This is a genomic window from Bacillus sp. EB01 (assembly GCF_000613125.1).
Classification (GTDB): domain Bacteria; phylum Bacillota; class Bacilli; order Bacillales; family Cytobacillaceae; genus Bacillus_D.
This window is the reverse complement of the sequence record NZ_HG964497.1, coordinates 4,574,850-4,690,192: the sequence shown is the minus strand read 5'-3', so window position 1 is coordinate 4,690,192 and position 115,343 is coordinate 4,574,850. Positions and strand designations below refer to the sequence as shown.

The following is a 115,343-nucleotide window of genomic DNA, read 5'->3' as shown; positions in this document are numbered from 1 at the left end:
CTGGGAACATGCTTGCCAAAGCTGGTATTGAAATAAAGGTAGCTATGATGCCAGATGGGCTTGATCCGGATGACTACATCAAGAAGTTTGGATCAGAAAGATTCCGTAATGAAATAATTGAGTCCAGCCATACGTGGATGTCTTTCAAATTTCTTTATTTTAGAAGAGGAAAAAATCTTCAGAATGAAGGAGATAGGCTGGCTTATATCGAAAAGATAGTAAGCGAAATAAGCAAGCTGCCTATGGCGATTGAAAAAGACCATTACCTGAGGCAGCTTTCTAGTGAATTTTCACTGTCCTTAGAGGCATTAAAACAGCAAATGGCAGCAAGCTCCCCAAAAAGCACGAATCAGGTTACCGAACCTCCACCTGTAGCACGCAAGCAAGTGTACAGGCATATTTCCGGACTGAAACCAGCATATTACAATGCGGAGCGGAGGCTTATCGCCCATATGCTCAGAAGCAAGGACACTGCTTATGTTATTCAGGATATGCTTGAGGGAAATACACTTAATGATGATGACCATCAGGCAATCATTACTTTCCTTTTCGGTTATTATGAGGAAAAGGAACAGTTCATATTAAGTGAATTCCTTGATTATATTGGGGATGAAAAGCTGAGGAGGCTTGTTGCTGATATAGAAATGATGACCCTTAACGAAGAACTTGCTGACCAGGAACTAAATGATTATATCCATCAAGTGTTGAAACATCAAAAGATGCTAAAGATAAATGAAAAACGCGCCCAACTAAAAGAAGCTGAAGCCCAAAAGGATTATCTCAGGGCTGGCCAGCTTGGAATTGAAATAATTCAAATGCAAAAATCACTATAAGCAGTTTAGGATGAATTTTAAGGAGGGGGACCAATGGCTGAAAAAAAATCAGCACGGTCACAAGAGGTCGATAACGAATTGACCATTGAACAAGTGAAAGACAAGTTAACGGCTCAAGGAAAAAAAGCCGGCCATCTTGCATATGACGATATAGCCGAGAGAATGGCGAATTTTGATATGGATTCTGAACAAATGGATGAATTTTATGAATCCCTTACAGACCAGGGAATTGAACTTGTAGGCAATAAGGGTGATGACGATGAGGATGACGGCCCAAGCCTAAAGGAAATTTCCAAGGATGATGAAGAATTTGACCTGAATGACTTGAGTGTCCCCCCGGGTGTCAAAATCAATGACCCAGTCCGGATGTACCTGAAAGAAATTGGCAGGGTCGACCTGTTAACCGCCGAAGAGGAAATTCAATTGGCTAACAAGATTGAGAAAGGCGATGAAGAGGCAAAACGCCGTCTCGCTGAAGCCAATCTTAGGCTTGTAGTCAGTATTGCCAAGCGCTATGTTGGCCGTGGAATGCTGTTCCTCGATTTGATCCAGGAAGGCAACATGGGCTTGATTAAAGCAGTTGAGAAATTTGATTACCGTAAGGGCTTTAAATTCAGTACGTATGCCACATGGTGGATCCGCCAGGCCATTACACGTGCTATTGCAGACCAAGCCCGGACAATCCGTATCCCAGTCCATATGGTAGAAACCATTAATAAATTGATAAGGGTCCAAAGGCAGCTGCTCCAGGATCTTGGGCGCGAACCAACTCCGGAGGAAATTGCGGAGGATATGGATCTTACGCCTGATAAGGTTAGGGAAATTTTGAAAATTGCCCAGGAACCAGTATCGCTCGAAACCCCTATCGGAGAAGAAGATGATTCACATCTTGGTGACTTCATTGAAGACCAGGATGCTACATCTCCATCTGAGCATGCTGCATACGAGCTTTTGAAGGAGCAGCTTGAAGACGTTCTGGATACGCTGACCGACAGGGAGGAAAATGTCCTCCGCCTGCGTTTTGGCCTTGATGATGGCCGTACAAGGACACTTGAAGAAGTCGGAAAGGTATTTGGCGTCACCCGTGAGCGGATCCGGCAAATCGAAGCAAAAGCTTTACGTAAGCTTCGCCATCCGAGCCGCAGCAAACGCTTAAAGGATTTCCTTGAATAAAATTGAAACAAACTATGAGCTTGCCCTATTGAGGCAGGCTCTTTTTATTTTTTGACTATGTTATAGGATATTGCTATTTAATAAAGAGCATTTTAGCATAGCAGTTTTTAAAGACATAGGGAACCATTATGCTATGCTGCACATTCCTAGGTTTGCTTCCATCTTTTTAACAGTTAACCTATACTGTTTGATTCATTTTACTGAATGAAGAGAGGGAAAGCAAATCCGCTTTAAAATAAAATTAACAAAAACCGCCTTTGTTTTTCTAAAAGTATAAATGTTGAGAAAATTCATACCTGCCCATATAATGGATAAGAAAGCGCATTCATTGTTGTTGGAGGGGGATATATGGATTTTAACTTGACTGCGGAACAAGAAATGATCCGAAAAACTATAAGGGAGTTTGCGGATGCTGAAGTAGCTCCGGGTGCCCTGGAAAGGGATCGTACAAAGCAATTTCCTGTAGATATTTTTAAGAAGCTTGCAGACATGGGCATAATGGGCCTTCCTTTTCCTGAAGAATATGGCGGGGGCGGAGCTGATACGATAAGTTTCGCAATTGTAACCGAGGAATTGAGCAGGGCTTGCGGTTCAACGGGCATTACGTACTCAGCCCATATTTCGCTTGGGGGAGCACCTATCAATATGTTTGGCACTCAGGAACAAAAACGCATGTTTCTAACACCAATATGTACTGGTGAGTCTTTTGGGGCATTTGGTTTAACCGAGCCAAATGCAGGCTCGGATGCGGGAGGCACTAGAACATCTGCCAAGCTTGAAAATGGGGAATGGGTGATCAATGGCAGTAAATGTTTTATAACGAATGCTAGCTACGCCAAACATCTAGCCTTGACAGCAGTGACTGGAGGCAGCGGCGATAAAAAGGAAATCAGTGCAATTATCGTCCCAACAGATTCAAAAGGATTTGCTGTAATTGATAACTATGAAAAAATGGGACTTCATTCTTCCAATACAACTGAATTGGTTCTTGAGGATGTCCGTGTCCCTGAAGAAAATCTCCTTGGGAAAAGGGGAGAGGGTTTCAAGCAATTCTTGATGACTCTTGATGGAGGCAGGATTGGGATTGGTGCGATGGCAGTAGGAATTGCCCAGGCTGCTTTTGATAAGGCGCTTCAGTATTCAAAAGAACGAAAACAATTTGGCAAGAGCCTTTCATCGTTTCAGGCCATACAGTTTAAACTTGCAGATATGGCAATGAAAATCGAACTGGCGAGGACGATGGTTTATAAAGCTGCCTGGCTGAAGGACCAGGGCAAGAGATTTTCAAAAGAAGCTTCCATGTGCAAGCTATATGCCTCTGAGATATGCATGGAGGTAACGGATCAGGCTGTCCAAATACATGGAGGTTATGGGTATATGAAGGAATACCATGTTGAAAGATATATGAGGGATGCCAAGCTGCTTGAAATTGGCGAAGGCACTTCCGAAATTCAACGAATGGTGATAGCCAGGGAAGTCGGCTGCAGCTAAATTTAATTTACTAAAAAGGCTGGAGGGAAACACCTGTCCAGCCTTTTCGATAATTAAGGAGACTATTTGTTTCATGACTACGCTTACGCTTTTGTCATTTTAATTGTGACAAAAGTAACTTTATCCTTTTCCTTCTAGTCATTTTCATATACAATAATAGTTGTTTGAAATATTAAATTTGTTTTTCTACGTACATAAGGGAGGGTATTCCACATGAAAAATCCAGTCATTCCTTTCATCATGATCATGGTTATGGGGATTGGCCTAATGTTTGTGCTTTCCTTCAAGGGGCTTGGAGACGGGGACGAACTTGCCAAAGGGGAAAAAGGCGGCGAAAAAACGGAACAGGCTGCAAATCCTGAAGAGTTATATGAAGCAAAGGGTTGCATCACTTGCCACGGTGACAAGCTTCAGGGGCAGGGAAACGCGCCTAAGCTTGCTGATGTAGGAGCAAGGCTTTCCGAAGAGGAAATAAAGGACATCCTGCTTAACGGTAAAGGCACGGGCATGCCTGGCGGACTCGTCCAGGGTGCAGAGGCCGATGCAGTAGCAAAATGGCTTTCTGAAAAGAAATAAACTAAATAATTTAATCAGCGGACGCTGCCATTCAAGATGGCAGCGTGTTTTTTTGCATATGGAAACATTCTTTTTTATACTGATATAGAGATGAAAGAAAAGTGGTGCTTACCTTGAACTCAGGACAATTATCAAAACGGCTGCAGACAGTGGCCAACTTCATACCAAAAGGAGCGAAGCTGGCGGACATTGGCTCTGACCATGCTTATCTGCCGTGCTTTCTAGCTAACAAAGGTTTAATTGTATCGGCCATTGCAGGTGAAGTAGTAGAAGGCCCTTATACGACTGCCAAGAGGCAGGTAGAGGCGGAGAATCTGGAGAACATCATTCAAGTCCGTTTAGGGAATGGATTGGAGGTTATCTCCCCTGGAGAAGTAGATTGTATATCCATTGCAGGGATGGGAGGGGCTCTCATTTCAGATATCCTTGAAGTAGGTAAAGGGAAGCTAGAAGGGGTAAAACGGCTTGTACTGCAGCCTAATATTGCAGCCTGGACAATCAGGAAATGGCTATATGAAAATAACTGGGAACTTGTGAATGAAGATATTTTAGAGGAAGATGGGAAAATTTACGAGGTCCTTGTTGCCGAAAGAGGGAATCCTGCCTATCCATATGAGAGCGGCCTGGAAACCGGGCTATTGTTTGGACCGTTTTTATTGAAGAGTAAAAAAGAGCCGTTTCTAAAGAAGTGGAAGCTCGAAAAAGAAAACTGGCAAATTGTATTAGAAAGGCTAAGCCTGGCCAAGCCGTCAGATGAAGTAAGTGCGAAAAAAGATGAACTGCAGAAAAAAATCGCATTAGTGGAGGAGGTTTTAAATCAGTGAAGAAAATAAATGGACATGAAGCCATTCAACTGCTCGAAACCTTCTCACCGAAGGAATACGCAGTAGAAGGAGATAAAATTGGCCTTCAAATAGGACGATTAAATCGGCCGGTTCAAAGGGTGTTGGTTACATTGGACCTGACAGAGGCAGTTGTTGAGGAAGCAATTAACAAACAGGTACAGCTAATCATTGCTCACCATCCGCCGATTTATCGTCCGCTGGCAAAGCTTGCAACAGATACCGTCCCTGGAAGAATAATCGAGAAGCTGATTAAGCATGACATTTCGGTGTATGCTGCCCATACGAACCTTGATGTGGCCAAGGGCGGAGTAAATGATATGCTTGCGGATTCTCTCAACCTTAAGAATACAGAGGTCCTATCACCGACCTATGAAGAAAAACTGCAGAAGATCGTTGTTTATGTTCCGCTAGAAGATGCCGAAAGGGTGAGGGATTCACTTGGAAAAGCAGGAGCAGGTGCAATCGGTAATTACTCACACTGTTCGTTCTCTTCGAATGGTACTGGCCGATTCCTTCCGGGAGAGAATACAAACCCTCATATAGGGAAACAGGGACAGCTTGAAGAAGTTGAAGAAGTAAGGGTGGAGACAATTGTTCCATCCCGGCTTGCGAGGAAAGCTGTTACAGCGATGCTTAAGGTTCACCCTTATGAAGAACCAGCCTATGATGTTTATCCTCTTGAAAATCAGGGGGAGATACTCGGGCTTGGCAGGATTGGGACGATTGAAGAGATGACTCTTGCCGAGTTTGCTGAAAAAGTAAAGAATGATTTTGAGGTTGAAACTGTACGGGTTGTTGGAGACTTGAGTTCAAGAGTAAAAAAAGTTGCTGTCCTAGGCGGGGACGGAAATAAATATTTTTCTCAGGCAAAACGAAAGGGAGCCGACGTATATGTGACAGGGGATATTTATTTCCATGTAGCTCACGATGCTTTAATGCTCGGCCTTAATATGGTCGATCCAGGGCATATCGCTGAGAAGATTATGAAAAAAGGCCTTGCCTCCGTATTAAGCAAGATGTGTGACGAAGCTGGCTTCGATGTTGAAATTTTGGCCTCTCAAATTGATACGAATCCATTCAAAACGATATAAAAGGTAGCTGCGGCTTCTGAAGGTTAACAGTAAAAAAATCCGGCTAGTGGCAGCCGGATTTTTTCTATTTTTGCACCTCAGCCTTTTTGACCTTCGGCAGGATTTTTGAAAGGGGTACATTTTTCTTCCGTTCCCATGTAGCGGGATTTTCAGGGTCGAACTGGTCAAGGAACATAATGACTTCTTTTGTTATAGGCGTCGGGGTCGATGCGCCAGCAGTGACGGCAACCGTTTCAGCACCTTTTAGCCATTCAAGGTCAAGCTCGGAGATATCGGCAATCCTATAGGCTTTTGTATCGGCAATTTCTTGCGATACCTGGGCAAGCCTGTTGGAGTTATTGCTCTTCGGATCTCCGACAACAATCAACACATCCGCTTCACCAGCCTGCTGAGCGACAGCCTCCTGCCTTACTTGGGTCGCCATGCAAATTTCCTTATGGACTTCGGCATGAGGATACTTCTCTTTTACTCTCTTCATAATAGCGGAAACATCCCATTGGCTCATTGTCGTCTGGTTGGTTACGATAATTTTATCGTGGTATAAATTAAGAGCATTAACATCCTCTTCTGTTTCGACAAGATGGACAACTCCCGGAGCGGCAACGCCTACCGCGCCTTCCGGTTCAGGATGGCCTTTTTTACCGATGTAAACCACCTTAAAGCCTTCAGCTTCTTTTTCCCGGATTAAGTCGTGGGTCTTGGTTACATCCGGACAGGTCGCATCAATGGTAACGAGGCCTTTCTCCTTTGCAAGGCTGCGGACCTCTGGCGAAATGCCGTGTGCTGTAAAAATAACGGTGCCTTTGTCAACCTTCTCGAGAATTTCCTTGCGGTTGCTTCCATCAAGGGTAATAATGCCTTCCTCCGCAAATGCGTCGGTCACATGCTTATTATGAACAATCATCCCAAGGATGTAGATAGGGCGTGGTAATGTTTTGTCAAGTGCCGCATTGCGGGCGATAACCATGGCATCAACAACACCATAACAATAGCCTCGCGGCGAAATTTTTATAACCTTCATTAAAAAAGCCCCTCCTGGTTAGGTTAGACTTGCTATACCTTCTTATTATATAGGTAATTATAATATGTTCAAAGTGAAAAATCTCACATCAAAAAATGGATGCCGGTTTACCGGGAAATTTAACGAACAATATTCTTTAAAATAGAAAGATATTTAAACCTGCGCAGAACCAGTTATCCCAAGCTAATAAAGAAATTTAAACGTATAAAGGCTATAAGCCCAGAGTGGCGGTTGGGAAGGTATGCCGTCATGAATATGTAAAAAGGTGCCATACAGCACCTTTCTTTAAAAAAATAATTTTGGCCGGCTTCTATCATCGTCAACCCTGTTTGGCCTTCTCATCCATCCGCCCCGTTGTGCAGGAGCTGGTTGGCCATGGCCATCGCTGGACTCTTCTGAATCCTTTGGTATTTCATTTTCTTTTATAGGATGCGATTCAACTATTTTCTTTTTTTGTTGGGGCTCGTTCTTGGGTGTTTCATCGTCAACTGTATTTTTTAAGCCCCGATAAAGTTTCCACATTGATGGAAGGTTTTTAATAATTGGGCCATATTGTTCGATCAATGGACCGAAGGATTGAGCTGTCTGGATAACGTTCTGTGTATTGGCAAGGAAGCTGTTGATTGCTTCAGGGTTGCTAAGTGTCTTCAGAAAGGACCCAGATTGTGTGTTGCCGGCCGCGGATACCATATTTCTAGTGTGACCCTGTCCTCCTCCTGATTTACCGAGCAGTCTTGAAAGCAATCCTCCTCCTCTGCGTCCCTGGGGACCTTGGTGCCGTCCTGGAGACATAGAGCCCATGAAAGGCGACGGAGGGCCATTAAAGCCGCGTCCAGGGCCAAAAGGATGTCTCCCGGGCCCCATAAATGGCCGGTTCATTCCTCCCTGCCTATTCATTGGCGGGAATGGTGGCATGTTCTTAACCCCTCTCAAAAATTTATTTCCTCTTTCTAAAATATGCAGGTTTGCCATTTATGTTATGCTTTTGAAGATTCTTTGCCTTTTTGCACCGTAATTTTAAAAAACGGATTAATAAATCAAGAAACTTTGTTATGGGATTGCCCTTCATGAAAGTGTGTAATTAGGCAAATCATAATAATAAGTGGCTTTACATTTGAATCTTTACTATAATAACAGGATGGGCAGAGTTCCATAACCGAATATAAGGAGCCTGAAAATGAGCGGAAACCAATTTAATCAATTTAATTTAAAGCCTTTTTTAATAAAATCAGTCGAATCGTTAGGATTCACAAAGCCAACCGAAATACAAGAGCAAATGATACCTGCAGCCTTAAAGGGAGCAAGTGCAATTGGTCAGTCAAGGACCGGTACAGGAAAGACACACTCCTACTTGCTGCCAATCCTTGAACATCTTGAACCTGGACGCCAGGAGGTTCAAGCAGTCATTACAGCGCCCACAAGGGAACTGGCTAGCCAGATATATCAGCAATTCCTTAAAGCAGCAGAACATTATGAAGGCCCGGAAACAATCGTTGTCCGTAATTATATTGGAGGTACTGATAAGCAAAAGTCGATAGAAAAGCTTAAGGTTCAGCCCCATATTGTAGTGGGAACACCTTCAAGGATTCACGCGCTTATTGAGGACCAAGCACTATTTGTTCATACAGCCAAAACATTGGTGGTCGATGAAGCTGACTTAATGCTCGATATGGGATTCCTTGAGGATGTCGACAGAATTGCTTCCAGAATGCCAGAGAAGCTGCAAATGCTTGTATTTTCTGCAACGATACCGGAGAAGCTTAAGCCATTTCTAAAAAAATACATGGAAAATCCGAAATATATCCATATAGATCCAAAGAAAAAAGCTGCTGAAAATCTTGAACACCTTTTATTGCCTTCGAGGCATAAAAACAAGAAAGAAATTGTATTTAATGTTCTTCAAGCGTTTAATCCTTATCTCGCCATTGTTTTTACGAACACAAAAAAAATGGCCGATGAGGTTGCAGATTTCCTTATTGGAAAAGGCCTGAAGGTTGGAAGGGTTCATGGTGATCTTCCTCCGCGTGAACGAAAGAAGATGATGAAACAGATTCAGGACCTTGATTATCAATATATTGTTGCGACAGACCTCGCAGCCAGGGGCATTGATATAGAAGGGGTCAGCCATGTCATTAATTATGAGTTGCCAAGCGATCTCGATTTTTACGTCCATAGGGTGGGAAGGACAGCAAGGGCTAATTTTTCTGGTACAGCCTTGACTGTTTATGATACGTCCGATGAAGATGCGCTGAACAGGCTTGAGAAAATGGGAATTGAATTCAAGCATGTTGACTTTGGCAAAGACGGGCTTGTCGAAATTGCCAACCGAAATAAGCGGAAGACACGTAAGCGGCAGGAAGACGAAGTAGATAAAATGGCCAAAGCAATTGTAAAGGCACCAAAGAAAGTTAAGCCAGGATATAAAAAGAAAATCAATCAAGAGATTGCCAAAGTCAGGAAACGCCAGAATAAAATGAAGAAAAAATAACGGCTGGTTTGTACTGCCGCAAGAAGGAGAAGGGGAAGATGTTGAAAATTGGTTCTCACGTATCAATGAGTGGCAAGGAGATGCTGCTTGCCGCGAGCAAGGAAGCTGTCTCCTATGGCTCCAATACTTTCATGATTTATACAGGTGCACCTCAAAATACCAGAAGAAAGAAAATCGAGGACCTGAACATCGAGGCAGGCAGACGGCATATGGCGGAGCATGGAATCGATGAAATCATTGTTCACGCTCCCTACATTATTAATATTGGGAATACAACAAATCCTGCAACATTCGAACTTGGGGTGAACTTCCTTCGTTCTGAACTAGATAGAACTGAAGCAATTGGTGCCAGGCAGATTGTTCTTCATCCTGGAGCCCATGTTGGAGCCGGGACGGAAGCTGGAATAAAAAAGATAGTTGAAGGCCTGAATGAGGTTTTGACTGGAAAAGAAAACGTTCAAGTAGCATTGGAAACAATGGCAGGGAAGGGCTCGGAATGCGGGAAGAATTTTGAGGAGTTGGCGATGATCATCGACGGCGTGAATTACAGCGACCGAATTTCTGTGTGCTTTGATACTTGCCATACTCATGATGCCGGATATGATATTGTTCATGATTTTGATGGAGTCCTAGATGAGTTTGATAAAATTGTCGGAATTGACAGGCTGAAGGTGCTTCATATCAATGATAGCAAAAATGCTGTCGGCATGAGGAAAGACCGCCATGAAAATATAGGCTTTGGCCATATCGGCTTTGATGCAATCAGCTATATTGTCCACCATCCACAGCTTATGTCGGTTCCTAAAATCCTCGAAACTCCGTATGTCGGGGAAGATAAGAAAAATCAAAAGCCGCCTTATAAGCATGAAATTGAAATGTTGCGCAACAAAATCTTTGACCCAAGCCTTAAAGTTGAAGTTAGCCTGGCATAGGAACAAAAGCGCAAGCGCCTTCGTGACAGGCAAAGAACGCCTGTCCCTGCGATGATTATTCTACGGAGCTTTCCTTAGTGGTCATCGCCGTACAAAATGGAGGGACTTCGACTGAGATAAAATGAACCTTCCATCAGCGCTTTTTGCTGATGGTTAGGTGAATGAATCGGACCTTTAGGGACAGTTGCCGACTTAGGAGGCCTACTGACCTTTAAGGTGGGGTAAAGGAATCACGGAGAGCGATAGCGCATTCGTGCATGACTTATCGTAGGGAGGAGGCCTGAAGTTTGCGCACGCGTAGGCGCTCCTCATCACGCTATCGCGTAATTTCGTGCGATGCTATTCGGGGAAGCTTTCCTTGTGGAGCTGGACGAAGCCACGCTCATAAAAAAGTTATCCATAGTCGGGAAATTTATACTTTCCTAAACGAAAAGAGCCTCCTTGGACACTTCAAGGAGGCTTTTTTACGTCATTATTTTGTAAATTGCAGAAACAACTTGTTTACTTCTCTCGCTGTGTCAGGCCCAGCGATCCTGGCGATTTCCTTAATAATTGTAGTCCGCTCGGCGCTGTTAAAAATATTAATCTGCCTGCCCCGTAAGTATTTGGCAATTAGGTCTGCCTGTTTTTGATTAATCGAAATACCGAACTGATTGGCATAGTTTAATAATTCTCTGTCGGTAATCGTATTTATTTTATGGTTTATAATGTTTTCGAACAGTTTCATTCTCATCACTCCCCTCTCTTACTGTATGAGCAACTTTCCGAAACAGTGCCAAATAATTGTTAAATCAACAGCTATAAAGGAGAATAACTTTACAATCTGTTAGCGCTGGGGTATACTACAAAACGTAAATCGGAATCATTCTTAAAATGATTCATAAATGATAGGTGAATTAATATGGCAAATGTGCCTGCAGTTGAAATTACTGGACTATCTTTTCAATATGAAAGAGAAAAAGTCCTTGAAGATATCAATCTTTCCGTTCCTAAAGGAGCGTTCCTCGGTATCGTTGGTCCAAATGGATCCGGGAAGTCGACTTTGCTTAAGCTGATTCTCGGGCTGTTAAAAACACAAACTGGGGAAATTAAACTTTTTGGTCAGCCGATTGGCATATTCAACGGTTGGGAGAAGATAGGCTATGTTTCCCAAAAAGCAAATTCTTTTAATACTGGCTTTCCTGCTACTGTTCAGGAAGTTGTTTCTAGCGGGCTTACACGAAAAATTGGTTTGTTCCGTTTTATGAAGGCAACAGAAAAAGAGAAGGTTAGGGAGGCGCTCGAATCTGTTGGAATGGCCGGATTTGCCGGAAAAAACATAGGCGAGCTATCAGGGGGGCAGCAGCAAAGGGTTTTTATCGCCCGCGCCCTGGTAAGCGAACCAGAGCTGCTAATCCTTGATGAACCAACGGTAGGGGTCGACCAAAAGCAGGAAGGAATTTTCTATTCAATGCTTGAAAGCCTTAATAAAAAGGCCGGCATTACGCTCCTGCTTGTTACCCACGATATAGGGACCGTCTCTCAGGCTGTAACTCATGTTGCTTGTTTGAATAAACATCTTCACTTCCACGGCCGAGCTTCGGAATTCGAAAATATGGCCCAGAATGGATTATCAGAATTGTATGGGTATGATGTCCACCATCTAAGCCATCATCATCATGGGGAGGATGGAAAATGATTAGCAGCATATTTCAATATGAATTTCTACAAAATGCATTTATTTCAGGTGCCCTGATAGGTTTTATTGCTCCGTTACTCGGGGTTTTTATTGTTGTAAGGCGGCTATCGCTCATATCGGATGCATTAAGCCATGTAACTCTTTCGGGTATTGCCGCGAGCCTGCTGCTCGAAAAAAAGCTTGGTCTTGCGGGTGCTATTAACCCGCTCTATATGGGAATGGCGTTTTCAGTAGGGGGAGCGCTGTTCATTGAAAAACTGAGAGCGGTATATAAGCATTATCAAGAGCTGGCGATTCCGATTATCCTCTCGGGTGGTATTGGCCTCGGAGTTATTTTTATTTCATTAGCAGATGGTTTCAATGCAGACTTGTTTGGTTATCTTTTCGGTAGTGTCACTGCTGTAAGTAGAACAGACGTATTCATTATTGGATTTATCGCTGTCATTGTTGTTTTGGCGATCATCCTTCTTTATAAAGAGCTTTTCCTTCTTTCGTTTGATGAGGACTATGCAAAGGCATCAGGAATACCAGCCAAAGCGATTCATTTTATCTTTATTGTCATGGTAGCTTTAGTAATAGCCGCTTCAATGCGGATTGTCGGGGTATTGCTCGTGTCATCCCTGATGACCCTCCCAGTAGCGGCAAGTATGAGGATTGCAAAAGGATTTAAACAGTCCATATACCTTTCAATAGTATTTGGTGAGCTTTCTGTTATTGGCGGATTGTTTGCCGCTTACTATCTTGACTTGGCTCCAGGCGGTACTATAGTTGTGCTGGCTATATTGATTCTTTTATTCGCCATACTTTATAAGAAATTCGGTTTTAATTTGCAAGCCGGCCGAAAGGGGTATAGGAATGAACGTACATGAGGCCCTTGATTATCTGAAGGAAAAAGGTTATAAGCATACTGGAAAACGTGAGGACATGCTCCATTTATTTTCGGACAGTGACAAATATTTAACTGCCAAGGATGTACTGGATGCTTTGAAACAAAACTATCCTGGCCTCAGCTTTGATACCATTTATAGAAACTTGTCCTTGTTTGTCGAACTGGATATTCTTGAATCAACAGAGCTTTCCGGAGAAAAACATTTTCGCTTTACATGTTCAAGGCATTCCCATCACCATCATTTTATTTGCCTTGATTGTGGAAAAACAAAAGAATTAGGGACATGCCCAATGAGTGGATTGAGTGAAGATTTAAAGGGATACGATGTTTCAGGCCATAAGTTTGAGATATATGGGCGCTGCCCCGAATGCGTGTAAGAAAAAACAGCCACATGGCTGTTTTTTCCCTTTAAGTAACTTTTTAGATTTTTGATTTATTCCAGTTCCTAATCCAGCTATCTGCCTCCTGCCAGGTTAATACCCTGATTACTCCTTCAGGAATTGGATCCCGATTATACGGGGTATCAAAAAGAATTACCGGAATCCCGCACTCTTCGTGAATTGCAACTGCATTATCATGTTTATCCTCAAGAAACAAATCGACTTTATATTTTTTTGCCGTTTCAATTTTATTATGAGTCCCAATCAGTTCGATATGGTGATATTCCAGTTCATTTAAGGTAAACCAGTCTTGCGTAACGTTTAGTAAGTGGGATGCCCGCGCACTAATGAAATACAATTCATACTGCTCTTTCCATTTTGAAAGTACTTCTTTTGCCCCTTCTGCCATGGGGGACCCGGCGTAAATTTCTGGTTCTGCCCCTTTAAACCATTGGGTAAATTCTTCCCGCGACACATCCACAAGATGAAGAAGGTCATATTCTTTTACATCATCCAAAGTAACTTGAATGTTAAAATCCCTATTCATATATGGCAAAATGCTCGATGGGCAGGTAACTGTTCCGTCAATATCAATCCCTAATCTTTTCATAACGCAATCTCCTTCTATTTGTGAGAATCCATGTTCATTTTACCAAAAACCTTTGTGAGGTACTCCATACAAAGATTGACATAGTAAAAATCGTATAGCCGTAAACAATAAGAAGGCTCCTACTTTTGAAAGCGAGGGATTCAGGTGGCAGATCAATCCAATAGAAACAACAATCTGCATCAGCAAGGAAGCAGCAGCCAGTCCCGAAACAATTCAAACTACAAAGAGGAAACTTCCTCGGAGCCCTTTCTACTGCCTTCACCGCAAGGATCATCAAACCTGCAGGCGGGCACCGGGACTGGTTCCACATACCCGGAGACGGCAGGTACTGGTTTAACTGGTATGACCACAGGCACAGGTTCTACTGACATGAATGCAGGCACCGGCTCAACTTACTCGGAGTCCTCGCGCACCGGTTCTTCTGACATGCAAGCAGGCACCGGCTCAACTTACTCGGAGTCATCAGGTACCAGTTCTTCTGACATGAATACAGGTACCAACTCGACTAACTCGGGGTACTCAGGATATGGTTCATCAGACCTGCGTACAGGCACTGGCTCAACTGTTTCATCTGGACAAAATGTCAGAGAGGAAACTGCCAGTGAGCTTGCTGCACCTGTTCCTGTAAAGCATACGAGGAACGAATCTCGCGGTCAGCAAAATAATGCCGGTGAAAACGCAGGAACCTCAATGCTTGGGTTTGCTGCATTGGGATTAGCAATTTTGTCGCTGTTCGTTTTGCCAGTTTTGCTTGGAGCAGTGGGGATAGTACTCGGTTTTCTTGCGATGCGCAAAGGGCAATCAAAGCTAGGCGGATGGGCAATTGGCATTGGCGCGGTTTCACTTATTATCGGGATGTTCATAACACCATTTTTCTGATACTTTCAGTCACAGGAGCAAAGAAAAGAGGCTGGCATGTGCGCCAGCCTCTTTTAATTTTATTTTACACCTTGTTCTTCAAGGGCTTTCTTTTCAAAATATTCCGCTGCAATGGCGTCAATTTCTTTCTTTAATTCCTCAACCATTGTTTCTTCAGGGACTTTCCGAACAATTTCCCCTTTCCTGAACAGGAGGCCTTCGCCTCTTGCTCCAGCGATACCGATATCGGCTTCGCGTGCCTCACCAGGACCGTTTACTGCACAGCCAAGAACAGAAACTTTGATAGGAGCTTTAATATTTGAAATATATTCTTCAACTTCATTAGCGATACTGATTAGATCGATTTCAATACGTCCACAGGTTGGGCAGGCTATTAAGGTCGCCGAGTTGTTTGATAAACCAAATACCTTTAATAGCTCGCGTGCAACTTTAATCTCCTGGACAGGATCTGCGCTTAATGAAATCCTCATTGTATTGCCTATGCCCATATTGAGAAGGACACCAAGGCCGGCAGAACTTTTTACAGTACCAGAGAACAGGGTCCCGGATTCTGTAATGCCAAGGTGAAGCGGATAATCAAAAGCCCGGGCAGCTTTCTCATATGCTTCGATAGCAAGGTTGACATCCGATGCTTTCATGGAAACGATAATATCATGGAAATCCAGATCCTCTAGAATCTTAATATGATGAAGGGCGCTTTCGACCATTCCGTCCGCAGTAGGATAACCATATTTATCAAGGATTTTTTTCTCAAGGGAACCAGCATTAACGCCTATCCTGATTGGAATCCCTTTTTCTTTCGCGGCTTTGACAACGGCCTCGACTTTTTCGCGTCTGCCTATATTACCTGGGTTGATCCTGATTTTGTCGGCACCGCCTTCAATTGCTTTTAAGGCAAGTTTGTAATCAAAATGGATATCAACGACAAGCGGGATGTTGATTCTTTTCTTTATCTCAGGAATTGCCTCGGCAGCCCGCATATCAGGGCAGGCAACCCGGACGATTTGACAGCCAGCGTCCTCAAGTCTTTTGATTTCAGCGACTGTTGCTTCAACGTCATGGGTCTTGGTCGTAGTCATACTTTGTATGATTATTTCGTTATTGCCGCCAATGGTCAGGTTGCCGACTCGGACCGGGCGGGTTTTTGTACGATGTATAAGTTCATTCACGTAAGGTCCGCTCCTTTGGGTACTATTTTATATATATATGCTAAAAGCAGTACTAAACTATTTTATCAGTACCCAGACAATCTTACAAGATGGAGGGACCGCTGAGAGGTTTTGCTTCCTTAGTTGGAATAACTAGGGAAGAGATATGTTTTGCCAACCTGCATGGTTTCTGGTGAGGTTCCGGGGTTCAAGGTTTCGAAATCAGAAATAAGTTTGCTGACAGGAACCCCTGTATCTCCAGCCTTGAATTCCTCAACAATTGATAGCAGTGTTTGGCCTGGTTTTACTGTTGCTTTGAAGTAAGGCTGGGAAGGGGAACTTGTCTCTTCATGTACCTGAATTGGGACTGTTACAGCAGCTGGAAGGGTGCCCCTTGTTAAATCGACATATACAGAAATGAATAGGGCAAGGGAGAAAACGAAGGCTATGAATTTTTTCATTGGACAGGCCTCCTCCGGCAATTTGTATCATACTTATGCTGAAGAGACCATAGGTAGAACCAACAATTATTTGAAAGTGCGCCGTCCTAACAGGTAATAAAGCCGCCCTGTGAAGTTCACAGGACGGCCATCCATTAAGCAGGCTCCTTATTTGGGCCAGGCGTTTCATTAATCGCTAGATACAAAACAATGGCGGAAACAAACCAGTTGATCATAATACCATTTGGAACAACAGTTTGAAGAGCTTCCATTATTGTAAAGAATATCGTGGAAAGTGTTACACTATAAGCAGCCATTCTCCACAATTGACCGAATACAAGCTGCCTCCTCATAATGTTGCTGAACATAATACCGATACCTGCAAGGACTGTTATTTCAATAAATTTCATGGCAGAAGATAGGAGCAGGATAAATGCAAAGACTATTGGCATAATCACGCCTTTAACACCATTCATGGAATTGAAGAAATCCAGGAAATCCTTTTTTGCAATCTCACTGCCTTCAAGCATGGTATATGGGTAGGATTGTGTTCTCCCGCCTGCTGATAGGGCGAATTCATTTTTTAGAAAACCGAAAGCATTGCCGTTTTCGGCAAGCTCATCTCCGTCCACGGAACCTGTCGGATCAAGTGTGATTGAAAATCCGTCTCTCTCTACAGTAATTGGCTTATCAGTTTCGGCCTCAAGAGTACCGTTTTTAATCGTAAAATCAGGAAGTTCCTCACTGGCGATTTGCTTTGCTGTTTCAATACCGCTTGTTATGGCATTATTAAAAAAGTAAAAGGTTGGCAAAATGGAGATCAATGTTAGCAGGAAAACATATAAAATCGTTTTGCCAATTCCTTGCAAACGGAATGAAGCTATATCCTTGGGTGAATAGATACTTCTGTATAGTTGTTTAAAAACGTTCATTATTACACTCCCTAAAAAGTTTCAACCCTTTCATTTTATCCCTTCCGGATTCGCAGTACAAGTGTTTGAAATCAAAAGCAAAAACGTGGCAGATTAACAAATATGTTTAAGGGTATTTAAGAATTAGGAATAAACGTTTTCTGAGTTTGGAATTATGCTTTTAAAGGAGATAATTGTATGGAAACAGTAGTTTGGGGCATTGTCATTTTGTTATTTATTGTTGCTTTTGTTGGAATTGTATTTCCAGTTATTCCAAGTGTTTTATTTATCTTCGCTGGATTTCTAGCATACGGCTTTTTTATTTCTTTTGAACCTTTTAATTGGTTCTTCTGGGTTGTCCAAGGCATGTTCACTTTACTCTTGTTTGGTGCGGATTATGCAGCCAATATTATAGGAATCAAAAAGTATGGGGGTTCAAAAGCAGCTGTGTGGGGCAGTACGATTGGTCTGCTGGTTGGGCCGTTTGTCATCCCATTCCTTGGAATACTTATCGGTCCCTTCATTGGGGCTGTTGCAGCAGAATTGATTGTTCACAGAAAAGGGCTGACTGAAAGTGCAAAAATAGGCTTTGGTTCTGTTGTTGGTTTCATTAGTGGAGCTGTGGCAAAAACCATCATTCAGGCTGCGATGGTTATCTATTTTCTTATTATGGTGTTTTGAAATAATATAAAATCCGGCTAGGGTATAGGTAACTCCAGCCGGATTTTATTAATATAAGGAAAGAACACCCTTCTTCTAGTTGGGGTTTCCGTTTTAATTCAAGCCGCAAATTTCAAAACCGCAATTCTGACAATCAACTTCCTGTCTTAGGTAGGTTAAGTCCTTTATCGTAAATTTCTGCTGATCATAACTGATGACATCCATATCTCTTAATTCCTTTAGGCTTCTCTGGATGACTTCCCTGGTACCATACGTCAAATTGGCGAGTTCCTGATGGGTAAGAGGGAGGTCTATTAAGATTCCATCCTCGGTGTCGACACCATAGGAATTGGCAAGCCGGATTAAGATGGAATAAAGGCCGCCTTTTTTGCCATTCATGATTAAATCCTGGCATTTCATTTGTGCCTTGAGATACCTCGTACTCAGCCATGAAACGATGGCAGTCATCGCAAAAGGATCGTTATTGATGAATTCCTCAAATTGTTCCCGACTGATGACAAGCAGTTCGCAGTCCGTAAGTGCTTTGGCAGAGAAGTGATAGTGGGAAGAGGAATTGAAGATTTGGTATTCGACCACTATTTCTTTCTGATTAAGAATTTTGAGGATGAATTCCTTACCTCTTAAATGCACTCTTCCGATGGCTACGCTGCCTTTCTGGATAATATAAATATTTTCGACACAATCCCTTTCGCTAAAAAGCGTAGTACCCGCCTTGTATTTCTGTAGGGGTTCCTTACCGCCAAAAAAATGAACAAGTAAATTATAGAGAGAATCTATATTTTCATACATGACCGCCACTCCTTATTTCTCCTTATTTTGATTTAAAAAGATTATAGATATCATGTCAATGCTGTTTTTACAAAATATGGGATAAAAACCAAGAGCCTATGACTTAAATCGTTGACAAACCTGGGGAAACCTGAAAATGACAAATTTCCGAATCTTAAATGAAACAACTAAGAAATCCCGGTATGAAACTTCTTCGCAAAGGGTAAGGTATCAATGTTACCAGGGAGCGTATTATTTGAATCAGACAAGTAACTCTGATAAGCTGTAACTGCAAAGCTTTAGAAATTTCTAACAATTTTTAAGGCCAAAATCATTTACATAGGAGGAATAATTTATGGCATTTGAATTACCACAACTTCCTTATGGGTATGACGCTCTAGAGCCTCATATCGATAAAGAAACAATGAACATTCACCATACGAAGCACCATAACACATATGTTACAAACCTTAACAATGCACTTGAAGGAAATGAGGAACTTCTTTCCAAACCAGTGGAAGAGGTAATTGCAAACCTTGATGCAGTACCTGAAAGCTCGAGAACTGCTGTCAGGAACAACGGTGGAGGACACGCTAACCACAGCCTATTCTGGCAGATCATTTCACCAAATGGCGGTGGAGAGCCTACTGGCGAGCTTGCGGACGCTATTAACAGTAAATTTGGCAGTCTTGAAAACTTTAAAGAAGAATTTGCAAAAGCTGCTACAACTCGTTTTGGTTCCGGTTGGGCGTGGCTAGTTGTCAATAATGGTGAAATTGAAGTAACCAGCACACCAAACCAAGACTCCCCATTGATGGAAGGCAAGACTCCTATTCTTGGCCTGGATGTTTGGGAGCATGCATACTACCTCAAATATCAAAACCGACGCCCGGAATATATCAATTCCTTCTGGAATGTTGTTAATTGGGAAGAAGTAGGCAAGCGCTACAGCTCAGCAAAATAATGATTTTGCACGGAAAGGCAGAGAATATCTGCCTTTTTTCTTATTTTTCAATAGTTGTTGTTTTTCCTTGAGCATCTGGAATTTTTTCCTTAGATGTTCTCCAGGGAACTCATTCAATGTCCTAATGGGAAAGGTCAAGGAACCAACCTATTGACGACCGTGCGCCTTATTTCTAATCCATCAGAGTAGTTAAGAACCTCCATTGGGGTCTATACACCTCTTTTTTTACCTATCAAGGTAATCAAGATCCTCTATTGACGACTGTGCCCTCAATTTCAAACCGTCAGGTCGACAAGGACCTATATAAACGTACCCACTTTTTCTTAACCAACAGGGAGGTCAAGAACCTTTCTTAACTAGCGACACCCTTCATTTCTAAACCAGCCCTTCAAGGAAGAAGTTTATTCAAAACTTCACAGCTTACCCTTTTAAGAACTCAACCAATTAATTTGGAATAGAAATGGGTGGGGTGATGAAAACTACCTTTATGAATAAAGGAGTTTTCATATGTTTAAAAAACTGAAGTTATTTGGAGATCTGGAAGTAACAAAGGACTTGAAGCTGCTGCTTTTACTTGGCGGTCTATATTCATTGAGTGTTGCCCTCTCAAACACATTCGTAAATATTTATTTATGGAAGCAATCAGGGAATTTTGCCACGCTTTCCCTCTATAATTTATCAATCGTAATTCTTCAGCCGCTTACATTCATACTCGCTGGGAGATGGGCAAAAAAAGTTGACCGCGTGATTGTTTTGCGGATTGGGGTTATTTTCCTTGCTCTGTTTTATTTAGCGGTTCTGGCCGCGGGTACGGGTGCATCCAAATTTCTCTTCCTGCTTGGCGGACTGCTTGGTATCGGATATGGATTTTACTGGCTCGCTTTCAATGTGCTTACCTTTGAAATTACCGAGCCGGAAACAAGAGACTTTTTTAATGGATTTCTTGGGATCCTATCGTCGGCGGGAGGAATGGTCGGTCCGCTTGCCTCTGGTTTTATTATCACAAGAGTAGTTAATTTTAATGGTTATATGATTGTATTTGGTCTTTCGCTAGCCTTATTTTCCCTGGCTGTATTTCTAAGCTTTTTTTTGAAGCCCAGACCTTCTTCTGGGAAATATTCAGTTGGAGATGTTTTTAAGGAACGGGGAAGGAATCGAAATTGGAAGCTAGTCACTAACGCCCATTTTTTCCAGGGGCTGAGGGAAGGAACGTTTGTATTTGTTATTTCAGTGTATGTGTTTCTCTCAACCGGAAGTGAACTTTCACTTGGAACGTTTGGCCTGATTAACTCTGGTGTTTCTTTTCTTGCTTATTACTTTGCGTCAAGGTTAATAAAGAAGCAGCGAAGGAAAAAGGCAATCTTGCTTGGCGGCCTTATATTGTTCGCTTCCGTTTTTCTCTTGGTGTACCAAGTCAATTTTCAAAAAATGCTGCTTTATGGAAGTGTCATTGCGATTGCTTATCCGATCTTGCTAGTCCCGTATATGTCAATTACCTATGATGTGATTGGAAGGAGCAGGAATGCTGCGGAAATGAGAATTGAGTACATAGTCGTCCGCGAAGTATTTCTTAATATCGGAAGAATAGTATCAATACTCGTTTTTCTGGCCGGAATAACATTATTTGATTGGCAAGAAAGCATTCCGATTCTGCTTGTCATCCTCGGAGCGGGGCATGCGTGCATCTATTTTTTTCTAAGAAAAGTCCATCTTTCTTCCCCTTAGGCCCCTGCATGCAGGGGTCTTTATTCTTATGGATGCCTAGTTTGTGTTCCTGCTTGAGACCTATTTAAAAATTGGTATATGGTTACTGATAGAAATTATTATTTTTATACTTTACAATAAAGGATAGTGAATTTTAAAAGGAAAGTGTGAGTACATGGTTACGACGAAGAAAAGAAAGAAAAGGGCTCATGTGCCGTTTAGGCTCAATATATTATTTTTTGCAGTGTTTGTACTTTTTTCTTTATTGATTTTGAGATTAGGAATTGTTCAGATTGTATATGGCGATGATTTTAAGCGCGAGGTGGAACGTACGGAGGATGTTACCGTAAAAAATCCCGTTCCCAGGGGCAAGATGTTTGATCGTAATGGACAGGTCATTCTTGATAACGAGCCGCTGAATGCAATCACATATACGAGATACCAGGGTACAACACAAGAAGAAATGCTTGAGGTTGCTGAAAAATTAGCAAAGATGATTCATAAACCATACGACAAACTCCAGGAGCGGGATAAAAAGGACTTCTGGCTGCTGAAAAATGAGGAAGAAGCTAAAAAGTTAATTACTAAAAAAGAATGGGATGCCTATTACAATAAGGAAATTACCGATAAAAAGCTATATGATATGCAAGTCGAGCGTGTAACAGAGAAGCATATTAAATCCCTGACCTCAGCCGAACTTGAAGTTGCGGCAATTTGGCGCGAATTTAATGCTGGTTACGCCCAGACACCGCAAATTGTAAAAAATGTAGACGTCTCGGATAAGGAATTCGCAGTTGTAAGCGAAAATCTTGAGGACTTGCCTGGTGTTGACACTACGACTGACTGGAAGCGCAAGTATGTATTTGGAGATACACTCAGAACCATTCTTGGAAATACTACATCTTCGTCCAAAGGCATACCAAGGGAACAGCTGGATTATTATTTATCGAGGGATTATAGCCTTAATGACCGGGTCGGGATCAGTTATATAGAAAAGCAATATGAAGAAGTTCTCCAGGGACAGAAGGCGAAAGTAAAAAATAAAACGGACAAAGGCGGAAATGTTCTCGGGACAGAAGTCGTTTCTGAAGGCCAACGCGGCAAAGACCTTGTCCTTACCATTGATATGGAGCTGCAGCGTGAAGTTGAAAAAATTCTCGAAGAGGAACTTTGGGCAGCAAAGCGGAAACCTGGTTCAGCGCTTCTTGATAGGGGCTTTGTTGTCATGATGGATCCTCACACGGGTGATATTTTAACGATGGCAGGCAAGAAAATTGAAAAGGACCCTAAAACTGGCAAATATAAAATGGACGATTATGCATATGGAACCTTTACTAGTTCATATAACGTAGGATCGACAGTTAAGGGGGCGACTGTTTATACTGGACTGCATGAAGGGGTTATTACGCCTTCAACAACTTTCTATGATACCCCGATGAATATAAAAGGGACTCCCAAAAAGTCATCCTGGAAAAGCGGTATTGGTTCTGTGAACGCTGCGAGCGCATTAGAGATTTCATCTAACGTGTATATGTTCCATGTGGCAATCAAGCTGGGTAAAGGAACTTATATTCCCAACCAGCCGCTGCCGCTTGACCTGAAGGCATTTAACACCTTTAGGGAAAACTTCAGCCAATTTGGCCTCGGTGTCAGGACTGGTATAGATTTGCCAAGTGAATCTGCTGGATTTGCCGGGCCAATCGAGGGAGGGAAGCTTCTTGACCTTGCAATTGGCCAGTATGATACGTATACCGCTATGCAATTAGCTCAATATGTTTCTACCGTTGCTAATGGGGGGACGAGAATTCAGCCTCATATTGTAAAAGAAATTCGCGAACCTGAAATGGAAAGTGACGAGCTCGGACCTATCATTCAGGAAATTCAGCCAAAGGTTTTGAACCGTATTGATAAAGGTGAAGAATACCTTGATGTTGTAAAGCAAGGTTTCTGGCGGGTTATGCATGGTTCAAGAGGGACTGCTCGAAGCAGGTTTAATGATGCCCCTTATAACCCGGCAGGAAAGACCGGTACTGCCGAAGCATTTTATGATGGGTTTGAAAGAAAGAAATTCGGTAAAATTCCTCCTGAAGTTATGAATCTTAGCCTAATTGCTTTTGCCCCATACGAAAAACCTGAAATAGCAATATCTGTACTTATTCCATGGGCTTACCAGGGAAGCGGCGACAGCTATAATAATATCATAGGGCGAAAAGCTCTCGATGCATACTTTGACATAAAGAAAAAGCGTGCATCCGGTGAATCCAATTCTGTTAATGACCAAGAGCAAACTCAGAATGGAACAGAAAACCAAACAGAATAGGGTCAATAACAAAAAACCGCCTTAGGGCGGTTTTTTGTGTTCGTACATATTTATCTGGGTCTTTCGTAATGATTTCGGAAACAATGGGCAAACTTTTTTATAAGGATATAGGCTTAAATTTACAAAAGCTTAACATTCGGTTAAAACGTCTTTAACAGTATACCTGTAATCTAATATTCGTAGGGAAGATAAAAAAACCAAACACTTAGGGGGAACAAAACGGATGAAACGATTCAAGAAGCTCAGCCTGTTAGCAATGCTGGCAGCAGTTATGGTATTTACAGCAGCATGCGGAGGCGGAGACAAAGCAGAAGGCGGCAATGGAGAAGAATTAGAAGGAAGCGTCGTTATCGACGGATCTGGCACAGTATATCCATTCATGGCCAAAATGGCTGAAAATTATATGACCAACGAACAGGAAGGTGTTTCTGTAGAGGTCAGCCGTGCAGGTACTTCTGCAGGTTTCAAAAAGTTCCTAGCTGAAGATGGAACGGACTTTAACAATGCATCCCGTACAATTAAAGATGAAGAAAAAGCCGAAGCAGAAAAGCTTGGCATTGATGTAAAAGAATTAAAAGTTGCACTTGACGGAATCACAATTGTCATCAACAAAGATAATACATGGGCAAAAGAACTTACTCAGCAGGAAGTTATAGATATCTTTACTGCAGCTAAAAATAAGAAAAACTGGTCTGATGTACGTGAAGGTTTCCCAAATGAACCAATTCAGACTTACGGACCAAACGAAAACCATGGAACATACGAGTTCTTCTATGAGGAAATCCTAGGTGAGCAAGACCTGCCTGGAAATATCAATCTACAGCAGGATTACTCGACATTGGTAGACCTTGTTTCAAAAGATAAGAATGCAATTGGCTTCTTCGGTTTCGGTTACTATGACAGCAACAAGGATAAGCTTGGTGCGGTTAATATCGACTTTGGCAACGGACCTGTGGAACCTTCCCTTGATACAATCAAGGAAGACGGAGCATATGCACCTTTCACCCGCGCTGTATACACATATTTAAATGCTGATATGGCGAAAGAAAAGCCGCAAGTCCTGGATTATGCAATCTATACAATGGAAAATGCACAGGATGTTGCATCCGAAACAGGTTTCGCGCCACTTTCTGATGCAGACAAGCAGGCAGCACTTGATGCTCTTAATGCTCTGAAAAAATAATTTGAATTAGAATACCATCCATGCCCATGGGAGATGAGAAGCCTGGCCTTCTCATCTTTTGTGTGGTTTTAGGTTTACTTATATTTTCCTAAGGAAACTATAAGGGTGAAAGGGGCTTATATTATGGACAATAATGGCAGTAAGAAGCTTGATATAAGCGGACTCATACAAGAGAAGAAAAAGTCCGCAAGCCTGGGAAGAGGAATAGAAAAACTCGTACCCAGCATCCTCTTTGCAATAGCGGCTATCTCCGTTTTTACAACATTCGGGATAGTGATCACGCTATTGTCGGAGACTTTATTATTCTTTAAAGAAGTGCCGTTTATTGAATTCTTTACAGGCACAGTACTTAAGCCTTTGGGAGCTAATGCCCAATTCGGTATCCTTCCATTATTAAATGGCACAATTATTTCTACTGCCATCGCTATGGTTGTGGCAATCCCGGTTGGTTTGATGACAGCAATTTTCCTAAGTGAATATGCGTCGGATAAAGTCAGGAGAATTTTGAAACCAATTCTTGAAGTATTGGCTGGGATACCAACAATCGTGTATGGTTTCTTTGCTTTTACATTTGTTACCCCACTATTACGTTCGTTTATTCCGGGGCTGGAGCCTACCAATATTTTGAGCCCGGGGCTCGTAATGGGCATCATGATTATCCCGATGGTTGCCTCCTTGTCCGAGGATGCAATGAGTGCTGTACCGAATGCAATGCGCGAAGGTGCGCTTGCACTTGGTGCGACAAAGCTGGAAGTCACCTGGCGGGTTGTTATACCTGCGGCCATTTCAGGGATTATTGCATCCTTCGTATTAGGTATTTCACGTGCAATTGGTGAAACCATGATTGTAGCAATTGCAAGTGGAAGTTCCAAGAACTTCACTTTTGATATAACTCAATCCATGCAGACCATGACAGCTTATATAGTAGAAGTCAGTGGTGGTGAAGCTGCAGCAGGAACAACATTGTATTACAGCTTGTACGCAGTCGCTATGACACTGTTTGTGTTTACATTAATCATGAACCTGATTGCACAATATATTTCACGTAAGTTCAGGGAGGAATACTAAAATGAAATATATTGATAAAAATCAGGTACAGAAGAAAATGGGATCTAGACTTACCGTAAACAATGTCGCTAAGGCATTTTTCTTGATAGCTGCATTGTTCGGGATTGCTGTATTAGCCATCCTGATATACCGGGTAATTCGCGACGGTATTGCATGGATTGATATGGATTTCCTTCTAAACAAACTTTCCACTGACCCTGACAGGGCAGGGATTATGGGAGCTATTTTGGGTACTTTATGGCTCATGTTAATTGTAGCGCCAGTAACGATGATCCTTGGTGTCGGTACTGCGATATATCTTGAAGAATATGCCAAAAAAGGCAGACTGCAATCATTTATTCAAACGAATATTTCTAATTTGGCAGGTGTTCCGTCCGTTGTATTCGGTATCTTGGGATTAACAGTTTTTGCCCGCTGGATGGATCTGGGCTCTGTTATACTAGCAGGGGGCCTAACTATGTCACTTCTTGTTCTGCCGGTTGTTGTTGTTTCTAGCCAGGAAGCAATACGTGCAGTTCCACAATTTTTGCGTGAAGCATCATACGGCATGGGAGCGACTAAATGGCAGACAATCAAAAATGTTGTCCTTCCGACCTCGCTTCCAGGGATTTTGACAGGGGTAATCCTGGCGTTATCAAGGGCGATTGGTGAAACAGCTCCACTTGTTGTTTTGGGTATCCCTGCGTTATTAATACCTTTTCCGGACAATGTTCTCGATAAATTCACGATTTTACCTGTTCAAATATACTACTGGACTGTTGACTCGGCCCTTGTTGCCGAATACGCAAATCTTGCTGCGGCAACAATTATCATCTTGTTGCTTGTCCTGTTCATCATGAATTCTATAGCAGTTTTAATCAGAAACAAATTTCAAAAAAGATATTAAGACGGGAGGCCGATTACATTGGGGACTACAACAGGAAAAATGAAAGCTCATGCTGAGCGCCAGTCTGATACAAAAGCGGCTAACGCTGCCAAGAAGGCAGTTTATGAAACAAATGATTTTAATTTATGGTATGGCGAAGGCCATGCGTTAAAAAATATCAATTTAGATATTAATGAAAATGAAGTAACAGCCATCATCGGCCCATCCGGCTGCGGGAAATCAACTTACATCAAAGCTCTGAACAGGATGGTTGAGCTTGTCCCGGGGGTAAGGACATCCGGAGAAATTCTTTATAGAGGCAAGGATATCCATGATAAGGATTTCCAGGTGGAAGACCTTAGGACACGCGTCGGCATGGTTTTCCAAAAGCCGAACCCTTTTCCTAAATCGATTTATGAAAATATTGCATATGGTCCAAAGATTCACGGTATTCGAAGTAAAAAAGTATTGGATGAGATTGTAGAGCAAAGCTTGCGCGGCGCTGCGATTTGGGATGAAGTAAAAGACAGGCTTAACCAGAATGCTTATGGATTATCCGGCGGTCAGCAGCAGAGAATTTGCATTGCGCGCTGTCTTGCAATTGAACCAGATGTAATCCTTATGGACGAGCCAACTTCCGCTCTTGACCCTATTTCAACCCTTAAGGTTGAGGAGCTAGTTCAAGAATTGAAACAAAATTACAGTATTATCATCGTAACGCATAATATGCAACAAGCAGCAAGGATATCAGATAAGACTGCATTTTTCCTAAATGGCGAGGTTGTCGAATTTGCGGAAACAAATAAAATCTTCTCAAATCCATCGGATAAACGGACAGAAGATTATATTTCAGGTAGGTTTGGTTAAGTAACATTAGCATATAATTTAATGTGAGTAGCAAGCTTCACTGTACTTAACCAGGACTAATAATGGGGTGACGAAAGTGGTAACAAGGACAAATTTTGATAATAACTTGAATCAGTTAAAGGAAATGCTAATGGAAATGGTTCGGCTGGCGACTGACGCGGTCAGAGAGTCAACCGAGGCGTTAGTTGCCCAGGACCTTGAAAAAGCACATGAAATCATAGAAGGCGATAACCGGATTGATGAGCTTGAGTCTAAAATAAATGAATTAGCGGTTCTGTTGATTGCAACTGAATCTCCAGTTGCAACGGACCTCAGAAAAATCATCGCAGCCTTGAAGATTTCCTCTGAGGTTGAACGGATTGCTGACAATGCAGTTAATATCGCAAAGGCGGCTCTCCATATCGGAAAAGAAAAACACATTAAGGAAATTGTAGATATTCCAAGGATGATGGAGCTCGTCATAGAGATGCTTGAGTGTTCCTTAAAATCATTTTATGAAAGTGACACAGTCCTTGCGAGGGAATGTGCTAAAAAGGATGATCAAGTTGATGAATTATATGGACAACTGGTTAAGGAATTATTGAGTTATATTCCTCAAAATCCGGCAGCAACAAATCAAATTCAACAACTCGCCTTTACGTGCCGCTATATCGAAAGAATTGGCGACCACTCAACCAATATAGCCGAGCAGGTTATTTATCTAGTAACAGGCAAGACGTACGATTTAAATACTTAATCAGAAAGCATGGTGCCAGCTAAGTTTGGCGCCATGCTTTTTTTGTAGATAAGGAAATTGTAGATTCTCAACGGAGGATAATTTTTTTATTGAGAGTATCTACGTCTAGCTCCAGCCCCTACGCGTGCGCAAACTTCAGCCCTCCTCCATACGATAAGTCATCATCGAATCGCTAGCGCTCTTCGTGATTCCTTTATCTCAGTCGAGGTCCCTCCATTTTATACGGCGATGACCACTAAGGGAAGCTCCTGATAATAATCATCGCAGGGACACAAAGGAAAGCATCCTTGAATTAACATCGCAGAGACAGGCAGCTCTTGGCCTTGCTCGAGGCGGTTTTTGCCTGTCACGAAGGCGCTTGCGCTTTTGTTCTAATTTCCCCTTTTTTATGCTGACTGTGTCGAATCTCCTCTAAAAAATCGGCTGTAACTTTATAAATAAATTTTTTTGCGGGAGTTGGAAAAGGTATGGCGAGGTCAGGCGGATTCCGACAATTTGCGTTTATTGTACAAGGATAGCGGAGGTGCTACGATTATTTTAGAAAAGGCGGCATATTCTTTGACCCGTCGAATATACATAAAAGTTACCATAAAGGCGGTTGGACAATGATAAAGATTAAAAAGGGAATTATCGGGGAGCCAAGCATTCTTTACAATACTCCCAGGGAGAAAGCGATGGCTGTAGGAACTGGAATATGGCTAAATGGCAAGGTACAGTGGAATTTTGATAACAAAGAGACAATCATGTATGAGGAACAAGTGACTATGAGAGTAACAGAGGAAAAGCCCCATTCCAAAGTCAGTTTGCATTCCTATCATGTTATCAATCATAGTTCAAAGGAAATACAACTAAAACTACTTTCAATGAACTATTTAAAAACAATTCGCCGTGATCACTTTGCCTTCATATCTCCTGCCGATGATACAAGCTTCCACCTTGCAGGCGATCAAATGTTCATGATTAATGGACAAACAGAAACAGGGGACAAATGGGAGAGTACCATAGTGCCTTCATGGATTGTAAATTCCGAACAAATCTGGGCGTCTCTTGAAAAAGGACAATTGAAATATCAGCCTACTGCAAAAGGAAATCCAGCCACGCTCCTTTCAGCAAGCTTTGTCATTCCTGCAGGCATGACGGCGTTAGCAAGGACATGGACCATTGCCGGAAGTGATAAAAATGAGTTGATTAACCTAAATAACGTCCTTTTAAAAAACAGACTAGCATTCCCGATAAAAAAGTGATATTATAGAAAAGTCGTATGAACGAATAAGCTTTAGTGTTTGGAGGGAAAAAAATGCGCGTGAATATTACGTTGGCTTGCACAGAATGTGGTGAGCGTAACTATATTTCCAAAAAAAATAAACGAAACAATCCTGATCGTCTTGAGCTGAAAAAATACTGCTCTAGAGAGAAGCGCACAACAGTACATCGTGAAACAAAATAAGCAGTAGGGCTTCCTGCTGCTTTTTTTGTTGTCTAAAAAAGTTTCAAGGAGGGTTATAGTGGAGGAAAAACGTAAATTTAGACAAACTATACTTAGTGAACTTAAACAAATACCTGAAGAAGAACATAGCCAGCTATCAGATCAAATAGCCGAAACCTTATACATACAGCCAGAATGGAAAAGAGCTTCTGTAATAGGAATTACGATTTCCCGTCCCCCTGAAATTAATACATACACAATCATTGAACATGCCTGGTTGGAGGGCAAAAGGGTAGCTGTACCTAAATGTATCCCTGCCACCAAAGAAATGGAATTCCGTTATATTACTAGGTTTGAACAGCTAGAAAGTGTCTACTATGGATTGCAAGAACCAATTAGGGATAAAACAAAGCTGGCCGAGCCTAGTGAACTCGGGCTGCTGATTGTCCCTGGCCTTGCTTTTACGAAAAAAGGCTATCGACTAGGATTTGGCGGAGGGTATTATGACCGATTTCTTTCCAGCTATTACGGAGAGACGATAAGCCTCGCAACAAACAGACAAATTCTCGCAGATATTCCGGTAGAGCCTCATGACAAACCGGTATCTAAAATCATTACCGAACAAGAGGTTATATTCCCATGGTGTTAGGGAAGTTTATAAGTATCTTAATGATATTCCTTGCAACTGTTGCGGGGTGGTATCTCAGGGCGCTGACTTTATCAGGGGCGGTAGCTGCAATTTTTTGCGCATGGGCCATTCTGTCTGGAAACGGAATAGAGGGACTGATTCTTCTCGGTGTATTCTTCGTTACCTCAAGTTTATGGTCAAAGTATAAAAGTAAAGCAAAAGCAGCACTTGAAGAAAAATTGGCAAAAGGGTCGAGAAGGGACTGGAAGCAGGTGGCAGCAAATGGCGGACCTGCAGCTCTTTGCAGTCTGGCCTTCCTTGCTACCGGAAATGAAATATGGATCGTTTGTTTTGCTACTGCGATTGCGAGCGCAAATTCCGATACATGGGCCTCTGAAATTGGCTCATTGAGCAGGAAAGAGCCTTTTAACATACTGACGTTCAGGCGCGCGGAGCGTGGGACCTCGGGGGCCGTCAGTTTTATGGGGACAATGGCCGGAGTGGCTGGATCGGCACTCATTGCCCTCCTGTCAGTATATCTTTTGAACCTTCAGCCCGGCACAGGTGTATTGATTTTTATCTTTGGTTTTGTCGGAAATGTTATTGATACATTGCTTGGGGCATATGCCCAGGCTTTGTATAGATGCCAAAATTGCGGTATTGAGACAGAAAAGGGATTTCATTGTGGGCAGAGGACAAGAAAACTTAAGGGACTCAAGTTCTTGGATAATGACCTGGTTAATTTCTTATCTGGTTTTCTGGCAGTCACAGGGACATTCATCTGGCATTTTTTATAAGCAAAACATGGTGCTTTTACATTAAACATAACATTCAAAGGAGGATGGAATATGGGACGCGTAAATAGGGTTGTGTTAATCGGTACAGGCTTTGTAGGCTCGAGCTATGCTTTTGCAATGGTTAATCAAGGTGTTACAGAAGAACTTGTTTTGATTGACCTGAACAAGGAAAAGTCAGAAGGCGACGCGATGGATTTAAACCATGGTCTTCCGTTTGCCCCATCGCGAACAAAAATTTGGTTCGGAGATTATTCGGAATGTAAAGATGCTGAATTGGTCGTCATATCTGCCGGCGCAAACCAAAAACCAGGTGAGACCAGGCTTGATCTAGTTGAAAAAAACACGAAAATTTTTAAAGGAATTGTTGATAGTGTAATGGGAAGCGGCTTTGATGGAATTTTCCTGGTCGCAACAAACCCAGTTGATATCTTATCCTATGCTGTATGGAAGTTTTCAGGTCTTCCAAAAGAAAGAGTCATAGGATCAGGAACCATTCTCGATACCGCTCGTTTCAGATTTTTACTTGGAGATTATTTTGATGTTGATACTCGGAATGTCCATGCTTATATTATTGGTGAGCATGGTGATACTGAGCTTCCAGTATGGAGCAACGCAAATATCGCCAATAAAAGTATTGCGGAATGGGTAAAGAAGAAACCAGACTTTAAAAAAGAGGATTTGGAAAACATATTTCTTAATGTACGAGATGCGGCGTACCATATTATTGAAAGAAAAGGTGCCACTTATTATGGGATTGCCATGGGCCTTGTAAGGCTGACTAAAGCAATCCTTGGAGATGAGAACTCTGTATTGACCGTTTCCTGTTATCTCGATGGAGAATATGGCCATAACGATATATATATCGGTGTTCCTGCGATTGTTAATAGAAATGGCATAAAAGAAATTTTAGAAGTGGAATTGAGCGAAGAGGAAAAAAATAAGTTTGCTCATTCGGTCAGTGTTCTTAAAAAGACACTTGAACCAGTCCTCAAACATTAAAACAAACCTTCGATTAGTTGAGGTTTCTTAATTGTTAGTCGTGCAAAAAACCGAGGATGAGCCCTTTTGAAAAACATTAGGTTCACCAATCAGCCATTAGTGTGATAATCGGAAAGTATAGCTCTTCCTTCTCGAAGGTAAACTAGGGAAGGAGGGATTATCATGAAAAAAAGCGTTTCATCTTTAATGATTGTTGGGACTGCGGGTTATTTTCTTTATCGTAACCGTTACAGAGTTATGAATGCCGTGCTTGGAACGGGTTGGGTAAGAAAGGCTGCAGTCAGAACCTTTATGGGAATGCCCGGTATGAGGGATAAAATGATGAATACTGTATTTGGAGGGCCGACCCGTTAATTACGGGACGGCTTTTCTTTTATTCTTGTCATGAATCAGGAGGGCGGAGATTGGCTTGACTTCTCCATATTCAGTATAATAGTGAGGATAAAGACTTTTTGCATTTGATATTCGTTTTTAGAAAGCAGGGGAACTTCTTGTACAATAAGGAAGATTATCTTTTTTGGAATCTTGCTGAATCATTCATAATCGGCTCAGGTTATAGAATTGTAAAATTGTTTCCAAATCAACAGGAGCTATGGCTTGAAAAAAAAGAAAATAACAAAGCTCCAATTATCCGTTTGCTCCGTTACAATTTGGATTGGGGAAATTGGATGGAACGGGATATCCAGCTGACTGCTTCAACCGGCGATAAAATTAGAAAACAAATGAATAAGCGAAGGCTTGGAGTTGTTAATATTTATGTAAGCGAGCTCCCGCCTGTTGATGAGTATAGGCATTTATTAGTCAAGCCTGTTGTTTTGAAAAGCACCTTTTCAGAAACCTCAGTACATACGATTATGTTTGCCGATGGATTGCATCAGGAGGCTCAAAGGGATTTAGCAGTTTTGTCTGGCGTTGATTCCATTTCTCTTAATCCGGGGGATGATGCTGAGCCAGAAGACCTTGAGTCATTGAAGGAACGTACTCTTGGGCATGCGAGGGAGGCAAACAGGGAAGAACAGGCCCTATTTAGGGCTGGGAAGCCGATATTTACATACATTTTTATGGTCCTGCAAATTGTGATTTTCATTTTGCTTGAATTATTTGGAGGCAGTACAAATCCTTCGACGTTAATTCAATTCGGTGCTAAGTTTAATCCGCTTATTCTTCAGGGAGAGTGGTGGCGATTCTTTGCCCCTATTTTCCTTCATATTGGGTTTCTTCATTTGGCTATGAATACACTCGGGCTTTATTTTGTCGGGACTGCTGTAGAAAAAATACTTGGGAGCACGAGGTTTATCTTTGTGTATCTTGTTGCTGGATTTGGCGGATCTTTGGCTAGCTTTCTGTTCAGCCATGATTTATCGGCAGGTGCGAGTGGTGCGATTTTTGGCCTGCTCGGCGCTCTTCTTTATTTTGGAATCACTTTTCCAAGCCTGTTTTTACGGACAATGGGCCCTACTGTTTTCTTTATTATTATCTTCAACCTTGCATTCGGCTTTTCGGTGTCGATGGTTGATAATGCGGGACACCTTGGCGGCTTGGCTGGCGGTTTCTTGGCGGCTGGGATTGTCCATTTTCCGAAAAAAAAGAAGCTGCTTCTCCAATTTGGTTTTCTTCTATTAACGTTGTTTACCATAGGCTCAGGTCTTTATTTTGGATACAATACAGATTTGAGTTCCAAGGATGAACAATCACTACTAATGCTTGCAGAGGAATACATATCAAAAGAAAATAATAATGATGCATATAACCTTTTAAAGGAATTTGAGGCGAAAAACAAAGTAACTGAAAGAACGTACTTTTTACTTTCTTTTACAGAAATAAAAAAAGAAATGCTTCCTGAGGCAAAAAGGCATCTAAAACAGGCGATCAATTTGGATGAAGATTTTCATGAAGCCCACTATAATCTCGCACTTGTATATTTGGAGGAAGGGAATCTTGAAGAAGCCCGTAAGCATGCGGCACAGGCAGCAGAAATTAAACCCGACCAGCAAGAATATCAAAACCTGGTAATAGAACTTGACAACCTGCCTTGACCAGGATAAAGGAACTTTAATCTACTGGCTGTTGAGGCTAAAAGGAAAGACAAGTATACTTATTGAGAAAAGCAAATGGACCAGAGGAGAAAGAAAAAGTGAAGACAGTTTACGATATTCAGCAATTCTTAAAGAGATATGGCACCATTATATACCTCGGAGAACGCCTGGCCGATTTGGAAATGATGGAAGATGAGCTAAGCGAAATGTATAATTCCCAGTTAATCGAAAGAAATGAGTTCCAAAATGCACTCATGCTTTTGAGGCATGAGATACAGATGGAGAAAGAAAAAAAACAATCAAAAAAAGGTGACAGCAAATGACAGAGAAATGGCTAGCAGGTGTTGACCTTGGCGGGACAACAACAAAATTGGCTTTTATTTCAGTATACGGTGAGATACTGCATAAGTGGGAGATACCAACCGATAATTCGAATGAGGGTAAAAATATCCTCGTAAATATTGCTAAAGCAATTGATGAAAAGCTTGAGGCACTAGGCCTGCGTAAGGATAAGTTAGCAGGTGTAGGCATGGGCGCCCCGGGACCGGTTAACTATGAAACTGGAGTCCTTTACAACGCAGTTAACCTTGGGTTAAGGGATAACTATCCATTACAGGATATACTTGAAATGGAAACAACACTTCCAGCAGCGATTGATAATGATGCTAACTGCGCTGCAATAGGGGAGATGTGGAAGGGCGCCGGGGAGGGTGCGAAAGACCTGGTATGTGTGACACTTGGAACAGGCGTTGGCGGCGGTGTAATAGCGAATGGACAAATAGTCCAGGGAGCTAGTGGAGCAGCCGGGGAATTAGGCCATATTACATCAATAGCGGTTGGCGGAGCAAATTGCAATTGTGGAAAAACAGGCTGCCTCGAGACAATTGCATCGGCAACGGGGATTGTAAGGCTAGGAATGAAGGCATTGGAGCAAAGCCAAACCGGAGCGATGGCCGATGTTTTTAAATCCAAAGGCTCAATTAGCGCGAAAGATGTATTTGACAGCGCTCGAAATGGTGACCCTTCGGCGCTTGCTGTTATAGAAGAAGTTTCTTTCCATTTAGGATTTGCCCTCGCTAATATTGCAAATACCCTAAATCCAGAAAAGATTGTTCTTGGCGGTGGAGTTTCCAGAGCGGGAGAAATCCTGACAGGGAAGGTCCAGCATCATTTTGAACAGTTTGCTTTTCCTAGGGTTCGTGAATCAACAAAAATTGAGTTGGCTACCCTGGGGAACGACGCAGGTGTCATTGGAGCAGCATGGCTGGCAAAGAATAAATTATCAATATAAATTTCTTTATCCAACTTCTTGCAGCAAACAAATAAGAGTGGAGTTATTTTCCCTAATAAAAGCTTCGCCAAACTGGGCCCTTTGAGGGTCCTTTTATTTTTTAGTTCTGCCATATATCTTTTTTTCTGATTCAGACACATACATTTTTAAAAGGACTTGGATTTTACCGGTTAGAAAAGGAGAGATCGGATGAAGATATACCTGGAACCTCATGATACACTACATGATATTAGCCGTATTTTTGATATTCCTTTGGAGATACTTGAGGATTCAATACCAGAAAATAGAGAGAAGTGCTCATTGGAAAAAGATTTTATGGAAATTCCCGGACTTTTTACCCTTCCATACAGTGTGAGAAAAGGAGATAATCTAGAGAAACTTGAACGTATCTGGCGAATGCCAGCAGGCGCAATCGAACGGGCGAATCGCCTGAACGAACAAGGGAATTTAAAAGCTGGTCAATTGATATGGCGCCCTTACCGAATATTATCTCCCATTTTAGTATGCAAAATGGACTATAACTCCCATGTGCTTGAGCGTGATATTGGGTTTTTAAAAAAAGCCTATCCATTTATACGATTTCAGGTAATTGGCAAAAGCGCTCTTGGCAAACCTATCTATGAACTCCTGATTGGCCGGGGAAAGCGGAGAATACATTTTAACGCTTCCTTCCATGCGAATGAATGGATTACTACAGGAATTCTTATGGACCTTGTAAACAGCTATTCCATTGGATTAACAAATCGTTCCCATATCTACCATTCCAGCCTGCTCCGCTCATATAATGAAATTGAGCTATCTATTGTACCAATGGTTAACCCGGATGGTGTTGATCTGGTCCTGCTCGAGCCCCCATTAAATAGCAAAGATAATGTAGTGAGTATGAACAAAGGCAAAACCGATTTTTCAGGGTGGAAGGCGAATATTAGAGGAATAGACCTTAATAATCAATTTCCGGCACATTGGGAAATTGAAAAGGAGCGGAAGGAGCCAAAGTCGCCTTCTGCCCGCGATTATCCTGGTGTATTACCCCTTTCCGAACCGGAAGCAAAAGCGATGGCAGAATTAACAATTAAAAGGAAATTTGATATGGTTATTGCATTCCATTCCCAGGGGGAGGAGTTTTACTGGGGGTATAACAATAGAGAGCCTGCTGAGGCAGGAGAAATTGCCACACTCATTGCTGAGGCAAGCGGCTACCGGCCAGTCCGGACGATTGACAGCCATGCAGGGTTTAAGGATTGGTTTATTCAGGAATTTCAAAAACCGGGGTTTACCATCGAGCTGGGAAAAGGAATAAATCCGTTGCCCCTTTCACAATATGACAGCATTTTTCGTTCTGTTTCCGGCCTGTTTTTTTCACTATTGGAGGTTAGGAAAAATTAAATAAACTGCATAAATATTGAAACCAAATTTGCTGGATAAACGTCTACTATATTATTGATAAATAAAGGGGGATAAGGAATGGAATTAGGCAGATACATACCTACTCATATGCAAGCCTCTAAAATGCTGATCATTTTCCTTATATCCCTTTTTCTCTCTGGATGCACCGAACCAAAAGCTTCGAAGACTCTGCCCCCATCCCATGATGATTCTCAAGAAGAACAAGAACAGGGCAAGACGGGTACTGCTGATTGGGTGGTTCCAATTAACGTTCCGGAAGGGGAGTTTTTTAAAGTATTTGGCTGGTTAGGGGACTCGGATATACTATATGCCTCCAATTTGGCTGCTGGATCCAATCTGTATTCTTATTCATTGGAAACTGGTGAAAACAAATTAATTCTTTCTAGCAAAGCCCCTATAGTAACTGCGGCTGTGAATCCCGATTTAAGCCGAATTCTTGTCCATACTTCCCCTTCGTCGTTCGAAGCCATTGTTACCGTTTATGATTTGGGAGGAAATGAATTGGTAAGCCAGTCATTCCCATCAGCGGAATTACACGCGGAATGGAATATGTATGATGAAAATGTTGCTTTAATTGTGGCTTTCAACGAGGATTGGACGTATAACAGCTTCAGGATGGACACAAATGATCATATAGTTGAGGAAATTGAATTGCCAGATCCATTTGCAAAATGGGTAGGCAAAGAAAGTATTGCTTACCTGAAATGGAATCAAGATTCTCCGGCGCTTTTTGCTCCGCTGGAAATCATGGAGTCTGGCGGGGAAATAACCGCCAGTATGGACGAACAGATTTACCATATTGAGACATATAAGGATTTGATTGTCGCTGTAAGCCGGGATGCTCAGGATGAGACTAAAGCTTTGTATACCTTTTTTTCGCAACAGCTTAAGGCTCTGGGATCGTTTACTGTACCTCATTTAACAAGATTCTCTGACTGGCTTGTTCCGTATCAGGACTACAGTCTGGCAGCGGGGAGGTTTATGGTATTTGAACCTGTCAGGAGTGGTGAAGCAGATGCTTATACTGAAGGTTTTACGCTTGCTTCCTACGAAATCGGTGGAAGCAGGGAGGTTCTAATTGAGGGGCTGGACAATCAGCCAATAGTTGCCTCTCCCAATGGCAGGGCTATTTTATATGGATATAGGTATGAGAGGATCATAGACCCTGAATCAAAGAAAATTATCAACCTGATTGAAGAATTCAATTCAAATTAAAAGGCTGCCATCGCGAATGCGAGGCAGCCTTTTTTACTATTTAGGAAAATATAGATTTCGCGACTGTAGATAACTTTTTAATTAAGTGTGGTCTACGTCTAGCTCCAGCGCCTATCGCTTAGCAAACTTCAGGTCTCCTCCCTACGATAAGTCATCATCGAATCGCATACGCTCTTCGTGATTCCTTTATCTCAGTCGAAGCCCCTCCAGTATTGTACGGCGATAATCAAGGCGCTTGCGCTTTTGTTCATTAGTGGCCGCTTGGATAGCCATCTTTCCAGATTGTCATGAATGTGAACCATCCAAAAACAAGAAATGTCAGGAAGGCAAAGCCCACTCCCATGAAATTCTTATTCCTGAGTGCAGTGAATGTAGAGTACCCCGCTAAAAGTGTTACAAGTGTGAAAATGATCATAAGTCCCATAATATAGCCCCCTTTATACCATATACAGCTTGCAAATGCCCATTTAAAATATGTAAAAAACAATAGTTTTCATTCGATTTTTATTCTATAGGTTTTTGTCTGATTTGTCGAGCATTTATAGTGTACAATAAGGCTATCATTCATCAAGTTTGGAGGCAATGAAAATGAATTGGTTTCCTGTCCCGCTAGGCGGGATTCAAGCAAATTGCTATATTCTACACCGCGAAGACCGCTCCTGCCTGATTGTCGATCCGGGAGAAGAAGGGAAAAAACTAATCCGGATTCTTACTGAGAAAAAGCTGGTTCCTACCGCAATCATTCTTACCCATGCCCATTTTGATCATATAGGGGCTGTTGATGATATAAGGGATCATTATCAAATACCGGTTTACCTGCATAAAGCAGAAGCTAAATGGCTGGGGGATCCTTCGTTGAATGGATCCGAACTTTTCCCTGTGCAATCTATTAGAGTCAGGGAAGCTGATCATTTATTTGATAGGGAAGGCCAATTTGAAATCGGAGGCTTTCAATTTACCCTTTTTGAAACTCCAGGCCATTCTCCTGGAGGCGTAGCTTTCTATTTTGCAGAAAAGGGATTGGTTGTTGCAGGTGATTCGCTCTTTATGGGAAGCATTGGAAGGACTGATCTTCCAGGCGGTAATGAAAAGGTACTGCTAAAAAGTATTCATTCAAAACTTCTTACCCTTCCGGAGGATACCATCGTTCTTCCTGGTCATGGCCCGGCAACGACGATTGGCGATGAAATGGACTCGAATCCTTTTTTGAACGGATTCGGTATGTAATATGAGTTAAATTGAAGGTGTGAGGGATTATAATGCAGGCGCAGCTGGCAGAAAAAATTAAACAATCCCCCAGCGGCTTAATTACATATGCCGACTATATTGCCATGGCATTGTATACGCCAGAAATCGGTTATTATATGCGTGAAGGGGAAAAAATAGGACGCTCGGGTGATTTCATCACATCAAGCAATGTGTCGGATATATATGGACGTACACTCTCTAAATGGTACAAGAGAATGGTAGACAGGCACGGGTTAGCTGCTCAAATATGTGAAGTGGGCGGCGGCAACGGCAGGTTTGCCAAAGCCTTTCTTGAAGAGTGGCATTCAAACTCTGGTATGGAACTTAACTATACGATTGTTGAAACTAGCCCGTTTCATAGAAAACTCCAAAAGGAATTGCTTTCTCGGTTCCCTGGGTTTTCCCAGTCGGAAGCTCTTTCAGCCGTCAACATCGACTCTGGTCTGTTGTTTTCCAATGAATTGTTTGATGCACTTCCTGTCCATGTAGTTGAAAAGCAGGGCGGAAAGCTATATGAAATTATGATAGGAAGCAGAGACGGCAAGCTTTATGAACAGCAAGTAGAGCTAAACAATTCCGCGATAGACTTGTATTTGGAGCGAAACAGACTAACCCTGGGTGATCGGCAGCGAATAGAAATTCCGCTGTCGATGGAAGGGATGGTTAAGAATATGGCTTCTGTTCTAGGCGAAGGGCTTGTCGTGACAGTTGATTATGGCTATTCAAACGAGGAATGGATGGAGCCCGGCCGGAGAAATGGAAGCCTGCGAGGCTACATGAAACATAGGATGTTTGACAGTGTGCTTGAGTACCCGGGAGAAATGGACATCACCACTCACATCCACTTGGATGGGCTTGTTGAAGCGGGAAATAGGCATGGCCTTGAGACTATGGCAATTCTCAGGCAGGATGAATTTTTACTGGAGGCGGGTATTCTGAAGGAATTGGAAGACAATTACGACCCAAATCCATTCTCTGAAAGAAGCAAACGGAATCGTGCCATACGAAGCCTTGTCATGCCTTCGGGGATGAGTTCGTCCTTTCATGTTGTAATTCAGCAAAAAGGGCTGGCAATAAAATTAGATGGACTCTTCTAAAAAAGGAACGATAGGAAGCGTATTTTCCGCTCTTATCGTTCCTTCTTTTTAACTCCCAAATAGACAAGGTAGGGAAGTATTCCAAACCAGCGATACCAGAATGCTGCTTTTGTTTCCTTCCTGGCTGCACGAAGCCGCTGTCGTTCCTCCCGAGGCTGGTCGTAATATTTTACAAAAGTTTGCGTCATAAATTTAACATAATCATTCGTTTTCACTAGACACACCTGCTTTCATTATGCTACAAGTATGTCCAAACTAAGCCTGTTTCAACCAGCCGGCAATTTCTTTTACAATCGTTTCGGGGCTTTTTCCGTCAACAGGAATTTGAGTATGCGAGGCGGCATGGTAAAGAGGAAGGCGTGCTGCCAATCTTTCTTTTATTTCCTTTTGTTTATCTCCTGCCAATAACGGGCGGGATTCGTCATTAGCAAGCCTTTTTGCTATCTCCTCTTCACTTGCTTCAAGAAAAATAACTATCCCTGTTTTTTTCATGGTCTGGCGATTCATTTCCTTCAAGATGGCTCCTCCGCCTGTGGCTACAACCACTTCCTTACCGGCAAGTTCGGTAATTAGGGAAGTTTCCAATTCCCGGAAGCGTTTTTCTCCCTCTTCAAGGAAAATCCCTGAAATACTTTTCTGGGCCTTGTTTTCGATTTCTAAATCTGTATCAATAAAACCCAAGCCAAGTTCTTCTGCGAGTAATCTTCCTACTGTTGTTTTTCCACACCCCATGAATCCTATCAAAAAAATGGTCCTCATCATTTTACTCCATTCAATTTTTCTTCATCCATTTTACCATCTTTTTTTGATTAATATCATAAAAACCGTATCCCTCAACAGTCGGTCTGTTATTTAACTTCACAGTGAACGTCACTTTCTGCTGTTGGGGTACGCCCGCGGAAGCCGTGGTAAAGGAAACCGTAGCATTCTCAAAAGAATATAGCCCTGAATAAGTCATGTTTTTACTTTGAAAAGCCTGCTCGGTTTTCTTTAAAGCTGCAATAAAATAGTAATCCTGCTGCTGAATTGCCGCCACCTCCACAGCTATTTTCCTTTCGGTCAGGAGCAGTTCAGCAGACATGGTGAGGAAGAGGCACATTGATAATAATATTGAGAGGGTCAATGGGTATGTAAAGCCTTTTTGGCAATTTCTCATGGTTGTTGCGCTTCCCAGGGGATAAAGGAATAAACATGCCCTTCATATTTGTTGTTTTGTAAATCAGTCACTTGAATGGTTACGTGCTGGCCGTCCTTTTTAAAGACGACGTAGGTAATGTTTTGAAGGAGAACCTCATGGCCAGTGAGGTTAACCCTTCGCCTTATATTGGAGCCGAATTTTTCATACAGGACTGTATTTGTGTCAACTTTCAAGTACAATTTTCCTGATAGGATTTGAACTGAGCTCGAGGCCTGAAGTTCATCCTTTGTTTGGCTCAGAAAAAGGTTCCATTCCATTTCCTGCAATTGCCGTGATGCCTGCAATTTGCTGCTCTCCATCACCGCGATACTAGGTGCAAGCAGAAAGGCGACTATCGACAAACAGGAAAGGGAGAGAAGCATCTCACTCATGATAAAGCCCTTGTTATTCAATCTTTCCACATATTTCCTGAAAGTCATCAGTTCTCTCCACACTTCGCACACATACCTCCTTATTTCCATCATCCTGATTAAGTACGTACACTTTAAACACTGTACCATATTCTTTTTGGATCACTTTTTCTATTGGTAATACACCTTCAGATTCATACGCAGTAAGCTCGTTATATAAAATTTCGGTTGCATTATTGGAGATAGTAGTTTTTTCAGATTGCTGCCAAATGAAACTGATTGAAGGAATGAGAAACATAGCGGCAATTCCCAGTGCGGAAAGTGAAAGAAGAAGGTCTGAAAGAAAGAAACCATCATTCGTCCGCCACATAGAACCGCCCTCTTCCAAGCTGAAATGTAATCCGGTAGAAATCACCATAAGCATGTACGAGAATTGTCCCAAAGCGGCTAATATTCCCGTCTGGCAGGAACTTAAAGGTTAAAGGCATGGTTCCAGGTTTAACAGCGATATCTGCCGGATAGGTCCTGTAAACGAGTAAATCCAAGGCGTATCTGCTGTCGTTAATGTAATAGCGGTTGGTCTCACCCGTAATAATTATCGATTGTTCGCGCTGATGGGAGAGTGCGTATAGTTGTGCGTAATAAAGATCTGCCTTTAATAACGTGAAGAAGTTTTCCCTTTTTACCACTGAAAGAAGCGGATTCATAAGTGTGATTGATATAGAAACAATAACAAGGAATCCAGAAAGTGTGATAAGGGCTTCGGCCATAGTAAAACCCTCCTCGTTCCTGATCATGGTGATGGTGCAACATCTACTTCTTCTACTTTTCCGTTACTGACCACAATTTTCTTTCCGCCACCAGGACAGTTGCCTGAGCCTGGCTCAAGGTACTTACCGTCTATTAAAACAGCAAGGTTGGAAGGATAAACTCCGTTCTCCAAATGGTAAGCCTGTACCTGGGCTTCTACGACCTTTAAGAGCGCTCCACACCCTTTTTTATTGATCGTATCATTATGTTTTGTTACATTCGGGATTGTAATGGCTAATAGTACGGATATTACTAACATAACGACCATCATTTCGATTAAAGTAAACCCGTTTTGATTTTTAAGTTTTTTCATGTGAAGTTCCTCCTGAATTTAGATTGCATTGAGCATGTGAAACATAGGAAGCAAAATTGCCAGATAAATAGAAATAACCAAAGCTGCAACAATCAAAAAAATTGATGGCTGGATGATCTTTATAAGAACCTTTACTTTCCCTTCCAGCGAGGCGAGGCAGGTTCTGCTGTAAAAATGGAGCTCACTTTCCAGCCGGCCATTTTCCTGGCCATGCCGGACAACGGCCGGAAATCCATGTTCAAAGAATGGAGAGGAGGCAATGAGTGACTCAAACGTTTCTCCCGAAGTCAGCCCGCTCTTAATCTTCCTGGACAATTCACTATAGAAACATTGCTTTTTATGATTTTCGAAATATGTCAGAGCTTCATAAATAGATAAACCGCCGGTCAGCAGATAACTTAATTGAATTGAAAAAAAGTGAGTATGGATTAATCTGAAGACTTTTCCGAGAATAGGTACTTTCATGAGAAGATATCTTTGGGTGAGGGAGGGAAGGCGCCTGAACCAAAATTGATTGAGAAGGAGAGTTAACACAGCCATTGAGGCGATAATTATCAATAAAAGAGGTAAAAAATCACCAAACCGTAATAATGCAGATGTAATGGCATGCTCCTGGAGTCCCATAGATTGGAACATAAGAGTAAATCTCGGCAGGAGGGAATGTTGGACAAATATGAATAGAATCATTGTAACGGCGAGCAGAAGTATAGGATAATACATCAGGCTTCTTAGTTTTCTGGCATCGCTGTCTCTATTCAATAATGCTTCACTACCCTCAAGAATGGCTTTTTCAAAGTTCCCGTGCTGTTCCGCAAAATACACATAGCCTGAAAGCTCCTTATTAAAGTGCATTCCGTCAATTACTTCGTGAAAAGGCGTACCATTTTTTAATTCCTTTAGACATAAAGCAAGGTCATTCTTCTTATGGGACGGTAATTGAAGGGAGAGCGACTCGATAGCTTCGGAAATATGATAACCCCGTTGCAGCAGCTCTCCGATTCTTTTTAAAAATTCTGCTTGTTCCTTAAGAGTCCACTTACTCCTCCACATTGGAATATACCAGCCTTTCATACTCGCGCTCTTTAATATAGCCTAGTACGATACCCTTTTTAATGTAGTAATCCAATGATCTGTAATATGGCTTTGACCGGTCTCCCATTGATGCCTTAATGGCCTCTTCAAGGCTTTTGCCCGACAATAGTTCAAACACACTGGCCCTTTTCCGACCATGGGAGGAGGCACAGTAAGGCGAACAATCCTCTCCACCACAAAAAGGGCAAACGAGCTCGACTATCCGCTGGGCTGTTACAGCCAGCAACGTTTGTTCAATTTCAAGCTGGTTCACTCCAAATTCCTGTGTCATCCTTCATGAGGTTTGATACGGCACGTTAAGAAAACCCTTGATACTACAACACCCAATTTCTCGAAGTTTGATACAAATCACCAATAAGAATGATAAATACTTGTCCCAATTTCACCTAGTTCGATATTTTTTAAAAAGGTCACTGCGTAAAATTATTCAAAAATAAAAAAAGAGGGTGTATTCACACCACTCAACAAAAAGTCATCTTAATACTTTTAACACTTCTTTACGTCCAACTCTCTTTATCTCTTGTAACAGATTATCCACTTGATCCCTGCTGATATACCTTGATCTTCCTAATTGTTGAGTTACAGTCAAGGTTCCATCATTTATCAACCTATGAATTATATTTTGACCCGTCCTAAACACTTTTTCTAATTCCTTGGTGGTATATCCAATTTCTATTTGACGCTTCCGGATTTGTTTTTTTGCAAGCTTTTCTATATCGGATTTGTAAAAATGGACCCCTTTAAATGTGTATCTTCCATCCGCAATGCCAGCCCTAATTTCACCATCTTTAGCTAATTCAATTAAGTCAAGGATATCCATACTGTAGTTTTCTAAACTTAGGCGCATTACAACTCTTTTCAGAGGAAGCCATTTTGTATCTGCTCGTATAGGTCTTAAGTTCCTGAAGTACGTTTCTACAAAGCGGTCAACATCCTTTTTGTGGATTAACCAAGTGGGATATCCATCTTTGTCAGGACCATGTAACGGTTTTATTTTTTCTTCTTTTAATAGTTTGACAGCAACATCAAATCGACAATCAAGCTCTTTCATAAGCCTGTCCAAATTAATACAATGCTTTCTAAGTTCGATAAACCTCTCTATCGATTCCCGTTTAATAACTTGCTTATTCCGCTTGTATTCCACTTCAAGAATTCCTGCTTTAATCATATTTCTAACAGAATTAATGTCTGTTTTTAATAAATTCATTGCAACACCAATCCCAACATACTTTTGCTCCGTATTTTTAACTTTCATGAGACTACTTTTCGAAGCAAATACATTAGTTTCAATCAAATGGTTTTTTGTTAAAGGGAGGTACAAATGTCCTTTTGGGTGTTGTACGATTTTCTTTAACTTGAAGAATTTCTTATAGTTTCCACTCGTTTCTTTAATGGACTCAGTTTCACTAAGAAAAGCTTTAAAATTTGCCCCTGGATCAACTACAAATTCATTAGCAATGGTGGATAAGCATGCCGCCATTTCAACAGAACTATTCGTATTTCGTCTAAACGAGAAACTAAAATCTTTAAACGAAACGTTCTTTAAACCCAATTGATAATTTACAGCCTTAAATTGGTCCATAATTTCGCAAAAGGATATAAAGAACAGGAAATATTCTTCACGGGTTATTTTTGAATCATCGGCACGGCAAACTTCTTCTATTTCACCTGACAATAAGCCCTGTATTACTGATTGCGCAGAAAAAACAGATTCATCAATCCATCGCTTGCTCTTCCTGGTTTCAACGAAATCAAATCCACATTTACATTGTCCTCGTACAAAAACCGACATGTAGATTTGCTCATTGCAACTGGGACAACGATCCACTAATAGTTGTCCATGTTTTAAACACACGGTTACAAACTTTACATCCCATATTAGTCGGTGATAGTAATCTTCTATCAAACAACACGGACAGTATTTTATTCGGTATTTGTTGTATACGACATCGATTGCAGCCCGATTGGGCTTTTTTGAAAACAAAAACTGATTATGTTGGTTCAAAACAAGATTATCAAAATCAGGCAAATTGCATTGATTCATGAAATCTTTCACTGTCGGAACCCATTTTTGTTTTTCATCAAGATAATTACAATTTGCAACATAAAGCTGGGGCGCAATATTTTTTAGCACCGAACCAATATGGTCAAACCCATTTTCTAAAGCGGACCGGTTCATATATGAATAAAGACTTTCGCCCGGCTTAGGTTGAATACGGTTTAATAAAAAAGACACACAAAAAAACCTCCTTTCAGGTACTATTCTATAACCCTGGAAGGAGGCTTTTCACCTAGCCACAATGGCATTAAAACAGGTATGTTTCTTTTCAACTAGTATATTTTTTGACTGTAAACCGGAAAGTTTTTTATAAACTCGAATTTTTTCTCCAGGTTCTGAAACCAGCATTTATATGCAACCCTATATAATTTGATGGTTTCAAAACCATGTTATTTTTAGGAAAGCGTTGAATTTATCAAGATTTCCTTGAAATTTTTCCTTATCGTCATCCTTAACATACTCAATCATCGTTTCAAGTAGATCCTTGAAAGATTCCTGAACTTTTTCATCATCAAAGTGGGGCTGCAACTCTTTAGGAAGCTCGTCAGCCGGCAAGGATGAAATGTATAATTGCTTGAACGTCTTTTGCTTTTTCCCCGTTCCTTGAATCACATCAGCTACACTATAGCCTAATAAATCAATCACGTGTACATACGCCTCTAGATACCGTCCTGTGGGGCGTCTAGTCTTACCGAATTTAAACCGTTCAATGATTCTTTTAACTTCTGCTTTTTCTACATTTTTATTTTCCTTTAAAACAAAATAATGGACTTTCGTTACAAATAAATCAAAATCAGTAGGGCTTAATCCAGAAATAAAGCTTTTCAAATTTTTATGTATATTCATTTTCCCCTCCTTGTATTTTTTAACTATTCTATCAATAACTATAAAAATATAAAACAAAAGAGGGGTCAGTTGGGAAAAAAATTACTATCCACTGAATTGCTTATCTATTTAGTAACTTTTAAACCATTAATCGGTTTACTTCAGAGGAGCAAACATAGTAAAGCACATAGGAAAATGCACGAAATTCAAAGTGCACTTTTTACCGATTTATCTACTATTTGGCGATTTATGTCCTCCCTTTCACCGTAATTCACAGGGAATGAAATAATTATTAGAGGTGCGTGAATTCTTTGTAATTATTACAAAAGGCAAAGGAAATTTATGTTAAAATGATATTATCGATACTGGAAAGTTTTTGAAATGATGTTCTTACACTAACAGGGCAGGTTAGTTCAATAAGTAGGGAAATTTTGAAGATGTAATGAAAGAGATATAAAGGGGAAAAGGATGATGAAAAACAAGAAACAAACAAAGGGTAAAATCATTCGCGGTAAAACAGCAGAAGAAAGATTTAAAGAAATACACGGAATGACTATTCAGGAATGGAACGCAAAGCGAGAAGAAGAGTTTAAAGCTAAAACTGGAATGACTGTCGATGAATGGTATGTGAATCAAGTAAAAACAACAACACCTTTTGAATTTCTTAAAGATCCCAAAGGTACTATTGCAGAAGAAGATGTAAATCTAATTAAGGATTTGCAAGAATTGGGACTTAAAGATGAAGTAATAATTGTTTTACTGCATTATGTTATGGTGATCAGTAAAATTGGTTTAGTCCATTCTTTGGTCAAAGAAATGGGTAAAAGTTGGCACGAAAACAATCTAACGAATGTAGAAGATGCAGTGATATTTATTAGGGAAGAGCAGAAAAAGTACAAAGGATCAGAGAATAATTACCAATAAGAACGTAAAGTGAATATGTCCGATTTAAATAACATGTATAACATCAAAAAGCAATGCCGCTATTTTTGTTGAACTCTTATTAAACAAACGGGGCAGGTTAGTTCAAGAATGACTGAAGGAAATAATTGCATTGATAATGAAATATAATGATATAGGGGGAGTGATAATAATTGAAAAAAATCATTTTTATTTTGTCCTTTATGTTTTTATCAATCGGTATATTTGGTTGTCAGCAAAACAATGAAAAGAAGGTTGATAGTACACCATTTAACACAGTAGAAAAGATAACTTATTATGGAGAGGCAGAATACTGGAAAGCCACGATAGTTAATGAAGTTTCAAAAGGCTCATATGAAACAGATTTCACCTTGAGCATTGAGTACAAAGGCGATTTAGGAGATTTAAAAGATGTACATCAAATTAGTTACATTTATAAATACGGAGGAGAACGAAAACGTTCTGAAAATGCACCTGAAGGGTTATCTCCAATAAAAGAAGCTATCGTATATCAAGATAGGTCAAGGATAGATAATGGGTATGTTAATGAACAAACAGTTATCCCGTTTAAAATTGAGTGGAATGACAATGTAGAGGAATTTGAACTAAAGTATAGCAAGTAATCGATCAATTTAATGCACATCATCTAACAAACAACGGGTACGTTGATCCAAGAAGGATTAACCGCCTTTTTTGCTGAATTCCTTATTAAACAAACGGGGCAGTTTAGTTGAATAAGGATTTTTGTAACAAACTTGTACAAACTAGACCTAAATATAAATTTAGGATGAGAACTTTGAGGATAACATTTACCTTTTTATTGTTCTTATTGGCTGTATTAGTTTGTGGGACCAATATCGGAACCGTCTATGGAAGTGAAAATAACAAACCCGATCTATATGAAAAAATATATCCTGAAATAGGATATAAAAGTGTTGATGAGGCTAAAAGGGATTTTGAGCAGCATTTTAAACGAGAACTAAAATTACCGCTAAGAGTTCCACCTTTATCATTTACTCACCATTTTGGCAGATTTAGTGATTTGGACGGTGAGTTGAATGACTCTTTTGAGGTGGAATTTGTAAGTGATATAACACCAGAAAACCATTATCAAATTGATGTCAAGCCAGTTAAACATAAAATAACCATAAAGGATGAAAAAGTTTTAAAAGTTTACAAATTAAAGAACGGAAAAAATGCAAAGTATATGAATATCTCGGGTTTTTATGTACTAGTTTTTGAAAGAGATAATTGGCAATATATCTTTAGTGTTAGTAAAAGAGTTTCTGATAAGGTTACTCCTGAAACCTTAGTTCAGATAGCAAACTCAATTGACTATTCCGTTGAATAAAGTAAAAAAATGTCCAATTAAAGGCGATAATCCAGGAAGGATTAGCCGCCTTTTTTGTTGAATTCCTTATTAAGCTAACGGTGCAGTTGAAGAAGCATATTAAATTTTGCAGATTTTCAGTGGCTAATGCTTTTAGCTCTACCATTATTATTGCTGTATAACGGCAAGAAAGGGTTTGGGTTTAAATACTTCTTCTACTTCTTCTATCCAATACATATCATCCTTCTCTATTTTATTGGCAAGAACATACAATGATGTGCTGAAATAGTTTTATATTATCGATCAATTTGAAGCTCCTTTGTTCAAGTAATAAGTGTTTTGTTCACGAAGGATCAGCGGTCTTTTTGTTGTATTCCTTAAAGAACATACAGGGTAGTATAGTTCGAGTGTTAATGGTATAATTTTACAAAGGTGTAATTGCATAAAATGGGGGGATAAAATGAAAAAATTTATGGTTTTGGGAAGTCTATTGTTTATATTTTTAGCTGCTTGCTCAACTAATACAACGTTAACTACCGATGAAGAAGTTACAAACCTTGTAAAAAGTTATTTAGAGGCTTTGGAAACAAAGGATATATCATCAATGGTAAAATACGCTGATGATATAAGATTTCCAGATAAAGTCGAGCAAAAAGAGCAATATTCAAGTATTGACGAAGATATTACTGATACTAAAATAGTAGAGCTTAAAAAAGTTAGTGGAACTGAGTTTGAGGCAACTGTTGAACTAATTAATAATGGAAATTTAGCTGAATATACTTTCCCTGTTGAAAAACAAAAAACAGGTTGGAAAGTTATCGTTGGACAAGACTCAAATTAATTATAGACTGTTCTTATTCAATTAAAAGGTGCGTTGATCCAGGAAGGATTAACCGCCTTTTTTGTTGAATTCCTTATTATGCTAACGGAGCAGGTTAGTTAGACAATAGAATCAATAATATTGGTGAGAGAGGGGAATTTTTTTGCAAAAAAATTTAGCTTTTCACATACCAATTTATACACTTGATAATTCAGCCTTCCCAAAGCCTTTGAATGAAAACTACGATTATTGGGTTCCGCTGATAAGTTGCTTTTTAGAAAAAACGGACACTGTTGAAATTCATTGTTGGAATGAAGAAGTTGAAACTATTAAAGAAATTAAAGCTCTCCCTTTAAGTAAATTTAAAACGTTTAAAGAAGAAAATATCACTATTTTTAAGGGGAAGAAGAACTTAATACTTTTAAATTATTTATTGAAAAACTATACGAATAATCTTGGGGACTTCAAGTGGTTCACAGTTAATTTAGATTTAGGTATAGTGCCTATTTTCCATTCAGGTCACTGGGGAACAGAATTCTTTGTACCTAATACTACGGAAAAAGAAATCGCTATTATTAAAAGTGTAACCCCACCTGAAACAAGTTTTCATCAATATTAATAACCTCCTTAATCTAAAATGGGCAGCATTCCTGAAAAATGTTTGTGAAGAAACGTACTTAAACTATAGGGTGTTTATGTTTAATAAGATAATACAAAAAAGCTTAGAGTTGAAAATTACTCTAATCCTTATTGTTTGTGAAAAATACTGTGATTTTTGTTCTGAAATTTATGTTATTTGCTTTGTGTTAGGTCTCCGATTTAACGTTTTGCACCTCACAAGTAAACCGACTAGTTAATTCTTCAGGTCGTTTTTTTCGTGCTTTTCCTGAGATCTCGAAGTGAGGGGGTAGACAGAGCTCCTCCTGAGTCTCCAGTGTGTACCTTCTTCTACCTGATTGTATTTAACCGGTTGTATTATACCTTGTTCTCCTTTATTCGCTTCTCTACATTCATTCTTGCCAGCTATCATTAAGAGTATAGATTTCGTTATTCATCCAGGAAAGGTGGAGAAATAAATTACCATTCAACTACGTTAGTTTGTTAATATATGTTTGATAAGACTACTCGGGGGATTAAAGATGAATATTTTACAGATCAATATATTTGACGCTTACTTGAATTGGGATGATTATAGCGAAATAGAACGCAAGTTGCGGCATACTGGTGTTTACGCTACCGAAGAAAACGTTAAACAAGTGGAAAAACATTTGAGAGACTTAATAATGGACGATAAAAATGATGGGATAAAGGTAGAAATCAATTCCTATAATAATCACCATTTTATAGACGTATTTCTCTTTCTTTCTATCGACAACCAGGGAGATAAAGAATATGATATCCGATACATAAATGATTACCTTGATTCACATTACGAAACCATAACCGAAAACATCCGGACAGAAGAGGTTTACTTCGACAATTATTTATATATTGAATGCCCATCAGAAGAAATGGAAGAAATAATTAAAGATATTAATCAAGGAAAATACGATGTACATATAGTTTCCGAAAATAAAATTACGATTGAAAAGGGATTCAGTACCTTTATGGATGGGTTCCTTTTAGGAATTGCCCAAAATGCTTCATGGGACATGATAAAGATGTCGCTTACTTATTTATCTGCAAAATACGGAGACGTAAAAATGGTGGAAGTTCGTGGATTAAACCATAAAGCACTGCGGGCAAATGTAGCCAAAGCTGCAACGCTTAAAGAACATCAACTTCAACTTGTTTCATTTGATGAAACAGAAGAGGCAGAAAGGTTCGAGGCTATTTATAGGAGTGCAACTGAAAAATTTACAGTAACCAGCAACATAGAAGGAGATTTATTAAAATTTTCACGGGAAACTGTTCAACTTTAATAAAAGAGCCTTTCTAATTCTTTAAAGGGTTCCCTTTTCGGGTGCTTTATTGATAAATGGCAATAAAAATGACGTGTGAATTGGCACACGTCATTTCCTTATTTATTAAGGTTTTTCCTTGTTTCTTCATTTCTTTACACAGCAATTGACATCATAATTTATAATTGTCATTAAGATTGTACGATTAAATATAGCGCCATAATAGCTTTCAATTTCAAATGCCACTTGAGATGTTGGGATGCTTTTTTGATTGATAAATTATGTATTTTCAATAATACTTTTAATTATTAATGTTTACTTGCAGACCGCTTAAAACTTTTGCGATCTGTTGAAACTAATTTTCCCTTTACTTCACCGATTTATCCAATTCACAAAAAGTGCTACAAGAATACCGCTAATCACTTCAACTATTAAATGGTTAATCATTTTCTCCCCCCCATTCTTTTAAAATGGAGAATCGTAATATCACTGTATTCATTTTTGATTTATCTGGTGCAAATACCGAATAGAATATTTTTCAACTGAGCTTTGATAACTTTTTTAAATCTTAAACGTCTTACATACATAGGGGGAGGGAGAATGGGAGAACCATTAAATAATGAAATCCTAAACAGAGAACTTAATATTGTTTTTCGGTACCTGATAAAAAAAGGTGTGCCTCACCTGGATGCTCAAGACGCAGTGCAAGAAACAGCATTCAAATACCTCAAATATACTGATACTATTCGTTCATCTAAAGTACGAAGTTGGTTAATTCGAGTCGCATTGAATTATTACTATGATCAATGCCGGAAAAACAAAAAATACATATTGAATTTAAACGAAGAAATGATTGAGGACCAAGTCGAAGAACTCCCCGAACTTATTATTCTAGCCAAAGAGCGTGTAGAGGAATTTCGTATATTACTTATTAATTTGAAGCCACTTTATTCAGAACTTCTTCTTTTAAAATATGAGTCTGATTTATCATATGCTGAAATTTCTCAACTACTGGGGATGAGTACGAGTTCGGTAAAAACGAATCTATTTCGAGCTAGAAAAAGTTTATTAAAATGTTTTAAGGAGGCTCATTATGAACGATAAAAGAAATTCTAATCAAACCTCAGAAATAGATTTTTTAAGCGATTCTTTATTCCAACGGTCGGTAAAAAAGACAAGATGGAAACAATTCGGGTTATACACACTTATTTCTATCGTTACAGTAATTATTTTTATTTTCACCATTCATCTTGGAACAGAGTATCTCCTACATAAAAAGATACAAGCAGCGGATAACCAACAGCAGCAAAAGTTTGTTAGTGATAGACTTTTAAAAGGGGCTGGATTTACTAATCGCAGTACAAGGTATCATTACAATATTTTTAGTGTAGAGGGTGAAACCATCTATTATAAACGAATAGGGAATAGACAATTCGTTTGGGACACAAAGACGAAGAAGTATCCTGCAATAGGGAAAGTAGAAATAATAGATCGTGGGAGTGGAATGACTGAAATAAATCAAATGGATGAAGATGCAAAAAGGGTTGTCAGGTATAATCAACTAAATAATGAAAGGATAATCGACTTTTATTATCCCAATATAAGGTATAACTTTTTACCACAGGAGTTGGATATTGCCACAGGGTTAGATGAAAACACGTTAATTGAAGTGGCTATTTCCTTTAATGAACCGATGACACTAAGTGATTTAGGAGAAGTGTTAGGATATAAGAATGTTGATTGGTTATGGGTCAATTCAAAAACGAAGAAGCAAATGGAAAAAATAAATGGTATGCAAGATGCTGATTCTGATTCAATAAAAGTCCTAAATGGGGATAATGCCTATGGTTTTGTAGTTTCAGAAGAATATCCATACTCATACTCTGATTTGCCAAACGAAAATACAACGATTAGTGGAGCCGTAATTAGTGGGACACCTCAAGAATTGGAAAGATTTTTGAACTTGGATATTATTAGAGCCTCTGTGATAGGTGTAACGATTGATAAGTATTAATAGCAGAATTCAGGGGCAATGTTGAATTAGTCCTTACAGTGATCTTCAATAATCGGGTACTTATATTCAAAATCAGCTGCCGAACCAGGCGGCTTTTTTTGATCAACTAATGGGGCGGGAGTTCAATAAAAAAACACAAAGAATAGTCAGTGCCGATGATTGAAAATGTTATAATTTAGAAAAGGGGTGGTTGTATGAAAGGTGATAACAAACCTTTTAATGATGTAATAGACCATTTTAACGAGATTGAGGTAAACGCTGGTAATCCTGCTAATAATAAAATAAACAAGTTGCCAAAACCATTAAAATATATCGGATACTTTATGATTGGTTTTATTTCATTATCCATTCTATTAATGTTCTTTTTAAATTTATTTAACTGATAGGCTGCCGTAATAGGCGGCTTTTTCTAGTTCAACTACCGGGGCAGTTTAATTGAGGATAGGAGAGTACAAAAATGAAAAAGAAAATGAACATTTTATTCTTACTTTTAACAATCACCTTTATGGTCGGTTGTACCAACGTAGAAGATGCACCCACCACAGTTGTAGAAACAGGATCGCAAGATGCAATCGCAGCCGATAGAGATAAAAATAATGCAAAAGAAGAAACTGTCACCACGGTTCCGGAAGAAACGGCAACCCAACCAAATAATGAACTGTTTTCAGGCTACAACCTTATTGAAGTTGATGGCGGAGATTTGTCTGGGCATCGTGAACCTAACGTCGTCGTTGACATTGGCTTTGGGGATCGCGAGTATTGGGCATTCACGAATGAATACGGACAACTAGTACGTGTTATCGCTGAAGAAATCATCCTACAAGATGACAGTAGCGAGCCTGTATTATCGTCTGGCAGATACTATTCTGACGAGGCAAAGGTTTCGGGTGTTGAAAGTGACGATTTAGATGAAGGACATATCATTGCTGATTCCCTCGGAGGGGTATCAAATGCTTATAATATTACCCCGCAAGACAGCATACTCAATCGACACGGCGATCAAGCTTATATGGAAGATTCGATCAGGAGAGCAGGTGGCGCTGCTGACTTTGAAGCAGTTATCACGTATCCGAATACAAAGACACAGATTCCATCACATTATAAATACACGTATACGATAATGGGTAACAAGATTGTTGATACATTTGACAACGTGAACCCTGACGAAGTAAACGAATCACTCGGTTTAACAAATACTGAACCAGTTGAATCAACTGAACCTGTTGAATCAAACGGTGATATTTCCAGAGTTGATACAAACGGCAATGGGCAGGTGACGATCAAAGAAGCAAAGGATGCGGGCTTTAAGATGCCAATTTCAAGCGATCATTGGTTATACCCGTATATGGACGATCGTGATAACGACGGTTTGGTAGGTGAGTAAGCCCCCCAGAGCTTTGAGGCAAAACAAATAAACAAAAGAACGTTTTCCTCCTTAATTGGAAACGTAAGGTGAAATATATGGAAAATGATAAATGTGGAGAGTGGTACTAATGAGGGTACTGTTGGAGTTAATACGAATAGTGTTTTTATTTGTATTTATCGGAGGTATATTTAGTGCCTTTATAAATTATGTGTATTCGAAATTAGGAACAAACATAGACACCTTTGGCTGGATGGGACTTATGGCTATTCTGCTTTTATTATTTGTACTGTATAGAAATAAATATCAGTTTAGTGGATGGTACAAAGGCAAAGGACGAGAAAAACTTTCTCCAAATGTATCAAAAGGGCTAATTTCTATTTCAATAATATTAATGTTGTTACCTCCATTTTTATGTTTCTTCTTAAGCTAACCGGACAGGTTTGTTTAAGAAGGGATTTGTATTTACTTTCAGAATATAATTATTTAGACAGATATAGGGGGAATACAAATGGAGTTCTATTGGGTGGGCTTTATTTTTTGGTTTTTAATTATTGCCTCGTTCTTGTCATTAATAGTGAGTTTATTGAAAAAATCTTGGAAAATATTAATATTCAGTGGAATTTCAATTGTATTACCATCACTTTATTTTGCTGGTGGAGAGAATTGGGTCAGGCTAATCGTAATTTTTCCCTTAATTCCTTTTGTACTCGCTTACTATACCAAAAAGGGAGTTTAGTCCTTTTATAATTTCGTAAGACTGTTTAAGTAACGGATGCTTGTTGGTGTTTCCAAAGCCTACTGTTATTACGCTAACGGGGCAGGTTGGTTGAAGTATTGGTCGATAGGTTAAGAAAATAAGTCATAAATAATTTATAGTTTTAGACCGTCTATTTGACAGTCAAAAAAGGGAGGGAACGAAATGAGTAAGAATATAAAGTATCTGATTATATCTGTTTTGTTAATATGTATGTTAATCCCTAGTTACTTTTACATCCGATTCCAAATGCTCCCCGAATATAAGATCGAGTATAATGCCGGAGAGGAAATGATTGATGGCAAACCATATGCCCTACATTACGTGTATTTTAAGAATCATTCATTTAAATCAGTAAACCCATTCATTTATATTGATGATTACCCTCTAGGAAAGCAGATTGGGAGGACGGAGACAGAAACCGTTTTTGCAGTAGAAGGACATAAAGATTTAATAGCCGTAAGAGGATTTATGAGTGAACCTACTTATTTTCAAAGAGACTAGGGAGCTTGATTAGCATCATCACTTACACTTGAAAAAGCATGTAATTTTTTTGTTAACTTCCTTATTGAACAAACGGGGCAGGATAGTGGAAGAAGGATAATTAACAAAGATGAGAATACAATGTATGCTTATCTTTATTAGTTAACAGCAGCACCCTACCCATTAGAGCAATACATCTCTCTCATAGCAGGGGAACCCATTTGTTTACCTACAAATAGTATTTAGAGGATTCGTAGTAGAGTAAAAAATATACATTGAACCACTAATTTTTATGTATAATATTGTAAAAAGTTGTGGAGTTGTTCTATGTGAAAAAATAATGATGGGGGTAATAGGAATCCTAAGATAGGATGGAATATGTTCGTCCGAGGAATACCCAAAACAGCATTATACAGTGAAGAGTATATAACCTAATGGAGAGGATTGAAGCTACTTTGAAGGGAAAATATGGTCTGTTATCGTTTATTTTAGCTATTGTAGGTATTTTGCTATTTTACTTGAGTTCTCTAGGAAGTAATGGAATATTCAACCCTTATTTATTCACAGGGCTTGCATCTTGGATAACAAGTGTTGTGTTAGGAGTTAAAGGAGTCAAAACAAACGAAAATGGTTCCTTAAAATATGTTGGTATGGGAATAATTTCACTAATGGTTATAGGCTATGGATTGTTAATAGTCATAATTGGAATTCGTGGGTTCGGAGCATAACAGAGCATAAAAAGCATTCTTGTACAGAACATTAGTCTTAAAGGGTGATGTTTTTTTGTACTACAAGACGCTATTCCACGCTTTGGTGGCTCTTTTTAAACTTAAAGAGCCTCATAAACATATGGAGCAGCATTACTGTAAAATACGAAGTTTCTGAAAAAGGGTACTTAAACATACTATTGCTAATGCTTAATAAGACTGTTTAATTTATAACAAAGAAACCTCGCCATTTTAGTGGCGAGGTTTGCTTTCTTCTATAGCCATTTGCAATGTCAAAAAAGACTGTAATTTCGATGCATTTTTTTAGAAAAGCACCTCACTATTTCTCGGACTCTCTTTCCACTACAATGTCGACGCCTGTCTGACTTTCTCTTCATCGACTTCGTCGGTGTGTAGGTGACAGATGAATTAAATCGTCTTTGCCAATCTGCTCACCTGGCATATTCTTCATAAATAAACGGATTATTAACTGCTTTATTAACGTGTCCATTCATGCTAAAAGCTGTGGCTAAATGCTCTAATTCAATTTTGGGTGCACCATCTTCAATTGCAAGATATGCTGCTTCACGAACAAGATTCATGATTGTATCCATTAATCCCTTAGAGGCATCAAAAATCCTCAGGCACATCTCTTCGTCAGTAAAACCTGAGCTTTCTTCAAAAGGCAGGTTCCGCTCAATTTCATGAAGAAGCCTTTGGAAGGCTTGCCTTTCCTTTTGCGTCGAATAACCAAACTGTGACAAATCCAATCGGTTTTTAACACGGCGGCTGAGCTGTTCATTTTCAACCAATACCTGCTTGCAATCAGGGAGTCCAAAAAAGATGACAGGTATTCCAGCAGCGTTAATAATACTTTTAAACCAGTCTGCTGTATCATAGTTGATACGCTTGTTTTTGGCATTAATAAAGTGTTGGAATTCATCCAATATAATAAGCTCAATGCCATTTTTAGTGATATATTGGGAGAGCCGGGCAATTTTATTTGCAACAGTGCCTGTGTAATAATAAGCATCTCCCATTTGCTTTAATAACGCCTCTGCCAAAAATGCTTTGGAAGCAGGACTAGGGATGCTAGCACTTAGAATCCTCCTCGTAGTCTTATAATCACCAACATCAACTTTATCGTACTGCTCGACATAATGCTTGATAATGGTTGTTTTCCCAGTACCCGATTCACCTGTAATTACAGCAGACATTGGTTCTAAAGACTTTTTTGATCTTTTATGGCACATTTCAATCATTTTAATCGCACTCTTGAAAGCTGGATGAATAATGCGCATCTTTTGAACAAGTTCCCACTTCTGCTGTTTTGACAAATTTGAATAGTCCATACTATACCTCCTAAGTAAATTATTCAGCCACATACGAATCAAATTCATCATCATCAACGAGATAGGGGTTTTTAATTGGGATAATCTTTCTTGGTTTTTCCTTTTTATTTGAAGGTACCGCGTTGGTTTGTTCCTTTAGGGCTTTATGATTCGTTTTGTTTTTCTTCTTTCCGGTCACAAGATCCTGCGTTCCAATGCCATCAGCCCTGGCTGCCATTTCGGTTTTACGGGTCTTGGTTGATGCCCTCGCTGCCTCAATCATCTCCTGAAGTTCTAACCTTGTACGGGCTAGAGCTGACATATCAACTTCCCTTTGTTCTTTATTCAAATGCTTAATAATCATCCGATGGGTATACAGCCTTAACCCCTTGGTATATTCCTGATCCGTACAAGGGACAAGAATATACTTTTTATTGATTGGATCATACACATGAATGCTTGATATATCATCCGGATTAATCTTGAACTTAACAGTTTTGTTGTTCCCATATTCCTTAATGACTGCTAACTTTAACCCATGAAGTTCAGACGAGTCGTAATCCAAGTGGCTATACCGGATGCCATACCTTTGAATCGTTCCTTGACCTAAAAGTCCTAAAATAATTTCCCAATCAGGTTTAAAGGCGGAAAGACATGGTCTGACTATTCCGCTTGTCTTGCTTTCCCAGAGTTTCTGTGGCACAGCTCCTACTCCTTTGTGAAGCTCCCTGCAATATTCATCCAGAAGCCATTTGTGGAAAATCGCAATAAACTCGTCGAAAGAAATAACGGCATTTTTCTTTGGATCATAATCGTCCCGTTCGATGACATTTGAGAAGCTTGTACCAGGTGACTTGTGCAGCAATTTTGAATTTATAGTCCTAAAAGACCTTTCTATTATGCCTTTCTCCCACGGTCTTCTGGCTTTTGTATGAAAAAGCTCGATTCCCAAGTGGAGGCACACATCATCAAGTGATTTGCTGTGGAATTCCTTCCCGTTGTCAACCACTAGAACCTCGGGGAGTCCATATGCTAACCAGTTATTTTCAACGTTAGGAAAAAGCCCTTTTACATAATTTTTAGGCGATATTGCATGTTTAAGAGCGTACATGACAGAGGTGAAAGACGGATTTTCGAATCCGATATAAAAACCAAGGGGATACCTTGTTGCACAATCTATGAGGTAAGATAAATACGGTCTCCCTAATGGCAATCGACGTTCCTCATCAACAACAAAAAGGTCCAGTCGGGTATGATCGAATTCAACTCTTTCTAAAGGAAATTCCGGGTCTTTTTTCAAAACCGTACGCCCATACTTTGAATGTGCGTGTCTGTGTCCATATCGTGCTTTAGCAGCTTCAATCAAATCCAGTTTGTGAATTCTTCGGCGTACTGTTGCTTCGGAAGGAATAGGATACAGCTCTAATCCCTCTTTTTTCCTGGCTTTATTTTTAACATCAATAAGTCCACGAATATGCCGTTGAAGTCCTGTCACAGTTTCTTTCTCACGACGCATGTAATACTTTTGAATGACATTTGTGATAGTGGCTTCAACTACTTCAGGAAAAAAATCCTTGTGATTTTTGCCGCAGTTATCGTAATTTGACGAAAGTGAAAAGAAATTTCCTCCACTCTCCTGATAATCTTTTATCCATCTGTAAATGGATGCCACAGAACCTTTTTTACCATCTTTCTGCAACTCTTTAGCCCGTTGCTCGATATCCTTTTTACCTACTCGGTCTAATTGTAATAAAGGATAGATGGCATCATACTTTTCAACAATGCGTTTTCGTTCATCCGTGTCCAATTGGCTTAAATCCGGAAATTTATCGCCATAAATCCCTTCATTAATCTCAACCGTGTTCTTCCCCATAGCATGGAACCTCAAATTGCCTTCATCATAATGTTCCAGAATTTTTTCAAGAGGCATAGTCTGCTCTCCGCCGTATGACAAATTCCTAACAATGAATTTATTGTTTGGGAGTTCCTGGACAATTTCATAAGCTATGTTGTTGTGTAGTAGAAATTTTACTCCAACTCCTGGTACTACTCTGTTCACCTAATCACCTCCGACATATGTGTCATTAAAGTTAAGAAAGGCACACTAGCGGGTTACCGTTTGTTTCGTATACTATCGTGTTCCATCCTACTCATAATTTCTTTAACCTTTGCAACCCAACTATCCAATTCATTTCCGTGCACATAGTCTGCAGCTTATCTTTTCCTTTACTAAATAATGGTTATCGCTAGGAGAATGTAGCTGGTTTTTATTCTGGCGATATCTTTTCATTTTGTTATCTTTACGACTAGAGAGATGAGGATGAAGAATAAAGAGCTCTTCTGTGTGATTAGTCAAATTCCGAACCTGAAACATATAGTCTGAAATTTGTCCAACGATTTCCCATGTAGTGTTGTTGAAAGTAAAGGTTGTACCTTCACCAAAGTCTTTCATTTGATTCACCCCTTTCATATATTTTCGGCTTAGATAAGAAGGAATTTCTTGGTCGTACTAGGGAATAACTTCCCAAGCAAACCCCAGCCTAAGCCTTGGTAAAAGGCATGACATCGGAGGAAAAACCCTACGTTTTTTTCAGTAAATAAATGTCACTCCTCGTTTTTTAAAGCGGAAAAATACCTGTGAAGGATTTATTAAATAAAACCGTATTTTTCCTCTTGGTTTCAAAACCATCAAAAAGGAAGTTTTAAATATTTTTTCAAGTGGTTTCAAAACCATATTAAAATTGCTCTCCAATCGCATATTTCGGCATAAACCGCTATCTGGGTAATGGTACACTAATTTTACTCTAGCAATTCAACTGTTAATTCCATTATTTACATATTTTCTAAAAATATTCACCGTTTGGTGAAAAATGTCAAAAGGGAGATATTTATTATGTCGTTCGGAAGCAATATGCGTTACATACGAGTACAAAAAAATATCACTTTGCCGCAACTTGCTGAAAGCCTAGGGGTATCCGCAAATTATTTAAGTAAGCTAGAACAGGATAAGGGGAAGTTAAAACCGGAGTTTTTGCCAAAATTGGCTGAAGCGCTTGATATTGATATGAAAGATTTTTACAGGACTGATTTGCCTGCCATTTTTAAACGATGAAGTCGAGCCTAAAATTCAAATGTTTAAAATTTCCATATTATAGACAGATTAAAAATATGGATCGATTAAAAATAATATGCAAACAAAAATCAAAAACAGTTATATCTGCCCAGCTACGGATGGAAATCGAAAAACTTCAGCATCATCTTTCAATCCACTTTACCTATGAATCATCATGCGAAATAAAGATGCGCACCAAAACGAAACAATTTGACATTAAATTAAACCATCTTGATAAGGAGATATATGTACTGGGCAAGAATGAGGTAGTGAGGGCTTTTACCTCTGTACCACAGTTCCGTAAATGGATTATTGGCGGCTGCAGTTAATATCAATTGGCATTAAGAAAAATCCCTTCCAATTAGGAGGGGATTTTTTTAGGGTAATAGGAATTGAATTGATTAAAGAATATCCAGTCGGTGAAATATTATAAAAATTTACGTCCGGTTCAATAGTTTGTTAAACCTTCAGCACGGTACCTCAGAGGTGCTTTTTTGTTTTATTACAAAAAAGTGTCAATCATTAATATTGTTGTTTGAGGAAAAATAATAAAACTATTTTTGACACTGTAAGGTGGTGAGTTATGGATGAAGAAGTTATTAATATTAATCCTAGTGGTTACTGGGAGTTTTCTCCCCAATCTTCAGGCAAATGCAAATACCCTAATAAAATCAGATGACGTTGCTTCTCTTCAAATAAGCCGGTTATCTGGGGGCTCGCGTAATTTTAGTGAAAAAGATGGTATTGAAGAGTTCGTCATCAGGAAGGTTGTTGATTGGGTAAACACCGCAGATAATGTAAAAGAACCAACGGAATTAGTTAATAAAATGACACCAATCGCCTTACTAAAAGTAAAAATGAAAAATGGTGATGTTGCAATAATAGAACCTGCATACAATTGCCATGTTCAAAACCAATCAACTTTTTGCACTCTGGCAGATGGTGATGTCATCCTTACCCGGAATAACCAAAAAGTTCGATTGCAATCGGTTCCAATTTTTGATTGGCTGCTGACAGGATGGAAATATGAAAGAACAAAACCACCCGAAGATACGAAAGAATTAATGGTAAACGATATATTGATGCTTTTATTGGGTCCGGAAATTGACAAAGCGGTTAGCGATTATTATTCTAAATATTTTACTGAAACTCCATCGGTCTATCCTTACCAGGTTGAAATTGTAAATTTAGAAAGAGTTGGAGGTTTCCGTACATTTCATTTTTTGATCACATTAGAAACTACACCAGTAGTTGGACCACATATTTCTGTAGGAAAAGACCGGTTGATTTTTGAAATTTCACCAACCATCAAACCAGGTCAAATTAAACTAAAGAAATTTGAACACCTTGAAACACATGAGCTTCCGCCGCATTGGAAAGACATAATAATAGAGCGATCCAAGTAAAAAGTTTAGGTCATCACTTTTTTGATGAATCCCTTATTGAGCTAAAGGGGCAGGGTAGTTTAACAATAAAATCACTCCATATGTAGGTTAAGTGTTTCATTTTCAATACCTTCTCCTATGGCTTGGACATATAAATGATCGTGAAGGTATGACCGATTAATGCTCCAAGTTAAGGTAAATGTGTTATCTTCTTCATCCGTTTTTATATCGTAACCGATTAACTTTCTCTGATTCCAGGTACCAGTTCCCGTTGGGATTAACCAAAACAAAACGGTTTCCGTATTATTAGCTTGTACATCAAATGTAATGCTCCTTGTACCATTCGGAATTTGAACCCAGTTTTCTTTTTTGGGGAAATTGGAAGAAAGGCTGATTATTTCGGGGGCAGATGACTTAATGGGTTGAGCATACGTTAAAAGAGCTAAGGACAAAAATATTTTTATAATTGACACTTTCTTCACCTCATATTATTAGTCTGTACCTTTAAGAGGGTAGTATGAGGAAGATTTTGCCCTAACGGGGTAAGTTGGATTATTTATGCATAGGGCATACCGAAATATTTGAATTAAAAAAAGCACATATCCGCTATGGGGGAGTAATCAAATCCCTCGTTATAAGTGGAACTGTTATAGTGATAAGCCCCTCTCCAAAATAGGAGAAGGGCTTTGGTTTTATTTCCTCGGTTCTGAGTGTTTGTAATCAATCATTTCATACTTTACAGCGGACATATTTTCACCTGGTTCTTGAAAGTCGAGGGTTGATATGCCAAATTTGATTGTATCTGTACCTAACAACTTTCCTTTTTCGCTATATGGTTTTACAGTAAATTCAACCACATAAGGGTGGCTTAATTCCCCTCCCTTTTCCGATTGTTGCAACATAACTCTCTTTTGGGTTGGAGGGGGATACTGAACATTCCTAATGTCCTCTGTATAATGATCGTTTACTGCCTTATTAATTTGAAAGTTGAATTGTGAGTACAAATAATGCTCAAATACCTGGGTCGTATCTTTCCCACTATATTGTTGTGGTTTCTCGGCATTGGCTGAATAATAAAATCCCGTCAAAGAAACAATCACTATTGCAATGATTAGAATTTTCTTCATTATTGTCCTCCTTTTTTGTTATTATTCCAAAAGCCGAAAAAATTATACTGATTAAAATTAGCCTCCCGTTAGAATAAAATGCCGCACCTTTTTGTTAAATTCCTTATTAAATTAAGCTATCAGGTAGGGGAGTTTAAGAGGATCATTAAATAGCTGTAAGTAATGGAAAGATAATAAGATAGATGAAGTAGAAATTTATAAATGGATGGACGTACTAATATCCTAAGGAGGGGAAATTGTAGTGAATGAACAAAAAGGGTTTAAAAGTGCTAAAAAAGAACTTTCAGACCTTCTTCCATATCGTCTAACAAGTGCGTTGATTGAGCAGGATTAACCACCTTTTTTACTGAATTCCTTATTGAACAACCGGCAGGTTAGTTGAAAAGGAATTCGTTATTTACTGTGTTGTTTCTCTGAATTTAACCTCAATTATTTGTTCCGTTTTATTATCGAATAGTATACTGAGAAATACGCCTAATTCTTTGTTGTTTAGTTTTAACCATAATTTGAACCGTTCTACTGAAGTATTTTCCCCTTGGTCTCTTCCAATATGAAGATAATCAATAACGTTTGCTTGAGGATACTTTTCTTTTGTTTTTTGCACGGCGATTTCACCCCATTTAGCATATGGGGGAATAGGTTTTTGTGCATATGTTGTATGATTAAAATTTTGTAGAAAAGAAATATTAGAACTGATTATGAATAAGCAGATTAGCAACCTTTTCAATTAACATCCCTCTATGTAATTTTTTATATTTTTTACTTCTTTAGAAGAAAATATGTGTAGAAAGAATTATTCCTGAAAGCAAAGACGGTTCTTCTTCAAATAACGGGTGCGGTGATCAAGGAAGGAGTGACCGCCTTTTTGTTGAATTCCAAATTAAACAAACGGGGCAGGATAGTTTAACAGGGTATTGTAAAAAAACAAAAACACCTGGATAGATTCCAAGTGTCGTGACCGTATACCATATGAAAATAGCTTAAAACTCAAGTGTATCGTTCTGATAACATTGAGTGATATATGACATTTCCGAATCAGTTACAAGTTCTTTACAATAGTCTTCAAAAATGTCAGATTCCCCTTTTCTCCATTGTCCTGATTTATCTCTTGAACTGTCGTACCGATAATAAATCATCTGCCCGTTAAAATGGTACTCTGTTAATACAGCAGCACCAGAGGAAGTAAATTGAGTAAATCGTATAAAATCTGATTTTCCATCAATGACATTCCGTTTAAATTGTTTAATTTTCTCCTTTTGCTTTTTGGTTCTATCCTTCATTAATATATCTCCATTTTTAAGTGCCTGGTCTGGGGTATAATCTTGTGGCAACTTTTCAGTCTGTATAGTACCGATATTTTTAATATCCATTTTAAAAGAACCATCTTTGGAACGAGTAACGAGGTCTTCGCCATTTGCATTGTAGATAGCTATGAAATAATGCTTGTAATGTGTTTTTATTTTCTCTGAGAGAAGTATATTATCAACTTTGTTTTTTATTTGTCCTGCGAACTTTTTTGAATCAGCGTCGTTGCCATTTATTGTCGTTTGAATATTAAATATAACCATTGTTTCATAATACCAAGGCATAACTTGATGAACAACATCAAATTCTTGAAGCCCTTTTTCAACGCTTCTTTGTAGTTTTTGTTCAAAGTCAGTTTGTTCGTTTGCTTTAACAGATGTACCATTAATATTAGATTTATTGCTAAAGAATACAAAAGCTGTACTAAAAAGGACCGTTAAAAAAATAATTCCAACAGTTGTTCTTTTCAACTAAGACACCTCCTCCATAGAATGGTTTCCAAATATCAACAGATTTATTAAAGTTAGTAACTGTAAATTTTATTTTTAGGGGAACTAATATAGACCTATTGTATTAGCATAACGCTAAACAAACGGGTGCGGTGATCCAGCAGGATTAACTGCCCTTTTTGTTGAATTCTTTATTAAACAAACGTGGCAGGTTAGTTTAATAAACATACATAAAAAATTCTAAAAACTTAAGTGGCGATGTATAATAATGGAAAGAGGAGGACGATAGAATGGCTGTTTCTAGAATAGGTTTTTTTATTTTATTATTATGTATTGCATTATTATCTTCTTGCTCACAAAAAACTCTTATATTTACAGGAGAAAGTGACAATTGGAAGGTACAATATGAAGTAAAAGAATCAGGTGAAAATTGCGGAAAACCTAGTGGTGAATCTACTGGATACATTAAATATATTGGAGAAACATCTTTTCCAGAAAGCATAGAGTATAGCCTTTCAAATTCTGAGGGGGCTGTTCCATTAGAGAAAGACGGAGTTTTTACTCTACCTATTGGTTGTACTAATGCAAAGGAACATTCAGAGATCGAGGCAATAATAAAATGGGACGAAAAATCCGAAACAATTCCTTTATATGTTAAATAAAATTCTTCAAAATCCTAAGCCCAACGGGTGTGTTGTTTCAGGAAGGAATAGCCGCTTTTTTGTTGAATTTTTTATTCAACAAACGGGGCAGGTTAGTTTAACAAAACTAACTGTAAAAGGAGGAATAGATATATGGACAATAAACTTATCGAACTTCAAATTAAAATAAATGAATTCGGAATTGACGAATATAGATTTACCGAGTTTGATGGAGATAATTTAAAACTAATAGGAAGCCCAAATTTGGCATATTATCATAATTTGGAAATTAATTTTTAAAGAGGTTTTCCATATAAATTGTCCAATGAATGCCTTTATGTCATCCAGCACACCTAGATTTGCGACAGATGCTGAAAGAAACAAATATAAAATTGAATCGCAAATTGGTGACGAAGACTTAATGATTATCTTAGATGACTCTGATGGAATCCTATATTACGTTGTTTGTGAGGATTTTGAAATTAATCTTATCAACAATGGATTAGGTAAATAAATTTCCTCATTCAATTAACAGGGCAACATTCCTGTAATAAGTTTTTGAACAAATGTACGTAAACAAACGGGTGCTTATATTGATCAACAGATAAAATGCTCAGGTCTTTCACGACATGAGCATTTTACGTTAATATAGTTCAATAGAGGTACAGAAAGCCTTTTCCTCAGTAGTTCCGAAAGGATCATTCAACCATTGGTTTTTAATGAGAGCTCGAGTCAAATTTAGCACTTTAAATACACGATACTAGCTTTAAGACATGCCGCCTTTATGGGCTAATTAATCAGGAGGTTCAGAATGTCAATAGTAATTAAAAAAATTGAGGTAATGGAACTGCTACTAAAGGCTTGTCCCTCGTACAATGAACGGTGGACAGCGTTCCTAGCCACTGAGCTTGGAGAAAAATATAGTGATAACATATATTTAAATGTTCAATTGGATGATTTCGCCACGTATCTTGTCAAAATTTTTAAAGATAATAATACGCTTGAGTTCCCAGCAATATTTAATGCCCTAGAACTGCTGTTGCTCAATGGCAATGAATATGTAAAAAGAGCGATAGCAGGATTATTGGAGGACTTACAGCTCCGAACAAATGACTATGATATTAAACCATTTTTACTGGGGGAATCCCTCAATGTGTGGAATCATTACATTGAGTTTTGGGAAAAGGGTCTCAAAAAAGAAAGAATCACATAATGTGGGGTATTACCTTTGGCGTCAATATAGCTCATTAAAAATTTCACAGGGAAAGAACCAAAAAATACGTAAAAGAGGAAAGTTGGCTGCTAAAATGATGAATCTTCCGTTTAAATGTCAAAACTGTGGTCATGAATTTATAACGATAGACGAAATGTATGTGTTGTGTCCGAACTGTAAAGGAAATGATGTTTTGGTTCAGTGGCAAAAAACAAAAGAAATGAAAGAGGCAATAGAAAAAGGGAGTATGAATCGAATATAGGTATTGCTGTTTTTAACAAATTCTTTAAATAAAGCGGTAGTTATTTTTAAATTATTGCTGTCAGGGTTAAGTGCCGCGGTACTTAACTTTATTTATTTTTGGACGATTATTGCATAAGAAAAAAAGTAAATATAAAGAACATCAGGAGGAACACCTTTATGTTGAGCGGCATTCTAGTAGCTGTAAATGGTCTACTTGGTTACAAACAAGGTAAGGAAACAGGAATAGCGGGTCTAATTGGAATTGTGGCTACCTTATTTCTTGTGAGCCAGTGGAATAAGATTTTACCAATCGTAGACAAAATCGGCTTAATTGATTGGCTAGATCGTTTGGGTATAATCCAGGGAGAAGCCACACCATTATATATTCTGTTCTTGTTTTCTATATTGTTGATGGTTCTGTGCGCTCTTATTCTGATGTCGCTAATAATAGTAATTGTATTAGGGCTATGTAGTACCTTTTTGTTTGAAACAAAAGCAGGCGAATATGTCGCCAAATGGATATTAGGACCGTTTGTTATCGTAACTTGCCTATTACTGTTTCCTATAATATATCCAATCTATTATTTATTTAATCGCAGCAAGATTATAGAGGCGAAACAGGAGGTTATTAGAAGGAATAAAATAAAATCATTACCGGTGGTTAAAAGATTAGAGGCATATACAAATCAATTGGACCTAGACCAATCCATTCAAAAATTGAATGGCTTACCGTTTATCAATGACAAAAGATATGAAAGTTGGCAGGATGAATTCTATTGGGATATGAGTAACTTTGTGCTGGGCGTAACGAAGGGAGAAGAAATATATTTATTAATCCCAAGACCGGCATTAGTCAGCGATGATGGTTTATTAAAAAAAGGCGAGTTTTCTGCGGTGCGTTTAATCGTTTCCAGTTATGACGGAGCAAAAGCTAGTGGTGAGGATAGGAACCATAATAAATCATATACGGACTCAGTAGTTGAATACACAGCTGAGGAAGGACAAGTAGTACGGTCCTTACCTTATAACCTGTTCGTTAGTTTTTATGATCTTAATTCGGACGCTAATGGAAACTTTAGTTTGGAGCCAAACCATCGAAATCTTGTAAGTGACTTTAAGCGTGGTATTAAGACTTTCATGCGTAATCATTACCAAGATTATTGTCATATTATTAATGATATTTACAGCGATTTAATCGCTAGTTTTGAAGAACAGCTAGAATACACCAGTACAGTGAAGGAAGTCGAGAAAAATAGACAGCAGATAATTGAATTGCAAGAGCTTAAGCAAAATATGGTTTCAAGAGGATATTTTTGATGGAATTAATATTTAGAGAGAATGATCGCAACGAGAATACCCTTATTGGATTAAAGCAGAAATTAAGATCTATCGGTATATCCGATGGGTCTTTTTTTTACGGTTCAATAAAGAAACATTGGTATTGAGCAACCCCTATCGTGTGCTTTTTTGGTTTGAGAAATGAATTGGATAACAAACGATTAGGAAAATGAGGATATTTTGAATTTAAGGTAATTTTTTCAAGCTGGTATGGAGTTTTATGTTACGATAATTTTTAAGATGTTTATTTCAAATCGCAAAGTTACGTACTTATGCTTAACTAGGGTTGATGAGGAGAGTTAGAGAGTTTTACCATTTCTCTTATAAAAAAGGAAATAATTTTAAAAAACCAGAACCTTTTTTCAATCAAACCGTCTATAAAGTAGTTTCATGAGGAGGAATAATAATGGCAGATTATAGGGACGACGAAATAATAGAATGGTTTGATTTATATCACCAAGCCATCTTTAAGTATATCTTTATGCTAACACGAGATTACCAGCAGGCTGAAGACCTTACCCAAGAGACCTTTTTGAAAGCTTATAAGAATTATGGAAATTTTACGCGGGCTTCTAGCGAAAAGACTTGGCTTTTTAGGATTGCTCATAATACAACGATTGACTATTTACGAAAACAAAAACCTTTTAGATTTCTGAAAGAATACTTTCAGACCCAAGCAAACATTGAAGAGTTGCCTGAAAATGCACTTCAGTTAAAGGAAAGTTCGAACGAGATCTATGCAGCCCTCTCAGGACTAAAAGGTCCTCATCGTGAAGTTATCACTCTCAGAAAGCTTAGAGGCTTTTCTATCGCAGAAACCGCAGAAATATTAAATTGGAGTGAAAGCAAGGTCAAATCGACTCTTCATAGGGGCATGCTTGCCCTAGGGAAAAAATTAAAAAAGGAGGGTAATGTATATGAACTCTTCAAATGAAATAAACAAATATGACCGCGACCTTCAGAGATTGGATCAAGATATGAAGTGGAATCCGGAAAAAGCTAACTTAGTCAAACAAAAATTGGTTGTTAATATAAAAAAAAACCAAAATAAAATCTCAGCTAAAAAGAGGTTTGGGCTATGTTTGTGCCTTAGGTCTCAGTCTAAGCATTATCTTCATTTTATTCGGAGGAATCAGCACAGAAACCCAATTAACTGGATTTTTATCTGGTAATTCCAAAACAGAGGAATTGTTGTATAAAAAAGAAATGATTAATGGAAAAGAGACAATTGTTCTTACGGAAAAAGGAATGGAACAGGTCATATACCCGATGGATGCGCATAAAAAAATACCAACTATCATTGGGGAGCCTATCATTTCGCCTAGTATAAGCTACTTTGGGGGGAAAGAAGAAACCATCTTAACTTATGCATGGTATCCAACTAGTTCACCAACCCGCTTTGTATCTGTCCATAACACTAATAACGAAAAAAAATCGGTCGATGAAATGATTGATGTTTTAATACCAAAAAGCACCACGCCACTATATGGCTCTAAAATAACCGAGATGAATATTAATGGCAAAAAGGCTGTATTATATGAACCGACAACTGACATAGGTGTCGTACAGTTGTTTATTGTGACAGAGAAATATGTTTATTACTTATCAAATTCGGGAGCGGAAGAAAAGCAGGGAAACAGCAAGGAACTTATCCAACTTGCTGAATTATTTAACTTTGAAGCTGAAAAATAAGAATTGAAAGATGATAACGGCTATGAAATATAAAAATAGAAAAAAGGGGAAAAGGGTATGTCAATTTGCATCAAAAAGGGAGAAGTTGTGTTTAATGGGAATTATCCGATAAAAGCACTGGATATAGAAGAATTTAAGATTATGCAAGGGGAATGGGTCAACATTTTAGGACCATCCGGTTCGGGCAAGACCACTCTTTTGAATGTTATAGGAGGTTTTGAAGAACTTAGTGAAGGTATCATCGAGGTAAATGGGAAGAACCTTACCATTTTCTCAAAAGAGCAGATGCAAACCTTTAGACGCACTACCATCGGATATATATTCCAAGATTTTCGTCTGTTTGAGCAATTTACGGTATTGGAAAATACGATACTGCCTCAATTGCCCTTCGAAAAGAGAAAAAATCTTGAGAATAAGGCTCGAATTATCTTAAACCAATTACAAATGGGGCATCGGTTGAATTCACTTCCAGGAGAGTTATCTGGTGGTGAAAAACAGCGTACTGCAATTGCACGTGCATTAATCCATAAACCGAATATCCTCCTTTGTGATGAACCAACCGGGAATTTAGATAAGGAAAACAGGGAGAGGATACTTGATATCTTGAAAGAACTCCACAAGGAAGGTATGACTATCATATTAGTTACGCATGATTTGGAAATTGCAGAATGGGGAGATCGTAAACTTTATATCCGGGATGGGCAGATACAGGAGAGTGTAAGTTTATGATACATCTGCTGCTTTCAAACCTAAAAAGAAAAAAGATAGCAAACACATTATTTATAATAGCTTTTACATTGATTTTATCTGTTACCCCATTAGCTGCTGTTTCCCTGGAAAACGCGCAAAAACAAGTGGAATCCGATGTAACTCATTATGCGCGTGGAAGTTTTGATTTGCTGGTAAGACCACATGGGGTAAATCATCCCCTGGAAGAGAAACTGGGGGTAGTTCCTGAAAATTATATTGGATTTGCAAGTGGGGGAATCTCAATTGGGGATTGGGATCAAATTAAGGCATTGAGTGATGTGGAGGTTGCAGCACCGGTAGCTTCTTTAGGCTATTTTACAGGGATAAAAACCAACATTGGTATATATCCTCCACAGGAATCCAGCCGTTATATGATGCAATATACTACTACGGATGGGGTAAACAGCTATCCTGTTGGACCTGAGTATGCCTGCTATCAATTGGAGTCTCCCTCCGGTAAAGGAGATTTTCAAAGTGTTTTAAGCCATATCGAACTTCTGAATAACTGTACGGAGAATGCTCCTATGTTTCCTTTGCCGCCAACATACCATTTATTAGTAGGCATTGACCCAGTCGAGGAAGAAGCTTTAACAGGTATTTCTTTTAATGGCATCAACCCAGATAGCCCTTCAACGGGTTGGGGATATCAGTACCGTTCGGATTATTTTCCCGATGCATCGCTCATACCAGTTTTGGAGATCGGGGATACTGTTACATCTCTTGAAGCAGAAGTGAAAGTTGAAAGCTTGGGAGTAAATCCAGAAAAAACGTTGGAGTATCGTAGAAAATTGGGATTAACTGAAATGAATTCACCCAAGTCCAATACTGGAATCCCATTGGACCATTTTATTAATAAAATTGGTACTGCCGAATACGAAAATCTTTTGGATGAACTCAAATCCTTGCCGGGACTGGATAAAAATGAGTTTGCACTGCCGATCGGGAAAGGTTTAAATGCATTTGAACAAAGTAAAAATGCTTTATTTATAACCGATAAAGGTAAGGTTGATTTTATGATTGACCACCCGGAATTAATGAATGGTACATATAACATGGAGATGACCATGCAATTAATGTATCTCCATTATGCGGCAGGTCCTTTAGAATATGAGGAGAAAAATGGTCAATTAAAGATTAAAAAAATTGGCGAGGAAAATGGCATACCGATTTATAGAGAAATAATTGAAAAAGGTGAACCAATAAAAAATATACTGGACAGGGGAGATAAGGAAACAGTGTCTTTTATTTTGGATCCTGTAGGAAAAATCGACATGGGTACTGTTCAGAAAAATCGTTTAGCCTCCAGTCCTCTAGGTATATATCAGTTTTCCCCAGTAGAATTTTTAAGCAGCGAAAAAAAACGGATAAAAATGACTCCAACGATAACACCCGGCAGTTTTGTATCGGTTCCAGCGAAAGGGCTTACGAATATCCAGTCTACGTCAGTCATTAAGGGTGAAAAGCCGATTGACGCTATTCGTGTAAGAGTCGGAGGGATAAAGGGTTATACAAAGGAAGCGAGCCAAAAGATAGATAGAGTAGCAAAGGAAATCGAGTCAATGGGACTTCAGGTAACAATTGTTGCGGGCGCTTCGCCTCAAAAACTAAAAGTTCAGGTTGAAGATGTAGGATTAGTCGAAGAATCATGGACAACGCTTGGTGCTGCTGGTTCCCTCATAAAAGAATGGAATATAACGACCATCATCTTATCTGTATTGTTTACACTTGTGGCGGTAATTTATATATTAAATAGAATAGTTTTTTGGCAGATTACCCAGGAGAAAAACATTAAATTGCTCTATGATCTAGGATGGGAAACCCGACACATTAGGAACTATTCGGTTATAGAAACTCTATCGCTCCTTATCATTGCCTTTTTAATCTCCTATATCCCATTGTTACTGATCGGAGCGGAAGTTGGTGCTTCAAATTCATTATTTCTTTGGCATATTATCGGAATGGCTTTGGCGGTCTTAATGCTTATGATATTAATCTGGGTCAATGTTATAAAAATAAACAAACCTAAAAAAACAAAATCCTTTGGATTCAAAGCAAAAGCAACAGCTAAAATAAAATCGCCGGTAATAAGGAACATTGCTTTCTTTTATAAATTTGTTCGTTCACCGTTTATCCAGCTTATGGTTGTAAGTATGCTGTCTTCATTTGTTTACTTGTCTTTAGCATCTACTGCTGAGCAGACGAGCATAACCTTGTTAGGGGAGTATATAAATGTGCAAACAAGTAAGTGGCATTTCATTCTAATGGTAGCGGCTTATGTTTTAGCATTATTTACATTGGTTGAAAGTCTTCTTTCCCTCCTAAAAGCGAGAGAAAATGAATTAGGGATATATAAATCCATTGGCTGGAGAAATTACGATGTTCTTAAGCAGTATTTAAAAGAAATCGCTATATGGAGTGGAACAGCCATTGCTTTGGGAACAATTTTTAGTGGAGTCTGTTCCTACATGCTCTATCCTGTTGAGCAAACTTTATTCTTTCTGTTAGTAGGAACTTTTTTATGTTTTTATGTAGTGGTTTTAACCACTTCTTATGTAATTATTTATATGAAGTTAAATTTAAATGTAAATAAGTTGATGTACCAAAGAAGGAATTCATCAAATGGTTCCAGGAAAGTTAGTTTGTAGGTGGATGAGTATTATTTAGGTAATGAAGGAAAACAAATTTATTTCATTATCGGAAAAACTAGCTAAATTGCTGATGAACAGTATCATAAAACAGATAATGAAAGCTTAATGTTCTGAGCTTTTTGTGTGCTAATTACATGGGTTGGTCACTGGTTAGTGATAGTTCATAAAAAGGTTGGAATTGGGTTCCATTTGAGGAATTTTTAAAATCCGTAATGAACAAACGGCATAGGTTAGTAGAATAAGCAGGATTTTTTTATTGGCATAAAGAATTATATTATTTAACAATTTATGGAGGTGGGAAAATGAATAGAAGAGGATGGATATTTTTAGGGTTTGCAGGTTGTCTTGCTGTATGGGCTATTTCCCTGTTTGGAACTGGTTACGGATACTATAATTCACAAGTTGGTGAATGGTTGTATGTAAAGTTTATGGGGGATATTGTAAAAGTTACAACAACAGCAGAGTTGAATAAGTACGCTAGCTTCTATGTAGGATTGAGTATGATCGTAGCATTCTTTTCTTTATTCTTTTACCGAAAGTTTTTAAAACTTGTTCCAGTAAAAGTTGGAATTTAGGTTTTTTTCTTCATCAAACGGGCGTGTTGATCCAAAAGGATTAACCGCCTTTTTTGTTGAACTCATTTTTAACTGGGGAGTTGTTGAGAGTGTTTTTTACTTCTGTTCAACAATTAAGCCAGCATTGTTTAATAATTGTAAGATGGTAAAATAAGGGGAGAGTCTTAAATAGTTGTTAGATAAGGGGGATACTTTTTGGAGATTATTCATAGGATAAACGATATCTATTTTGGGGTTGCAACCGAATTTAACAGCAAGTATCTTACACCAATAATACATAATTTGTTGTTTAAAGCGGAAAATGAGTGGGATGACTATAATGAAGTATATCATTGCAGTAACTTAATAGAGAATGTTAGAAATAATAAAGATATGAATATGGACTTCCATATTATGCTGAAGGATGAAAAATATTTAGGGATTGCTCTTGTGACTAAAGGAAGGATCGATTATAAAACCTTTTTTAATGAACCTATACCCATAAATGAAAATAATAAGGATGTCTTGATATTTAACTATTTCCATATATCCCAAGAAGGTAGAGGGAATGGTCAAATATGGTTTAGGGATATTATTATGCCCTATTATAAATCTAAAAATTTCAAATCCATCTATGTTAAATCCAGTCATCAAAAAGTATTTTCTTTGTACAGCCGTTTAGGCAAAGAAATAGGAGATTATACAAGTAGTAGTGATAATCAATTATTTTTACGAAAAGGTAAAGTTTTTAAGATTATGCTTTAATAGCTTCAACAATCGGGTGCTTTGATCCAAGAAGGATTAAGGCACCTTTTGGTTGGATTCCTTTCCTTGTTAAGCTAAAGAGGCAGGTTACTTCAATAAAAAGTTATTCGGGAGGTTGTATGAGAAAGAAATCTATCGTCTTGTTTTTGGTTATGAGTTTGCTAGCGGCAATATATTTTATAAATAGATACAATGAAAAAACTGAAAATAAAGTAGAAGAAGTCACGGCAGAAAAGAGGTACGATAATCTAGCAGCTTTCGCAAAATTATATGGGTATGTGAGATTTTATCATCCCAGTGATGAGGCGGCAAAAACAGATTGGGACAGATTTGCCGTTTACGGTTCAGCATTTGTTAAAGATGCTAGGAATGATATTGAATTGAAAAGTAAATTGGAAGAACTGTTCTCGCCGATTGCACCTACAATGACAATTTCAGGAAAAAAACCAGATAACCTAAAGGGAAATTTAAAGGCTGAAAAAGATGGGAAAAATAGTTGCCTGGCAACATTTCGGTGTAGATACTGGTGTTAAAAGTGACTCTGTTTATAGTAGTAAAAGGGTTTATGCAACCTTGGAAAACGAAAGGTATGCAATAGAAAAGGACCGGCTATTCGATGAATACCCAAAAGCTTATGAGGTAATTAACAAAAAAATTTCCACGAATTTATACTGTAATTTACCCCTTGTTTTATACGTTGATAAAAAAGGTGCGACTGGTGATAGCGAAACTTCTAGAAAAGATTTTCATAAATTGAATGAAGAAGTCCTTGATTTAGACCCCACCTTGACAAGTGAAGATGAGGATATTCGTTTTGCAGGAATTATTACAACGTGGAATATCCTTAATCATTTTTACCCTTATTTTCACGTTACAGATTCTGATTGGAATAACCAATTAAAAAGGTCTCTAAAGGATGTGGCAGATGATAAGGGAAGAGATGATTATATAACATCTTTGTCGTATTTGTTGGAAAAAACTAAGGACGGGCACGCAGCCGCAACCTTTATGAAAGAATATGTAAATCAACCAATTCTCCCTTTTATTGTTGATATTATTGAAGATCAAGTTGTGATTACAGCAGCAGAAAAAGATTCCCCATTCTTAGCGGGAGATATTATATTGGAAATGGACGAAGTAAAGGCAACTGAATTGATTAATCGATTAAAGGGGAAAATACCTGGCACACCTCAATATAAAGAGTATTTGGCTGCAAAGTATTTTAGGTATGATGATTCCGCAATAATCAAGTTCCAGCGGGATGAGGAAATTAAAACCGTATCTGCCATCGGTAAACCAGGTTCCGTTTTAGATGAGTTTAACCGAAAGGAAAGTTTCATAGAGATAGACGACAACATCTATTATTTCGATTTAACGAGAGGAAACACAGCTACATTCGAAGATATTATTGGAAAACTAAGTAAAGCCAGAGGGGTTATATTCGACTTAAGGGGATACCCATCTGACCAGGAATTAACAATGAAGCTAATAGGACATTTAACAGATAAGCCAATTAAGGGACCTATTTGGAGAATCGGGAAGAGCATTTATCCTGATCAGGAAGGAAAAACGTACGAGGAAGGAAGCCATACAGTTAACCCTAACAGCCCTTTAATAAAAGGGAGAGTCGTTTTTCTGACATATGCGGGGGCGATTAGCCATCCGGAATTTTTACTCGGTTATATCAAAGATAATGAATTAGGTGAAATTGTTGGTCAAGCTACAGCCGGATCAGATGGAAACATTCAATACTACCGGATACCAGGAGGCTTTAACGGGGTATTCACAGGACTGGAAATTTTAAATTCAGACAGAACTCAAACACATTTAATTGGAATAACCCCAACTATACCAATTGAAAGGACTTTGGAAGCAGTTAAACGGGGCGAGGATGAGTATATTTACAAAGCTCTTGAGTTTATAAAACGATAACTTTGCAGCAAAGAAAAAAGAATCGCCCTGTAATCTAGGGCGATTCTTTCATTTACCAAAAACAAAAAGAACAACATCTTTGAAGGAAACTGTCTAATAAATGAGATTGTTTACTTACAGAATAATTGTTGAATAGGATTATGCAATAAGGCATGGGAGAAATATATGAGATGTTTTAGTTATACTTTTATTTTTGACATAGGGCAAAATGGATAAAGATTAGCAATAATAGATTAATTGCTCCTGATGTAGAAGATAATGCTACCCCAAAAATTAGATTTTTCACTCTAACTTTTGGGGTACCTTAATAGTTAGGACACGTATTTACTTTTGGTTTTTGATAAATTTAATTTATTATTTTTTATTAAATGAACTAATAAGGCGATTAAAGGCAAAGCTGTTCCAATGAGTAAAGTTACTTCACTATTAAATTTATAGTAAGAATAACTTCCAATCCATGAACCAAAGGCTCCTCCCAAAAAGAAAATGGTCATATATAATCCATTCAGTCTGTTTCTTATCTCGGGATTCAAACTAAAGATAACTTTTTGACCTAATAATAAATTTCCTGATACGCCAATATCAATACTAATTCCGGAGATAAGAATTAAAATTACACTAAATAGTGAATGATCTTTAACCAAAAATAATAGTACGATAGATAATAGTACGAGCGCCATTGAAATATTAGTCACCGTAAAAATATAACCTTTATCCGCTATTTTACCAATAGTAGGAGTTAGTAAAGCTCCAGATATTGCAACAAAGCCAAAAAATGCAATTTCATTATTTGAAAAATTTAACGGTTCAGACCTTAATAAAATGGGGATAACTGTCCAATAAAGACTAAATGTTGCAAATAAACATGCGTGATAAAATGCTCTTTGTTGTAAAGGAGATGTATTTATTAGTAGCTTGACCATAGAAGCTATTAAATTTGGATATGACATGTTACTGGTCGATACTACTTCATAGTTGGGCAAAAATTTTATAATTAACAGTAATACTGCAACTAGCATTATTAATGAAAAAAGAAATACCATTCTCCAGCCGAACCAGTCAGCTATTCCGATAGATAATGGGCGAGCAATCATAATCCCAATCAATAAACCACTCATCACTTTACCCACATATTTACCTGTCTCTTCAATAGGCACAATCCTCATTGTTAGTGGAACTAACATTTGAGCTGCACAGGCTCCAATACCAATTATGGTTGTTAATATTAAAAATACAATTCCATTTGTCGAGATTAGCGTACCAATTAATGAAAGAATAGTAAGCCCGATAAGAATTCCTATTATTTTCTTACTTTTAAATAAGTCAGCCATTGGTACGATAAAAAATAAGCCCAAGCCATACCCAATTTGTGTCAAGGTAGTGAGCAATCCAGATAAATCAGTAGAGATGTCCAGGTCTTCTGCAATGAATTGTACAATTGGTTGTGCATAATAAATATTAGCAGCAAGTGAACCACAACTAATTGCCAAAATAAATATTAGGAAATTTGTCCTTTTAGTCAACTTTATCATTCCTTTTGTTTATTCTTATTGTTTTGGAACGTTCGTTCCGAAATACTTAAAAAAGAAAGACTATAGGTCTGCAATAGTCTTGTCCACTAGATTGTAGGCTGGATTTTTCTCTTTTTTATATCTAGACATTAAATTAATGCTGTGATTTAAACTTAATAAAGAATATGCAACTAATTCAGAGTTAGCCTCTTGCGAAATTTCTCCTTTCTTTTTTCCTTCTTCAATGACTTGCTTAAATACCTTCTCAAGTTCATTAAAATCATTTAAAAGCATTTCTTCTATAGAAGGATCAATATGTCCAATAAGAAGTGAAGAATTAGTTATAATACAACTTTTGGGAATGTCATCTGAATAGCATTCTTCAATATGTTGATAAAAAAAGGATTTAAGTGATGCTTTAGTGTCTATCCCGCTAAAAAGCAAATTTCTTTTTCGATAGCCATAATTTTTATAATGTTCTAAAACCAGTTTGAAAAGTTCTTCCTTATCTCCAAAACTATCGTAAAGGGTAGATCGACTAATTCCCATCGTTTCAATAAGATCTGAGATATATGTAGCGTCATAGCCTTTTTCCCAGAATAAATACATAGCTTTATTCAAAGCATGTTCTTTGTTAAAACTAATACTTCTACCCAACTTATAACACCCCCTTCATATAAGTTAGTATAAATGTTTCGGAACGATAAGTCCAGAATAACTTATCTTGAAATCAAGGCTTCTGTTAAAGGGAGCTTCTTCAATAAGAAGGCGTCTTTTTGTATGGATAACATTTTTAAGGGATTAAGTTTTATTTTGCGCGGGGGCATGTTCATAGGAATCAGCGTTTGAATAATAAAAGCTACTTACTTTCTTGGTGAAAATCTAGTCGCATTCCAAAACTTTGACCTTATTTGACAAAATAGTTATTATATAAACAAGGGACAAGAGTCAAATAATTCAGTTTGAATTGAATTTTCGGATATAGGTGATTAAATTGAGTAATGCTGTTAGCGCAAGGATTAAGGGTGACGATTATCAAGCATATATGTTTTGGATCAAAGCATGTCAGCTTTTTAACCCCGATACAAGAATTGATAAAATTATTTATGAGGATGACCAAGCAAAAGCATGGGATGACGTGGTTATCCATTATAAAACTCCTGAAATAGATACATACGGTGATCCGGTTTATACAGATTACCATCAAATTAAATATCACGTTACACAAGGCGGCTCTATTGGATGGGAGAACCTGCTGGATCCAAAATTCATTAATGCGACGTCGGTATCGTTTCTACAGAGATTGCATACAGCTCAAAAACAATTGGCTCCTGATGGTAAGGGCTGCCGTTTTAATTTGGTTTCACCTTGGCAAATCCACCCGGATGACCCACTAGCCAAAATTGTTAATACCCAAGAAGGCGAGCTTCAATGGAATAAATTATCCCCAGGAGGAGATAAAAGCCAAATGGGGAGAATCAGAAAAGCGATGAGAGATCATCTAGGGTTAACCAGTGATGACGACCTCAAGGTTGTTTTACGCCCTTTACGAATCGTGCATAATTCCAATAACGTCAAACAGATAAACGAACTCCTTAATGCAAATCTTAGGGCTTCCGGGCTAAAACCTGTCGATCCCAGTAAAATTGGGAACCCCTATATTGACCTAATTAAAGGGCTGCTCATCAAAGGCATAAATGTTTTTACAAAAGACATCCTCATGGATATATGCAAAAGAGAAGAGTTGTGGGTTGGAAATGTATTAAATGAAACGCCTGCTATACCAATAGGCATTCGAAGCTTTAAACGCGGTACCGGCAATATGGAACAAGATACAAAGCATATGCTCTGTTTATTGGAGCACTTTGAAGAACGGAACATTAAAGACAAATCCGCCTGGAACAATCCTATAGTTGCTAAAATCGAACAATTTATAGCATCATCAACGAAAGAACAGGTTCCATATCATATCCATTTGGATGCCCATTATTCAATTTCATTCGCTGCCGGTTACTTTTTGGATTCGAAATCCGGCGTTGACGTTGCTCCCATACAGAAGTTTGATGGTCTTCAAGTTTGGAAGCCAGACAAAAAAGTAAAGTATGAGGACTATCCGGGATGGATACATGAAGAACATTTGAGAAATGAAGATAACAATGATCTCGTTATTACACTCGGAGTTCGCCACAGTACAATTGATGACGTTAATTATTATCTTGAACAGGTCGGTATCCCGGTAAGAAGGGTGATTAATTGTACTATAGAGGGTGGACCTGGGGGAGCAGTTATTGAAAATGGGGATCACGCGTGGGTACTCGCTGATAAAATTACCTCTTATATAAACGAAAGACCATTTAAAGAAAGACTGGGTCATATACACATCTTTCCGGCTGTTCCAAATGCGTTAATTTTCTTTATTGGACAATTCGCTAGAGCGTTTGGACCGTGTACATTGTATGAATATGATTTTGAGAAAAGGACGCCTGGAGGATATGAACCTGCCATAACACTACCGCCAAAGAAAAAAGGATAACAGGGGGAAAAGGGATGGGAAAACTAGTAACCTATTTTAATGATTTTCTAGCTGACATTCGACTGACAGGAAATCAGGTTGACGATCTAATCACTGGTCATACAACGCTGCGTAATCGCCTTAAAGCAGATGAAGATCTTTCAAAGATAATCGTCAGCACCTTTTTACAAGGAAGCTACAGGCGTGCCACAGCAACACGTCCAAAGAGCGGTAAGCGGTCAGATGTCGATGTGGTCGTGGTAACAAACCTTGATAAGGAACAGTATACTCCGGAAGAAGCCCATGATTTATTCATTCCGTTTTTGGACAAGCACTATAAGGACAAATATCGTATTCAAGGGCGTTCACTGGGAATAGAATTAACGTATGTCGATTTGGATTTGGTTGTTACGTCCGCTCCATCTGAAAGTCAACAAGAATTATTGGAAGATGAAAACTTTACTACCGATTATTCTATTGAAGATCTATTTGACAATGTTAGTTCTCGTTCATCCTCCCCTTCAGAGGATGCATTGTCCAAGTCGTTGACCCTATTTGAAAAATCAGTAAACGAGGCAGTCTGGAAAACCGAACCGTTGTTTATCCCAAATAGAGAAGCGGAAAAATGGGAACCAACGGACCCTTTGGCGCAGATAAAATGGACATGGGATAAAAACAAAAACTGTAACAAGCATTATATCAATGTCGTAAAGGCATTAAAATGGTGGCGTCGAGTGGATGACCCCGATGGAAATCATCCGAAGAGCTATCCGCTGGAGCATCTAATTGGTCAATGCTGCCCGGATGGTATCGGCTCCGTTGCTGAAGGTGTAACCTTAACACTAGAAGCTATTGTTGCTGAACATCCTACCAAGCCTGAAATGCCAGACCACGGGGTACCGGAACACGATGTTTTTGAACGGTTAACAGATGAAGAGTACGATGCTTTTTATGAAAGGGTAAAAGAAGCAGCGAAAATAGCTCGAGAGGCATTGGATGCTGAATCTGTTTATGAAAGTGCAATGGGATGGAGAAAATTGTTCGGCAGCAAATTCCCTGAACCGCCAGAGCCTAAAGATAAAAAGAACGGATTTACCGAAAGGGAACAAAAAACAACCATTGGAGGAAATCGGTTTGCTTAGTCGGCAACAAAAAAGACCGAAACGGGAAATGCTAGCCGCTAGAAGAATGGTCGAAGGGTTAAGTGAAGTGGAGATACTAGAGGATGTAATGTGGGACCCATTGATAAACAAATGGGTCCTTCTTTGTAAACTGTCACCAAACTTCCAGTCAAATGGTACTATCCCAGTGTCGACTGACTGGTATGTACATATAGACGATTCGTATCCTTGGGGCAGTATAAGATTTTATCCGGCAAAAACTGACGGGTTAAAAGGTACTTTCCCGCATCAGAATTACAATGGGACAGGTAGAAAGGAAGCTCCTTGGACTACAGGAAACCTTTGTCTCGACAACAGTTACAGTAATTTAAGGCACCTAGGCTTGGACACAGAGCCGTTTGATTCAGAACGACGGTTGTTATGGCATTTTGAAAGAGCTATTAATTGGCTAATTGATGCGAACGAAGATAAGCTGATTAACCCCGGAGATCCATTTGAACTACCCGATTTTAATAAAGGCACATTAAACACCATTGCGTTTTGTGAAAGTCCGGAAACCTTCTCGATATGGCGGGATAGCAAAAGGACCTATGGGATCGCTGAGTTAGTATTCTTTAAAAAAGAAAAGCCATATATTATGGTTCCAAAAAAATTTGCAACTGTTACCGGAGAAGTCGTATTTGAAGCGGCATGGGGTGCGGGTATACTTGGTACCAGGTCTGAATCAGATAGTGTCATAGCGGGTTGGGTCTTTTTAAAAGATGTGCCAATCATTCCCCCATGGCAAGCTCCCATGACTTGGAGTGAATTAATTTCTGTATGCAGAAAGCAAGGAATTGAATTGTTGCAGTGGATAAGTAAAATTGTTCCGTTGTTACGCGATGGTAAAGCGCATATTTTTCTGTTTGGATTTCCTATTCCAGATCGAGTCCAAGAAAGCCCCAAACAAGTGTTTTGGCAACCGATACACTTACCAAAGCTGAGCAACGTAAAGAATAACCTGGCAGGTTTTCGTAGTGTCGAGAAATACAATTGGTATCGAGATACAAAGAGAATATTCGGGACTAAAAAACCTATCAACTGGTTAAATGCTGAAAATTGGCATGAGAGCGAGCTGTTTAACAGGGGCAGGATCAACAAAGAAACCCGGAATTCTTTCATTCTACAATTAGGTGCTGGTGCTGTCGGATCGATGGTTGCTGAACTTTTAGTCCGCGGTGGGCAAAAAGACATAACAATAATGGATGATGATCTCTTGCAAGCAGGAAATATAGTTAGGCACACATTAACAATGAAAGAAATATTAAAGTTCAAGGTTGATAGCCTGACTGAGCGTTTAAACCAAGTTTCGCCACATAGCAATGTAACCGGGATTCGCGAGAGGTTTTCATCTAAAGCTAATCATTCAGTTAAACCTGACGACTATGATATTATTTTAGACTGCACCGGTGAAGACGAAACCTTGTACCACTTGACACAAGTTCAGTTTAAGGAAACCAAAACATTCCTATCAATTTCATTGGGATTCGGGGCAAAACGTTTATTTGTGTTCTATTCTAGCGGCAAAGCGTTTAGTCAGGATGCTTTTACGTCTTTAATGCGACACTGGATTGAGAGTGAACAAAAGGAAACGAGTGAAGTCGATTTTCCTCGGGAGGGACTGGGCTGCTGGCACCCAATTTTCCCAGCGAGAAGTGACGACGTATGGCTGATGGTGACAACTGCTATTAAGTCAATGGAAAGAGCAATTACAACAAAAGAAAACAAGCCTAAGCTTCTAGTCTATGAACAACAATGGGAAGGCGATCTGTTTAAAGGAGTTATGCTGGTAAGCCAGGAGGAATATGATGAGTAAAATTCTATACCTGAATGAAGAGGGATCATTCGGAATTGAAATAGATGAGAGCAAGATAAACGCCATTTACGACATGTGTAAAGAATCATTTCCTAACGAAACCGGTGGAATACTAATAGGGAAGTATTCTTCAAATCTTAATCGTGCTCAAGTGAAAATAGTTACTGGTGCTCCAGTTGATTCAAAATGTGGACGAACCTGGTTCCACAGGGGAACCAAAGGGCTTCAAAAATTGTTGGATGAAGCCTGGGACCAGTATGGTATGTATTATTTAGGTGAGTGGCATTACCACCCTGGTGGTAATCCCTCACCAAGTATTCATGATATCGTGGAAATGAGTAGGATTTCAAAAAATAATGCATATCATTGCCCGGAGCCGATTTTAATTATCGCTGCCTGTTCCTCAACTGAGAATTCGAAACTCGGTGCTTATATCTTCACTGCTAGCAAAAAGCAAATTACATTAAAACAACAAAATGAATAGAATTTTAAAAAAGTTAAAAGCTGAGCATTACCTGACATATCTTAGTAGGTATGCAAAATATCTTTTGATAGTTCAGTATTCTTCTGGTTATTGCGAAGTGATGAGAAAGAATGAATCATCCAACAAAGTAGAACTTGTTCATTTTTCCGAGCTAAAATTGAAACTGTTAAGTAGTATACGTTTGTTTTGTACCATAAAATCAGGTATCATCCCGAAGGGATTAAGGTTGGACATACCCATTTATTAATTCGAATATCCGTTACTTCCGATGAGCCGCCATATTTGGCGGCTTTTTTATAGCGATTTTCATTAAACAATTTACCGGTTTTCAGGACTCCGCGATTTGCCATATAACTATTACATACAGCTCACTTCTTTACGACTAATCTTGAAGCGGTAAGAAGAAGCATATTAAATGGTTTTCTGTGAGAAGACTCCTCTCTATGGATAGAAATTTAAAACCATATTTTTGTATAATTGTTGCAACCATCCATTTTGGGCTTCGTCTAAAGTTTGAAAGGGTGTGGAAGATGTTAAGAAAAAAGAAGAGTGATTATATGGAAGTCGAATTTTCGAGTAAAGAAGAAACCTTAGAATGGCTTATGAATGAGTACGGTAGAAGTGTTGTACGATTGGCATTTACTTTTATGAAAAAGGAACAGTTAGCTGAAGATATTGCACAGGAGGTTTTTATAAAATGTTATGAGAAATTAGACACCTTTCGAAATGAGTCTTCTTATAAAACATGGATCTACCGTATTACAGTGAATTTGTGTAAGGATAGGTTAAAAAGCTGGAGTTATAAAAACATTATTATTGCTGAGCTTCTGTCGAAAAAAAGCACTAATTTTAAAACCCCAGAGAGTGAATTGATAAACGTAGAAAACCAAAAAGCCCTATCGGTCAATGTCTTATCTCTTCCAATTAAGTACCGAGAAATTAATATTTTATATTATTATGAAGAATTAACGTACAACCAAATAGCTGAATTGCTGAACATTAGTCTTCAAACCGTAAAATCCAGGTTGCACCGAGCCCGACTTTTGTTGAAAAAAATGATTGAAGGAGGCAAGAGTAATGGATGATAGGTTTAATAGGTTAAAAGAAAGTATGGATAATACGGTTTTGAAAAATCTGGATTTCAGGGAAAGAAATAAGGCTCAGGTAAGAAACGCTATTTACAATCCAAATAAAAGCAAGAGTTTCAAAAGTGTATTTCCATTAATAATAAGCCTCAGTTTTACCTGTATTTTTATAGTTGGAATTAGTTATTTCAGCTTAGAAAAATCAGGGGTAATTCAAGAAGGGGGACAAGCATCGGGTGTTGGGGGAGAAAAAGAGGTTCAACAGAAAAATGAACCTTCAAATGAAAAAATTAAACCTGCGTCCAAAAGTGAAGAAAATTATGATGCTATGGAAAAAGAAGATGTTTTAAATAAACTTTTAAACACAGTTGACAATTTCCAAACTGCTTCAGGGAAATATGAGATATTTGATAGGTATTATGATGAATCTACCAGTCAACGAATTGTCGAATTTAAAACTAGTTTAAGTGACCCTATTGGAGGTTATGAAAAAGCGTTAAATCTTCCAGATAAAAAGGTGAAAGGAGCAAAGCTAACAACGAATGAATTGTTTTATAACGATCAGAAAATTTGGAGTTTAAATGATGATAGCAAGACTTATTCTTCTAACGATTATGCAATTGAACCGAAGAGAGAAGTTGTTAAACCAGAGGATGTTTTTTCAATACCTATCTATAAACTTTATGATTCCAGTGATAAATTTAGGGAAAGACCGCCAAGTGGGAGTTCAGGCTTACTTTTGTTCCCTTACGAGATGACAGTTAAATATTTAAGATTTACGGATCAATGGAAGATTGAAAAGCAAAACGAAGAGTTATTTGGTCATAATACTATTGTTTTACATGGAAGTGTTGATAAGAGTGTTGTCAATCGTGTGCAACCAAATGAAAGCAGCTTTCGCTTCTGGGTCGATAAGGATACTGGGATATTAGTACAGTATGAAATCTACAACGATAAAGGAGAAGTTATTAGTTATCTCCGTTCAGAAACACTAGAAGTAAATATTCCGATTGATCCACAACAGTTCGTTCCTAAGCTTGATAATTTTACTAGTGCAAACCCTGGACCTGCTTCAAATATTGATCCTGAAGAAACTGAAATAGAGGTTATTGAACATGCTGATACCATCCCTGAACATGTTGGGGCGGTTTTAGAAATACTTCATAAAGAGACACCGTTCATATATGAATTTTCAACTTCACAGTTAAAGATTCATTCTGCCAGTCTAGAAAGATACAAACAATTTAATCATGCTTATTTGACCTATGAAGAACCAGGTTCAAGCGTTGTATATGTTAGAGCCTATCATAAGGACTCAACTGTTCGTTCAAACTGGGTTTATAATTGGGAAAAAGGTAAAGAACTAGATCAATTCAACTTAAATGGAATTGAGTGGAGAGTTTTTGAAGTGAAAGACAATCCAGATCATTACCTTATTGGAAGTAAAGGTGACTTTACGTATGAGATGATTTTTCAAGGGGACTCTAATCTACAAGAAATTAGTGAATTATTAAAATCGTTTAAAGAGAGTGGTTCTAGGCATTAAAAGAATCCCATGTTTTGAATAAAACCGAAAAAGCAACTGATCCAAGTTTGAAGGCATCCCGAATTAATTTTGGATGCCTTCTTGACAGTGTGCTCTATAAATCGTTACTCGGTTGTAGAAATAACAAAACCGGAAACTTTCCGGACAATTTATCAAGGTTGCGTGAAAAATGAGCCGTAAACAATGAGCTATGGTACGACAAATCGTATTTTACTAATTTCACATACTATTGAAGGCATCCTTAAACAATCGGGATGCCTTCTTTTTCTTCCCGTCATATGTATCAAAGCAGGAAGGGTCCAAAACGAATACATCCTATCTATTAAGAATATAGATGTACGAGGAGGTGTTACATGTCAAAGGGAAAATACAGAAGATCTTCAAAGACGAAATCCCAAATAGAATGGATCATCATTAGTTGCATTGCTCTCTACGCAATTGGAAAAATATTGTTTGGATGGTTGCAGCGGTTAAAGGAAAATTTTGTTTTAATGATTCAATCGATGAGCTTAGTTGAATGGAGTTTAAGCGTTGTTTTCCTTGCATCTCTGGCTTACTTGTTACACACGTTGATAAATTTGCGAAAAACAAAACAAGCCCAATATATACGCAATCAAGCAAAAGCAAGGGTATTGAGAGGCTCAGCATATCAAAAGTTGATGACAATGAACTCGGCGGAATTCGAGAAGTATATTGCTGACCTCTTTACCTGTAAAGGATATACTGCAGAGCTTACTCCTTTGACTGGGGATGGAGGCAAAGACATTATTCTTAGAAAAAATAAGGAAGTATCGGTTGTGGAATGTAAAAGGTATAGTGAAACCAATAAAATATCAAGACCTGATATTCAAAAGTTTCACAGCGCATTGATCGATATGAACGCGAAGGAGGGTTACTTCGTAACCACTGGTTATTTTACTGAGCCGGCAATGAAATATTGCATAGATAAGCCGATAAAATTAATAGACCTCCCACGATTAATGGAGTTAATCGAGGAAACAAGAGTTGGATGATTACGGACAAACCATACTAAAGGGGTTGATTTAACTTGTATGATAAACCTCTAATTGTTCATCCTAATAGTCGGAACATATATGTTGTTGAGGACTTGGATATAACAGGGGAAGTAAGTCAGCAACTCGTCCAATTTGCAGATCTAAAACAAGCACCTGAACAAGTACATACTTACACTATTTCTCCTTATACATTGTGGACAGCCAAGGCAAAGGGAATGGAAGCAGATGAAATCGTTTCTTTTTTGGAAACAAATTCTCAAAACAAGATTCCGGATTGGTTCAAATCCACCATCCAAAAAGATATAAACCAATTTGGTTCATTAAAATTTTCAGTAAGAGGCGATGATTTAATCCTGACGGGAAGTACGGAAGAAATAATAAAAGATATCAAAGGTTTAGAGGAGATTACAAACAAAGGTTATGTGGAAGTGAACACTACCACTTTAATGTTCAAACTGAGGTACCGCAGGGAAATTAAAAAAATATTGTTCGATATGGATTACTTTGTTAAAGATGCAGTTTACCAATCTGGTGAGGAAATCGATATCCACCTCCTTGAGGGTAATCTCGCAGATTACCAAACTGAAGCTATAACCTCATACATGAAATATAACGAACAAGCTGGCGGAGGAGGAACCATAATCATGCCGCCGAATTCGGGAAAAATTCTGGCTGGTTTAAAGATAATGGAGAATCTTAAAACTTCAACACTCATAATTGTTGAGGATAAGCAAAGAATGGATAAGTGGCACCAGGAAATCATGGATAGAACAGATGTACATGAAGGAAACATTTCTTTATTCGAAAATTCAGAGGCTGCAATAAAGCCTATTACAATAGGGACTTATGATACGATTTCTGCAAATGTTGAGAAAATGACTGGCTTTGGCTTTGTTATTTACGATGATGCGCATAAACTCCCAACTCCGACTCATGAGGTGACAACTGAAATTCACTCCAAAAATAAACTAGCGTTGGCTTCAACACTGGCACGCGCAGATGGAGGAGGAAACTTGGTTTTTGCTCTTATTGGACCCAAATGGTATGAAGTTTTGCACAGAACATTGGTTCATAAAAAATATCAGGTACCGGTTAATTGTGTAGAAATTAAAATTCCATTGCCTACAGATGAGCGCAGAGAATATGAGAGAAGAAATCCCAACAATAAATACAACCCCGATTCAAGTAATTCCTACAAAAGGGAAGCTGCTAGCATTATCTTACAGAAGAAAAAATCAAAACGTGCTTTACTGGTCACGTATTATTCTCCCTTAATTAAGAAATATGCTGACTCCTTTGGTTTACCCTTATTAAGCAGCCATTTGAACGATGAAGAACGAAAACCGCTCATCGAGACTTTCAATAACCAAGAGGTCAATAAACTTGTTACAGCTTCTAAGCTTATAGAGAATATGCAGCTTAAGGCTATTGATACTATGATATCTCTTTCTTATCACCAAGGGTCAGAGCGGGAGGAATATCTACGGTTAGGAAAGCTATTACCTGCGGATGGGGGTAAAAAAGAGGCGTGTTATTATGCCCTAGTCTCAAGAAATACAGAAGAAGAAAAATTTTATTCAAAAAGAAGAAGAGAAATGATTAACTATGGATTTGTATATAAAATTAGAACTTTTGAGGAACTTGTAGAAAGGGGGGAATTCTTTGAATCATAGGGAAGCCCTTCTTCAATTAACTGGAGAGGAATTATCAAATATTGCGGATATGCTGAAGATCGGTTTGTTTAAAGAATCGAAGCCGCCGTGGATTACAGCTCAAATTATAGGTTTTTATGAAAATGCAAATAAATTTTGTTCTTTGGCAGATCGATTTGGCGAGACTGTTCTAAATGAATTAATAATGTTTGTTCATACCGGAAAACCTTTGGAGGATAGTCATATTCAATCGTTCAACCAATATGGGATTTTTGTTAAATCGCAGATGCCATCTGACCTTAAAAATCGAATAGAAACTTGGACGCGATCTCTCTTTATTAAGAAATTTCCTGACAAAAAGGAGGAGGTAATTCAAAGTTACTTCCTGCAATCCTTTTTGCTCCTGGATTTCCTTAAAAAGGCGGACAGCATAAAACTGAAACAAAGAAAAAACGATAAAAATGTCAATGCAGCGTTGAAGTCCTTATTACTAAGTAAGGACAAATTCTGGGATATACTTAATCACTTAGTGAGAACGGGTATAGTGTCAAAATCAGGGGACATGTATTCTATTAACAATGCAAAGCATAATTCCTGGAGAAAACAAAATGTGGATTTTGCCATAAAACAATTCTACACCGACATGGCAGGCAAAGAAGTCATAAGATTATTAGAAGTGATATCAGCTAAACAACTAGACCATGATGAATGGGTTGAATTAGGAATAATAACCGGTATTTCAGTGGAGTATGATAAAGCTAAAAGTTTAGGTTTAATCTCATCTCGCGTGGAAAGTGGTAAGGAGTATGTCCAATTAAATCCCGAAGCTTGGGTCATAACAAAGGGAGGTTTTCATCCATTATGGAATGAACAATCAATATTGATAACTGCTTCATTTGAGGTGTTTTTTCCTTTTTACCAAGATCCGTTCATATTGAACGAACTCCTGCCTTTTTGTACGTTAAAGGATTCTCACTATTTCCTGGTGTTTGATATAAATTTGGATACTCTATCTAACAGTTATAAAGCATTGGAATACTTTTTCAGCACATTGAAATCAAAATGTAGATATGTTCCGGATGTTGTTATTTATGAATTAGAATCCCGTCTAGCTTGATGGTTTCACCTAATCTTACTGATACATTATAATTGGGGATTAAAGGATATTTTTGTGATTTTTAAGAAGCCTCAAATATGCGAGTGATACCTTCTTGCATATTTGAGGCTTTTATTTCTTTTCACGGAGTTACTGGGAATCACTTGGTGCTCACACACTTAAAAGCGTAACCCCCCTTAATTATTTGATATGATATAGATATCTAGCATGAGTCAAAAGTAAAAACACGATTTGGTTGTCAAATCGATTAAGATACTGAGGGGGTAAATGCAGTGAGCATTTTCAATTCTATTAAAAAGCTGTTTTCCGGGACCGGTAAAAATAATACTGCCGTTGCAGATGTACCCAAGACCCAAACAAAAGAGGAACAGTCAAAATTATTAAGCAAATCCTACCTTAAACAAGTTAATAATACTAAGTACCGAAAACTGTCTACAATTGATGTAACAATAAGCGAAGGCATGTCGTGGGATTCGTTTTTTTCAGTTAAAAAGGAAAACCCAAAATTGATAGGTTTTGATAAACGATCTCGTAAAAAATTCAAACACTTATTTCACAATGAAAACTTGTTAATTGTTCACGCGGCGGGGGCAATTGAATTAATCAGTAAGGAATCGGTCAGAGAATACTCTTTTAAAGGTAGACCTGTAGAAAAGTTCACATGTGTAGAAGCTAATGAACACGGAGCCATCCTTCATCAGAAAGAAAAGGTTTGTTTTGTTAACTTTCAAACCGGAAATGTATTTCAATTTGTATTTTCTTGGCAGCCATTTTCCTTTGCAATGGGCGATACATATTGGTTAATTGGAACGCGTGAAACATACAACGGTCCAGGAGAACTTTATTGCTTTGATTTTGACGGTCAAATGAAGTGGGCATTAGGTTTCAACGAACGCATGAATACTCTTTTTGGTGAATTAGAGTTTATGCCATACACACTCCAGGTATCAGATGACAGTACCGATATTCTGGTGGGCAGCATGGACCGTTTATATCGCCTAGATGGGGAAGGGAACCTTAAAGCTAGAATAGCAATTTCCGAGTTAAAGGAAGCAGAATTACAAAAGAAACAAATTGAGATGCAAAAAGCTTTATCTGTCCCACCAAAAAATGAAGATGAGGCAATTAGCCGAATAGCTGAACAAATTGCATCCCAGTTTATGAGTGGATTTGAGAGAATGACTTTTAACTCCCCTTATGCGGGGTTTGCTCATGATCCTGAAACAGATATGATATTTATCCTTGAGGAAAAAGGAAGAGTATCAGCTTGGGATAGTAGAGGGTCATTGGTTTGGTTAAATGCATTCAAAAACGAAGGCAGATACATTGACTGGATCGATAATAAACTGGTTGTGTCATTCACAAGTGGAGAAACATTTTGGATTGATAGGGATGGAAAGTTTGTTTATGGAGCTAAGCTGCCTAAACAAGCAGACACCATTGCTTTAATTCCGGGACAGGAGAAGTTCCTCGTAGTGTGTCAGGATAATCGCCTGTATGAACTTTCGAAAGAAACCGGAGAAACCATAACGGGTTCTGAGGGACATCCTGGAATGCAATTGTTTACTTTGTTTGGACAAAACGTCTTTTTCGATGGAACAGCTAATAGCCAAGGATATTTCTGGCTTGCCCCACCAGGGCATAGGTGGACGCATTTCGAGGCAAAATCTATCTTGGATAAAACAGATGGAGATTCATTAGATAACCTTGTGGCACCTGAGATAACGGAAACGAAAAAATTCAACCAGGCGTGGGAAGTAAAAGGCGACAAGGATTGGTTAGGGAGTAGGATAGTTGATTTTAAGTATAATCGGATATACGCGGTTGAAAATGTCGAAACTGAGCGGGAGGACTATGACCGGCTCTTAAAAATGACTGAAACGCAAAGGGAAATAGAACGTAGGAGGCATGTATTGATTTGTTATGATTTCGCCTCAAACGTATTGTGGAGAAAAGAGATATTTTCTTCAATGTGGTCTTTATACTTATCGCCTGATGGGGAAACACTCTTTACAAGCATTCCATCAAAAGAAGAAATCACCTATATGCCTGGTACTCTCCTTATGCTCTCAAAAGAGGGAAAAGAAATAGGGAAATTCAAGGTTGAATCACAGGGATTTAATCTCGAATTTATTGAATCTGATTTGGCATTTGTTCGGTTCGCCTCTGAAAGAGGGACTCCGCCGGTACCCGGGTATTTAAAGAGAGATGAAAAAAATAAATGGTTGTTAACATTTGATAAAGAAGAAGATCAGGAAAACGAAATGGATTTCGGAGCGGGAATTAACACTATAGAACTTAAGGCATACAGTTTGAAGAGAACAGGGAAGAAGATATACGTGATTTTGTCAGAGCAAAAGCAACAGGAGTTAAAATTACCCGCCGCGATTTACGAAGCTTACGAAACCCCACAGGGAAACATTTTATTGCGTGTGGGAACAAGGACGATTAGCGTTTATAGTCCAAAGCTAGAAAAAGTATTGGAAATAAAAGAGAATGAAAATATCCTTTCCGTTAGGTGTGGAAGTGAAACCTTCGGGATTATTACAAAATCTGAGTTTAAAGGATATTCAACAGACGGGAAACTACAATGGAAATATAGCTCACTGCCAAAATCCTATGAATCTAAAGCATATTGGTTTCCTGGCAAGGGAGTATACCTCTGGGTAGTTGGCAATAATCTGGAAACTGTTGTAGCTTCTATTGACGAGACAGGTACTGTTCACCATAGCCAGTCGTTCGACAAAAAAGAATATCATTGGGAATTTTCTATATCTCTTGACCAGCAAATTTTTGTAGCTCAGGGAAACCAAAGCGTTAAAGGCTTTAACGTATAAAGAGTGTGACACCTTACCCAGTTAACACCTTTTTAATAAAAACGCTTGTGGGAAAAATAGCTGTGGGGGTGTAAATGGGATGGGAAAAAAGCTAGAGTTTATTTACCAACCAAGTAAGATAGAAATTGATGAGGAGAAGGTAAAAGAGTGTCAGAAAATAATTATTAAATTCTTCGTAGACATAGCGGTGGAAAGAGAACGAGCCTCCAAAAAGTAGGGAGGCTCTTTTATTGTGAGTTTATGCAATTTTCTAGATGATTTCCCTTGGTGGGTAAAGATGGTCAAATCATCAACACGATTAAGGCAGAGATAGTTAAGCATGGAAGATAACAAAGCTAAAGAGCCAAGAAACGTGATAAATAATTACTTATTTATGGAATTTAACAACTTTTCTAGCTCCGCTGATTTTAATAACAGCGTTTTATTAACGCCTGCCAAATAATCCTTTAATTGCCCCTTATAGATAAAGTTACGTAATTTTGAAGCTGAGATACCATATTTCTGAACAGCTTTTGGCACAGTAATGAATGTTTTCTGAAACAAAAGGAGATCGTGTTTGTCAAAAATAAAACTATTACTCCTAGGTTTTGTTTTTGGGATAATAACATGATGTTCTATATACTTATGGAGTGTCCTTTCACTGATACCCAAAATGCAGGCTGCCTCAGTAAACGTGTATCCACGAACATTATGCTTTTCTTCATTTCTCTTCATTGTTAAATTATCAATTTCATGTTTATAAAAAAATATATCACTTATTTTAAAATTTCTTCGGTTTGTTACTCCTTTTATAGCTCCAGTTTTCATTGAAAGAAGTAGGAAGGATATTGAATAGCCCTTAGGAAGCAAATCCCTTAAAGCTATGACTTGATCCGGAAGGTTACCAATCACCTTACATTTCTTTAAAAGCGAAATCAATTCACTTCGCACCAAGTATGTGTTTTTATTTCCCGTTTTATGTTGGGGTTGTAGAAGACCTGCTTGAATTAACTTCAAAATAACCTCTGTGCTGATGCCCAAGAATTCGGCTGCCTCTTTACGCGTAATAAAATCGTTTTCTTGCTTTTTTATAAATTGGAATTCTGATAATTGATCTTTAGTAATTCTATAGCAATACTTTTCCTGACCGATTTTTACAGTGTCAGTTTCGAGGAGTTTATTTTTAAATAATTGATCCATTTTTGTTCTGGAGATATTAAGCGATGCACGAAACTCATTCTTGTTTAGGAAAGTGCTGGTTAATAAGTTAGTTTTTTCGGGGTGAAAAGCTTTAAAATTCAATGGTACCATTCTGTTGCGAATTTTCCGGTTATCGTAGATTTCATAAGCTTTCTTAATGTGACTAAACTCATGGCTAGAAAAAAGTTTCGAAAACTCTCTCCATCTATACTTTCGGGTTTCATATGGTTGAGTGAAAAAGCGGTCAAAAACCAAATGCAAATTCATTGGGAAGTCTTGATACATAAAGAATATATTTGATAAAGCATCCAAGATTTGCTCATTTGTACTACTCCGTGATCTTGATACAAAGTGGGAATGAATTGTCCTTTCAGACGTAAAACTCTTCAATGAGTGAACCATATACATGCTTCTAAGCAACAATTCAATACACTTTTTAATACTTTGGTCTGCCAAAAATCCACTAGTATTTTCGCCTTTTATTTTGTTGATAATCTCGCGTTGGGTTTTCAACGTAAATTCATTTTTTATTTCTATTTTTGGGGCATGTGATAATGGTAAGTGACAGCTCTTGCATTGATCTTTTAATAAAGAGGGTATGTTAAGCCTTTTCTGACAATGAGGACACTTTTCTAGAAGCAAGGATCCATGTCTTGAACAATTCGAAACTATATTTATACTCCACAGCAACTGGTGATGAGGTTCCTCTTTTAAACATTCTGGACAGTATTTTGTCCAATACTTTGTCAAAAAGAATTTTTCCTGTAATTTGGTAAAGTCTTTAGTTATTAAATTGAAGCTACCCCTTGAGAATGCATCCGCTGATATCTCCGTTTTATCTACGAGAAAAGTACATACCTCTTCGGGAAAAAAGTTGGTTTCTACTTCATGCCTTTTTATTTTAAATTCCTTCAAGATAATAAAAGGGGTTTCATAGCCATTAGCTTGTGAAAGTCGCCATAAGTAACTTCCAACACTCTCGTCAGTAAGCAGTCTCGGTCTATTGATAAACAAATGATAAACCTCCTAAAAAGAGGATAACCAAAATTGTTTGAAAATATTCACCAAACAGTTAAAGATAACTACAACAATTATATTTGGACCAAGGAATTGTTTAGATGTCCCGTACATTGCATTAGAACAATCGAAGGGCAATTGTTGATTATCTTAAGGGGAAAAACGGGGAACTTGCAGTTCCGGAAAGATGGCTGATTATTTCCATACAAACTACTCCTGGCAGAGTTAGGAGATACTGTTTGCATTTTGTGCATAATTGCATTGCTTGACGCTTCCTCTCACAATGATGCACAAAAAAGGTAAAAGACATTTTCAAAATAAAATTGGCTGGATGTAAGGGGAAAAAAGTGTTCTCGGCAAACGTTCACATATACCGTCATTATGTCAATTAAAGAAAAAGTTCAGAACCGGTTATGAGCTTTTTGCAAAAATAGAGGATTACATCATTTGATGTAGATTATTTGGTTCATAAGATGTTTCGGAAGAACAATTGAAAAGGCATCTAGGAGGTAGCAAGATTTTTTAAACAGGAAACGAATGTCGAACCGTTCAATTGATCAGCCATAAACAATGGGATGCGGTTCGATCAACCCTATTCGATTAATGGAACAACATACTTTTTTTCGACCGATGAAGAAGCTGTAGAGCAAGAAAATGGAGCAAATTGAGGGATGTCGAAAAAATACAGGCATGAAGTAGCTCCTTTTGGGTAAGTACGAAAAACATTACAGATAGGAGGATTTGATTGAAAAAGTTCCGTGGAAAAAGGCGATATTTTCGTAATTTATCGAGAGAAGTTGCATTAGAAACGTGTAATTTACAATTTGCTAAAGAAGCGTGGTTTGACCTATGGCATTACCATCTCTATTTTTCTGGATATGGAAATCATAGCCTGAGGATACGAAGAAAGCACATTCAGGCACATATAGCCTTATATAAAAATATATTAAAAAGGCTTGAAACCCTTGAAATACCGTACCATTCTTGTTTCACATTGACGATGAAGACGCTGGTGTTGATGCAGTTTTTATTCATACCCCGAATCCAAATGAAGATAATTTTCCTCTTAAAGTAGAAAATTTGAACTGGGATTGCAAAATACCAAATGTTTTCCAAGATTTAATTAATACAAAGGATTTTATTGTCGGACACTATAAAATTGAATCTGAAGGTGGTTACATTATCCAGTCCAAGACTCAGGGAAATAAATTGGATTCTTATTGAACTAGCAAGTGCGTAGATCCAGGAAGGATTTCCGCACTTTTTTATTGAATTCTTTATTAAACAAACGGGGCAGTTTATTCAATAAGCATTAAAAAATCCGTACACTCCCTCTTTAGGAGCCGTACGGATTTTTTCTTTCAATGTTTGAACTTGATGAAATAAGTCTTTTGGCAGCATCGAAAACTGCCGTAAAATGTTTTTTCCCATCTTCACTAACTGTCACAAACACATACACTTGTCTTTTGGGATGATAACCTTCTCCGCCAGTTCTAGACGTACCGTACTTATCAGCTTTTGATAGCACACTATTAATGTCTTGAAAGTAAGTCTTTTCACGGATGTTCAATTTTGCATTCTTAAATTCGATATATTGTTCTTTATCGACTGAATCGTAGAAAGCATCAGCATTTTGGAAACTCATTGCTGAGTTATCAGGGTACTTAGTCCAAAGTTCTTGTGAATTGGCAAATGTAAAATGAACATTTATGGAGAGTATTGCGACTATCAGAAAAATGAGGGAACTTACTTTTTTCATTATTACTCCTCCTTTTTTTGTATTTTCTCCATAATTTTGCTTATTATGTAAGATGGTATTTTTAATCAGTTGTAATCTAACGAGTGCGGAGATCCAGGAAGGATTATCGCGCTCTTTTGTGGAATTTCTTATAAACAAACGGGTCAGTTTAGCACAACAAGAATTTAAATTAACTGTCCATAAAAATAGATTTAAATGGTAAATATTGATTAACGTAAAACGAAAGATAGGGAGGACCCTGATGAGAGAGCCTATGAAAATAATGATATTAGGAATATCCATTATGTTGTTAGCTTTATTTATTCAAAATATATCTAGTTGGGGATCAGGACCTTCAAATGTTGTCCAAATCTTAATTATTATAGGATTCATTTCTACATTGGTAGGATTTTTCTTGAAAAAATAATGAGGTGTTGAAGTGGTGACTAGGGATTTTTTTGTTCAATTCCTTATTGAGCTAAAGGGGCAGTTTAGTTGAAGAAGAATTTTATAAAAATTATAATAATTATAATAATATAAGGATATTGTGGGGGGGAAATCATTGATAAAAGGATTATATGAAGCACATTTACCAGTAAGTGATTTAAATCGTTCAATAGAGTTTTATACTAACCTTGGGCTTGAACTTGACCATACCGTTGAGGATAGGTTGGCATTTTTATGGGTTGAAAAAGATAAAAGTTGGTTGGGATTATGGAAAACCGATAAAGTAGAACTCGAGTATCATCCTTCTATAAGACATATAGCGTTTCAAGTATCGTTAGAAGGATTAAAGAACTCAGTTAGTTGGCTTAAAAATAAAGGATATGAACCCAGAGAGGCTTTCGGATTTGAGCCACTCGAGCCTTTCGTGATGCCTCAAGAGGATTATGCACACGCTAAAATTCATTTTAATGACCCTGATGGTAATAGTTTAGAATTTATATGTAAGATACCTAATCCTAAAAAACTGACAGAACGTATGTATTTGAGTAAGTGGGAAGAAATAAATAAATAGAATACATTCACCAAAGGGGGCAAATGAAAAAAAAGGCTGTCGTGGAGACAGCCTTTTCTTATGATGGTAATAGCAGGTTTGTTCAAGAAGAATAAGCTATAATTTAGATATTACTTAATAGAAAGAGGTTACTAATGCAAGAAAATATTCAGGAGTTAACATCACAAAAACAATGGATTGAGGCATTTCTAGTCCTAAATCAGCTTCGGACTGATTTAACCGAAGAATCTTATTTGGAGTTACTTGAGGAAATGCAGAGAGATGGCTACAGGTTATTCGCTCTTTATAATAATAATAGAATTGTTTCAGTGGCTGGGTTAAGTTGGAGAGTGAACTTCTATAATAAGAGACACATTTTTATCTATGATTTAGTAACAGACATAGAATATCGATCATTTGGATACGGTGAGAAATTACTATTATATATACATAGTTGGGCAAAAGAGCAAGGAGCAGAGTATGTTGCATTGGAATCTGGACTTCAACGAATAAATGCTCACCGATTTTACGAAGAAAAATTAGAATATGATAAATGGTGTTATTCATTCAGAAAACCACTTTAGCGACAACTCTAAAAGAGTGTTGATCCAGTAAGGATTTACACTCTTTTTTGTTGAACTTCTTGTACTAAAGGGGGCAGGTTAGCTCAAAATGTATAAATGATTTAAATTGCTCAAAAGATAAAGGTAAACTTGCTTATAGGAGAGATACCTTTTGAATTATCGGATATTTATTTTTATGATGGCTTGTTTATTTTTCATATTCCCTACTTCTGGCTCTGCGTCTTTAAATCCAGTAAAAGACACCAGTTTGGAAACGCTGTCTAAACAGGAAACAGAACTTGAGAAAATGTATACTAAGCGGCGGGCTTTGAGTGAGGCACTTTTAGAAGTCGATCAGGAAATTTTTAGGTTTCAACAGGAAATTTTGAAAAAGGCAAAATAGGTAAAGCAATTTTTTTAGTGACAGGTGCATTGATCCAGAAAGGATTAGACACCTTTTTTTGTAAAATTTTTGTTGAGGAACGAGAGAGCCTTCCTATAATAAACTGAAGTATGTAAAGATATGTACTTAAACATACGGGTGCTATTCTTCAATAAGGCTTTAAAACAAGGACCCCAATCAGGTTCTTGTTTTATGTTCATTTATCAACAATACTATTTAACATAGCTTTTTGAAAAAAGTCGACTGTCGAAGTAGCGGACGCATGAAGACAGGTGCAGTAGTATCAGCGGCACCGCCTGATTTATAAATTTGTACAATATGAGAATCAAATGTGTGGAGAGCTAGAAAAGGGCGATGACATGCCCTTGACCCAGAAACCTGACCAAAATGGAAAAGGACTGCGGTCACTTTGGTACTTCAGATCCCGCTGGTATAAGTCAACTTTCACCTTAGGGGTGGAGTTTCAAGTTTTAACCCTGTACTGCTTAGGGGTACATCCAACAATTCGTACAAAATTACGATAAAAGCTAGTTGGGGAGGAAAACCCTAAGTCATAAGCTATTTCAGTGATTGTTTTAGTTGAATGACAAAGTAGGTCTTTTCCTTTTTCTATTCGCAATGTCAAAATATACTGATGAGGTGTAAACTTCGTTAGTTTTTTAAAGGACCGCATAAAATGGTACACGCTTTGTTGAGCTAATTCAGCCATCTGTTCAATTGTTAGCTCATCAGTATAATTTGTATGGATATACTCTATAACCTTATCCATCGCCATATCTGAAGCCACATGTAATGTACGTCGCCTAACCTGATGACTTCCCTTTAAAATTCCTGAAAAGTAAGAGAAAATTTCATTTTCTAATTCAATGGTTAGAGGGTTTGAGTTTTTATTTTCAAATAAATAAGGTGTTAACCAAAGTTTCATTTGTCGTTGCAAATCTGCGGTAAAAACTCTTTGATTCTCATTGAATTCAATTTCATCTAATATTGAAAATCTCTCTTTAGCCCAATTGTTTAGGGCTTCTCGATTAAGACCCACAATTATAAATGAGCTTGTCCTTCCTTCAAATTGATGACCGTGCATTGAATGAGGATTTGCTACAATAGATTGTCCCTCCGTTAAGACATTCTCCTTACCATTAAGATTTGCGACCATTTCACCTTGTAATGGAATTGAAATCTGATAAACATCTTTATGAGAATGAAGGGTATCGTTCCAATTTTGTCCCTCTATTTGTAAAAATTTTATGTTTGGTAATTTAAGATGAAATCCCATGGATACCCCCCTTTTTAAAAGTCGTTATTACTATTTTATCAAATAATGCTTTCTAACAAAGCAGTTTTTGTAATGTTTTTAATGTTTCACCACCTTATAATTAAGTCAAGAGGTGATTAATAAGTGAAGTTCAAAACTAGATGCTATTTAGTTTATGGTATTGCACCAGCTGGAATAAATGCTAAAGAGGTCAATTATGCATTGAATCAATGGATCAAAAATAAAGCATTTGGGAAAATCATTTACCATGAACATTTTGCAAACAAGCCATTGGGAGGAATTGCTGTATTTGAGGTGAATTCAAAAGACGAATTGGAATTCCTAAAAAAAGAGCCTTCTGATCAAAATTCATTTCTTTTTGGTTGGAATTTAAGTTATCACCCTATGACCCATAGTACAAACACAAACCGCTTTGTCTATCAAATCCAATACACAATGTCATCTTATGGCGGAACAAGTATGACTTATGAAATCAAAGATTAAGAAAAAAATAACAGCTAGGAAAATAATTTTCCTAGCTGTTATAAGTAAAATTTCTTTATTAGGATGTGAAAATGTATTGCATGCATTAGTAATCGGTGGTACAGGGATGTTATCAAAAGTCTCATTATGGTTAGTGAATGAAGGCTATAACCTATCAGTAATAGGACGTAATCCCCAACGAATGAATCAATTGATAAATGCGTCAAAGAAACAATCCCGAATTACGCCATTACTAATTGATTATCACAACGATATTCAATTAAAAGAGCAGCTAAAAATGACTATAAAAAAGAACGGTCCAATTGAATTGGTAGTAGCATGGATCCATTCAACGGGAAAGAATGCTTTAAATGTAATTTCACAAGAGCTTTCAAGTGAAGAAAATTCATGGAGACTATTCCATGTGCTTGGAAGCAGTTCAGACCTAGATGAAATCAAGAATAATACAACTTTACCTTCCAACTGCTTATATCGCCAAGTTCAATTAGGGTTTATTGTTGAAAATGATTATTCTCGATGGTTAACTCATGATGAAATTTGTAAGGGAATTAAGGAGTCCCTAGTTAATGATGAACAAGTAAAAATAGTTGGAACGATTGAACCCTGGGACGAACGCCCTTAATAACATTGAAATGGGTACTACAGAGAAGTAAAGTTGTATATCCCGTATTTTTTAAGGGATATAATTTATATACCAATGAACACAGATCATATACGGGGATTGTGAAATTTTCTTAAGCTAACGGGTATCTTTAAGAACATATACAAATAAAAATGCTCAGAACCATAAAGCGGTCTGGGCATTTATCATGCTAATGCTAATTGTTAGCTTTTCGTTTCTTTCGGTCAATATAAGTTGATATGGATAGAACAACTGCAGCAAACCCCATAACAGATGCAAATCCTATCCACCTTAACGAAGGATCACTGGCTTCAGAACCACTTTCTGCTGACTTAACAGAAGCAGCAGTTTCTTGAATCACTTCTGTTTCCGTCTCCTGGTTTTCCGTGTATACCTCTGTATCATAGCCATCGTAATATCCTTCTGAATATGCTTCGAACTGATATTCATCGGAGTAATTTCGGTATTCATCATATTCAAGTCCGATATAGGAATCATCTTCACCGTCTGAATATCCTGCATCCAAACTGTTTTGTTCGCACAATTCCAGACCTTCTTCATGACCGTCGTCGATTCCGTCTTCAAAGCCTCTCCCGAAATCATCGGTTCCTTCCCAATACCAATCATATTCTTCTTCGCAATTAGACGTATATCCGTAAGCTGTATCGTATCCCTGGCTGTACCCGTTGTCATAATCCTCCTGGGGAGCCGGGAGGTTATATGTGCCGCCGTTTCCGTCATGGTAATGATACTCACCGTAGTATAGACCCCAATCATCACAATTCGTCCGGCATGTATGACCGCCACTTCCATCTGTGTTTCCTGGGTGTGCTGAAACAGTGGATGACAAAAGGAAAAGGAAAAACACTGTATAAAACAATATATTCCGCTTCATAAAATCAACCCCTTAAGTAAAATTTTACCACAAATCCTTCTGCACAACGATTGAATATTTTATTGGGCATAATAGCTATAGATATAAGAAAGTGGGAGGATAGAATCGTGAAACGGCTTTTAATTTTAAGCTTTTTTATACTTGGCGTACTAGCCCCGCTACATTCAGCAACTGCAACCGTAGGACTGAAAATAAAAACAGACGATATATTATCTTTCGAAGTTAACCGGTTAAACGGTGAATCCCGCTCATTCTCTGAACGCAATGGCTATGATTACTTCATCATTGATAAGGTGGTTAACTGGATAAACAAATCAAGTGCGATGAAGGAAACAGAAGATATAAACGTAAGCACCCCTCCAATTTCTAAAATGAAGATCGTAATGAAAAACGGGAACACAGCAGTGGTTGAGCCAGCTTATAACTGTACGTCCAAAAACACAACGAAAACGTGTACTATTGCAGACAGCGAAGTTATATTTACACAAAATGATAAAAGAGTCAGGCTGAAATCAAAAGAGCTATTTGATTGGCTGTTGGTTGGCTGGAAAATTGAAAGTGTTGGTGCACCTAAGGAAGAACTGCTTGAGGAAACATTCTATTTCAGGTATTTTTCCTACCTTCCGGATAAATACACCGATTTTATCCTTTGTCCTAGAGTAGACAAAATCGAAAGAATTGAAGGGGATACTAGGAGACATATCATCCATGCAAGTGCGCTGAATTATTCTTCGCATCATGGTGATAAACCGTATGACCGGATTCATATCACCTTCAGTGATACTCCTGAAAGGGGAGTAGAAATTACTAATGTGCAAATTGAAAGAGGAATATCAGGAAAAGAAGCCCGTGTTCAGTGTGGAAGAGACGAATAAGACATAACAAAGCCACAACTAAATGGAGCTGTGGCTTTGTAAATTAAAACTAGTTGGAATAGCCTTAATTACGGAACATGTATATATAATCCTTCCTCTGTCATTTCAGGGAATATCCCAAACGCATTCCATGTTTCTTCCACAACTTTGGAAACCGGATCGAAATCAGACAATCCACTCCAGTTTGGATAGGTACCGTAGATTTTATCCAATGCGTCCCATAGGTTTTTCCACGATTCCTCAAAATAGTTTTCCTTAAATAATTCATTTTTGTGGTTAATGACCAATTCATCTGGCAGCCACGTTGCTCCGTGGATGTTCCCGATTACAGTTGCTGCCATTTTTATGAGAAAATAAACGCGCTCTTCAAATTGGGGAAAGAATTTACCCAAATCACGGTGGTATCGGTAAAGGTTGATTTCCTCTTGGATTTTTTCTTTTGTGTCGTTAACGACATCTATCAGGAAAGGAATTAACAAGTCCGAATCCTTTGGCAATGTTGAGGCAGATGTCCGAAGGGCAAAATATTCAGACCAAGCTCCCCAGGCGCTATCGTATAGGCGAGTTGATAGTTCGGTATCGCCAAAGCGCTTAGAATCAGAGCCGAATATGTTCATCATATTGAAATCATCATGAACATGACAAAGCTCATGGTGGATGGTATTAATGAAAAATTGCTGAGTTTCTTCTCCGTATAATCCTGCGACAATATGCTTGTCCAAGAATATCGTACATCGCTTTTCACCATTAACCTTGTAATCCAGGACCTTCGCGAAAGCCCTGGCGTGTTCATTATGAGTGAAACCCTCTAATAGCTTATGTTCCCTTTGAAACGAAACCAGTTCCTTACCGAAATCATCCGGTACTATGATGCTCTCAAGCAATGACAAATTAAGCTGTGACTGTTTTTGCAAATCCAAGATGATAGTTTTCAATGCTTTTTGCAACTGTTGGATTCTTTCGTCGGGCATTTCAAAGAACTTCTTAATAATGAATTCCATATAAATACCTCCTGTAAAAAATTTTACTATATTTGAAGAAGAGGAGTATTTTTCAATACTTAGTCAGAAATGAGAAATCTATCATCGGAGCCGGATATAGGAGTGGTATTTTTATGAGTATTTCACTTCGAACAAGCTAGAGGATTTAAGGTATCTAAAGATAAAAAATAGCTAAGAAATAATTTTCTTAGCTATTTGGGAGGGGAGTTTAATTAGGTAACTTTATTTAGTAGCGATATTTAATTGTAAACTCGGGGTCAACTTGATAAAGGAAGCTGACTACAGACAATCCATTACTAAAGACTCTGGATTCATCTTCTACAATTATCGTTCCTGAAATATCTTTACCGTTGGTCGCATCATAATCACATACTGCTCCGGCAGGTAATACTGCAGTTAATCGTACAGTCCCACGAGTCATATTAAATCCCTTGAATGGTAATGTCTGATAGATATAAAAATTACCATCCGTTTCAGGGTAAACTGAATAGGCATAGCTGAGGTGATAAATTCCACCTGGAGTTATTGCCTCTAGTTTTACCGGTTCCATATACATTGTAGATAACCCCAACAATGCATCCAACCTTACTCCGTCAGTAGAACCACTAGCAACCTGGGAAGCAAAATCCTGCACTTCCTGAATAACCACTGACTTTGGAATAGGAGCAAATTGAACCTTTCCTGCCTCGAAAATTCTCAAATCTTGATCTGGGATTTTCTTTATTCCTGGTACTAGAAATTCTTCATTTTCGGGTAGGGGGCTTTCAAGCTGAAAAAAAGTCTCCACCCTAACAGTATCAAACTCTTTGCCATATCTTGATGTAGGAGTAATCGTTAGCACCGTATCTTGCATTAAACAATTATACATAAGCCAATCTCCTATCTTCTCCTCCCAACCTAAATTATACAATAATTGTTGTAAAAAAAACCCACTTTTTATCATTGATTGTAAGAAAAACAAGAATAGTTTGAACAAGTAACTAGCTGAAGGTTTTCACTTTAATTATAGGAACGTGTGTTCTATACTATTAGAGTAGAAAGGTGAGTGATTATATGGGAATACGTGATCGAGGGAGCTTGGAGTGTAGAGGTTTCGAAGAAATCGAAGAGAACATACTTTTCGCGATGGAATTTGCTATTCCGGCAAGGATTAAAATTTGGGACAACCGATTCTTCAAGGAATGCAGGGGAATGATTCATAGACTGGATGAGATAAACAAGGTGCTCTACCTGGAAACAGAAGAGGGAAGGATGATAAAAATAACCTTTTCCGATATTATAGAAGCTTTTTCAGAAGATACATAAAACGTAACAAAACATACAAAATCTCGACAATTTTCCCCTTTTATATCCGTTATGATGGAATCAAATGGGAGGTGTCAGATGTACAAATTGCAATTTGTCAATTCTACCACCAAAGAGATACTTCGCGAAGTAACGAGAACAGATGAAAATGAAATCCGATTCGAAATCATTCAAAATGTGATGGAATCCCCGCTCGGTCAACTTTTTATCGTGGACAAAAACAAGGTGTTACTAGAAGCCCAGTATGTTACTCATTTCCACAAAAAAGAAGAAGGCATGATGGTTTACAAGGTTATGTTAAAGACAAAAGGGGTTGAAAAAAAGTCATGATGAGGCACGCAGCAATGCGTGTTTTATATTTTATAGCACTTGGCACAACCATGCCTCCTTATTTAGTGATTTAGGTGAGAGATTTGCAAAAATGGAGTCTTTCCTTCGTTCACACAAAGCAATTTTTCGCGACTTCACAAAAAATGGAGTCGTTTTTATATTCTTCTAACGCCTCATGCATAGAATACAAGCGCACGGACTCTTTTATTATCAAAAAGACCAACGAAAATGATATAGACACCATCAGATATCAGTGTATCCCAGGATCCGAGCATCTATTCTTGTCCATTTACGAAGGAAAGATTGGTCCAAGCTGGGTTCGACCATGAATATAATTCAATCGGGGAATACACACGATACATTCGTGACTTAAATCTACTAAATTTTACATATTAAACGGCGGGGATATATTCACCATACAGCAAATCCTGGGGGCATTCTACCGTGAACATTGTTCAGAAGTATATTCAAATAATGTGAAAGTGGTAAGACAGCAGCATAATTAATTCAATCCTTTAAACAACTCTTTTAAACTCCTAAATGGCAAACAAGCATTTTCTTTTTCCCCAATAGTGAAAATCCCTGATAAAATTTATACAGGTAGAATTTCAAATTGTTAAAGCTGGAGGCGTTTGATTTGGGCAAGGCATTTGATAATTTACTAAAGAGGCATGATGAAGTAAAGAAACAAAAGGAAATAAAAAATACGGTAAATAAAGCAGATAAAGTCAGGAGTTACCTTAACAGAATTCAAAAGGAATGCGAATTCAAAACAGCTGAGGATTATGAAAGGTTTGTGGAGATAAGCCTGGAATTGATTGAACAGGTAAAGAAAATGAAATAAGGGGGTTGATGAAAGTCAACATGGAGCCGGAACAGATATTAATTTTACTTTTCATGATATTCGCTTTCCCTGCAGCATGGTTAGTCATATTCATCTCAACTAAATTCAACATTGATGTTTCCAAGGTGGCTATGGCAGCAGGAATTGTATTGGGGTTACTAATTGTAACCATAAGAACAGTCTTGGAAAAAGGATTGTAATGGAAAGGCAATGTGTTTGTAGCAATAAGCTGAAAAAGGAGATGTGCAATGGATAAACATAAGTTTGACCCAACAAAGGTAATTGGCGAACAGATGAAAGAATACGATCAAAATGACGAAGGTATGGTTGAAAGGAATGATTGAAAACCTGATTGGAAATCTATCCATCCTGATAACCTGTCTGTTTCTTATAGTTTATATTAAGCATAAAGGCTGGTTTAGGGATAAACAGTCAACCCCACGTTCTTTAAGTGAGGTATGTATACAAAAAACGATGAAGATTCCATTCACATGTCAAAATCCAACCTGTAGACACGAATTTGAAACCATTGATGAAATGTACGTGCTTTGCCCTAAGTGCCATGGTGCAGATGTTAAGGTTCTCAATTGGTATGAGCAAGTTAGAGAAATAAGGGAACTTGAACGAGATGAAATTAATGGGAAATACAAGTTTGACCCTGATTGGATGAAAGACCCTGAAACAAAGGAAGAGGTTTACCGTGGCACAATATCAGAACGTGATGAGGTTATTGCCCAACAGGCTATAAAGATTGAACGGTATGAAAAAGCACTAAAAGAAATTGCTGAAATGCCGTATGGTTTGCGTGAGGACATGGTTAAAAAAGCAAAGAAAGTATTACAAGGTTAGTACACAGTTCGGTTCATCGCTGACTTAAATTGTGAAATAGATTTTGAGGGGCGCTAGGCACTGAAGCGAAACAGACGTAAATTTCGATGTAAGGAGTTGTTTTTGTGTTGCATTTGCAGCCATTAACTGCATTGATTGCTTTTCTCATTGCATTGCTGTTGCTTGTTTTATTGAGGTTTCTAAACACTAGATGGAGCAAAAAGTGTTATTTCTGTAGTAGAAAATTGGGGAAAATTAAACATTCTACTACATGGGTTATTGAAGGTAATTCTGTTGCTGTTTGTTATCAGTGTGTACCTTACGTTTATCGTCGTGTATATGGTAAGTCTCTTAACAAAATTGGATAGAAGGTAAAGAAAATTATTAGTTTCGAAATTCGGTTCCATTGTTGAACTGACAAAAAATGTGGAGGAATGAAAAAAGTGAAAATTTCAGTTTTGTGAGGCTTGTTATAAAAAGAATAATCGCTTCGTAAAAGGATAATACTTTAGAACTTTTGTTAAAAACGGTGATGTTTTTAACGTATATCATTGCGAAAACTGTAATATTGACTATCATGAAAAGCAAAGTGATTGAGGTATAGCTCGGTTATATTACTCGAATTGTAACCCAAAAGGAGAATGTGAAAATGGAAAAAAACAAAAAGGAACGAAATGTGAATGATCGTCTTATAACGAGAATAGAAAAAAGAAAGGAAAATGCAAAGGTTGAAGAATTTTCTGATGCTATCAACAATCTCGAAACTTACAATGGTTTAGACCAATTCTTCGAGAAAAAGGATGGCGAAAAAGATACAGATAGATAGCTCGCGTTACGGTGAAATAATCATATAAAGACACAAATGGTGAAGGAAACAAAAACTTGGGCGAACTCCAAGTTTTTTTGTTGTTCAAGAAGAAAACGGAAAACCTTCATTGCTCGTTCAGGCGACATTATTCTATCGCATCTTTAAAATGGAGGAATTTTAGAAAATAAGGTAAAAATTTCAAATGAATACAAAACGATATGATACGATAAATATAGATGTCAACTTTGACAACAAATGGGGGATTATGTATATGGTTGATTTGCTGAATCTTGCAAGCTTTATGCTTGGACTAGTTGCTTGGATCCTTCCGATCATGAATCTAGCCCGGAAGGAAAAACGGGATCATAAAAACTTGGTCATTTTATCATTTATAAGCATGAGTGCTTGCAGTATTTCGCTATGTTTCCAGATTTTATATGTCTATTATAAGGTAGCGGTTGAGGAATGGGGGTATTTAACGGACACAATGTATGCTGTGGCGTTTGCCTCGGCATCTCTACTTATCGTTACGATTGTATTAAACGCTATTACTTTGAATGTGTTAGGAAGAAGGGTAAATAGACAAGTAAGTTAAATGTTCTTTAACCTGGTAGTCAGAAAAACAGACAGTTGCAAAACAATTATCAAGAAAAGACCAAAGAGGAAGGTCTTGAAGGGATAAAAGGATGGTGTCCGGAAACCATAACCCCCTTCTTATTCAACATACAAATTTTTGATAATTAAGGGCGGATTAATTCAAAGGAACTAACACACTTTTATAGAAATCCTTATTGAACAAACGGTGGGGATTGTTTAACAAAGAAATTTATTTGGAGGTCTAATCTTATGCCATTAGAACAGGAAGTAATTGGTCTGTTAATAGGTGGATTTTTGATTGTTGTGGGGATTGTAATGTTAGTTGTAGTGTTCCTTTGGATCAAAAATAAAAATAATGGTTCAGGATATATCTGGACATTGCTACATTTACTATTAGGTTCTGTTGCAGCTTATTTTGCATTAAAGGCTATTGCATTTGACTACAACCATCCAATGGCTTCAGAAGAGATTTCACTCCAGATAGGTGTTTCTGGAGCAGTTTGGGCATTGAGTATGAATTGTTTGATGGTAGCATTATTTAGTTTTTCTAAAAAGAGAAACCATAGTGCTTCTTAAACAAACTATTGCTTATCCATAATAAAGTAAAAGTTCGGAACTGTCAGTGCCCTGTATCGCCTCAAAGATTGCAACAATTTGCATCTGCGAAACGTTAACCAAATTGGTTAACGTTTTTTTATCGTGGATTATCAGAGAGCTAAAACAAGATCGTTCTGATAATAAAGGAAGAAAACCGTGGTGAAACGAAATGGGTAGAGGGGTGATACAATGACTGAAAGTATGGTAATAGAGGCAGGAAGATTTGGCATATGGGACTCAGTGATAAATGGTTTGACTAGTAGCATAGTAATTACTTTTTTATTATTATTGTCAGCGGTTTTACTGGCGCTTTATATTTACAATTATTTTAAAAGTAAACGAAGGACAACAATTTCAGCAGTCTTGCCAGCAGTAGCAATATCTTTATTTTTTCATACATTCATTTTATGGGGAACAGAACGAACAGCGGAAAGCAAAATGTTTAATCCATTGGGAGGAGGATTTGTATTAGAAAGGTGGGAAAATGAGTATGTATTTCCATTTCTCGAACAAATGGAAGAGAAGGAAATTGAGGTGGAAGCAGTTAAACGGATCGATGTGAGTAAAAAAACATATTATTCGAAAAATCAACCAGAAGATTTGATTCCAGTTAGTTTGATATATCGAGGAAATAACGATAAGGGAATTAACTGGGAAGGGGAGGCTCTAATCTATTATGATTTAAAAAAAGAAGATACTCCATATATGAAGTACAAGGAACTAAAAAATGACCTCGGGCATGGTTACGAAAAAGGAATCATAAATGTCGAATTACACCTGCCTAAGGGATATTACTTTAACCAATAGCTATGAAAAACTGCACTTTGTGCATGAATGCATTGCTTGACGCTTCCTCTCACAATGATGCACAAAAAGGTGAAAAGAGCTCAGACCTGGACCTGAGCTCTTTGCATAGACAGAGAAATCCTTCAATCAAACAAGTAATGAACTGGCGCATACTTTTGATTCTGCTTCTTCAGAACGTTCTCTGTTAGTGTTCCGTATCGTATTGTTCAATTTCGAAAGCTTCCTACAGTTAATGGCGGAGTTATCGCTGAAACCAAAAAGAAGACAAAACGTAAATGAACGGCTTTATACAAGGCAGCCTAAAGTTTAAATCTGTTTTAATAAAAGGGCTAACTGGTTTTCTCCCTTATTAAAAACAGAAACGTTTACCATTATTGAAAATAAAGTAATCAATTCACCTGCAGGATTCCTTTTTTGGTAAAATAAAGAAAAGGAGTGGGAGTAGCAGAATGGAAAGAAAGAGACCGACATTACAGAACAAAACCGAAATTCCGGTTAACATTTATAAGGGCAAGGAATTGATTGCTGAATGCAAAAGCATCCAGGAAGCGGCAAGATTCTTTAAGCGGGAAACGAATGCCAAACGGTTCAACTGGTCAGCCATAAACAATGGAATTTGGCATGATCTGCCTTATTCGATTAATGGCGCAACATACTATTTTACGACGGATGAAGAAGCTGTAGAACGCAAAATGGAACAGATTGGGGGATGATGAAATAGATGCAGGCTCGCTTGAATAAGCCTCTTTTGGGTGAATATACGAACTTTTTAAAGGGATATATTGCTGCTTTTCTGACTGTCATCATTGTTATTTTCATCAATAATGTTTTGCTTATGGAGTATGATACGTTTTCCTCTAGAGCGGCTCGCTTTGCAGAAGGAGTGCCATCCATCCTTATCTTCGGTCATTATTATGTTCTTCCGGGATGCATTTTAGGGGAATGGGTTTACAGGAAGTTTGCTGTTTCAAAACGTTTTCTTACAGGCTTTGTCTTATTCGCTTTATTGGGGTTTGCTTTCGGTATAATAATTTCCGGATTTCAATTGAATGCCATTATCCTTGCAATCACTATAGTCGGATCAGTTTTGTTTTTTTGCTTCAGACGTGATAGAAAATGACAATGAATGGTGCAAGGATTGGCTGCTTGTTTATTCAACTAACGGTGCAGGTTAGTTGAACAAGGTGAACCTTTTTAGAATGGATTTATTAAAGATATTTTAGAGGAATGATACGGGGAGGCTACATAATGAGAGTCGGTATAATCGGCGGTGGTTTTGGGTTATCAGTCCAAGCACCCATAATCAATATGCACCCAAAAATGGAAGTATCCGCTGTTAGCACAATGCATAGACATCGTTTGCCAGAGGAATTATTAAATTGGGAGCATTATAAGAACTGGGCTGAAATGTTAGAAAAAGAGGAACTTGACCTTTTATTTGTAAGCTCACTACCTATTTATCATTTTGAAATGGTAAAAGAAGCATTAAAAAAAGGGGTAAGTGTAGTTTGTGAAAAGCCCTTCACAATGAATAGTAGCGAATCAATAGAACTATTAAACCTCTCTAAGTCCTATAATGCAAAGGTATTGATTGATTTTGAGTGGCGTTACCTCCCTATTCGTCAAAAGATGAAAGAGTTAATTCAAAACGATTTTATTGGGAAGATAATTCATTTTGAGTACCACATATCAAGCCCGCAGTATCAAAAACTTCAATCAACTCAAAGAAATTGGATGGGTGAAAAACAAAAATTTGGCGGTATGTTGGGTGCATTAGGAACACATATGATTGATTGTTTGAGATGGTTAACACGAGATGAAATAGAAAGTGTTAATGGATTATTGCATACGCACGTTCCAGAAGGACCAGGAGAACTAAGAGATGCAGATGATGCATTTTTTATCCACGGGAAAATGAAAAATAATACTACTTTTTCAATTCAGCTATTGTCAGGGATTAACCACGGATTCGGTTCTAATTTAAAGGTATTTGGAACTAAAGGAACAATTACTTTAACTAATGATAAACAACTTTGCATTGGAAAGATAAATGACGAACTAGAGGAACTGAAGGTTGAATTCAAAGAAAAAGTTCCAACACATCTATCTGATGAGGCGAGAGCGTATTTTCCAGCTTTTTATTCGTTTTTAGAAAAAGTGTATGACTATGTTATCTCTGACAAAATAGATGAGGACTTACCCATTATTGAAGAAGGGCATCAAAATCAAGTAGTTATTGACAAGATTTTAGGTATATAACGGCACATTCTTATTGAACTAAAGGGTGCATTGATCCGAGAAGGATTGATGGACCTTTTTGTTGAATTCCTTATTAAACAAACTGGGCAGTTTAGTGCAATAAGCAATCTTTTTTGTTTAAGTTAATATGGTAAAGTTAAATACAAGGAGCTAAATCAAATGGGTATAAATTTTGGTAAATACGAAGTACCACCTACACTTCAGAGATTAATTGACCTACAAAATGTTCTAGGCGACCCTGAACAATTTTATCTTGGTCTTAATTTTTACCTTTCACTTGAGAACTTCAGGTATTTTAACACACCGTGTGATGTAGTTGTATTTGGAAATATTGGTATAGACGGTATTCATTATGGGTTCCTTACCGATTATGGGGTTATGACTAATCTTGAAGAAACCCCAATTGTTTGCGTTTGTCCAATGGATTTTGAAAGCCCAACCCGAATTGTTGCTAATAATCTTAGAGAATTTTTGAGGATAAATATGACAGACAGTGAACTTTTCTATAACCATTTTGATAGTGAAGAGGAGTATTTAGTAGCTAAAGAAAAATGGGCTGAAGAGGCTGCTAACTGTCCACATCAACCATCTGAAAATGATAACTTAGTACGTGATAGAGTCACAAAATATTTATCAGAGAATCTCAAGATACCTAATATTAACAATCCATATCGTTACTTTCAAAACGTCGAACTGGAGCGACAAAGAAAAGTAAGTATCCAAACACAGGATGGACTGGGAGTAATTACTCCGCTTCTTCAAGGTGAAATGCACATTCCATTCTCGATTCAAAAAGACACAGAACCTGATTTGGAGTTGTTGGAGGAATATCTTTACTCCACATCAGTTACATCAAGACTTGTGTTAATTAGGGACATTCAGCTTAATTATGTATTGCAAGACCGCCAAGGACTGCAAGAAATAATAATTGCCGCAATGAACAATTTGGGACTTATAGATGAAGCTAAACGTTTATCCGAAGATATATAAATTAAATACTTCTTTTATTTGAAGGCTTTATTTCATCTACTTAATTGTTCAACTAACGGGTGCTTATGTTTAATAAGGTC

The 115,343-nt window shown here is 38.2% G+C and carries 129 protein-coding genes and 1 pseudogene (1 of these 130 only partly in view); 95 read left to right on the top strand and 35 right to left on the bottom strand.

Annotation, left to right across the window (positions count from 1 at the left end):
* The 6 genes from dnaG to TY16_RS22095 all read left to right on the top strand — a co-directional run.
* Positions 1-833, top strand: partial view of a DNA primase gene (gene dnaG / locus TY16_RS22120; protein ID WP_043933910.1) — the 3' portion only. The gene continues 967 nt to the left of window position 1, outside the view; 833 of the gene's 1,800 nt are visible here — the last part of the coding sequence; its start codon lies off the left edge, out of view; its stop codon occupies positions 831-833.
* 33 nt (positions 834-866) lie between these two features.
* Positions 867-2,006, top strand: coding sequence for an RNA polymerase sigma factor RpoD (gene rpoD / locus TY16_RS22115; RefSeq protein WP_043933909.1), 1,140 nt, complete (start codon positions 867-869; stop codon positions 2,004-2,006).
* A gap of 348 nt (positions 2,007-2,354) precedes the next feature.
* Complete coding sequence (locus tag TY16_RS22110; RefSeq protein ID WP_043933908.1) at positions 2,355-3,497, top strand: acyl-CoA dehydrogenase family protein; 1,143 nt, start codon at positions 2,355-2,357, stop codon at positions 3,495-3,497.
* A 213-nt stretch (positions 3,498-3,710) separates the two neighbouring features.
* A complete protein-coding gene (cccA, locus tag TY16_RS22105; protein WP_043933907.1) occupies positions 3,711-4,073 on the top strand; it encodes a cytochrome c550 in 363 nt (120 codons plus the stop codon).
* Positions 4,074-4,186: 113 nt separating this feature from the next.
* Positions 4,187-4,897 (top strand): tRNA (adenine(22)-N(1))-methyltransferase, encoded by a 711-nt coding sequence (locus TY16_RS22100; protein ID WP_043933906.1) that lies wholly within the window; start codon positions 4,187-4,189, stop codon positions 4,895-4,897.
* A complete protein-coding gene (locus tag TY16_RS22095) occupies positions 4,894-6,009 on the top strand; it encodes a Nif3-like dinuclear metal center hexameric protein (protein ID WP_043933905.1) in 1,116 nt (371 codons plus the stop codon). Before TY16_RS22100 ends, TY16_RS22095 begins: the two co-directional genes overlap by 4 nt.
* A gap of 64 nt (positions 6,010-6,073) precedes the next feature.
* Here the strand turns inward: TY16_RS22095 and TY16_RS22090 are convergent, their stop codons facing one another.
* Positions 6,074-7,030, bottom strand: a complete 957-nt coding sequence (locus TY16_RS22090; RefSeq protein ID WP_043933904.1) for a 4-hydroxy-3-methylbut-2-enyl diphosphate reductase — start codon at positions 7,028-7,030, stop codon at positions 6,074-6,076.
* A 285-nt stretch (positions 7,031-7,315) separates the two neighbouring features.
* A complete protein-coding gene (gene vrrA / locus TY16_RS22085) occupies positions 7,316-7,945 on the bottom strand; it encodes a VrrA/YqfQ family protein (protein ID WP_052342833.1) in 630 nt (209 codons plus the stop codon).
* A 262-nt stretch (positions 7,946-8,207) separates the two neighbouring features.
* On the opposite strand from vrrA, the gene TY16_RS22080 reads away from it, so the two are divergent.
* The gene (locus TY16_RS22080; protein ID WP_043933903.1) at positions 8,208-9,518 is read left to right on the top strand and encodes a DEAD/DEAH box helicase; all 1,311 of its coding nucleotides are present in this window, start codon (positions 8,208-8,210) and stop codon (positions 9,516-9,518) included.
* Between the two features lie 38 nt (positions 9,519-9,556).
* Positions 9,557-10,450, top strand: a complete 894-nt coding sequence (locus TY16_RS22075; RefSeq protein WP_043933902.1) for a deoxyribonuclease IV — start codon at positions 9,557-9,559, stop codon at positions 10,448-10,450.
* Positions 10,451-10,922: 472 nt separating this feature from the next.
* Here TY16_RS22075 and TY16_RS22070 read toward each other — a convergent pair whose 3' ends face one another.
* Positions 10,923-11,177 (bottom strand): DUF2624 domain-containing protein, encoded by a 255-nt coding sequence (locus tag TY16_RS22070; protein WP_043933901.1) that lies wholly within the window; start codon positions 11,175-11,177, stop codon positions 10,923-10,925.
* A gap of 174 nt (positions 11,178-11,351) precedes the next feature.
* Here TY16_RS22070 and TY16_RS22065 point away from each other — a divergent pair, with 174 nt between their 5' ends.
* Genes TY16_RS22065 through TY16_RS22055 form a run of 3 tightly spaced genes read left to right on the top strand, consistent with a single transcriptional unit; the run spans position 11,352 to position 13,394 of the window.
* Entirely contained in the window at positions 11,352-12,128 is a 777-nt protein-coding gene (locus tag TY16_RS22065) for a metal ABC transporter ATP-binding protein (protein ID WP_043933900.1), read from the top strand.
* Complete coding sequence (locus TY16_RS22060; protein ID WP_043933899.1) at positions 12,125-12,997, top strand: metal ABC transporter permease; 873 nt, start codon at positions 12,125-12,127, stop codon at positions 12,995-12,997. Before TY16_RS22065 ends, TY16_RS22060 begins: the two co-directional genes overlap by 4 nt.
* On the top strand, positions 12,984-13,394 hold the full coding sequence (locus TY16_RS22055) for a Fur family transcriptional regulator (RefSeq protein ID WP_043933898.1): 411 nt from the start codon (positions 12,984-12,986) through the stop codon (positions 13,392-13,394). Before TY16_RS22060 ends, TY16_RS22055 begins: the two co-directional genes overlap by 14 nt.
* A 43-nt stretch (positions 13,395-13,437) precedes the next feature.
* Here TY16_RS22055 and TY16_RS22050 read toward each other — a convergent pair whose 3' ends face one another.
* Positions 13,438-14,007, bottom strand: a complete 570-nt coding sequence (locus tag TY16_RS22050) for a 5' nucleotidase, NT5C type (RefSeq protein ID WP_043933897.1) — start codon at positions 14,005-14,007, stop codon at positions 13,438-13,440.
* A 144-nt stretch (positions 14,008-14,151) separates the two neighbouring features.
* Between TY16_RS22050 and TY16_RS27350 the strand changes: the two genes are divergently transcribed.
* On the top strand, positions 14,152-14,886 hold the full coding sequence (locus TY16_RS27350) for a DUF308 domain-containing protein (RefSeq protein WP_052342832.1): 735 nt from the start codon (positions 14,152-14,154) through the stop codon (positions 14,884-14,886).
* 59 nt (positions 14,887-14,945) lie between these two features.
* Here the strand turns inward: TY16_RS27350 and ispG are convergent, their stop codons facing one another.
* The 3 genes from ispG to TY16_RS22030 all read right to left on the bottom strand — a co-directional run bounded on the left by ispG (position 14,946) and on the right by TY16_RS22030 (position 17,406).
* Positions 14,946-16,055, bottom strand: coding sequence for a flavodoxin-dependent (E)-4-hydroxy-3-methylbut-2-enyl-diphosphate synthase (gene ispG, locus TY16_RS22040; RefSeq protein WP_043933896.1), 1,110 nt, complete (start codon positions 16,053-16,055; stop codon positions 14,946-14,948).
* 119 nt (positions 16,056-16,174) lie between these two features.
* Positions 16,175-16,495: a LysM peptidoglycan-binding domain-containing protein gene (locus TY16_RS22035; RefSeq protein ID WP_043933895.1), complete on the bottom strand. Its 321-nt coding sequence runs from the start codon at positions 16,493-16,495 to the stop codon at positions 16,175-16,177.
* Positions 16,496-16,629: 134 nt separating this feature from the next.
* On the bottom strand, positions 16,630-17,406 hold the full coding sequence (locus TY16_RS22030; protein ID WP_043933894.1) for a DUF1189 domain-containing protein: 777 nt from the start codon (positions 17,404-17,406) through the stop codon (positions 16,630-16,632).
* Between the two features lie 177 nt (positions 17,407-17,583).
* Between TY16_RS22030 and TY16_RS22025 the strand changes: the two genes are divergently transcribed.
* Positions 17,584-18,066 carry a DUF456 domain-containing protein gene (locus TY16_RS22025; protein ID WP_043933893.1) on the top strand — a complete coding sequence of 161 codons (483 nt, stop codon included), beginning with the start codon at positions 17,584-17,586 and terminating at the stop codon, positions 18,064-18,066.
* Positions 18,067-18,159: 93 nt separating this feature from the next.
* Here the strand turns inward: TY16_RS22025 and TY16_RS22020 are convergent, their stop codons facing one another.
* Complete coding sequence (locus tag TY16_RS22020) at positions 18,160-18,855, bottom strand: Crp/Fnr family transcriptional regulator (protein ID WP_052342831.1); 696 nt, start codon at positions 18,853-18,855, stop codon at positions 18,160-18,162.
* 334 nt (positions 18,856-19,189) lie between these two features.
* Between TY16_RS22020 and TY16_RS22015 the strand changes: the two genes are divergently transcribed.
* The 19 genes from TY16_RS22015 (at position 19,190) to TY16_RS21930 (ending at position 38,340) form a co-directional block, all read left to right on the top strand.
* Positions 19,190-19,798, top strand: coding sequence for a superoxide dismutase (locus tag TY16_RS22015; RefSeq protein WP_043933892.1), 609 nt, complete (start codon positions 19,190-19,192; stop codon positions 19,796-19,798).
* A gap of 507 nt (positions 19,799-20,305) precedes the next feature.
* Positions 20,306-21,523, top strand: coding sequence for an MFS transporter (locus TY16_RS22010; RefSeq protein ID WP_043933891.1), 1,218 nt, complete (start codon positions 20,306-20,308; stop codon positions 21,521-21,523).
* Between the two features lie 154 nt (positions 21,524-21,677).
* Positions 21,678-23,822 carry a peptidoglycan D,D-transpeptidase FtsI family protein gene (locus TY16_RS22005; protein ID WP_043933890.1) on the top strand — a complete coding sequence of 715 codons (2,145 nt, stop codon included), beginning with the start codon at positions 21,678-21,680 and terminating at the stop codon, positions 23,820-23,822.
* A 223-nt stretch (positions 23,823-24,045) separates the two neighbouring features.
* Entirely contained in the window at positions 24,046-25,005 is a 960-nt protein-coding gene (locus TY16_RS22000) for a PstS family phosphate ABC transporter substrate-binding protein (protein ID WP_043933889.1), read from the top strand.
* Between the two features lie 123 nt (positions 25,006-25,128).
* Positions 25,129-26,073, top strand: a complete 945-nt coding sequence (pstC, locus tag TY16_RS21995; protein WP_043933888.1) for a phosphate ABC transporter permease subunit PstC — start codon at positions 25,129-25,131, stop codon at positions 26,071-26,073.
* A 1-nt stretch (position 26,074) separates the two neighbouring features.
* Entirely contained in the window at positions 26,075-26,959 is an 885-nt protein-coding gene (gene pstA / locus TY16_RS21990) for a phosphate ABC transporter permease PstA (RefSeq protein ID WP_043933887.1), read from the top strand.
* Between the two features lie 39 nt (positions 26,960-26,998).
* A complete protein-coding gene (gene pstB / locus TY16_RS21985) occupies positions 26,999-27,805 on the top strand; it encodes a phosphate ABC transporter ATP-binding protein PstB (RefSeq protein WP_043934918.1) in 807 nt (268 codons plus the stop codon).
* Between the two features lie 76 nt (positions 27,806-27,881).
* Positions 27,882-28,541, top strand: a complete 660-nt coding sequence (phoU, locus tag TY16_RS21980) for a phosphate signaling complex protein PhoU (RefSeq protein WP_081773073.1) — start codon at positions 27,882-27,884, stop codon at positions 28,539-28,541.
* Positions 28,542-29,146: 605 nt separating this feature from the next.
* The gene (locus TY16_RS21975; protein WP_043933886.1) at positions 29,147-29,785 is read left to right on the top strand and encodes a hypothetical protein; all 639 of its coding nucleotides are present in this window, start codon (positions 29,147-29,149) and stop codon (positions 29,783-29,785) included.
* Between the two features lie 53 nt (positions 29,786-29,838).
* Entirely contained in the window at positions 29,839-29,988 is a 150-nt protein-coding gene (gene rpmG, locus TY16_RS25940) for a 50S ribosomal protein L33 (RefSeq protein ID WP_066196146.1), read from the top strand.
* A gap of 55 nt (positions 29,989-30,043) precedes the next feature.
* Entirely contained in the window at positions 30,044-30,616 is a 573-nt protein-coding gene (locus TY16_RS21970; RefSeq protein WP_043934916.1) for a 5-formyltetrahydrofolate cyclo-ligase, read from the top strand.
* The gene (locus TY16_RS21965) at positions 30,607-31,392 is read left to right on the top strand and encodes a DUF92 domain-containing protein (protein ID WP_043933885.1); all 786 of its coding nucleotides are present in this window, start codon (positions 30,607-30,609) and stop codon (positions 31,390-31,392) included. The genes TY16_RS21970 and TY16_RS21965 overlap by 10 nt, the downstream gene beginning before the upstream one ends.
* A 51-nt stretch (positions 31,393-31,443) precedes the next feature.
* The gene (locus TY16_RS21960) at positions 31,444-32,391 is read left to right on the top strand and encodes an L-lactate dehydrogenase (RefSeq protein WP_043933884.1); all 948 of its coding nucleotides are present in this window, start codon (positions 31,444-31,446) and stop codon (positions 32,389-32,391) included.
* A gap of 162 nt (positions 32,392-32,553) precedes the next feature.
* Complete coding sequence (locus TY16_RS21955; protein ID WP_043933883.1) at positions 32,554-32,745, top strand: hypothetical protein; 192 nt, start codon at positions 32,554-32,556, stop codon at positions 32,743-32,745.
* 137 nt (positions 32,746-32,882) lie between these two features.
* The gene (locus TY16_RS21950) at positions 32,883-34,427 is read left to right on the top strand and encodes a rhomboid family intramembrane serine protease (RefSeq protein WP_043933882.1); all 1,545 of its coding nucleotides are present in this window, start codon (positions 32,883-32,885) and stop codon (positions 34,425-34,427) included.
* A gap of 98 nt (positions 34,428-34,525) precedes the next feature.
* On the top strand, positions 34,526-34,750 hold the full coding sequence (locus TY16_RS21945; protein WP_043933881.1) for a YqgQ family protein: 225 nt from the start codon (positions 34,526-34,528) through the stop codon (positions 34,748-34,750).
* Positions 34,747-35,718 carry an ROK family glucokinase gene (locus TY16_RS21940; RefSeq protein ID WP_043933880.1) on the top strand — a complete coding sequence of 324 codons (972 nt, stop codon included), beginning with the start codon at positions 34,747-34,749 and terminating at the stop codon, positions 35,716-35,718. The genes TY16_RS21945 and TY16_RS21940 overlap by 4 nt, the downstream gene beginning before the upstream one ends.
* A 189-nt stretch (positions 35,719-35,907) precedes the next feature.
* Positions 35,908-37,104, top strand: a complete 1,197-nt coding sequence (locus tag TY16_RS21935) for a M14 family metallopeptidase (RefSeq protein WP_043933879.1) — start codon at positions 35,908-35,910, stop codon at positions 37,102-37,104.
* Between the two features lie 78 nt (positions 37,105-37,182).
* Positions 37,183-38,340: a hypothetical protein gene (locus tag TY16_RS21930; protein ID WP_043933878.1), complete on the top strand. Its 1,158-nt coding sequence runs from the start codon at positions 37,183-37,185 to the stop codon at positions 38,338-38,340.
* Positions 38,341-38,590: 250 nt separating this feature from the next.
* On the opposite strand, the pseudogene TY16_RS25935 reads toward TY16_RS21930, so the two are convergent.
* Positions 38,591-38,779: pseudogene (locus tag TY16_RS25935) on the bottom strand (DUF2759 domain-containing protein); the annotation flags it as partial.
* A 149-nt stretch (positions 38,780-38,928) separates the two neighbouring features.
* Between TY16_RS25935 and TY16_RS21920 the strand changes: the two are divergent.
* Both TY16_RS21920 and TY16_RS21915 read left to right on the top strand, forming a co-directional pair.
* On the top strand, positions 38,929-39,567 hold the full coding sequence (locus TY16_RS21920) for an MBL fold metallo-hydrolase (protein WP_043933876.1): 639 nt from the start codon (positions 38,929-38,931) through the stop codon (positions 39,565-39,567).
* Positions 39,568-39,599: 32 nt separating this feature from the next.
* Positions 39,600-40,685: a class I SAM-dependent methyltransferase gene (locus TY16_RS21915; protein ID WP_043933875.1), complete on the top strand. Its 1,086-nt coding sequence runs from the start codon at positions 39,600-39,602 to the stop codon at positions 40,683-40,685.
* A gap of 32 nt (positions 40,686-40,717) precedes the next feature.
* On the opposite strand, the gene TY16_RS21910 is transcribed toward TY16_RS21915, so the two are convergent.
* The 11 genes from TY16_RS21910 to TY16_RS21860 form a co-directional block, all read right to left on the bottom strand.
* Positions 40,718-40,900, bottom strand: coding sequence for a YqzE family protein (locus tag TY16_RS21910; RefSeq protein WP_043933874.1), 183 nt, complete (start codon positions 40,898-40,900; stop codon positions 40,718-40,720).
* A 40-nt stretch (positions 40,901-40,940) separates the two neighbouring features.
* On the bottom strand, positions 40,941-41,444 hold the full coding sequence (locus TY16_RS21905) for a shikimate kinase (protein ID WP_043933873.1): 504 nt from the start codon (positions 41,442-41,444) through the stop codon (positions 40,941-40,943).
* 13 nt (positions 41,445-41,457) lie between these two features.
* On the bottom strand, positions 41,458-41,841 hold the full coding sequence (gene comGG, locus TY16_RS21900; protein ID WP_043933872.1) for a competence type IV pilus minor pilin ComGG: 384 nt from the start codon (positions 41,839-41,841) through the stop codon (positions 41,458-41,460).
* Positions 41,838-42,302, bottom strand: coding sequence for a competence type IV pilus minor pilin ComGF (gene comGF / locus TY16_RS21895; RefSeq protein ID WP_052342830.1), 465 nt, complete (start codon positions 42,300-42,302; stop codon positions 41,838-41,840). Before comGF ends, comGG begins: the two co-directional genes overlap by 4 nt.
* On the bottom strand, positions 42,268-42,603 hold the full coding sequence (locus tag TY16_RS26415; RefSeq protein WP_043933871.1) for a hypothetical protein: 336 nt from the start codon (positions 42,601-42,603) through the stop codon (positions 42,268-42,270). The genes comGF and TY16_RS26415 overlap by 35 nt, the downstream gene beginning before the upstream one ends.
* Positions 42,587-43,003, bottom strand: coding sequence for a competence type IV pilus minor pilin ComGD (gene comGD, locus TY16_RS21885; RefSeq protein ID WP_052342829.1), 417 nt, complete (start codon positions 43,001-43,003; stop codon positions 42,587-42,589). The genes TY16_RS26415 and comGD overlap by 17 nt, the downstream gene beginning before the upstream one ends.
* Before the next feature lie 23 nt (positions 43,004-43,026).
* On the bottom strand, positions 43,027-43,356 hold the full coding sequence (comGC, locus tag TY16_RS21880) for a competence type IV pilus major pilin ComGC (protein WP_043933869.1): 330 nt from the start codon (positions 43,354-43,356) through the stop codon (positions 43,027-43,029).
* 18 nt (positions 43,357-43,374) lie between these two features.
* On the bottom strand, positions 43,375-44,427 hold the full coding sequence (comGB, locus tag TY16_RS21875; RefSeq protein ID WP_052342828.1) for a competence type IV pilus assembly protein ComGB: 1,053 nt from the start codon (positions 44,425-44,427) through the stop codon (positions 43,375-43,377).
* A complete protein-coding gene (locus tag TY16_RS21870; protein ID WP_043933868.1) occupies positions 44,393-44,719 on the bottom strand; it encodes an ATPase, T2SS/T4P/T4SS family in 327 nt (108 codons plus the stop codon). The genes comGB and TY16_RS21870 overlap by 35 nt, the downstream gene beginning before the upstream one ends.
* A 201-nt stretch (positions 44,720-44,920) precedes the next feature.
* Positions 44,921-46,684, bottom strand: a complete 1,764-nt coding sequence (locus tag TY16_RS21865) for a TniQ family protein (RefSeq protein ID WP_043933867.1) — start codon at positions 46,682-46,684, stop codon at positions 44,921-44,923.
* Between the two features lie 201 nt (positions 46,685-46,885).
* Entirely contained in the window at positions 46,886-47,353 is a 468-nt protein-coding gene (locus TY16_RS21860; RefSeq protein WP_043933866.1) for a hypothetical protein, read from the bottom strand.
* A 450-nt stretch (positions 47,354-47,803) separates the two neighbouring features.
* Here TY16_RS21860 and TY16_RS21855 point away from each other — a divergent pair, with 450 nt between their 5' ends.
* From TY16_RS21855 to TY16_RS21790, 15 genes are all read left to right on the top strand, one after another.
* Positions 47,804-48,256 (top strand): DnaD domain protein, encoded by a 453-nt coding sequence (locus tag TY16_RS21855; protein WP_043933865.1) that lies wholly within the window; start codon positions 47,804-47,806, stop codon positions 48,254-48,256.
* A 170-nt stretch (positions 48,257-48,426) separates the two neighbouring features.
* Positions 48,427-48,876, top strand: a complete 450-nt coding sequence (locus TY16_RS21850; RefSeq protein ID WP_043933864.1) for a hypothetical protein — start codon at positions 48,427-48,429, stop codon at positions 48,874-48,876.
* A 173-nt stretch (positions 48,877-49,049) separates the two neighbouring features.
* Positions 49,050-49,604: a hypothetical protein gene (locus tag TY16_RS21845; protein WP_231505663.1), complete on the top strand. Its 555-nt coding sequence runs from the start codon at positions 49,050-49,052 to the stop codon at positions 49,602-49,604.
* 126 nt (positions 49,605-49,730) lie between these two features.
* Positions 49,731-49,859, top strand: a complete 129-nt coding sequence (locus TY16_RS25930) for a TraX family protein (protein ID WP_081773069.1) — start codon at positions 49,731-49,733, stop codon at positions 49,857-49,859.
* Positions 49,860-50,043: 184 nt separating this feature from the next.
* Positions 50,044-50,424, top strand: a complete 381-nt coding sequence (locus tag TY16_RS21840; RefSeq protein WP_052342827.1) for a hypothetical protein — start codon at positions 50,044-50,046, stop codon at positions 50,422-50,424.
* 142 nt (positions 50,425-50,566) lie between these two features.
* Entirely contained in the window at positions 50,567-51,022 is a 456-nt protein-coding gene (locus TY16_RS21835; RefSeq protein WP_043933863.1) for a hypothetical protein, read from the top strand.
* 520 nt (positions 51,023-51,542) lie between these two features.
* Positions 51,543-52,325, top strand: a complete 783-nt coding sequence (locus TY16_RS21830) for a hypothetical protein (RefSeq protein ID WP_043933862.1) — start codon at positions 51,543-51,545, stop codon at positions 52,323-52,325.
* 579 nt (positions 52,326-52,904) lie between these two features.
* Positions 52,905-53,408 (top strand): RNA polymerase sigma factor, encoded by a 504-nt coding sequence (locus TY16_RS21825; protein ID WP_043933861.1) that lies wholly within the window; start codon positions 52,905-52,907, stop codon positions 53,406-53,408.
* A complete protein-coding gene (locus TY16_RS21820; protein ID WP_043933860.1) occupies positions 53,398-54,318 on the top strand; it encodes an anti sigma factor C-terminal domain-containing protein in 921 nt (306 codons plus the stop codon). The genes TY16_RS21825 and TY16_RS21820 overlap by 11 nt, the downstream gene beginning before the upstream one ends.
* Before the next feature lie 194 nt (positions 54,319-54,512).
* Positions 54,513-54,701, top strand: coding sequence for a hypothetical protein (locus TY16_RS21815; protein ID WP_043933859.1), 189 nt, complete (start codon positions 54,513-54,515; stop codon positions 54,699-54,701).
* 74 nt (positions 54,702-54,775) lie between these two features.
* The gene (locus TY16_RS21810) at positions 54,776-55,702 is read left to right on the top strand and encodes a DNA/RNA non-specific endonuclease (protein ID WP_043933858.1); all 927 of its coding nucleotides are present in this window, start codon (positions 54,776-54,778) and stop codon (positions 55,700-55,702) included.
* Positions 55,703-55,811: 109 nt separating this feature from the next.
* Positions 55,812-56,114, top strand: coding sequence for a hypothetical protein (locus TY16_RS27005; RefSeq protein ID WP_043933857.1), 303 nt, complete (start codon positions 55,812-55,814; stop codon positions 56,112-56,114).
* 78 nt (positions 56,115-56,192) lie between these two features.
* Entirely contained in the window at positions 56,193-56,420 is a 228-nt protein-coding gene (locus tag TY16_RS21800) for a hypothetical protein (RefSeq protein WP_043933856.1), read from the top strand.
* Positions 56,421-56,603: 183 nt separating this feature from the next.
* Positions 56,604-56,942: a hypothetical protein gene (locus tag TY16_RS21795; RefSeq protein ID WP_043933855.1), complete on the top strand. Its 339-nt coding sequence runs from the start codon at positions 56,604-56,606 to the stop codon at positions 56,940-56,942.
* A gap of 413 nt (positions 56,943-57,355) precedes the next feature.
* Entirely contained in the window at positions 57,356-57,649 is a 294-nt protein-coding gene (locus tag TY16_RS21790) for a hypothetical protein (protein ID WP_043933854.1), read from the top strand.
* A 431-nt stretch (positions 57,650-58,080) separates the two neighbouring features.
* Here TY16_RS21790 and TY16_RS21785 read toward each other — a convergent pair whose 3' ends face one another.
* The 3 genes from TY16_RS21785 to TY16_RS21775 all read right to left on the bottom strand — a co-directional run bounded on the left by TY16_RS21785 (position 58,081) and on the right by TY16_RS21775 (position 61,411).
* The gene (locus TY16_RS21785; RefSeq protein WP_043933853.1) at positions 58,081-58,980 is read right to left on the bottom strand and encodes an ATP-binding protein; all 900 of its coding nucleotides are present in this window, start codon (positions 58,978-58,980) and stop codon (positions 58,081-58,083) included.
* A gap of 19 nt (positions 58,981-58,999) precedes the next feature.
* Positions 59,000-61,018 (bottom strand): Mu transposase C-terminal domain-containing protein, encoded by a 2,019-nt coding sequence (locus TY16_RS21780; RefSeq protein ID WP_052342826.1) that lies wholly within the window; start codon positions 61,016-61,018, stop codon positions 59,000-59,002.
* A gap of 129 nt (positions 61,019-61,147) precedes the next feature.
* Complete coding sequence (locus TY16_RS21775; RefSeq protein WP_043933852.1) at positions 61,148-61,411, bottom strand: hypothetical protein; 264 nt, start codon at positions 61,409-61,411, stop codon at positions 61,148-61,150.
* A gap of 441 nt (positions 61,412-61,852) precedes the next feature.
* Between TY16_RS21775 and TY16_RS21770 the strand changes: the two genes are divergently transcribed.
* The 3 genes from TY16_RS21770 (at position 61,853) to TY16_RS25435 (ending at position 63,477) form a co-directional block, all read left to right on the top strand.
* Complete coding sequence (locus TY16_RS21770; protein ID WP_043933851.1) at positions 61,853-62,071, top strand: helix-turn-helix domain-containing protein; 219 nt, start codon at positions 61,853-61,855, stop codon at positions 62,069-62,071.
* Positions 62,072-62,127: 56 nt separating this feature from the next.
* Positions 62,128-62,400, top strand: a complete 273-nt coding sequence (locus tag TY16_RS21765; protein WP_155922305.1) for a hypothetical protein — start codon at positions 62,128-62,130, stop codon at positions 62,398-62,400.
* A 258-nt stretch (positions 62,401-62,658) separates the two neighbouring features.
* Entirely contained in the window at positions 62,659-63,477 is an 819-nt protein-coding gene (locus TY16_RS25435) for a DUF3888 domain-containing protein (RefSeq protein WP_052342825.1), read from the top strand.
* Positions 63,478-63,548: 71 nt separating this feature from the next.
* Here TY16_RS25435 and TY16_RS21755 read toward each other — a convergent pair whose 3' ends face one another.
* The 4 genes from TY16_RS21755 to TY16_RS21740 form a co-directional block, all read right to left on the bottom strand.
* A complete protein-coding gene (locus TY16_RS21755; RefSeq protein WP_052342824.1) occupies positions 63,549-63,929 on the bottom strand; it encodes a hypothetical protein in 381 nt (126 codons plus the stop codon).
* A 219-nt stretch (positions 63,930-64,148) separates the two neighbouring features.
* Positions 64,149-64,583, bottom strand: coding sequence for a DUF3888 domain-containing protein (locus tag TY16_RS21750; RefSeq protein WP_043933849.1), 435 nt, complete (start codon positions 64,581-64,583; stop codon positions 64,149-64,151).
* Positions 64,584-64,980: 397 nt separating this feature from the next.
* Positions 64,981-65,310, bottom strand: coding sequence for a DUF3889 domain-containing protein (locus TY16_RS21745; RefSeq protein WP_043933848.1), 330 nt, complete (start codon positions 65,308-65,310; stop codon positions 64,981-64,983).
* Positions 65,311-65,563: 253 nt separating this feature from the next.
* A complete protein-coding gene (locus TY16_RS21740) occupies positions 65,564-66,358 on the bottom strand; it encodes a DUF4362 domain-containing protein (RefSeq protein WP_043933847.1) in 795 nt (264 codons plus the stop codon).
* A 269-nt stretch (positions 66,359-66,627) separates the two neighbouring features.
* Here TY16_RS21740 and TY16_RS21735 point away from each other — a divergent pair, with 269 nt between their 5' ends.
* The 12 genes from TY16_RS21735 to TY16_RS21670 all read left to right on the top strand — a co-directional run bounded on the left by TY16_RS21735 (position 66,628) and on the right by TY16_RS21670 (position 78,113).
* The gene (locus TY16_RS21735; RefSeq protein ID WP_043933846.1) at positions 66,628-66,999 is read left to right on the top strand and encodes a hypothetical protein; all 372 of its coding nucleotides are present in this window, start codon (positions 66,628-66,630) and stop codon (positions 66,997-66,999) included.
* A gap of 132 nt (positions 67,000-67,131) precedes the next feature.
* Positions 67,132-67,278 carry a hypothetical protein gene (locus TY16_RS26410; RefSeq protein WP_155922304.1) on the top strand — a complete coding sequence of 49 codons (147 nt, stop codon included), beginning with the start codon at positions 67,132-67,134 and terminating at the stop codon, positions 67,276-67,278.
* Positions 67,279-67,789: 511 nt separating this feature from the next.
* Positions 67,790-68,191: a DUF7674 family protein gene (locus TY16_RS21725; RefSeq protein ID WP_043933844.1), complete on the top strand. Its 402-nt coding sequence runs from the start codon at positions 67,790-67,792 to the stop codon at positions 68,189-68,191.
* A 420-nt stretch (positions 68,192-68,611) separates the two neighbouring features.
* Positions 68,612-69,751, top strand: a complete 1,140-nt coding sequence (locus TY16_RS21715) for a hypothetical protein (RefSeq protein ID WP_043933842.1) — start codon at positions 68,612-68,614, stop codon at positions 69,749-69,751.
* A gap of 427 nt (positions 69,752-70,178) precedes the next feature.
* Positions 70,179-70,706: an RNA polymerase sigma factor gene (locus TY16_RS21710; protein ID WP_043933841.1), complete on the top strand. Its 528-nt coding sequence runs from the start codon at positions 70,179-70,181 to the stop codon at positions 70,704-70,706.
* 257 nt (positions 70,707-70,963) lie between these two features.
* Positions 70,964-71,464 (top strand): hypothetical protein, encoded by a 501-nt coding sequence (locus TY16_RS21700; RefSeq protein WP_043933839.1) that lies wholly within the window; start codon positions 70,964-70,966, stop codon positions 71,462-71,464.
* A gap of 57 nt (positions 71,465-71,521) precedes the next feature.
* Positions 71,522-72,193 (top strand): ABC transporter ATP-binding protein, encoded by a 672-nt coding sequence (locus TY16_RS21695; RefSeq protein ID WP_052342823.1) that lies wholly within the window; start codon positions 71,522-71,524, stop codon positions 72,191-72,193.
* On the top strand, positions 72,190-74,859 hold the full coding sequence (locus TY16_RS21690) for an ABC transporter permease (protein ID WP_043933838.1): 2,670 nt from the start codon (positions 72,190-72,192) through the stop codon (positions 74,857-74,859). Before TY16_RS21695 ends, TY16_RS21690 begins: the two co-directional genes overlap by 4 nt.
* Positions 74,860-75,164: 305 nt before the next feature.
* Positions 75,165-75,437 carry a hypothetical protein gene (locus TY16_RS21685; RefSeq protein ID WP_043933837.1) on the top strand — a complete coding sequence of 91 codons (273 nt, stop codon included), beginning with the start codon at positions 75,165-75,167 and terminating at the stop codon, positions 75,435-75,437.
* Between the two features lie 195 nt (positions 75,438-75,632).
* A complete protein-coding gene (locus TY16_RS21680; RefSeq protein ID WP_043933836.1) occupies positions 75,633-76,181 on the top strand; it encodes a hypothetical protein in 549 nt (182 codons plus the stop codon).
* Positions 76,182-76,300: 119 nt separating this feature from the next.
* Complete coding sequence (locus TY16_RS21675; RefSeq protein ID WP_043933835.1) at positions 76,301-76,714, top strand: hypothetical protein; 414 nt, start codon at positions 76,301-76,303, stop codon at positions 76,712-76,714.
* A complete protein-coding gene (locus TY16_RS21670) occupies positions 76,665-78,113 on the top strand; it encodes a S41 family peptidase (RefSeq protein ID WP_043933834.1) in 1,449 nt (482 codons plus the stop codon). The genes TY16_RS21675 and TY16_RS21670 overlap by 50 nt, the downstream gene beginning before the upstream one ends.
* 311 nt (positions 78,114-78,424) lie before the next feature.
* Here TY16_RS21670 and TY16_RS21665 read toward each other — a convergent pair whose 3' ends face one another.
* Together TY16_RS21665 and TY16_RS21660 are read right to left on the bottom strand one after the other, a co-directional pair.
* Positions 78,425-79,645 carry an MFS transporter gene (locus TY16_RS21665; protein ID WP_197028441.1) on the bottom strand — a complete coding sequence of 407 codons (1,221 nt, stop codon included), beginning with the start codon at positions 79,643-79,645 and terminating at the stop codon, positions 78,425-78,427.
* 60 nt (positions 79,646-79,705) lie between these two features.
* On the bottom strand, positions 79,706-80,281 hold the full coding sequence (locus tag TY16_RS21660; RefSeq protein ID WP_043933832.1) for a TetR/AcrR family transcriptional regulator: 576 nt from the start codon (positions 80,279-80,281) through the stop codon (positions 79,706-79,708).
* Positions 80,282-80,618: 337 nt separating this feature from the next.
* Between TY16_RS21660 and TY16_RS21655 the strand changes: the two genes are divergently transcribed.
* The 11 genes from TY16_RS21655 to TY16_RS26405 all read left to right on the top strand — a co-directional run bounded on the left by TY16_RS21655 (position 80,619) and on the right by TY16_RS26405 (position 95,066).
* Complete coding sequence (locus tag TY16_RS21655; protein ID WP_043933831.1) at positions 80,619-82,157, top strand: SAVED domain-containing protein; 1,539 nt, start codon at positions 80,619-80,621, stop codon at positions 82,155-82,157.
* 14 nt (positions 82,158-82,171) lie between these two features.
* Complete coding sequence (locus TY16_RS21650; RefSeq protein ID WP_043933830.1) at positions 82,172-83,278, top strand: SMODS domain-containing nucleotidyltransferase; 1,107 nt, start codon at positions 82,172-82,174, stop codon at positions 83,276-83,278.
* A gap of 28 nt (positions 83,279-83,306) precedes the next feature.
* Positions 83,307-85,112, top strand: a complete 1,806-nt coding sequence (locus tag TY16_RS27220) for a ThiF family adenylyltransferase (RefSeq protein WP_331281084.1) — start codon at positions 83,307-83,309, stop codon at positions 85,110-85,112.
* Positions 85,105-85,596: a Mov34/MPN/PAD-1 family protein gene (locus TY16_RS21640; protein WP_052342822.1), complete on the top strand. Its 492-nt coding sequence runs from the start codon at positions 85,105-85,107 to the stop codon at positions 85,594-85,596. The genes TY16_RS27220 and TY16_RS21640 overlap by 8 nt, the downstream gene beginning before the upstream one ends.
* Before the next feature lie 443 nt (positions 85,597-86,039).
* Positions 86,040-86,681, top strand: a complete 642-nt coding sequence (locus tag TY16_RS21635) for a sigma-70 family RNA polymerase sigma factor (RefSeq protein WP_331281070.1) — start codon at positions 86,040-86,042, stop codon at positions 86,679-86,681.
* On the top strand, positions 86,674-88,227 hold the full coding sequence (locus TY16_RS21630; protein ID WP_043933827.1) for a hypothetical protein: 1,554 nt from the start codon (positions 86,674-86,676) through the stop codon (positions 88,225-88,227). Before TY16_RS21635 ends, TY16_RS21630 begins: the two co-directional genes overlap by 8 nt.
* Positions 88,228-88,580: 353 nt before the next feature.
* On the top strand, positions 88,581-89,240 hold the full coding sequence (locus tag TY16_RS21625) for a restriction endonuclease (RefSeq protein ID WP_052342821.1): 660 nt from the start codon (positions 88,581-88,583) through the stop codon (positions 89,238-89,240).
* 35 nt (positions 89,241-89,275) lie between these two features.
* Positions 89,276-90,916, top strand: coding sequence for a helicase-associated domain-containing protein (locus tag TY16_RS21620; protein WP_043933826.1), 1,641 nt, complete (start codon positions 89,276-89,278; stop codon positions 90,914-90,916).
* Positions 90,906-92,012, top strand: coding sequence for a hypothetical protein (locus TY16_RS21615; RefSeq protein WP_043933825.1), 1,107 nt, complete (start codon positions 90,906-90,908; stop codon positions 92,010-92,012). Before TY16_RS21620 ends, TY16_RS21615 begins: the two co-directional genes overlap by 11 nt.
* A gap of 272 nt (positions 92,013-92,284) precedes the next feature.
* Positions 92,285-94,849, top strand: coding sequence for a hypothetical protein (locus tag TY16_RS21610; RefSeq protein ID WP_043933824.1), 2,565 nt, complete (start codon positions 92,285-92,287; stop codon positions 94,847-94,849).
* Between the two features lie 79 nt (positions 94,850-94,928).
* A complete protein-coding gene (locus TY16_RS26405) occupies positions 94,929-95,066 on the top strand; it encodes a hypothetical protein (protein ID WP_155922302.1) in 138 nt (45 codons plus the stop codon).
* Positions 95,067-95,212: 146 nt separating this feature from the next.
* Here TY16_RS26405 and TY16_RS21605 read toward each other — a convergent pair whose 3' ends face one another.
* Entirely contained in the window at positions 95,213-97,042 is a 1,830-nt protein-coding gene (locus TY16_RS21605) for a TniQ family protein (protein ID WP_043933823.1), read from the bottom strand.
* A gap of 1,339 nt (positions 97,043-98,381) precedes the next feature.
* Positions 98,382-98,804, bottom strand: a complete 423-nt coding sequence (locus tag TY16_RS21595; RefSeq protein WP_043933822.1) for a hypothetical protein — start codon at positions 98,802-98,804, stop codon at positions 98,382-98,384.
* A gap of 241 nt (positions 98,805-99,045) precedes the next feature.
* Here TY16_RS21595 and TY16_RS26400 point away from each other — a divergent pair, with 241 nt between their 5' ends.
* The 4 genes from TY16_RS26400 (at position 99,046) to TY16_RS21580 (ending at position 100,746) form a co-directional block, all read left to right on the top strand.
* Complete coding sequence (locus TY16_RS26400; RefSeq protein WP_155922301.1) at positions 99,046-99,210, top strand: hypothetical protein; 165 nt, start codon at positions 99,046-99,048, stop codon at positions 99,208-99,210.
* Between the two features lie 135 nt (positions 99,211-99,345).
* On the top strand, positions 99,346-99,801 hold the full coding sequence (locus tag TY16_RS21590; protein WP_043933821.1) for a VOC family protein: 456 nt from the start codon (positions 99,346-99,348) through the stop codon (positions 99,799-99,801).
* Positions 99,802-99,935: 134 nt separating this feature from the next.
* Positions 99,936-100,364, top strand: coding sequence for a GNAT family N-acetyltransferase (locus TY16_RS21585; protein ID WP_043933820.1), 429 nt, complete (start codon positions 99,936-99,938; stop codon positions 100,362-100,364).
* Positions 100,365-100,515: 151 nt separating this feature from the next.
* A complete protein-coding gene (locus TY16_RS21580; RefSeq protein WP_043933819.1) occupies positions 100,516-100,746 on the top strand; it encodes a hypothetical protein in 231 nt (76 codons plus the stop codon).
* 463 nt (positions 100,747-101,209) lie between these two features.
* On the opposite strand, the gene TY16_RS25430 is transcribed toward TY16_RS21580, so the two are convergent.
* Positions 101,210-102,022, bottom strand: coding sequence for a helix-turn-helix domain-containing protein (locus TY16_RS25430; RefSeq protein WP_052342820.1), 813 nt, complete (start codon positions 102,020-102,022; stop codon positions 101,210-101,212).
* 123 nt (positions 102,023-102,145) lie between these two features.
* Here TY16_RS25430 and TY16_RS21570 point away from each other — a divergent pair, with 123 nt between their 5' ends.
* Positions 102,146-102,505, top strand: coding sequence for a hypothetical protein (locus TY16_RS21570; RefSeq protein WP_043933818.1), 360 nt, complete (start codon positions 102,146-102,148; stop codon positions 102,503-102,505).
* The gene (locus TY16_RS21565; RefSeq protein ID WP_331281069.1) at positions 102,489-103,127 is read left to right on the top strand and encodes a short-chain dehydrogenase; all 639 of its coding nucleotides are present in this window, start codon (positions 102,489-102,491) and stop codon (positions 103,125-103,127) included. The genes TY16_RS21570 and TY16_RS21565 overlap by 17 nt, the downstream gene beginning before the upstream one ends.
* A gap of 196 nt (positions 103,128-103,323) precedes the next feature.
* Here TY16_RS21565 and TY16_RS21560 read toward each other — a convergent pair whose 3' ends face one another.
* Positions 103,324-104,022 (bottom strand): YHYH domain-containing protein, encoded by a 699-nt coding sequence (locus tag TY16_RS21560; protein ID WP_043933817.1) that lies wholly within the window; start codon positions 104,020-104,022, stop codon positions 103,324-103,326.
* A gap of 107 nt (positions 104,023-104,129) precedes the next feature.
* Here TY16_RS21560 and TY16_RS21555 point away from each other — a divergent pair, with 107 nt between their 5' ends.
* Positions 104,130-104,897 carry a hypothetical protein gene (locus tag TY16_RS21555; protein WP_043933816.1) on the top strand — a complete coding sequence of 256 codons (768 nt, stop codon included), beginning with the start codon at positions 104,130-104,132 and terminating at the stop codon, positions 104,895-104,897.
* 68 nt (positions 104,898-104,965) lie between these two features.
* On the opposite strand, the gene TY16_RS21550 is transcribed toward TY16_RS21555, so the two are convergent.
* On the bottom strand, positions 104,966-105,898 hold the full coding sequence (locus tag TY16_RS21550; RefSeq protein WP_043933815.1) for a hypothetical protein: 933 nt from the start codon (positions 105,896-105,898) through the stop codon (positions 104,966-104,968).
* A 226-nt stretch (positions 105,899-106,124) separates the two neighbouring features.
* Positions 106,125-106,766, bottom strand: coding sequence for a hypothetical protein (locus TY16_RS21545; RefSeq protein WP_043933814.1), 642 nt, complete (start codon positions 106,764-106,766; stop codon positions 106,125-106,127).
* 185 nt (positions 106,767-106,951) lie between these two features.
* Between TY16_RS21545 and TY16_RS21540 the strand changes: the two genes are divergently transcribed.
* The 13 genes from TY16_RS21540 to TY16_RS21485 all read left to right on the top strand — a co-directional run bounded on the left by TY16_RS21540 (position 106,952) and on the right by TY16_RS21485 (position 115,263).
* Complete coding sequence (locus TY16_RS21540) at positions 106,952-107,203, top strand: YolD-like family protein (RefSeq protein ID WP_043933813.1); 252 nt, start codon at positions 106,952-106,954, stop codon at positions 107,201-107,203.
* A 78-nt stretch (positions 107,204-107,281) separates the two neighbouring features.
* Complete coding sequence (locus TY16_RS21535) at positions 107,282-107,533, top strand: hypothetical protein (protein WP_043933812.1); 252 nt, start codon at positions 107,282-107,284, stop codon at positions 107,531-107,533.
* 637 nt (positions 107,534-108,170) lie between these two features.
* Positions 108,171-108,377: a hypothetical protein gene (locus TY16_RS21530; protein WP_043933811.1), complete on the top strand. Its 207-nt coding sequence runs from the start codon at positions 108,171-108,173 to the stop codon at positions 108,375-108,377.
* Between the two features lie 5 nt (positions 108,378-108,382).
* Positions 108,383-108,577 carry a hypothetical protein gene (locus TY16_RS21525; protein ID WP_155922300.1) on the top strand — a complete coding sequence of 65 codons (195 nt, stop codon included), beginning with the start codon at positions 108,383-108,385 and terminating at the stop codon, positions 108,575-108,577.
* A 112-nt stretch (positions 108,578-108,689) separates the two neighbouring features.
* Positions 108,690-109,226, top strand: a complete 537-nt coding sequence (locus TY16_RS21520; protein ID WP_197028440.1) for a hypothetical protein — start codon at positions 108,690-108,692, stop codon at positions 109,224-109,226.
* 628 nt (positions 109,227-109,854) lie between these two features.
* Positions 109,855-110,031 carry a hypothetical protein gene (locus TY16_RS26395; protein ID WP_155922299.1) on the top strand — a complete coding sequence of 59 codons (177 nt, stop codon included), beginning with the start codon at positions 109,855-109,857 and terminating at the stop codon, positions 110,029-110,031.
* 184 nt (positions 110,032-110,215) lie between these two features.
* Positions 110,216-110,608, top strand: coding sequence for a hypothetical protein (locus tag TY16_RS21515; RefSeq protein WP_231505662.1), 393 nt, complete (start codon positions 110,216-110,218; stop codon positions 110,606-110,608).
* Between the two features lie 251 nt (positions 110,609-110,859).
* The gene (locus TY16_RS21510; protein ID WP_043933808.1) at positions 110,860-111,186 is read left to right on the top strand and encodes a hypothetical protein; all 327 of its coding nucleotides are present in this window, start codon (positions 110,860-110,862) and stop codon (positions 111,184-111,186) included.
* A gap of 210 nt (positions 111,187-111,396) precedes the next feature.
* Positions 111,397-112,014 carry a hypothetical protein gene (locus TY16_RS21505; protein WP_043933807.1) on the top strand — a complete coding sequence of 206 codons (618 nt, stop codon included), beginning with the start codon at positions 111,397-111,399 and terminating at the stop codon, positions 112,012-112,014.
* Positions 112,015-112,463: 449 nt separating this feature from the next.
* Entirely contained in the window at positions 112,464-112,727 is a 264-nt protein-coding gene (locus tag TY16_RS21500; RefSeq protein WP_043933806.1) for a hypothetical protein, read from the top strand.
* Between the two features lie 8 nt (positions 112,728-112,735).
* On the top strand, positions 112,736-113,134 hold the full coding sequence (locus TY16_RS21495; RefSeq protein WP_043933805.1) for a hypothetical protein: 399 nt from the start codon (positions 112,736-112,738) through the stop codon (positions 113,132-113,134).
* 128 nt (positions 113,135-113,262) lie between these two features.
* On the top strand, positions 113,263-114,273 hold the full coding sequence (locus TY16_RS21490) for a Gfo/Idh/MocA family protein (protein WP_043933804.1): 1,011 nt from the start codon (positions 113,263-113,265) through the stop codon (positions 114,271-114,273).
* A 159-nt stretch (positions 114,274-114,432) separates the two neighbouring features.
* Positions 114,433-115,263 (top strand): hypothetical protein, encoded by an 831-nt coding sequence (locus tag TY16_RS21485; protein WP_043933803.1) that lies wholly within the window; start codon positions 114,433-114,435, stop codon positions 115,261-115,263.
* Positions 115,264-115,343: the final 80 nt, after the last annotated feature.

Coding starts and splice junctions, on each gene's coding strand:
- TY16_RS21510 (WP_043933808.1), top strand. CDS start 110,860: ATGCCATTAGAACAGGAAGTAATTGGTCTGTTAATAGGTGGATTTTTG.
- TY16_RS21915 (WP_043933875.1), top strand. CDS start 39,600: ATGCAGGCGCAGCTGGCAGAAAAAATTAAACAATCCCCCAGCGGCTTA.
- TY16_RS21960 (WP_043933884.1), top strand. CDS start 31,444: ATGGGACGCGTAAATAGGGTTGTGTTAATCGGTACAGGCTTTGTAGGC.
- TY16_RS22000 (WP_043933889.1), top strand. CDS start 24,046: ATGAAACGATTCAAGAAGCTCAGCCTGTTAGCAATGCTGGCAGCAGTT.
- TY16_RS26405 (WP_155922302.1), top strand. CDS start 94,929: ATGGGAAAAAAGCTAGAGTTTATTTACCAACCAAGTAAGATAGAAATT.
- pstA (WP_043933887.1), top strand. CDS start 26,075: ATGAAATATATTGATAAAAATCAGGTACAGAAGAAAATGGGATCTAGA.
- TY16_RS21825 (WP_043933861.1), top strand. CDS start 52,905: ATGGGAGAACCATTAAATAATGAAATCCTAAACAGAGAACTTAATATT.
- TY16_RS21670 (WP_043933834.1), top strand. CDS start 76,665: ATGGGAAAAATAGTTGCCTGGCAACATTTCGGTGTAGATACTGGTGTT.
- TY16_RS22055 (WP_043933898.1), top strand. CDS start 12,984: ATGAACGTACATGAGGCCCTTGATTATCTGAAGGAAAAAGGTTATAAG.
- TY16_RS21690 (WP_043933838.1), top strand. CDS start 72,190: ATGATACATCTGCTGCTTTCAAACCTAAAAAGAAAAAAGATAGCAAAC.
- TY16_RS21735 (WP_043933846.1), top strand. CDS start 66,628: ATGGCTGTTTCTAGAATAGGTTTTTTTATTTTATTATTATGTATTGCA.
- TY16_RS22070 (WP_043933901.1), bottom strand. CDS start 11,177: ATGAAACTGTTCGAAAACATTATAAACCATAAAATAAATACGATTACC.
- TY16_RS25435 (WP_052342825.1), top strand. CDS start 62,659: ATGAAGAAGTTATTAATATTAATCCTAGTGGTTACTGGGAGTTTTCTC.
- TY16_RS22020 (WP_052342831.1), bottom strand. CDS start 18,855: ATGTATGAAAATATAGATTCTCTCTATAATTTACTTGTTCATTTTTTT.
- TY16_RS21635 (WP_331281070.1), top strand. CDS start 86,040: ATGGATAGAAATTTAAAACCATATTTTTGTATAATTGTTGCAACCATC.
- TY16_RS21860 (WP_043933866.1), bottom strand. CDS start 47,353: ATGAATATACATAAAAATTTGAAAAGCTTTATTTCTGGATTAAGCCCT.
- TY16_RS21550 (WP_043933815.1), bottom strand. CDS start 105,898: ATGGAATTCATTATTAAGAAGTTCTTTGAAATGCCCGACGAAAGAATC.
- TY16_RS21505 (WP_043933807.1), top strand. CDS start 111,397: ATGACTGAAAGTATGGTAATAGAGGCAGGAAGATTTGGCATATGGGAC.
- TY16_RS21515 (WP_231505662.1), top strand. CDS start 110,216: ATGAATACAAAACGATATGATACGATAAATATAGATGTCAACTTTGAC.
- TY16_RS21920 (WP_043933876.1), top strand. CDS start 38,929: ATGAATTGGTTTCCTGTCCCGCTAGGCGGGATTCAAGCAAATTGCTAT.
- TY16_RS21665 (WP_197028441.1), bottom strand. CDS start 79,645: ATGATAAAGTTGACTAAAAGGACAAATTTCCTAATATTTATTTTGGCA.
- TY16_RS21965 (WP_043933885.1), top strand. CDS start 30,607: ATGGTGTTAGGGAAGTTTATAAGTATCTTAATGATATTCCTTGCAACT.
- TY16_RS21560 (WP_043933817.1), bottom strand. CDS start 104,022: ATGAAGCGGAATATATTGTTTTATACAGTGTTTTTCCTTTTCCTTTTG.
- comGD (WP_052342829.1), bottom strand. CDS start 43,003: ATGGCCGAAGCCCTTATCACACTTTCTGGATTCCTTGTTATTGTTTCT.
- TY16_RS21935 (WP_043933879.1), top strand. CDS start 35,908: ATGAAGATATACCTGGAACCTCATGATACACTACATGATATTAGCCGT.
- TY16_RS21775 (WP_043933852.1), bottom strand. CDS start 61,411: ATGAAAGACTTTGGTGAAGGTACAACCTTTACTTTCAACAACACTACA.
- TY16_RS21595 (WP_043933822.1), bottom strand. CDS start 98,804: ATGAAAAAAGTAAGTTCCCTCATTTTTCTGATAGTCGCAATACTCTCC.
- TY16_RS22060 (WP_043933899.1), top strand. CDS start 12,125: ATGATTAGCAGCATATTTCAATATGAATTTCTACAAAATGCATTTATT.
- comGB (WP_052342828.1), bottom strand. CDS start 44,427: ATGAAAGGCTGGTATATTCCAATGTGGAGGAGTAAGTGGACTCTTAAG.
- TY16_RS21855 (WP_043933865.1), top strand. CDS start 47,804: ATGAAAAACAAGAAACAAACAAAGGGTAAAATCATTCGCGGTAAAACA.
- TY16_RS21685 (WP_043933837.1), top strand. CDS start 75,165: ATGAATAGAAGAGGATGGATATTTTTAGGGTTTGCAGGTTGTCTTGCT.
- TY16_RS21675 (WP_043933835.1), top strand. CDS start 76,301: ATGAGAAAGAAATCTATCGTCTTGTTTTTGGTTATGAGTTTGCTAGCG.
- TY16_RS21490 (WP_043933804.1), top strand. CDS start 113,263: ATGAGAGTCGGTATAATCGGCGGTGGTTTTGGGTTATCAGTCCAAGCA.
- TY16_RS21790 (WP_043933854.1), top strand. CDS start 57,356: ATGGAGAGGATTGAAGCTACTTTGAAGGGAAAATATGGTCTGTTATCG.
- TY16_RS22030 (WP_043933894.1), bottom strand. CDS start 17,406: ATGAACGTTTTTAAACAACTATACAGAAGTATCTATTCACCCAAGGAT.
- TY16_RS21750 (WP_043933849.1), bottom strand. CDS start 64,583: ATGAAGAAAATTCTAATCATTGCAATAGTGATTGTTTCTTTGACGGGA.
- cccA (WP_043933907.1), top strand. CDS start 3,711: ATGAAAAATCCAGTCATTCCTTTCATCATGATCATGGTTATGGGGATT.
- TY16_RS26415 (WP_043933871.1), bottom strand. CDS start 42,603: ATGTGGCGGACGAATGATGGTTTCTTTCTTTCAGACCTTCTTCTTTCA.
- vrrA (WP_052342833.1), bottom strand. CDS start 7,945: ATGCCACCATTCCCGCCAATGAATAGGCAGGGAGGAATGAACCGGCCA.
- TY16_RS21710 (WP_043933841.1), top strand. CDS start 70,179: ATGGCAGATTATAGGGACGACGAAATAATAGAATGGTTTGATTTATAT.
- TY16_RS21795 (WP_043933855.1), top strand. CDS start 56,604: ATGAGTAAGAATATAAAGTATCTGATTATATCTGTTTTGTTAATATGT.
- TY16_RS21955 (WP_043933883.1), top strand. CDS start 32,554: ATGAAAAAAAGCGTTTCATCTTTAATGATTGTTGGGACTGCGGGTTAT.
- TY16_RS22015 (WP_043933892.1), top strand. CDS start 19,190: ATGGCATTTGAATTACCACAACTTCCTTATGGGTATGACGCTCTAGAG.
- TY16_RS27220 (WP_331281084.1), top strand. CDS start 83,307: ATGCTAGCCGCTAGAAGAATGGTCGAAGGGTTAAGTGAAGTGGAGATA.
- TY16_RS21800 (WP_043933856.1), top strand. CDS start 56,193: ATGGAGTTCTATTGGGTGGGCTTTATTTTTTGGTTTTTAATTATTGCC.
- TY16_RS22005 (WP_043933890.1), top strand. CDS start 21,678: ATGGTTACGACGAAGAAAAGAAAGAAAAGGGCTCATGTGCCGTTTAGG.
- TY16_RS22075 (WP_043933902.1), top strand. CDS start 9,557: ATGTTGAAAATTGGTTCTCACGTATCAATGAGTGGCAAGGAGATGCTG.
- TY16_RS21715 (WP_043933842.1), top strand. CDS start 68,612: ATGTTGAGCGGCATTCTAGTAGCTGTAAATGGTCTACTTGGTTACAAA.
- TY16_RS21770 (WP_043933851.1), top strand. CDS start 61,853: ATGTCGTTCGGAAGCAATATGCGTTACATACGAGTACAAAAAAATATC.
- TY16_RS21940 (WP_043933880.1), top strand. CDS start 34,747: ATGACAGAGAAATGGCTAGCAGGTGTTGACCTTGGCGGGACAACAACA.
- TY16_RS21585 (WP_043933820.1), top strand. CDS start 99,936: ATGCAAGAAAATATTCAGGAGTTAACATCACAAAAACAATGGATTGAG.
- TY16_RS21975 (WP_043933886.1), top strand. CDS start 29,147: ATGATAAAGATTAAAAAGGGAATTATCGGGGAGCCAAGCATTCTTTAC.
- TY16_RS21535 (WP_043933812.1), top strand. CDS start 107,282: ATGTACAAATTGCAATTTGTCAATTCTACCACCAAAGAGATACTTCGC.
- pstC (WP_043933888.1), top strand. CDS start 25,129: ATGGACAATAATGGCAGTAAGAAGCTTGATATAAGCGGACTCATACAA.
- TY16_RS21870 (WP_043933868.1), bottom strand. CDS start 44,719: ATGACACAGGAATTTGGAGTGAACCAGCTTGAAATTGAACAAACGTTG.
- TY16_RS21815 (WP_043933859.1), top strand. CDS start 54,513: ATGAAAGGTGATAACAAACCTTTTAATGATGTAATAGACCATTTTAAC.
- TY16_RS21650 (WP_043933830.1), top strand. CDS start 82,172: ATGGGAAAACTAGTAACCTATTTTAATGATTTTCTAGCTGACATTCGA.
- TY16_RS21840 (WP_052342827.1), top strand. CDS start 50,044: ATGAAAAAATTTATGGTTTTGGGAAGTCTATTGTTTATATTTTTAGCT.
- TY16_RS22065 (WP_043933900.1), top strand. CDS start 11,352: ATGGCAAATGTGCCTGCAGTTGAAATTACTGGACTATCTTTTCAATAT.
- pstB (WP_043934918.1), top strand. CDS start 26,999: ATGAAAGCTCATGCTGAGCGCCAGTCTGATACAAAAGCGGCTAACGCT.
- TY16_RS25930 (WP_081773069.1), top strand. CDS start 49,731: ATGCTTTTAGCTCTACCATTATTATTGCTGTATAACGGCAAGAAAGGG.
- comGF (WP_052342830.1), bottom strand. CDS start 42,302: ATGACTTTCAGGAAATATGTGGAAAGATTGAATAACAAGGGCTTTATC.
- TY16_RS21630 (WP_043933827.1), top strand. CDS start 86,674: ATGGATGATAGGTTTAATAGGTTAAAAGAAAGTATGGATAATACGGTT.
- TY16_RS21695 (WP_052342823.1), top strand. CDS start 71,522: ATGTCAATTTGCATCAAAAAGGGAGAAGTTGTGTTTAATGGGAATTAT.
- comGC (WP_043933869.1), bottom strand. CDS start 43,356: ATGAAAAAACTTAAAAATCAAAACGGGTTTACTTTAATCGAAATGATG.
- TY16_RS26400 (WP_155922301.1), top strand. CDS start 99,046: ATGAGAGAGCCTATGAAAATAATGATATTAGGAATATCCATTATGTTG.
- TY16_RS22025 (WP_043933893.1), top strand. CDS start 17,584: ATGGAAACAGTAGTTTGGGGCATTGTCATTTTGTTATTTATTGTTGCT.
- TY16_RS26395 (WP_155922299.1), top strand. CDS start 109,855: ATGGAAAAAAACAAAAAGGAACGAAATGTGAATGATCGTCTTATAACG.
- TY16_RS21830 (WP_043933862.1), top strand. CDS start 51,543: ATGAATATTTTACAGATCAATATATTTGACGCTTACTTGAATTGGGAT.
- TY16_RS22090 (WP_043933904.1), bottom strand. CDS start 7,030: ATGAAGGTTATAAAAATTTCGCCGCGAGGCTATTGTTATGGTGTTGTT.
- TY16_RS22080 (WP_043933903.1), top strand. CDS start 8,208: ATGAGCGGAAACCAATTTAATCAATTTAATTTAAAGCCTTTTTTAATA.
- TY16_RS21820 (WP_043933860.1), top strand. CDS start 53,398: ATGAACGATAAAAGAAATTCTAATCAAACCTCAGAAATAGATTTTTTA.
- TY16_RS21725 (WP_043933844.1), top strand. CDS start 67,790: ATGTCAATAGTAATTAAAAAAATTGAGGTAATGGAACTGCTACTAAAG.
- TY16_RS21930 (WP_043933878.1), top strand. CDS start 37,183: ATGGAATTAGGCAGATACATACCTACTCATATGCAAGCCTCTAAAATG.
- TY16_RS21495 (WP_043933805.1), top strand. CDS start 112,736: ATGCAGGCTCGCTTGAATAAGCCTCTTTTGGGTGAATATACGAACTTT.
- TY16_RS21810 (WP_043933858.1), top strand. CDS start 54,776: ATGAAAAAGAAAATGAACATTTTATTCTTACTTTTAACAATCACCTTT.
- TY16_RS21485 (WP_043933803.1), top strand. CDS start 114,433: ATGGGTATAAATTTTGGTAAATACGAAGTACCACCTACACTTCAGAGA.
- TY16_RS21640 (WP_052342822.1), top strand. CDS start 85,105: ATGAGTAAAATTCTATACCTGAATGAAGAGGGATCATTCGGAATTGAA.
- TY16_RS22035 (WP_043933895.1), bottom strand. CDS start 16,495: ATGAAAAAATTCATAGCCTTCGTTTTCTCCCTTGCCCTATTCATTTCT.
- comGG (WP_043933872.1), bottom strand. CDS start 41,841: ATGAGAAATTGCCAAAAAGGCTTTACATACCCATTGACCCTCTCAATA.
- TY16_RS21565 (WP_331281069.1), top strand. CDS start 102,489: ATGAAATCAAAGATTAAGAAAAAAATAACAGCTAGGAAAATAATTTTC.
- TY16_RS21625 (WP_052342821.1), top strand. CDS start 88,581: ATGTCAAAGGGAAAATACAGAAGATCTTCAAAGACGAAATCCCAAATA.
- TY16_RS22010 (WP_043933891.1), top strand. CDS start 20,306: ATGTTTAAAAAACTGAAGTTATTTGGAGATCTGGAAGTAACAAAGGAC.
- rpmG (WP_066196146.1), top strand. CDS start 29,839: ATGCGCGTGAATATTACGTTGGCTTGCACAGAATGTGGTGAGCGTAAC.
- TY16_RS21545 (WP_043933814.1), bottom strand. CDS start 106,766: ATGTATAATTGTTTAATGCAAGATACGGTGCTAACGATTACTCCTACA.
- TY16_RS22110 (WP_043933908.1), top strand. CDS start 2,355: ATGGATTTTAACTTGACTGCGGAACAAGAAATGATCCGAAAAACTATA.
- TY16_RS21905 (WP_043933873.1), bottom strand. CDS start 41,444: ATGAGGACCATTTTTTTGATAGGATTCATGGGGTGTGGAAAAACAACA.
- TY16_RS21520 (WP_197028440.1), top strand. CDS start 108,690: ATGACGAAGGTATGGTTGAAAGGAATGATTGAAAACCTGATTGGAAAT.
- rpoD (WP_043933909.1), top strand. CDS start 867: ATGGCTGAAAAAAAATCAGCACGGTCACAAGAGGTCGATAACGAATTG.
- TY16_RS21500 (WP_043933806.1), top strand. CDS start 112,464: ATGGAAAGAAAGAGACCGACATTACAGAACAAAACCGAAATTCCGGTT.
- TY16_RS22050 (WP_043933897.1), bottom strand. CDS start 14,007: ATGAAAAGATTAGGGATTGATATTGACGGAACAGTTACCTGCCCATCG.
- TY16_RS21785 (WP_043933853.1), bottom strand. CDS start 58,980: ATGGACTATTCAAATTTGTCAAAACAGCAGAAGTGGGAACTTGTTCAA.
- TY16_RS27005 (WP_043933857.1), top strand. CDS start 55,812: ATGAGGGTACTGTTGGAGTTAATACGAATAGTGTTTTTATTTGTATTT.
- TY16_RS26410 (WP_155922304.1), top strand. CDS start 67,132: ATGGACAATAAACTTATCGAACTTCAAATTAAAATAAATGAATTCGGA.
- TY16_RS21765 (WP_155922305.1), top strand. CDS start 62,128: ATGGATCGATTAAAAATAATATGCAAACAAAAATCAAAAACAGTTATA.
- TY16_RS25430 (WP_052342820.1), bottom strand. CDS start 102,022: ATGGGATTTCATCTTAAATTACCAAACATAAAATTTTTACAAATAGAG.
- TY16_RS21540 (WP_043933813.1), top strand. CDS start 106,952: ATGGGAATACGTGATCGAGGGAGCTTGGAGTGTAGAGGTTTCGAAGAA.